The 115,343-nt window shown below is 64.6% G+C and carries 94 protein-coding genes, 6 rRNA genes and 1 pseudogene (1 of these 101 running past the window's edge); 36 read left to right on the forward strand and 65 right to left on the reverse strand.

The window, feature by feature from the left end; all coding sequences use genetic code 11:
* Positions 1-122: 122 nt before the first annotated feature.
* Positions 123-692, forward strand: a complete 570-nt coding sequence (locus CGLY_RS15190; RefSeq protein WP_038550465.1) for a DUF6230 family protein — start codon at positions 123-125, stop codon at positions 690-692.
* Positions 692-2,155: a DUF6114 domain-containing protein gene (locus CGLY_RS15195; protein ID WP_227590306.1), complete on the forward strand. Its 1,464-nt coding sequence runs from the start codon at positions 692-694 to the stop codon at positions 2,153-2,155. The genes CGLY_RS15190 and CGLY_RS15195 overlap by 1 nt, the downstream gene beginning before the upstream one ends.
* Before the next feature lie 86 nt (positions 2,156-2,241).
* Here CGLY_RS15195 and CGLY_RS15200 read toward each other — a convergent pair whose 3' ends face one another.
* From CGLY_RS15200 to relB, 14 genes are all read right to left on the reverse strand, one after another.
* Entirely contained in the window at positions 2,242-3,858 is a 1,617-nt protein-coding gene (locus tag CGLY_RS15200) for an acyl-CoA carboxylase subunit beta (RefSeq protein WP_038550466.1), read from the reverse strand.
* Positions 3,859-3,877: 19 nt separating this feature from the next.
* On the reverse strand, positions 3,878-8,776 hold the full coding sequence (gene pks13, locus CGLY_RS15205; protein ID WP_038553489.1) for a polyketide synthase Pks13: 4,899 nt from the start codon (positions 8,774-8,776) through the stop codon (positions 3,878-3,880).
* A 220-nt stretch (positions 8,777-8,996) separates the two neighbouring features.
* A complete protein-coding gene (locus tag CGLY_RS15210; protein ID WP_038550467.1) occupies positions 8,997-10,889 on the reverse strand; it encodes a FadD32-like long-chain-fatty-acid--AMP ligase in 1,893 nt (630 codons plus the stop codon).
* A gap of 97 nt (positions 10,890-10,986) precedes the next feature.
* Complete coding sequence (locus tag CGLY_RS15215; RefSeq protein ID WP_038550469.1) at positions 10,987-11,916, reverse strand: cutinase family protein; 930 nt, start codon at positions 11,914-11,916, stop codon at positions 10,987-10,989.
* 49 nt (positions 11,917-11,965) lie between these two features.
* Complete coding sequence (locus CGLY_RS15220; RefSeq protein ID WP_038550470.1) at positions 11,966-12,169, reverse strand: hypothetical protein; 204 nt, start codon at positions 12,167-12,169, stop codon at positions 11,966-11,968.
* A 261-nt stretch (positions 12,170-12,430) separates the two neighbouring features.
* Positions 12,431-12,961, reverse strand: coding sequence for a DUF732 domain-containing protein (locus CGLY_RS15225; protein ID WP_038550472.1), 531 nt, complete (start codon positions 12,959-12,961; stop codon positions 12,431-12,433).
* Complete coding sequence (locus CGLY_RS15230; RefSeq protein ID WP_038550473.1) at positions 12,958-14,931, reverse strand: alpha/beta hydrolase-fold protein; 1,974 nt, start codon at positions 14,929-14,931, stop codon at positions 12,958-12,960. Before CGLY_RS15230 ends, CGLY_RS15225 begins: the two co-directional genes overlap by 4 nt.
* Before the next feature lie 271 nt (positions 14,932-15,202).
* Positions 15,203-15,907, reverse strand: coding sequence for a PAQR family membrane homeostasis protein TrhA (trhA, locus tag CGLY_RS15235; RefSeq protein ID WP_174411425.1), 705 nt, complete (start codon positions 15,905-15,907; stop codon positions 15,203-15,205).
* Between the two features lie 80 nt (positions 15,908-15,987).
* The gene (locus CGLY_RS15240) at positions 15,988-17,037 is read right to left on the reverse strand and encodes an alpha/beta hydrolase (RefSeq protein ID WP_052540376.1); all 1,050 of its coding nucleotides are present in this window, start codon (positions 17,035-17,037) and stop codon (positions 15,988-15,990) included.
* Between the two features lie 140 nt (positions 17,038-17,177).
* On the reverse strand, positions 17,178-18,278 hold the full coding sequence (locus CGLY_RS15245) for a decaprenyl-phosphate phosphoribosyltransferase (RefSeq protein ID WP_052540379.1): 1,101 nt from the start codon (positions 18,276-18,278) through the stop codon (positions 17,178-17,180).
* Positions 18,275-18,802 (reverse strand): phosphatase PAP2 family protein, encoded by a 528-nt coding sequence (locus CGLY_RS15250; protein WP_038550477.1) that lies wholly within the window; start codon positions 18,800-18,802, stop codon positions 18,275-18,277. The genes CGLY_RS15245 and CGLY_RS15250 overlap by 4 nt, the downstream gene beginning before the upstream one ends.
* Positions 18,802-20,877 (reverse strand): glycosyltransferase, encoded by a 2,076-nt coding sequence (locus tag CGLY_RS15255; protein ID WP_038550478.1) that lies wholly within the window; start codon positions 20,875-20,877, stop codon positions 18,802-18,804. Before CGLY_RS15255 ends, CGLY_RS15250 begins: the two co-directional genes overlap by 1 nt.
* A gap of 150 nt (positions 20,878-21,027) precedes the next feature.
* Entirely contained in the window at positions 21,028-21,189 is a 162-nt protein-coding gene (locus CGLY_RS17870) for a type II toxin-antitoxin system RelE family toxin (protein WP_227590307.1), read from the reverse strand.
* 161 nt (positions 21,190-21,350) lie between these two features.
* Positions 21,351-21,503, reverse strand: a complete 153-nt coding sequence (relB, locus tag CGLY_RS15260; RefSeq protein WP_038553496.1) for a type II toxin-antitoxin system RelB family antitoxin — start codon at positions 21,501-21,503, stop codon at positions 21,351-21,353.
* A 165-nt stretch (positions 21,504-21,668) separates the two neighbouring features.
* Between relB and CGLY_RS15265 the strand changes: the two genes are divergently transcribed.
* On the forward strand, positions 21,669-23,462 hold the full coding sequence (locus CGLY_RS15265; RefSeq protein ID WP_038550479.1) for an acyl-CoA dehydrogenase: 1,794 nt from the start codon (positions 21,669-21,671) through the stop codon (positions 23,460-23,462).
* 39 nt (positions 23,463-23,501) lie between these two features.
* Here CGLY_RS15265 and CGLY_RS15270 read toward each other — a convergent pair whose 3' ends face one another.
* From CGLY_RS15270 to CGLY_RS15285, 4 genes are all read right to left on the reverse strand, one after another.
* A complete protein-coding gene (locus CGLY_RS15270) occupies positions 23,502-24,434 on the reverse strand; it encodes an NAD-dependent epimerase/dehydratase family protein (protein ID WP_038550481.1) in 933 nt (310 codons plus the stop codon).
* Positions 24,435-24,529: 95 nt separating this feature from the next.
* A complete protein-coding gene (locus CGLY_RS15275) occupies positions 24,530-25,651 on the reverse strand; it encodes an iron-siderophore ABC transporter substrate-binding protein (RefSeq protein WP_081803967.1) in 1,122 nt (373 codons plus the stop codon).
* A gap of 99 nt (positions 25,652-25,750) precedes the next feature.
* Positions 25,751-26,545, reverse strand: coding sequence for a helix-turn-helix domain-containing protein (locus CGLY_RS16945; RefSeq protein WP_052540386.1), 795 nt, complete (start codon positions 26,543-26,545; stop codon positions 25,751-25,753).
* Positions 26,542-27,435, reverse strand: coding sequence for a siderophore-interacting protein (locus tag CGLY_RS15285; RefSeq protein WP_038550483.1), 894 nt, complete (start codon positions 27,433-27,435; stop codon positions 26,542-26,544). Before CGLY_RS15285 ends, CGLY_RS16945 begins: the two co-directional genes overlap by 4 nt.
* A gap of 163 nt (positions 27,436-27,598) precedes the next feature.
* Here CGLY_RS15285 and CGLY_RS15290 point away from each other — a divergent pair, with 163 nt between their 5' ends.
* Positions 27,599-28,582, forward strand: a complete 984-nt coding sequence (locus CGLY_RS15290) for an ABC transporter substrate-binding protein (protein ID WP_081804086.1) — start codon at positions 27,599-27,601, stop codon at positions 28,580-28,582.
* Between the two features lie 11 nt (positions 28,583-28,593).
* Here the strand turns inward: CGLY_RS15290 and CGLY_RS15295 are convergent, their stop codons facing one another.
* Positions 28,594-29,682 carry an ABC transporter substrate-binding protein gene (locus CGLY_RS15295; RefSeq protein ID WP_052540390.1) on the reverse strand — a complete coding sequence of 363 codons (1,089 nt, stop codon included), beginning with the start codon at positions 29,680-29,682 and terminating at the stop codon, positions 28,594-28,596.
* Between the two features lie 4 nt (positions 29,683-29,686).
* Positions 29,687-30,685: an ABC transporter substrate-binding protein gene (locus CGLY_RS15300; RefSeq protein WP_052540397.1), complete on the reverse strand. Its 999-nt coding sequence runs from the start codon at positions 30,683-30,685 to the stop codon at positions 29,687-29,689.
* A 230-nt stretch (positions 30,686-30,915) separates the two neighbouring features.
* Here CGLY_RS15300 and CGLY_RS15305 point away from each other — a divergent pair, with 230 nt between their 5' ends.
* Both CGLY_RS15305 and CGLY_RS15310 read left to right on the forward strand, forming a co-directional pair.
* A complete protein-coding gene (locus tag CGLY_RS15305; RefSeq protein ID WP_038553510.1) occupies positions 30,916-32,565 on the forward strand; it encodes an ABC transporter transmembrane domain-containing protein in 1,650 nt (549 codons plus the stop codon).
* Positions 32,562-34,295, forward strand: a complete 1,734-nt coding sequence (locus tag CGLY_RS15310) for an ABC transporter ATP-binding protein (RefSeq protein ID WP_038550486.1) — start codon at positions 32,562-32,564, stop codon at positions 34,293-34,295. Before CGLY_RS15305 ends, CGLY_RS15310 begins: the two co-directional genes overlap by 4 nt.
* Before the next feature lie 69 nt (positions 34,296-34,364).
* On the opposite strand, the gene CGLY_RS15315 is transcribed toward CGLY_RS15310, so the two are convergent.
* Positions 34,365-36,077 (reverse strand): long-chain-fatty-acid--CoA ligase, encoded by a 1,713-nt coding sequence (locus CGLY_RS15315; RefSeq protein ID WP_038550488.1) that lies wholly within the window; start codon positions 36,075-36,077, stop codon positions 34,365-34,367.
* An 89-nt stretch (positions 36,078-36,166) separates the two neighbouring features.
* On the opposite strand from CGLY_RS15315, the gene CGLY_RS15320 reads away from it, so the two are divergent.
* On the forward strand, positions 36,167-36,595 hold the full coding sequence (locus tag CGLY_RS15320; RefSeq protein WP_038550490.1) for a VOC family protein: 429 nt from the start codon (positions 36,167-36,169) through the stop codon (positions 36,593-36,595).
* Between the two features lie 25 nt (positions 36,596-36,620).
* On the opposite strand, the gene CGLY_RS15325 is transcribed toward CGLY_RS15320, so the two are convergent.
* Positions 36,621-37,235 (reverse strand): TetR/AcrR family transcriptional regulator, encoded by a 615-nt coding sequence (locus CGLY_RS15325; RefSeq protein WP_038550491.1) that lies wholly within the window; start codon positions 37,233-37,235, stop codon positions 36,621-36,623.
* Positions 37,236-37,501: 266 nt separating this feature from the next.
* Here CGLY_RS15325 and CGLY_RS15330 point away from each other — a divergent pair, with 266 nt between their 5' ends.
* From CGLY_RS15330 to CGLY_RS15360, 7 genes are all read left to right on the forward strand, one after another.
* Positions 37,502-38,329, forward strand: a complete 828-nt coding sequence (locus tag CGLY_RS15330) for an SDR family NAD(P)-dependent oxidoreductase (RefSeq protein WP_038550492.1) — start codon at positions 37,502-37,504, stop codon at positions 38,327-38,329.
* Positions 38,329-39,312 carry an NADPH:quinone oxidoreductase family protein gene (locus tag CGLY_RS15335; protein WP_038550493.1) on the forward strand — a complete coding sequence of 328 codons (984 nt, stop codon included), beginning with the start codon at positions 38,329-38,331 and terminating at the stop codon, positions 39,310-39,312. Before CGLY_RS15330 ends, CGLY_RS15335 begins: the two co-directional genes overlap by 1 nt.
* Positions 39,313-39,456: 144 nt before the next feature.
* Positions 39,457-40,935, forward strand: coding sequence for an MFS transporter (locus tag CGLY_RS15340; protein ID WP_081803968.1), 1,479 nt, complete (start codon positions 39,457-39,459; stop codon positions 40,933-40,935).
* 48 nt (positions 40,936-40,983) lie between these two features.
* A complete protein-coding gene (locus CGLY_RS15345; RefSeq protein ID WP_038550494.1) occupies positions 40,984-41,592 on the forward strand; it encodes a TetR/AcrR family transcriptional regulator in 609 nt (202 codons plus the stop codon).
* 83 nt (positions 41,593-41,675) lie between these two features.
* Positions 41,676-42,353, forward strand: a complete 678-nt coding sequence (locus tag CGLY_RS15350) for a response regulator transcription factor (RefSeq protein WP_038550496.1) — start codon at positions 41,676-41,678, stop codon at positions 42,351-42,353.
* Between the two features lie 3 nt (positions 42,354-42,356).
* The gene (locus CGLY_RS15355; protein WP_052540401.1) at positions 42,357-43,706 is read left to right on the forward strand and encodes a sensor histidine kinase; all 1,350 of its coding nucleotides are present in this window, start codon (positions 42,357-42,359) and stop codon (positions 43,704-43,706) included.
* A gap of 81 nt (positions 43,707-43,787) precedes the next feature.
* Positions 43,788-44,435: a hypothetical protein gene (locus tag CGLY_RS15360; RefSeq protein WP_038550498.1), complete on the forward strand. Its 648-nt coding sequence runs from the start codon at positions 43,788-43,790 to the stop codon at positions 44,433-44,435.
* Positions 44,436-44,545: 110 nt separating this feature from the next.
* Here the strand turns inward: CGLY_RS15360 and glf are convergent, their stop codons facing one another.
* Positions 44,546-45,721, reverse strand: coding sequence for a UDP-galactopyranose mutase (glf, locus tag CGLY_RS15365; RefSeq protein ID WP_038550500.1), 1,176 nt, complete (start codon positions 45,719-45,721; stop codon positions 44,546-44,548).
* Between the two features lie 70 nt (positions 45,722-45,791).
* Here glf and CGLY_RS15370 point away from each other — a divergent pair, with 70 nt between their 5' ends.
* Positions 45,792-46,829 carry a zinc-binding alcohol dehydrogenase family protein gene (locus CGLY_RS15370; RefSeq protein ID WP_162472413.1) on the forward strand — a complete coding sequence of 346 codons (1,038 nt, stop codon included), beginning with the start codon at positions 45,792-45,794 and terminating at the stop codon, positions 46,827-46,829.
* A gap of 35 nt (positions 46,830-46,864) precedes the next feature.
* Positions 46,865-47,437 (forward strand): O-methyltransferase, encoded by a 573-nt coding sequence (locus CGLY_RS15375; protein WP_038550501.1) that lies wholly within the window; start codon positions 46,865-46,867, stop codon positions 47,435-47,437.
* A gap of 35 nt (positions 47,438-47,472) precedes the next feature.
* On the opposite strand, the gene CGLY_RS15380 is transcribed toward CGLY_RS15375, so the two are convergent.
* The 5 genes from CGLY_RS15380 to serS form a co-directional block, all read right to left on the reverse strand.
* Positions 47,473-47,922 carry a MaoC family dehydratase gene (locus CGLY_RS15380; protein WP_038550503.1) on the reverse strand — a complete coding sequence of 150 codons (450 nt, stop codon included), beginning with the start codon at positions 47,920-47,922 and terminating at the stop codon, positions 47,473-47,475.
* A gap of 14 nt (positions 47,923-47,936) precedes the next feature.
* The gene (gene fabG, locus CGLY_RS15385; protein WP_038550505.1) at positions 47,937-48,689 is read right to left on the reverse strand and encodes a 3-oxoacyl-ACP reductase FabG; all 753 of its coding nucleotides are present in this window, start codon (positions 48,687-48,689) and stop codon (positions 47,937-47,939) included.
* 117 nt (positions 48,690-48,806) lie between these two features.
* Positions 48,807-49,709: an HAD family hydrolase gene (locus CGLY_RS15390; RefSeq protein ID WP_038550506.1), complete on the reverse strand. Its 903-nt coding sequence runs from the start codon at positions 49,707-49,709 to the stop codon at positions 48,807-48,809.
* Positions 49,710-50,621: a lysophospholipid acyltransferase family protein gene (locus tag CGLY_RS15395; protein WP_038550508.1), complete on the reverse strand. Its 912-nt coding sequence runs from the start codon at positions 50,619-50,621 to the stop codon at positions 49,710-49,712.
* A 56-nt stretch (positions 50,622-50,677) separates the two neighbouring features.
* The gene (gene serS / locus CGLY_RS15400) at positions 50,678-51,946 is read right to left on the reverse strand and encodes a serine--tRNA ligase (RefSeq protein ID WP_038550510.1); all 1,269 of its coding nucleotides are present in this window, start codon (positions 51,944-51,946) and stop codon (positions 50,678-50,680) included.
* A 111-nt stretch (positions 51,947-52,057) separates the two neighbouring features.
* Between serS and CGLY_RS15405 the strand changes: the two genes are divergently transcribed.
* Both CGLY_RS15405 and CGLY_RS15410 read left to right on the forward strand, forming a co-directional pair.
* Positions 52,058-53,125, forward strand: coding sequence for a septum formation family protein (locus CGLY_RS15405; RefSeq protein ID WP_052540404.1), 1,068 nt, complete (start codon positions 52,058-52,060; stop codon positions 53,123-53,125).
* Positions 53,122-53,469 (forward strand): metallopeptidase family protein, encoded by a 348-nt coding sequence (locus CGLY_RS15410; RefSeq protein ID WP_038550512.1) that lies wholly within the window; start codon positions 53,122-53,124, stop codon positions 53,467-53,469. The genes CGLY_RS15405 and CGLY_RS15410 overlap by 4 nt, the downstream gene beginning before the upstream one ends.
* A 12-nt stretch (positions 53,470-53,481) precedes the next feature.
* Here CGLY_RS15410 and CGLY_RS18135 read toward each other — a convergent pair whose 3' ends face one another.
* Positions 53,482-54,417, reverse strand: coding sequence for a histidine phosphatase family protein (locus tag CGLY_RS18135; protein WP_038550513.1), 936 nt, complete (start codon positions 54,415-54,417; stop codon positions 53,482-53,484).
* The gene (gene pheA, locus CGLY_RS15420; protein WP_038550515.1) at positions 54,414-55,367 is read right to left on the reverse strand and encodes a prephenate dehydratase; all 954 of its coding nucleotides are present in this window, start codon (positions 55,365-55,367) and stop codon (positions 54,414-54,416) included. The genes CGLY_RS18135 and pheA overlap by 4 nt, the downstream gene beginning before the upstream one ends.
* A 36-nt stretch (positions 55,368-55,403) precedes the next feature.
* On the opposite strand from pheA, the gene CGLY_RS15425 reads away from it, so the two are divergent.
* Together CGLY_RS15425 and CGLY_RS15430 are read left to right on the forward strand one after the other, a co-directional pair.
* Positions 55,404-56,840, forward strand: coding sequence for an amidase family protein (locus CGLY_RS15425; protein ID WP_081804089.1), 1,437 nt, complete (start codon positions 55,404-55,406; stop codon positions 56,838-56,840).
* On the forward strand, positions 56,837-57,589 hold the full coding sequence (locus CGLY_RS15430; RefSeq protein ID WP_038550517.1) for a CPBP family intramembrane glutamic endopeptidase: 753 nt from the start codon (positions 56,837-56,839) through the stop codon (positions 57,587-57,589). Before CGLY_RS15425 ends, CGLY_RS15430 begins: the two co-directional genes overlap by 4 nt.
* 134 nt (positions 57,590-57,723) lie before the next feature.
* Here the strand turns inward: CGLY_RS15430 and CGLY_RS15435 are convergent, their stop codons facing one another.
* Entirely contained in the window at positions 57,724-59,370 is a 1,647-nt protein-coding gene (locus tag CGLY_RS15435) for an AMP-binding protein (RefSeq protein WP_038550518.1), read from the reverse strand.
* A 391-nt stretch (positions 59,371-59,761) separates the two neighbouring features.
* Between CGLY_RS15435 and CGLY_RS15440 the strand changes: the two genes are divergently transcribed.
* Positions 59,762-60,628: a GDSL-type esterase/lipase family protein gene (locus tag CGLY_RS15440; RefSeq protein WP_052540407.1), complete on the forward strand. Its 867-nt coding sequence runs from the start codon at positions 59,762-59,764 to the stop codon at positions 60,626-60,628.
* A gap of 78 nt (positions 60,629-60,706) precedes the next feature.
* Complete coding sequence (locus CGLY_RS15445) at positions 60,707-61,915, forward strand: hypothetical protein (RefSeq protein WP_144313709.1); 1,209 nt, start codon at positions 60,707-60,709, stop codon at positions 61,913-61,915.
* Positions 61,916-61,921: 6 nt separating this feature from the next.
* Here the strand turns inward: CGLY_RS15445 and CGLY_RS15450 are convergent, their stop codons facing one another.
* Positions 61,922-63,013 (reverse strand): ABC transporter substrate-binding protein, encoded by a 1,092-nt coding sequence (locus CGLY_RS15450; protein ID WP_038550521.1) that lies wholly within the window; start codon positions 63,011-63,013, stop codon positions 61,922-61,924.
* A gap of 118 nt (positions 63,014-63,131) precedes the next feature.
* Positions 63,132-63,557 (reverse strand): SdpI family protein, encoded by a 426-nt coding sequence (locus CGLY_RS16950; RefSeq protein WP_158407406.1) that lies wholly within the window; start codon positions 63,555-63,557, stop codon positions 63,132-63,134.
* 55 nt (positions 63,558-63,612) lie between these two features.
* On the opposite strand from CGLY_RS16950, the gene CGLY_RS15460 reads away from it, so the two are divergent.
* Positions 63,613-64,893: an LCP family protein gene (locus CGLY_RS15460; protein ID WP_081803971.1), complete on the forward strand. Its 1,281-nt coding sequence runs from the start codon at positions 63,613-63,615 to the stop codon at positions 64,891-64,893.
* 7 nt (positions 64,894-64,900) lie between these two features.
* On the opposite strand, the gene tpx is transcribed toward CGLY_RS15460, so the two are convergent.
* From tpx to CGLY_RS15475, 3 genes are all read right to left on the reverse strand, one after another.
* Positions 64,901-65,398 (reverse strand): thiol peroxidase, encoded by a 498-nt coding sequence (gene tpx / locus CGLY_RS15465; RefSeq protein WP_038553534.1) that lies wholly within the window; start codon positions 65,396-65,398, stop codon positions 64,901-64,903.
* A gap of 27 nt (positions 65,399-65,425) precedes the next feature.
* Entirely contained in the window at positions 65,426-66,316 is an 891-nt protein-coding gene (locus CGLY_RS15470) for a DUF5926 family protein (RefSeq protein ID WP_052541041.1), read from the reverse strand.
* A 68-nt stretch (positions 66,317-66,384) separates the two neighbouring features.
* Complete coding sequence (locus CGLY_RS15475; protein WP_052540414.1) at positions 66,385-67,158, reverse strand: glycerophosphodiester phosphodiesterase; 774 nt, start codon at positions 67,156-67,158, stop codon at positions 66,385-66,387.
* 53 nt (positions 67,159-67,211) lie between these two features.
* Between CGLY_RS15475 and CGLY_RS15480 the strand changes: the two genes are divergently transcribed.
* Positions 67,212-68,156 (forward strand): patatin-like phospholipase family protein, encoded by a 945-nt coding sequence (locus CGLY_RS15480; RefSeq protein WP_038550525.1) that lies wholly within the window; start codon positions 67,212-67,214, stop codon positions 68,154-68,156.
* Positions 68,157-68,178: 22 nt separating this feature from the next.
* Here the strand turns inward: CGLY_RS15480 and CGLY_RS15485 are convergent, their stop codons facing one another.
* Positions 68,179-69,144, reverse strand: coding sequence for an L-lactate dehydrogenase (locus CGLY_RS15485; RefSeq protein ID WP_038550527.1), 966 nt, complete (start codon positions 69,142-69,144; stop codon positions 68,179-68,181).
* Positions 69,145-69,369: 225 nt separating this feature from the next.
* On the opposite strand from CGLY_RS15485, the gene CGLY_RS15490 reads away from it, so the two are divergent.
* Both CGLY_RS15490 and ybaK read left to right on the forward strand, forming a co-directional pair.
* Entirely contained in the window at positions 69,370-69,972 is a 603-nt protein-coding gene (locus CGLY_RS15490) for a superoxide dismutase (protein ID WP_038553539.1), read from the forward strand.
* A gap of 101 nt (positions 69,973-70,073) precedes the next feature.
* Complete coding sequence (ybaK, locus tag CGLY_RS15495; RefSeq protein WP_038550528.1) at positions 70,074-70,595, forward strand: Cys-tRNA(Pro) deacylase; 522 nt, start codon at positions 70,074-70,076, stop codon at positions 70,593-70,595.
* An 11-nt stretch (positions 70,596-70,606) separates the two neighbouring features.
* On the opposite strand, the gene msrA is transcribed toward ybaK, so the two are convergent.
* The gene (msrA, locus tag CGLY_RS15500) at positions 70,607-71,296 is read right to left on the reverse strand and encodes a peptide-methionine (S)-S-oxide reductase MsrA (RefSeq protein ID WP_038550529.1); all 690 of its coding nucleotides are present in this window, start codon (positions 71,294-71,296) and stop codon (positions 70,607-70,609) included.
* Entirely contained in the window at positions 71,293-72,987 is a 1,695-nt protein-coding gene (locus CGLY_RS15505) for a ribonuclease H-like domain-containing protein (protein ID WP_052540418.1), read from the reverse strand. Before CGLY_RS15505 ends, msrA begins: the two co-directional genes overlap by 4 nt.
* An 84-nt stretch (positions 72,988-73,071) precedes the next feature.
* Here CGLY_RS15505 and CGLY_RS15510 point away from each other — a divergent pair, with 84 nt between their 5' ends.
* Both CGLY_RS15510 and CGLY_RS15515 read left to right on the forward strand, forming a co-directional pair.
* Positions 73,072-73,680 (forward strand): DUF6474 family protein, encoded by a 609-nt coding sequence (locus tag CGLY_RS15510; protein WP_038550530.1) that lies wholly within the window; start codon positions 73,072-73,074, stop codon positions 73,678-73,680.
* A 157-nt stretch (positions 73,681-73,837) separates the two neighbouring features.
* Positions 73,838-74,194 carry a histone-like nucleoid-structuring protein Lsr2 gene (locus CGLY_RS15515; protein WP_038550531.1) on the forward strand — a complete coding sequence of 119 codons (357 nt, stop codon included), beginning with the start codon at positions 73,838-73,840 and terminating at the stop codon, positions 74,192-74,194.
* A 20-nt stretch (positions 74,195-74,214) separates the two neighbouring features.
* On the opposite strand, the gene CGLY_RS15520 is transcribed toward CGLY_RS15515, so the two are convergent.
* Positions 74,215-74,850: a response regulator transcription factor gene (locus tag CGLY_RS15520; protein WP_038553545.1), complete on the reverse strand. Its 636-nt coding sequence runs from the start codon at positions 74,848-74,850 to the stop codon at positions 74,215-74,217.
* A gap of 66 nt (positions 74,851-74,916) precedes the next feature.
* Entirely contained in the window at positions 74,917-76,158 is a 1,242-nt protein-coding gene (locus CGLY_RS15525; RefSeq protein WP_052540421.1) for a sensor histidine kinase, read from the reverse strand.
* A 22-nt stretch (positions 76,159-76,180) separates the two neighbouring features.
* Here CGLY_RS15525 and yidC point away from each other — a divergent pair, with 22 nt between their 5' ends.
* On the forward strand, positions 76,181-77,566 hold the full coding sequence (gene yidC / locus CGLY_RS15530) for a membrane protein insertase YidC (protein WP_052540423.1): 1,386 nt from the start codon (positions 76,181-76,183) through the stop codon (positions 77,564-77,566).
* Between the two features lie 318 nt (positions 77,567-77,884).
* Here yidC and CGLY_RS15535 read toward each other — a convergent pair whose 3' ends face one another.
* The 4 genes from CGLY_RS15535 to CGLY_RS15550 form a co-directional block, all read right to left on the reverse strand.
* Positions 77,885-79,648 (reverse strand): ABC transporter ATP-binding protein, encoded by a 1,764-nt coding sequence (locus tag CGLY_RS15535; RefSeq protein ID WP_052540425.1) that lies wholly within the window; start codon positions 79,646-79,648, stop codon positions 77,885-77,887.
* The gene (locus tag CGLY_RS15540; RefSeq protein WP_052540427.1) at positions 79,641-81,395 is read right to left on the reverse strand and encodes an ABC transporter ATP-binding protein; all 1,755 of its coding nucleotides are present in this window, start codon (positions 81,393-81,395) and stop codon (positions 79,641-79,643) included. The genes CGLY_RS15535 and CGLY_RS15540 overlap by 8 nt, the downstream gene beginning before the upstream one ends.
* A 129-nt stretch (positions 81,396-81,524) precedes the next feature.
* On the reverse strand, positions 81,525-83,405 hold the full coding sequence (locus CGLY_RS15545; RefSeq protein WP_038550533.1) for a siderophore-interacting protein: 1,881 nt from the start codon (positions 83,403-83,405) through the stop codon (positions 81,525-81,527).
* Between the two features lie 97 nt (positions 83,406-83,502).
* A complete protein-coding gene (locus CGLY_RS15550) occupies positions 83,503-85,044 on the reverse strand; it encodes a helix-turn-helix domain-containing protein (RefSeq protein ID WP_158407407.1) in 1,542 nt (513 codons plus the stop codon).
* 89 nt (positions 85,045-85,133) lie between these two features.
* Here CGLY_RS15550 and CGLY_RS15555 point away from each other — a divergent pair, with 89 nt between their 5' ends.
* On the forward strand, positions 85,134-86,117 hold the full coding sequence (locus CGLY_RS15555) for an ABC transporter substrate-binding protein (RefSeq protein WP_052540429.1): 984 nt from the start codon (positions 85,134-85,136) through the stop codon (positions 86,115-86,117).
* A gap of 25 nt (positions 86,118-86,142) precedes the next feature.
* Here the strand turns inward: CGLY_RS15555 and CGLY_RS15560 are convergent, their stop codons facing one another.
* The 3 genes from CGLY_RS15560 to CGLY_RS17990 all read right to left on the reverse strand — a co-directional run bounded on the left by CGLY_RS15560 (position 86,143) and on the right by CGLY_RS17990 (position 88,143).
* A complete protein-coding gene (locus CGLY_RS15560) occupies positions 86,143-86,829 on the reverse strand; it encodes a TetR/AcrR family transcriptional regulator (RefSeq protein ID WP_038550536.1) in 687 nt (228 codons plus the stop codon).
* Between the two features lie 129 nt (positions 86,830-86,958).
* Positions 86,959-87,864, reverse strand: a complete 906-nt coding sequence (locus CGLY_RS15565; protein WP_038550537.1) for a universal stress protein — start codon at positions 87,862-87,864, stop codon at positions 86,959-86,961.
* A gap of 156 nt (positions 87,865-88,020) precedes the next feature.
* On the reverse strand, positions 88,021-88,143 hold the full coding sequence (locus tag CGLY_RS17990) for a hypothetical protein (RefSeq protein ID WP_255372532.1): 123 nt from the start codon (positions 88,141-88,143) through the stop codon (positions 88,021-88,023).
* 99 nt (positions 88,144-88,242) lie between these two features.
* On the opposite strand from CGLY_RS17990, the gene CGLY_RS15570 reads away from it, so the two are divergent.
* Positions 88,243-89,277, forward strand: a complete 1,035-nt coding sequence (locus tag CGLY_RS15570; protein ID WP_227590308.1) for a pseudouridine synthase — start codon at positions 88,243-88,245, stop codon at positions 89,275-89,277.
* A 138-nt stretch (positions 89,278-89,415) separates the two neighbouring features.
* Here the strand turns inward: CGLY_RS15570 and rrf (CGLY_RS15575) are convergent.
* The 6 genes and pseudogenes from rrf (CGLY_RS15575) to CGLY_RS18140 all read right to left on the reverse strand — a co-directional run.
* Positions 89,416-89,532 (reverse strand): 5S ribosomal RNA (gene rrf, locus CGLY_RS15575).
* Positions 89,533-89,703: 171 nt separating this feature from the next.
* Positions 89,704-92,782: ribosomal RNA gene (locus tag CGLY_RS15580) — 23S ribosomal RNA — on the reverse strand.
* A gap of 342 nt (positions 92,783-93,124) precedes the next feature.
* A 16S ribosomal RNA gene (locus tag CGLY_RS15585) occupies positions 93,125-94,652 on the reverse strand.
* The 16S, 23S and 5S rRNA genes sit together here, the layout of an rRNA operon.
* 1,003 nt (positions 94,653-95,655) lie before the next feature.
* Positions 95,656-96,435, reverse strand: a complete 780-nt coding sequence (locus tag CGLY_RS15590; protein ID WP_038550540.1) for a TSUP family transporter — start codon at positions 96,433-96,435, stop codon at positions 95,656-95,658.
* A gap of 206 nt (positions 96,436-96,641) precedes the next feature.
* Positions 96,642-96,812 carry a hypothetical protein gene (locus tag CGLY_RS17885; protein WP_227590466.1) on the reverse strand — a complete coding sequence of 57 codons (171 nt, stop codon included), beginning with the start codon at positions 96,810-96,812 and terminating at the stop codon, positions 96,642-96,644.
* A 203-nt stretch (positions 96,813-97,015) separates the two neighbouring features.
* A pseudogene (locus tag CGLY_RS18140) lies at positions 97,016-97,252 on the reverse strand (hypothetical protein); the annotation flags it as partial.
* A 326-nt stretch (positions 97,253-97,578) separates the two neighbouring features.
* On the opposite strand from CGLY_RS18140, the gene CGLY_RS15595 reads away from it, so the two are divergent.
* Complete coding sequence (locus CGLY_RS15595; protein ID WP_227590309.1) at positions 97,579-97,800, forward strand: antitoxin VbhA family protein; 222 nt, start codon at positions 97,579-97,581, stop codon at positions 97,798-97,800.
* Between the two features lie 3 nt (positions 97,801-97,803).
* Positions 97,804-98,496, forward strand: a complete 693-nt coding sequence (locus CGLY_RS15600) for a Fic/DOC family protein (RefSeq protein ID WP_038550543.1) — start codon at positions 97,804-97,806, stop codon at positions 98,494-98,496.
* A gap of 272 nt (positions 98,497-98,768) precedes the next feature.
* Here CGLY_RS15600 and rrf (CGLY_RS15605) read toward each other — a convergent pair.
* From rrf (CGLY_RS15605) to CGLY_RS15650, 11 genes are all read right to left on the reverse strand, one after another.
* Positions 98,769-98,885: ribosomal RNA gene (gene rrf, locus CGLY_RS15605) — 5S ribosomal RNA — on the reverse strand.
* A gap of 171 nt (positions 98,886-99,056) precedes the next feature.
* A 23S ribosomal RNA gene (locus tag CGLY_RS15610) occupies positions 99,057-102,135 on the reverse strand.
* 342 nt (positions 102,136-102,477) lie between these two features.
* Positions 102,478-104,005, reverse strand: a 16S ribosomal RNA gene (locus CGLY_RS15615).
* Between the two features lie 513 nt (positions 104,006-104,518).
* On the reverse strand, positions 104,519-104,872 hold the full coding sequence (locus CGLY_RS15620; RefSeq protein ID WP_158407409.1) for a hypothetical protein: 354 nt from the start codon (positions 104,870-104,872) through the stop codon (positions 104,519-104,521).
* Between the two features lie 72 nt (positions 104,873-104,944).
* Positions 104,945-105,754 (reverse strand): hypothetical protein, encoded by an 810-nt coding sequence (locus tag CGLY_RS15625; protein WP_038550547.1) that lies wholly within the window; start codon positions 105,752-105,754, stop codon positions 104,945-104,947.
* Positions 105,747-106,631, reverse strand: coding sequence for an ATP-binding cassette domain-containing protein (locus tag CGLY_RS15630; RefSeq protein WP_052540434.1), 885 nt, complete (start codon positions 106,629-106,631; stop codon positions 105,747-105,749). The genes CGLY_RS15625 and CGLY_RS15630 overlap by 8 nt, the downstream gene beginning before the upstream one ends.
* Positions 106,631-107,749 (reverse strand): hypothetical protein, encoded by a 1,119-nt coding sequence (locus CGLY_RS16955; RefSeq protein ID WP_144313711.1) that lies wholly within the window; start codon positions 107,747-107,749, stop codon positions 106,631-106,633. Before CGLY_RS16955 ends, CGLY_RS15630 begins: the two co-directional genes overlap by 1 nt.
* Complete coding sequence (locus tag CGLY_RS15635; RefSeq protein ID WP_038550550.1) at positions 107,746-108,165, reverse strand: hypothetical protein; 420 nt, start codon at positions 108,163-108,165, stop codon at positions 107,746-107,748. The genes CGLY_RS16955 and CGLY_RS15635 overlap by 4 nt, the downstream gene beginning before the upstream one ends.
* Positions 108,166-108,193: 28 nt before the next feature.
* On the reverse strand, positions 108,194-109,375 hold the full coding sequence (locus CGLY_RS15640) for a hypothetical protein (protein WP_038550552.1): 1,182 nt from the start codon (positions 109,373-109,375) through the stop codon (positions 108,194-108,196).
* Positions 109,372-110,286, reverse strand: coding sequence for an ATP-binding cassette domain-containing protein (locus CGLY_RS15645; protein WP_052540440.1), 915 nt, complete (start codon positions 110,284-110,286; stop codon positions 109,372-109,374). Before CGLY_RS15645 ends, CGLY_RS15640 begins: the two co-directional genes overlap by 4 nt.
* On the reverse strand, positions 110,283-110,657 hold the full coding sequence (locus CGLY_RS15650) for a GntR family transcriptional regulator (RefSeq protein WP_038550554.1): 375 nt from the start codon (positions 110,655-110,657) through the stop codon (positions 110,283-110,285). The genes CGLY_RS15645 and CGLY_RS15650 overlap by 4 nt, the downstream gene beginning before the upstream one ends.
* Positions 110,658-110,854: 197 nt before the next feature.
* Here CGLY_RS15650 and CGLY_RS15655 point away from each other — a divergent pair, with 197 nt between their 5' ends.
* The 3 genes from CGLY_RS15655 to CGLY_RS15665 form a co-directional block, all read left to right on the forward strand.
* Positions 110,855-112,141, forward strand: a complete 1,287-nt coding sequence (locus CGLY_RS15655) for an NYN domain-containing protein (protein ID WP_038550560.1) — start codon at positions 110,855-110,857, stop codon at positions 112,139-112,141.
* A 90-nt stretch (positions 112,142-112,231) separates the two neighbouring features.
* On the forward strand, positions 112,232-114,220 hold the full coding sequence (locus tag CGLY_RS15660) for a galactan 5-O-arabinofuranosyltransferase (protein WP_081803975.1): 1,989 nt from the start codon (positions 112,232-112,234) through the stop codon (positions 114,218-114,220).
* A 107-nt stretch (positions 114,221-114,327) separates the two neighbouring features.
* A protein-coding gene (locus CGLY_RS15665) for an arabinosyltransferase domain-containing protein (protein ID WP_038550561.1) crosses the window boundary here: on the forward strand, positions 114,328-115,343 show its start. It continues 2,428 nt past the right edge of the window; only the first 1,016 of its 3,444 coding nucleotides appear in the window; its start codon is at positions 114,328-114,330; its stop codon lies off the right edge, out of view.

Genomic DNA, 115,343 nt, shown 5'->3' on the forward strand with positions numbered 1-115,343 from the left:
ACTACAATTTACGAATTCTTCACAGAAACAAGTACGACAGCGATACGATGATCCGAAGTCGGCTTCATATTTACTAACCGAGGGTTCCGCAGACAGCGTCCCTCACCTACGGAGGAACGAACATGGGACATATCAAGGGAAAGCGGTTCGCCGGGGTCATGGCAGTCGGACTCCTGGCCACGGCCGGTGTCGGCGTGGCCATGGCCCAGGGCGGTTTGTCCGCCAACCTGGCCCTGTCCAACACGATCTTCAACCAGGAGGTCAGCAACCTCGATGCCACCGATGTCTCGATTTTCGGTGGTACCGACAGCCAGCATGACGGCGACACCGGCGTCGCCCGGCTGATCTTCGCTGACGCGACGATCTCCGACATGTGCATGACCGCACCGTTGAACCTCCCCGGCCTGGGCGAGAAGCGCTTCCAGATGCTCGTGCCCGGTGAGAACACCACCGCCGAGCACCTGGTGCTCGGTGCCCCCGGCCTCGTCGGTGGCCTGACCCTGAACAATGCCCAGATCGGTGTCGACGCGAGCCAGCTCGACGATGAGGCTCCCGCCGGCTCGTGGGGCCTGCACGCCGATAGTCTCAACGGTTGGGACCAGGTCATCAAGGCCAGCTCTATCGCGGCGGACAAGTTGACTGCTGCCGGAGCCAAGGTGGGAGTTGTCTCCGTCGACGAGGCTGAGTGCTGATGCCTGACGACTCCACCACGCCCTCGGGCGTGAACGGGGCCGACGGCGCCGAGGACGTCACCGAGACCACCCGGTCCATCGATGCCGTCGAGGAGAGCGACGCCACCGGCGCCGAGACCGACGCTGCGGCGGATTCCCGTTCAGAGAAGCTCGAGAAACAGAACCGGCGGTTCAGCCGCTGGCGCAAAGGGCGTCCCTTCGGTGCCGGACTGCTGATGATGCTGGCCGGCATCGTGATCATGGCGCCGGCCTACCTGTCATTCTCCGTGTCCAATATCCAGATTCAGATCTCCACCATGGGTGGGGTCTCCACAGCGGTCATCGGCATCCTGTTGATCACCTGTGGGCTGATGTGCTGGTTCCGCGGCGAAGGACGGATCCTCGCCGGTGTCGCGGCGATCATCCTGTCCATTCTGGCTCTCTGGCAGTCCAACTTCGGCGGTTTCGGCATCGGTCTGATCCTCGGCCTGATCGGCGGCGCCCTTGCCCTCGCATGGGACCCCCAGTCCCGCCAGGACGCGAAGGCGGAGAAAGCCGAGAAGAAGGAGGCCAAGAAGGCGCGGAAAGCAGAAAAAGCTCACAAGAAGTCCGCGCACGGAGCCGGAACCGCCAAGTCTGTCGTCGCCGTCCTTGCAGCAGTGACCGTGGGCATCGGCATTCAGACACCCGATGCCCGCGCACAGATCCCCGGACTGCCCGATATCCAGCTCCCGGACCTCCAGATCCCGGGACAGGGCAACGGGAACAATGGCGATGACGGCACCGGAGACACCGACGGCGGGCAGAACGGTGCGGACAACAGCCCCCGTCTCCCCAACCTGCCCGAGCTGCCTAACCTGCCCGAAGCTCCCGATCTGAACCTCCCGCCGTTCCGTCTCCCCGACGGCAATCAGCTGCAGGACGGCCTGGACAACTCCCTGGAATCACTGGGGGTGGAGATCCCAGGGTTGAACGTGGCCCCGCCGGAACCGGTGGCGAATATGCGGCCCCCCTTCGGTGGCACCTTCACCATCAAGACCGACACGGCGAAGATGACCCCTGGGATGAAGTTGTCCTACGTCACCATCGACACGATGCAGGGCCCGAAGAAGGCGATCCGCATCGACGCAGACCAGGCCATCATGGAAAACCTGCGGGTGCAGTTCCCGAACTCGCTGGGCCCCGACCTGCTGGATGACACCAAGGGTGCTACAAGCACCCTCACCGGTAACTTCCACATCTTCGTCCAGGAGCTGACGATGACCTTGGAGCTGCTCGGCGTCGACACCATGATCCCGATCACGATCAACGCCGACTGGGCCCCCGACGACATCGCCGCGGAACTGTCGAAGATCGGGCTGGGCCTGCCCGACCTCCTGTCCGCGGAAACCCGTGTCCTGGACGTGAACCTGGAGACCTACCATGTGATGGCCGACCACATGGACTTCCCGCACAAGGACATCGGCCCCTGGCACGAGAACTGACCCTCACGCCTGAAGCCGAGAACGGCCCCGGACAGATTCCTGTCCGGGGCCGTTCTCATGTCCCGGGCACGAGCCGGGTACCGCGGTCACATCGGCATGATGGTGTGCTTCTTCTCCGGCTCCAGAACCTGCTTGTCCCGCAGCAACCGCAGCGACTGACGCAGCCGCAGCCTCGTCTGCGACGGATCGATGATCTCGTCGACGTAACCGCGCTCCGCGGCAACATACGGGCTGGTCATGTTGGCGTTGTAGAAGTCCATGAACATCTTCTTCGCCGCCGGACGCTGCTCCTCCGGCAACGCCGCGAGCTGACGCCCCTGGATCATCACTGCGGCGCCCTCAGCACCCATCACGGCGATCTGGGCGGTCGGCCAGGCCAGGTTCACGTCGGCGCCGAGGTTCTTCGACCCCATCACCGCATATCCACCACCGAACGCCTTCCGCACCACCACAGTCATCTTGGGCACCGTCGCCTCCACCATGGCGAAACCCAACCGGGCGCCGCGGTGGATCAGACCGAGCTTCTCCTGCTCCGCGCCCGGCAGATAGCCGGGAGTATCCACGACGAACACCAGCGGGATGTTGTAGGCGTCGCAGATCCGGATGAACCGGGAGGCCTTGTCGGCGGCCTCGGCGTCGAGGCATCCCGCCAGCGACATCGGCTGGTTGGCGACCACGCCGACGGACCGCCCGTCGATGCGGGCGAAGGCGGTGATCACGTTCTGGCCGTAATCCGGCTGAACCTCCAGCACGTCCTCATCATCGAAGATCCTGGTCAGGACGTCCATCATGTCGTAACCGGAATTCGGGTCATCCGGAATGATGTCGACGAGTTCAGTGTCCCGGTCGTTGAGGGTGTCCGGCGGCGCGGGGGTGTACGGGGTCGCCTCGAAGGCGCTGCTCGGCAGGTGTGCAAGAAGCTCGCGGACGTAGCTGAACGCATCGTCCTCGTCGCTGCCGACGTAGCTGATGTTTCCGTTGGCGGCCTGGACGCGGGCGCCGCCGAGATCCTGCATGCTGATCTTCTCGCCGGTGACCGACTCGATGATCTGCGGTCCGGTGACGAACATCGTCGTCTGGTCCTCCACAGCCACCAGGAAGTCGGTGGTCGCCGGGGCGTACACGGCCCCGCCGGCGCAGTTACCCAGCAGGATCGAGATCTGGGGCGACTGCCCCGACAGCGGAAGCTGACGCCGGGAGAGCTCCGAGTACATCGCCAGGGACATCACCGCATCCTGGATACGCGCGCCACCGGAGTCGTTGATGCCGATGACGGGGCAGCCGATCCGGGTGGCCATGTCCATGACCTCACAGACCTTCTTGCCGAACGTCTCGCCCACCGACCCGCCGTACACGGTCTTGTCGTGGGCGTAGACGGCGACAGGACGTCCGTCGACCCGACCGTAGCCTGTCACGACACCGTCACCGTAGGGGGCCTCCGGGACTCCCGGGGTGCGTCCGAGAGCTCCGATCTCGGTGAACGACCCCTCGTCCAGCAGCGCGTCGATACGCTGGCGCGGTGTCGTCCCCCCCGCCTCGTCGCGCTTCTGCCGTGCGCGTTCGCTGCCCGGATCCTGGGCCTCCTCCAGCCGGGAGTGCAGGTCCTCCAGCTTCTCGGCGGTGGACCTTCCTGTTCCCGGTGCGGTGCGTTCCGCGGCGACGGTCTCGTCGCCGAACCACGGGTGTTCCGGTGTTCCTGTCATAGGTTCCACGCTATCGCACTCAGTTCCGCTCGGAGATGTCGCGCAGGTGCTCGGTGATCCGTGCCCCGACAATGCCGATCGAGGGTTCGTCGGGCACGGCGAGGTGGTCACCGGCGAGCTGGACGAGCTCGAGGTCGTCGACGACACCGTCCCAGCCACCGTCGGCCGGGATATCGGCGAAGGACGGCTCCAGTTCGATCGCGCCCTCGTGCATGCCCTCAGACTTGTACAGGGTCACCGGGGCGGTCACCTCGGCCCACCGCTCGAAGTCCAGCGTGTTGAGGATGCGGGTGTCGACGAAGCTGGCCCGCTGATGCTCCAGCACCCCGGCCGCGAGGCCGTGCGAGGAGGCGTCGGTGTTCTGCAGGAACATGCTCATCATCCCGATGAGAGCTTCCTCACCCTGGTTCTCGAGCAGGTCATGCGGCACCGGCATGTCGATACCGTAGGTCTTCTTGGCGAAAGCGGAGTACCGGTCCCAACGGGCGTGCATCTCCTCGGTCGTGTCCGGTGCCGGGTTCGCCGGCCGGACCAGGTCGAGCAGTTCGAGATGCCCGACCTTCACGTCACCGGCCTTCTCCAGACGGTGTGCGACCTCGAACGCCAGGGCACCTCCGAAACTCCAGCCGCCGAGTACGACAGGCCGGCCCTCCGCCAGCGCGGTGATGTCGGCGACGTAGGCGTCGGCCCGCTCGTCGAGTGAACCTTCCAGACGCTCGACACCGTAGACGGGGACGTCCACGGGCAGCCTGCGGGTCAGGGGCTCGTAGACCACGCTGGACCCTCCGGCGGGGTGGAACACGAAGACGGCCGGGCTCTCCGAGCCCTCGGGACGGGCGCGCAGGACGCGGATGTTGCCCTCCACGGATGTCTCGAAGACATCGCGGACCAGGTTGGCCAACGGTTCCAGGCTCTGCGCCGCGCTGACCTGCTCGGCGGTGATGTCTGCGCCGGAGCGCTCGCTCAACCGCGCGGCGATCGCTGCGGCGGTCTCACCGTCGATCGCCGCCAGGGTGCTGGTCACTCCGGCTGGGGCTGCGCCCGTGAGCGACGCCCAGGTACCGAAGACCATGCGCTCGGAGGCGTCACGGGGGGCCACCCCGACGCCCTCACCGTTCCCGGTGCGCTCTGCGGAGCGGGCTGCGGGCGCCTCTGTCGCGTTCTCGTGGACCATCTGCTCGACGAGAGCGATGACTTCGTCGACGGACCCGTCCCGCAGTGCCTGCACGTTCAGTGGAGGCAGGGCGAAATCGTACTCGACCCGGTTCTTGATACGCATGCCCATCAGGGAGTCCAGGCCGAGGTCGATCAGAGGTAGTTCCCCGGGCAGATCGTCGATGTCGTACCCCATTGATTCGGAGACGATGCTGCGCAGACGATCGGCGACGCTCTCACCGGATTCCGGGCTCCAGCGCTCAGCATCGGTATCCACGGCCGGCAGGGAGTTCCTGCCCGACGACGGCCCGGGCGCCCCAGTCGGGCGCACTGGGTTACCCGCGGCCTGCCCGTCCTGTGCCTCCTGCACGGCGCGAGAGGCCGCGGCGGCGACACCGGTGGTGGGCGAGGCGGCGAAGGCTTCGCCCGCCAGACGGGACTCGCCGGCTCCGCCTGTACCGTCAGCGCCGTCCATCGCGTAAACGTGCACACTCAATCCGCCGAGTGTGCGGGTGACCAGGGTGGTCACCTCGCCGTCGGTCGGCAGGGTTCCGTAGGTCTCCACGGCGGCGGTCACGGCGTCCGGGACCACCGCACGCGCGGCGGCCTCGGCGACGGCATCGACGCTGGGCACTTCTGCTGCGGCGACCGCGAACGCGGTCCGTCCGTCCGGCAGCGCGACACGGCGGCCCGGGATGCCGCGGACCGACCCACCGCCGGGACGTGCCGCGGTCCAGTAACGCTGCAGGTTCCAGTGCACACCCGGAATGTCGACGACGGCACGGCCGCGCTGTGCGGGGTCACCGTCCACGGAGTTGAGACGCCGGAAGTCGACGTCTGCACCGCGCACGTAGAGTTCACCCACCGTAGCCAGAAGTGTGTCGATGCTCGGTTCCTTGCGCTTGAGCAGGAACATCAGGCTCGATTCGCCGGCGTTGTGGGCGAAGGCGGTGTTCATCATCGGCATAAGTGCTACGGGATTCGGCGAGAACTCCACGAATGTGCGGAATCCCTCGTCGAAGAGCAGGCCCGTGGCGTCCGACAGCCACACCGAGTAGCGGGTGCAGCGCAGGAAGTAGTCGGCGTCGTGCAGGACGGCACCCGGGTGGTACACCACGCCACGGTCGACGCTGCTGTACACCGGGGTGTGAATCGGGCGGGGCGTGATGCCGCTGATCTCGGCGTGAAGTTCACCGAGGATGGGGTCAAGCATGCTGGTGTGCCCGGCGCCCTTCACCTTGAGCATGCGGGCGAACTTGCCCTGACCGTCCAGGTGGTCGACGAGGTCGGCGACGGGCTGGGCCGGCCCACCGACGGTGGTCATGCCCGGCGCGGCGTAAACGGCGGGCTCCACAGCGGCGAACTGCGGGTGCTCTTTCTGGAACTCCACCAGATCCTCGACACCGAGTTCCACGACCGCCATGGCCCCCTGCTTGTCCTCCGGCAGCAGCGTCTCGCCTTCACCCATGAGCCGAGCGCGGTGGCATGCGACCGTGGCAGCGTCCTCCATGGACAATCCACCGGCGGCGTAGGCACCGGCGATCTCCCCCATGGACTGGCCGACGATTGCCGCAGGGCGCAGCCCGAGACCGGTCATCAGGTCTGTCAGGGCGATCTGGATGGCGGTGATACCGACCTGCGCGGTCTCGGTACCGAAGTTCTGGGCGTCGTCGAGGATCATCTCGACCACGGAGAAGCCGGACTCGCGCTGCACGACCTGGTCGATCTCGTCGAGTCGGGCGGCGAACTGGGGGGACAGGGCATAGAGCTCTTTGCCCATCTTGCGGTGCTGTGAGCCGAAGCCGGAGTAGACCCAGACCGCACCCTCACGTTCCGGGCTGTCGGCGACGGAGATGCCGGCGCCCTTCTTGCCCTCGGCCAGTCGGCCCAACCCGGCGACAGCCTCAGCGGTATCGTGTGCCAGCACCACCCCGCGGGAGCGACCGTGGTTGCGGTCCCCCTGAACCACGGCGGTACCGGCGAGCACGGCATTGCCTGACCTGCCCTCCAGCCAGGAGGCCAGGTCTGCCGCAGCCGTCCGACGACGGGAGGGCAGCAGCCCGGACACCGGAATCAGTCGCGGCAGCGGACGGCCTGCACCGGCCTCGTCGGTGCTCTCCTGGACCCCTGCCCAGTCGATCACGTCCGGGAGGGGCGCCGCAGCGTCCTCCGCCGGTGCCGCGCCCTCGGGTGCGACGAGGACGACATGGGCGTTGGTGCCGCCGAAGCCGAATCCGGAGACACCCGCGACCGGCGCACCGGAGTATTCGGGCCACTCACGCGGGTCCTCGACGACTTCGAGCCGTTCACGGTCGAAGTCGATGTAGGGGTTCGGGCCGGTGAAGTTGACGGTCGGGGGCAGCACACCGCGACGCATCGCCGACACCACCTTGATGACACCGGCGACACCGGCGGCAGCCTCAGTGTGTCCGAAGTTCGTCTTCGCCGAGCCGAGGAGCAGTGGCGACGCCACGTCACGGTCGGCGCCGAGCACCTGCCCCAGTGCCCCCGCCTCGATCGGATCACCGAGGATGGTGCCGGTGCCGTGCGCCTCGACGTAGTCCACCCGGGACGGGTCGATGTCGGCATCAGCGTAGGCGGCGTCCAGGACGGCGGCCTGTGCTTCCGGGTTCGGAGCGGTCAGCCCGTTGGACCGCCCGTCCTGGTTGACTGCCGAGCCCGCGATGACGGCGAGCACGTCGTCGCCGTCGCGGCGGGCGTCCGAGAGGCGCTTGAGGATGACAACTCCGGCGCCGTCGGAGCGGACGATGCCGTCGGCGTCATCCGAGAAAGCCCGGATTCCCCCGGTCGGGCTCAGGACACCGAGTTCCGAGAAGGCGATTGTGGCGAACGGGCTCGCCAGCAGGTTCACCCCGCCGGTGACCGCAACCGAGGCATCGCCGTCCCGCAGTGCCCGCACCGCCTGATGAATCGCCACCAGCGACGATGAGCAGGCCGTGTCCATCGCGACCGACGGGCCGCGGAAGTCGAAGGCGTAGGAGATGCGGTTGGCGACGATCGCGCTTGAGTTCCCGGTCAACGCGTACGGGTGCGCTTCAGTCGGATCCGCGCTGATGAGCATGCCATAGTCGTTGTTCGTGGTACCCATGAAAACGCCCACATCGCTGCCGCGCAGACTGTTCGCCGGGATGCCCGCGTCCTCCAACGCCTCCCAGGTCAGCGACAACAGGATGCGCTGCTGCGGATCCATGTTCGCGGCCTCGACCGGCGACAATCCGAAGAATTCAGCGTCGAAGGAGGCAATGTCGTCGATGTAGCCGCCGGTGAGGATGGCCTCAGCCATCCGCCGGGACATCTCCGGGTCGTCGCCGTACTCGCTCCAGCGCCCCTCCGGCAGTTCCCCGACGCCGCTACGGCCCTGCTCGAACATGCGCCACATGGCGTCGACATTGTCCGCACCCGGATAACGGCCCGCCATGCCGACCACGGCGATCTGGCGATCCTCCGGGTTCAATCCGCCACCTCGGGCACCGTCCTGCCGCTGTGTGCGGCGGCCACCGGCAACACCCCGGGCAGCGCGCGTTCCGCCGGCGAGGACGAAGCCGGCGAGTGCGGCGATGGTGTTGTACTCGTAGGCCACGGTGGCGTCGAGGGAGACGCCGGTGAGCCGTTCCAGTTCCCCGGAAAGCACCACCACATCGCGACTGGACAGTCCGAACTCCTCCATGGGCCTGTCGTCGGTGATGTCGGCAGCGTCCAGCCCGGTCGTGGACTGCACCCAGTCGCGCAACCAGCCACGCATACCGGCGGCCGTGGTGGGCGCCGGTTCAGCGGCACGGGTGTTCTCGTTCCCGGGAGTTTCAGACGTTCCAGACGTTTCAGACATTTCGGAGAAGATCATCCTTATTTCATGACGGGCAGAAGAGGAGAGGTGACCAGAACGGGCGCGACGGCCACCGTCAACGTGATATCGACGGTGGCCGCCGCCACGCTACAAAAAGGACGTCGCCCACTCTAGTCCACTACCGGGCGAACCGACCGTCGAGATAGGCCTTGGCGCAGACGCGACGGGCGATCTTGTTGGCCGATGACCGGGGAATCGTACCCTCGTCGACGATGCGGATGTCGGCTGGCTGGACGCCGTGGGTGGTGGTGACGGCCGACCGGATGGCCGAGACGGCCTCAGCGTCGCCGTCGGCGGATGCCTCCGGGTCACGCTCGGCGACGATCACCAACTGCTCAGAACCCGAGTCACCGCCGGCGGCATTCTCGATGAGATCGCCGTTGACCGCGAACGCGGCGAGCACGCCCGGCAGGACGTGGCCCCCGGTGGCGTCCGCGGCGGTGGCCTCGATGTCCTGGGGGTAGTGGTTGCGGCCCGCGACGACCACGAGGTCCTTGATCCGGCCGGTGATGTAGAGCTGACCGTCGACCACGACGGCCAGGTCGCCGGTGCGCAGCCAGTTGTCCTCCGGGGCTCCCTCAGCGGCGGACCCCTGGGACAGCCGCTTGTCGGCGGGCAGGGAGTTGCGGAAGGCTTCGGTGGTGTCGTCCTCGCGGTCGAGGTAACCGGCGGCGATGTTGCCGCCGTTGAGCCACACCTCGCCGACGGTTCCCTCGGCGAGTTCCTCACCGGTGGAGGGGTCGACGATCGGCATGAACAGTGAGGGGCCGGGCTCACCGACACTCATGATCGGCACGGCGTTCTCGGCATCCGCAGACACCTCCACGGCCTGCCCCTCGGCGAGCTTCTCGCGGTCGAAGACCCGCAGCTTCGGACGCTCCTCGGTCTGCGGGGTGGTAACGAAAACGGTTGCCTCGGCCAGGCCGTAGGACGGGCGCATCGTGGAACGACGGAAGCCGTACGGCTCGAAGACGTCACAGAACCGGTCCACGGACTGCAGGCTGACGGCTTCTGCACCGTTGATGATGCCCTCGACGTGGCTGAGGTCGACGTCGGCGAGATCGGACCGCTTCGCCGGGTCGGCGTACCGGGAGGCGAGCTCCAGGGCGAAGTTCGGCACGGCGGTGTACACGTTGAGATCGTCGCCGTGGTCACCGAGCTGGCCGATCCAGCGTCCCGGGTCCTGGATGAAGTCACGTGGGGCCATGAGGTCCTGCGGAATCCCCAGGATCAACACGAAAGCAGACAGGATAATGCCCATGTCATGGTGCAGAGGAAGCCAGTTCACCAGTCGCATCGGCATCTGGAGCTGCCCTGCCTGGAAGACCTGCAGCACGTTGGTCACGATGCTGCGGTGCGTCAGCACCACACCGGCGGGTGTACGGGTCGAACCGGAGGTGTACTGCAGGAACGCCGGGTCGCTCGATTTCGGCGCCAGCTCCGGGTTCTCCATCATCGCCATCATCGGGTTCTGCCATTCCTCGGCAAGCGAGTCCGGCAGTGCGTCGATCGTGAGCACGCGGGGGCGTTCGGCGGAGGGGAGGGAGGCGAAGTGGCTACGGACATGCCCTGCGGACGTCTTGTTCGTCAGCACCACCGTAGGGGTGGAGGACCCCAGGACGGCGGACAGGTGGTCGGCATGGCCCGGTTCCGTGGGGTCGTACAGCGGCACCGGGACGGTGCCGGCGTACAGGGCGCCCATGAATCCGAAGAGGTACTCGGGGCTGTTGTTGGCGAGGATGGCGACCCGGTCACCGCGCTCGGTGACCTGCTGGAGCCGAACACACACCGCCTTGATGCGGGTGTTGACCTCGGCGCGGGTCCAGGTGACCGTCTCGCCTTCGGCGCTGCCGCTGAAATCGTGGAAGGTGATCAGCGGGGTGTCCACCGCCCCCTCCATCTGTGCCATCGAGTACAGCATCTCGCACATGGCGGAGAGCGAGAGCTGATCCGGGATCGCGATCTCGCCCTTGTCGTCGTAGAACTGTGCCATCGCGGCGCTGATGTCCATCAGGTATCCCTCATTACTGTGTGCGTAGCGTTCATCGTATTGCTTTCTGCAAAGAACTCTAACGAACTCTATCGTCTCGGCCACCGGTGTGCGGGGATTACCGGCCTTCGGCGATGATGTCGCGGACCCAGTTGTTGATCCACTCCGGGACGGTGCCACCGTCGACGACGGTGCCGTTGCTGGAATACTCGGCATGCACCTTGTTGGCGTCGATGAGGTCATTGGCCCGCTGCACGGCGTTGCCGATGTCCCGGGGCGCGCTGCACACCAGGTCCGCAGGAGCACAGAACTGCAGGGTGTTGTCCTGCAACGCACCGAAGTCCTGGGGACGGGGACCGCGCATCGACGCGCCCGGGACGATGGGGCTGACCAGTGCACCGACCGAGCTCAAGGCGATCTCGGCGCCGATTCCGGTGACGTCGGGGCTGCCGATGAGCTCGCCCTTACCGTCCTCGCGCCGTCCGTCGGCGATCAGGGCGACGCCGGCGACTGCGTCAGCGGGGACGGTGGACTGCCCGTTGCCGATAGCGGTGGCGAGGTCTCCGGTGAGCACGGCGCCCTGGCTGAAGCCCACCATGATCATGCGGGTCGCAGGGCAACTCTCATGGACCGCGGTCATCTCGCCCTCGAGCTTCGTGTAACCCTGATTACGGGAGTCGTCGTAGGACATCTCGCGCAATGCCTGGATGTTGCGGAACTGCGCAGCGTAGGGAAGCGTCCAGCTCTTGAGCTGCCCGCCGTCGACACCGTCGCCGAACTCCTCCTGCAGCGGCTGGGTGACATTGAGCAGCAGCGAGTGCGGGCGCGACGACGGGTGGATCGGATCATCGTCCACCGTCGACTCCCACGTGCCGGGTGCGGCGAAAAGCTGGTAGTCAGGGCAGGTCGCCGGCTGCGCAGGATCCGTGGTCCGGGTCGGTCCGGGACCTGCGGAGTCATCAGGGCCCCTGTTGATCCAGGTACCGACACCGATGACCAGGACGACGGCGAGAATGAGGGCCGCCGCGATGGTGAGGAACTTTCTCATGGGCAGTCAGAGTACCTGGTTTTCCTGGCAGTGATCTGGCAGCCTCCGGTCAGGACCGACGGACGGTCCCGTCCGCAGCCTGTACGAGTGTTCCGGCCTCGTAGCCCTGGGCACGGTAGGCGTCGAAGATCGGCCTATGGTGGATGACGAACGTCCCCTTATCGGAGGTGTAGACCACACCGCGTTCGAAGTCGCGGTACCGACCGCGTGTTCCTTCGGGTGACGTTGCGGTGTCACCTGGCGTGCGGTGCATGTCCGGCAGCCCGAGAGCGCCTCGGGGACCATCGAGTTCATCGTATTTGTCGGCGATCCGGCGGTTCGGGACGGTATATACACTCCCGTCGGCCGTGGTGAAGATAGTTCCGTCGGTGAAGAAAGAGGCGCAGGTTACGTCAGAAGTCTTACCACCGGGAACTGGTAAGACTTTTCACGAACTGCGGGTTTCCACCCTGATACAGCAGCAACCCGCCCCGGAGGTGGTAACACTTCAGGGGCGGGCGGAGCGGCAGCCGGCTCAGCCGCAGTAGTTGCTCTCCGCTGCCTCGACGATGATGCGCTCGGCGTCCTCCGCAGAGACCTTCGTGAGCTCCTGGACCTCAAGCTGGCCGGCGATCATCGGGACGGCGAACCCGTCACGACCTTCCTCATTCGCCAGGCACTGCTCACGTGCAGCAGCGATGACCTGGTCCTGGATCGCGGAATCCTCGAGGTCGATGTCCTTGTCCTTGAGCTCGGCAAGGAAGGCGTCGTCTTCACTGGTACGGGGCGCGGCCTCTCCCCCGGGCTCCTCGACCTCGTTGACCTCACCGTCGCGCGGAGAGTCACCGTCCGACCCTGCGTCCGGCGCGGGGGTCGATGTCGGCGAGGATGTCTCCGAGGACGCTGACCCTGTCGGTGCCGAGCTCACGCTGGGGACACTGCTGCCCTGTGTCTCGTCGTCACTGTCCACCGTGGAGTCGCCGCCGCAGGCTGCGATGGTTCCTGCCAGCAGCAGAGCAGCGGATGCCGAGCCGATCTTCGTCACCATGGAGGTACGGATACTCATCGCGGGTCCTTCTGGATGTTGCCGTTGATCTCACGGATCTCACCGTGCTCGAACTTCACGACCTCACCACCGGCCGGGATGCCCTGCTGGTCCTCGATCGGCCAGCCGAAACGACCCTGTTCCCACTTGTCTTCGCCCCAGGCGTCGAAGATCTTGCCGTACTTGATGATGTGGGCGCCGGAAGAGGCCGACCAGTAGATGTTCCCGTGCTCGAACTGGGTGAATGCACCACCCTTGACTTTGATTTCTTCAGAACGGGGGAAGCCCAGTGAGGAGTCCGCGGGGCCGCCGGCCTCGATGTACTTCTCGCCGATCTTGCCCTCGATCATGCGTACCTTGCCGTCCTTGTCTCGCACGGCGACACCGTTCTGGAACTGCTGGACGGCACCACCACCGGCGACCTGCTGTGCCGGAGCCGTCGGGTAGCCGAAGGCACCGGTTTCCCAGCCGTGCTTGCCCCAGGCATCGATGATGTCGGACTTCACCTCGACGGCACCCGTCTGCGGGGTCCAGTAGATCGCACCGTTCTCGAACTGCTGGAAGAAGCCTCCCTTGATCTGGTGTTCTTCCCCGGTTGGGTATCCCAGCCAGCTGGACGGCCCGTTCATCGCAGAGTAGCGGGCCCCGATACGGCCCCAGGTCGCCCATGCCTTGTCGGCGTCCTTCTTCCAGTACACACGACCGTTACGGAAGTCCTGGACCTTGCCGCCGTTGGCTGCGTCGTACTCGTTGGTGGTGCAGGTACCGAGATTCTGGCTGCGCTGACGCTTCTCGGCTTCCGCGATTTTGCCCACGGCAGCACACTTCACGCCGCGGTCCTCCTCGGACAGTCCGAAAGTCTGGGCGATGTAGGGCCACGCCTGCGTCATCTCGTACTGCCAGTACGGCCAGTCGTGCGTGCCGGAGTCCCGGTACTTGGCGATGACGTTGACGTCGTCGGCCTGCGCCGCGCGAACGAACGTCTGGGTCGTCATCCGTGACATCGCCTCCAGGCCGAAGGCCGCGGGGTTGGCCGGGTAGCCCGGGATCGGCCCCTCCTCGTCGTAGGGACCTGCGTTACCGTTGCCGGCGGACACATAGACCGTCATGTCCTTGAGATTGCCGGTGTGCTGCTTGGGGTCATTCTCGTTCCAGCGCTCGGACCCGTACGGCCCCCACATGCGCTGCGCGTCATAGCCGGCACCATCGTTGGTGGCGTAGTTGATGGCCTGCGGAACGCCTGTCGAGGTGGTGTCCAGGTAGCCGGAGAAGGAGCCGACGAACTGGAACAGTTCCGGGTGCCGCTGCGCGAGGTTCATCGCGGCGGTACCACCCATGGAGATACCGGTGACCGCGCGCTGCTCGGAGGTCCGCCATCCCTCCCGCAGCACAGCCGGAAGCTCCTGGGTCAGGAAGGTCTCCCACTTGTAGGTCTTGCCGTCTTCCGGCTGCTGGTCCCAGTCCGTGTAGAAGGAGGAGTTACCGCCGACCGGCATGATGACGTTGACGTTCTTGTCAGCGTAGAACTGCTGGATGTTCGTGGCCAGCGTCCAGCCCGACTCGTCGTCGCGGGCCCGCAGACCGTCCAGGGCCCAGACCGACGGGAAGTCCCGGTCCGGCTGGCTGTACCAGTCACGTGCCAGGAGGATCTGCACCAGCACCGGGCTCTCCGGCATCGAGGGGGTGTTGATGTAGACGTTCGCCCATCGGTCGGACATCCACTCGATGCGGTCGACGTCGACACCCTCGGGCAGTCCCGGAAGGTCCTGTCCTTCCTCGACAGACTGCGGCTGGCGCTCCGGGATCTCGTCAGGCTCGAGATAGCTGGTGCCCGATCCCGGGCCCTGAGCCGCGGCCGGGGCTGCGAGGGGAAGGGCGAGCGCCACCGACAGCGGCAGCGCCAGGACGGCGGCACCGACGCGCCGTGTTGCCCGTCGGGACGGACGGCTGGCGGGGGACTTCCCGGTGCGGGTGTTCGCAGCGATTCTCATGGTGGTGGCGTTCTTCCTTCGTAGGTACGTCTCGACGGCATCGGCAGTGTCAGCGACGGTGGCGCGACATGCCCCACCGTCCCCACCGGGCCCCGGCAACGGGTTCCCCTCCCACTGCCGAGATCCGGTCGGAACCGGTGTCCGTCACGGTCGGCCGTGACGGCAACACCGGCAATTATGGCAATCACGTTGCCGGTTTCCCGGGACAACACGCCAAAACCTTGAAGTTTTACTTGAGACTTAGTTTCTGCTGGGAGTGTAGCACCCTGCCCTACGCCAGAACGAGTATCCAGATCGCCACGTGGTGCAGCCCACCGGCCACGATCGTCGCGGCGTGGAAGACCTCGTGGAAGCCGAACCACCGCACCGAGGGATTCGGACGTTGTCGCCCGTAGACCACGGCACCGAGCGAGTAGATGATCCCGCCGACCACGATCAGTACCCCGGCGACGACCGGAATTGCCGCGACGAAGCCCCCGATCTTGAGCACTGCCAACCACCCCAGCGCGAGGTAGACAATGACGTCCAGCCACCGCGGGTGGCCGATCCAGAAGATGTTCATCGCCACCGCAGCAATCGCCAGGACCCAACAGACCGGCAGAATCCACAGCCCGTCCGACCAGGAGTCAAAGGCGAATACCGCGATCGGACCGTAGGTGCCCGCAATGAAGATCGCAATCATCGAGTGGTCCGCCCGACGCCACGCCTGCACCGTCGCGTCGCTGCGCCACGGTGCGCGGTGGTAGAGCGCCGATACCGCGAACAGTCCGATCAGGCAGAGAGTGTACAGCGCGGTCACCCACGACAGGGTCGTGTTGCCGTGCAGCATGAAAGCCGTGACAGTCAGGGCCGTGCCCGTGCCGCCGAAGTACCACGCGGCATTCTCGTGGAGCCGTCCACGTAGATAGGGGCGCGCTCCCCGGTCCACCGGACGGAGTCCTCGATGCGGTCGCGAACCACTCGCTTCTGTTTCCATACCTGTGCAGTGTATGCGCACGGCCCGGGAGATGTCAGTCATCTCCCGGGCCGTCGTAGTCTCCCTCAGCTAGGTGGCTGTCAGCAGACAGGCCTACCCGCGCGGTAGCAGACATTCAGTGCGTCGAGGATCTTCGGACGTGCCTTCTGCAGTTCCGGGGTCCACAGCGTCCAGTTGTGCACACCGACCGCCGGGTAGCTGGCGGTCACGTTCGCACCGGAGGCGCGGGCGGCCAGCTCGAAGGTCGCGGTGGAACCACGCGACGCCCACTCCAGGCCGATGCCGGCGATGCCGCCGACGGGGTTGGCCATGAAGTCGTCCCGGGGACCGGGGATACCGGCGGCTGCGGACAGGTACACCGGCATTCCCGCCAACTTCGGGGCGTTCAGCAGCGGATCATTGGCGAACCGGGTCGGGTGGACCGGGTGACCCCACATGTCCCAGATGTTCGCACCCGGGGAGCCCTCGTTCATGGCGAACTGCAGGGCCATGTACATGCCCGGGGCCGTGGTGTTCAGGTACCCGGACAGCGACGTGACCTGCTTGAACTGGTTGCGGTGGCGGGACGCCAGGTTGATCGCGGCCGTGCCGCCCATCGACAGACCGACCAGAGCGTTCCTGTTCTGGCTGATGCCGAAGTTCTGCGCCAGCTGTGCCGGCAGCTCACTGGTCAGGAAGGTCTCCCACCGCGGCTTCTTCGGGGTGGTGGAGCCGTTGAACGGTCCGATCCAGTCCGCGTAGAACTGGGAGGCTCCGCCGACGGGCATGACAACGTTGACGTCGTCGTTGACGAACTGGTCGACACCATGTCCCAGGTAGGTCCAGGCGTTCCAGTCGTCCCGGGCACGCAGCCCGTCGAGCAGGTACACCGCTGCATCGCTGTTGGAGCGCTTGATCTGGACCTGGATGTCCTGACCCATGGCGCCCGAGTAGAACCAGCAGTTCTGGACGTAGAAGTTGTAGTTAGCCCAGCTACAACGGGGGCCGAGAATCCCACGGTCGTCGGCAGAGGCGCTCGGAGCCACGACACTGGCCAACCCGAAGGCCGTGCCGATCGCGACGATCAGGGCCATGATCTTGCGGCCCAGCGAGCCGGTCGCGGACCGGTGCTTTCCGGTGGCAGTCGTCATGTTTTCCTTTACTTGCGTTTTTCAGACGGCGTCGTCGCTGCCGTCGGTGTCTACAGTGTTCGGAACGTTACCAAACAGTGATCTTTTCCGCCAAGAATATCGTCAAGCCGGCACCAAGCGTTACGCCAGTGTTCATCCAGCTAGGTGACAGCCGGAATTACGTAGACAGCGACCGCGATAGTCGCCACCCAGATCAGGGCCAGTGCCTGCAGCGTCCGGTCGCTCAGTGCGATCTCGTCCGGCGCACCGCCTTCGCCACGGTCGACGTCGGCAGCGTAGCGCAGGATCGCGACGGTGAACGGGACCATCGAGACCTGGTACCAGACCGATGCGTGACCAGGATGCTGCTGGCTCATGTCAAAGCCCCACAGCGCGTATGCCAGTACGACGGCCGTGGCGGACAGCGTCCACACGAACCGCAGGTACGTCGGCGTGTAGCTCTCCAGGGACTTACGGATCTTCGCACCTGAGCGCAGCGACAGCTTCAGTTCCGCATACCGCTTACCTGCAGCCATGAACAGCGAACCGAAGGCCGCGACCAGCAGGAACCACTGCGAGAGGTCGATACTCGCCGCCACACCACCGGCCATGGCACGCAGCATGAACCCGGAGGACACCAGCGCGATGTCGATCACCGGCTGGTGCTTCCAGCCGAAGCAGTAGCCCAGCTGCAGAATGATGTACACCCCGATGACGATCGCCAAGGAGCCGCCGTTGGAGGCCAGGAAACTCAGACCCACCGCGGCGACAATGAGGATGACCGCCATGGCGTAGGCCAGGCCCACCGGAAGCACACCCGCCGCAATCGGACGGAACCGCTTCGTGGGGTGCTGACGGTCGGACTCGACATCCTTGGCGTCATTGACCAGGTAGATCGACGAGGCCCCGAGGCAGAACACGACGAAGGCGATGATGATGTCGGTGATCACCCGCCCCTGGAAGAGCAGGTCACCACCGGCGGCCGCCGGAGCGGCGACGACGAGGACGTTCTTCACCCACTGTTTGGGGCGGAGCGCCTTGATCATCGCCTCGGGAAGATTCCGGGGCGCGCGGTGGCCCGAACCCACAGCAGCGTCCTCAGACTCCTGCCGGGCATAGGTCTGGTCCTCCCACGCCGCCGGTTCTTCGAGCCCGGAGGTGTGCGGCTCCGACCCGATGAACGCCTGGCGTTCACCCGGACGCTCGTTGGTGTCGTGGGTCTCCGAGGGGTCGAATTCCGGATCCGTCCCGGGACGAGTCATCGCTTGATCTCCTTCACAGTTCGGTGGACGGTCTTCTCCGTCGCCACACCGAGGGCAACTCCGGCGAGGACGTCAGTGGGGTAATGCACGCCGAGGACGAGGCGGGATGCCATCATCACCGGCACGCCGGCGAGCGGCAGGCGGGAGCCGGTGATCCGGCTCAGCGCCGTCAGCGCGGCAGCGGTCGACGTCGCATGCGACGAGGGGAAACTCAACCGCGACGGAGTGCCGACCCCGACACGGATCCGCGGATCCGACGGGCGTTGGCGACGCACGATCCTCTTCAGGACGACGGAGGCGGCGTGGGCAGTGAATGCGGAGACCCCGAGTTCCACCCAGGGTGCAGCCGACCGTCCGCGGGCGGCGGAGACCGCAGCGCCGGCACCTGCCAGCGCGAACCAGCCCAGCGCGTGCTCACCGAAGTGACTCAATCCACGGGCCGCACCAAGCACGGCCCGGTCGGAGGAGTCCGTGAGGAGGGCGTCCTGCACGGCGACGAGGACATCCGCCTCCGTCCCGCTCATCAGCTCTCCTCCGGCTCGAAGATCTGTGCCCAGGCATCGACACTGGTCAGTTCGGGGTGCGCGACACGGTAGCGCTGCCGCATCTCGTCGAAGCGGGTCGCCACCTCCTTCTGCAGGCGGGCGGACTCCCGGGCCAGTTCCCGGGCCTTGTCCCGGTCACGTTTGCGGTAGACCACTCCGGTGCCGTCAGCCGTGGTGACGGTGACACCGTCGAGTCGGCCCAGCGAGAACCAGCGGGCCTCGATCGGAGGCAGGTTGACCTGCGGCACCTCGTGGTGATGGGGATCAGCCTGGCGAAGGTTGTTCGCTACGACCTTGGCCAGGCGGGTCACCTTGGCCACCGGGGACAACGGGATATCGGTCAGCTTCGCCGGGCCACCGTCCGCATGCGGCAGAACGGAGGACGACGGGATGACCACGGCGTCCGGGTACTGCTTGCGCAAGGCGTTGATGCGCGGCAGAGCGGTCTCCAGGATCTCGAAGAGCTGGTCGGGTCCGGCGAGGAAGTCCTTCATCGCTTCGTTCTGGATCGCCACGGTGGAGTATTCCAGACACATCAGGTGCTTGGCGGTGGCCTTCGTCATCGAGGCGATGATGCCCGTGGGGCTGCCCTCGTGCTGCAGGGCAGCGACGATGAGTCGGTTGCGCAGGTGGAAGTACGCCTGCCAGTCGATCGCGTCGTCCTTGTCGGACCAGGCCATGTGCCAGATGGCGACGCCGGGCCAGGACGCGGTGGGGAAACCGTGGTCGCGGGCGCGCAGGCCGAACTCGCCGTCGTCCCACTTGATGAACAGTGGCAACGGCTGACCGATGGTATCCGCGACGACGCGCGGGATCATGCACATCCACCAGCCGTTGTAGTCGGCGTCGATGCGGCGGTGCAGGTCCTTCGAGTCGCGGTACTCCCCCGACGGTGTCTGGCCGTACTCTCCGCGGTCGCGCAGCGGGTGGTTGTAGAAGTCGTGGTCGTAGTGGGTGTGCGGCGCGGCCGTCCACATGAAACTACCGCGGTCGATGATCTCACCCATGGTGTGCAGGTGGCTTCGCTCCTGCAGATTCAGCATCTGCCCACCGACGAGCATCGGGGAGGATGCGTACCTCGACGCCGCCAGTGCCCGCAGCACACTGTCCGGCTCAATGGCGATGTCATCGTCCATGTAGAGGATGAACGGGCTGTCGGTACCCCGCTCGGGGTGTCGGGCCTCGTACATGATGCGCGAGTAGCCGCCCGAGCCACCGAGATTGCCCTGGACCGGCATGCGCAGCCGGTCCCCGTAGTGCTGTTCGACAGCCGGAAAGCCCGGCTCGTCCTTCGGGTGCTTCGTCCCCTGGTCCGGCATGATCAGCGCGTCCACGACGGAGTCGACCACCGGGTCGGAGGACAATGCCTCCAGCGCGGCGACAGCATCGGCCGGACGGTTGAAGGTGGGGATGCCGATGGTCACCCGCGGCTCGGGCGCCGGCAGGAGATCCCCCTCCTTGAGGGTCTTCTTCTCCCCGGTAGAGGGGTCGGTCACCACGGTGTCCGAGACGACGCGCTGTTCGGCGGCGTCCGCGGTGGCGAACCAGCCGGCGCTGTGGATCGTGGTCTCCGACTCACAGGTGATGTCGAACCAGATCCAGCCGCCGTCCTCGAAAGGCGCGAGGGACATCGTGAACTCGGCGACTCCGTGGCCGGTCTCGTCAACCTCGACGAGGCCACCGGTCACGGCGATGCGCGAGCCGTCGATCTTGGAGCGGTAGATGTCGATGCGGGCGTCGCCGGTGAGGTCGACGCGCAACTGCACCTCGTCGAGTTGGCTCCAGCGGCGCCAGTAGGACGCCGGGAAGCCGTTGAAGTACGTCTCGAAACTGACCTCGGCCCCGGCCGGGATACGTGCGGCAGTGCGGCTCAGGGCCGTGACTCGGCCCTGGGACCCCTCGTCCTCGACGATGTAGAGGGAGCGGACGTCCCTCGGCTCGCCACGCTTCGGCAGGATGATCCGGGCGAGACGCCGGGGATCGTACTGGTGGTCCTGCTGTTCAGGAGACGTGCCAGGATCCCTGGACTCGCTGATCTCGGTGGTTGCGCTCATTTATTTTCTACGCCGGCCTCACACTAGACAGTTGTACGCCGACGATTATTCCCCATCGGAGGGGTGCAAACGTAGTCGGGCACGCTGAATCTTGCTGTGAATCGCCTGCGAGGTGCGGCGAGTCCGCCAGTCCAGCACGGCGGGACACAGTCAATAGACACTAGACCGATGCCCGAGAACGACCGCGATGATGACCACGTCTCGATCGCGGATCTCAGCTATAACGCGGTAGTCCCCGATCCGACAGCGCCAGTAGCCAGCCCATCCCCCGTCAGTCCTTTGCCACGCGCCCGCGGATCGTCCAGGAAACACAGCTCGTCACGATATGTCTTGACTCTCCGAAGTACCTGACGGTCCAGTTTCCGCGCTGCCTTCTCGAACTGCGGGGAGGTCTCCAACCTCCACTGACTCACAGCCCTAGCTCATCCCAGAGCTTCTCGGCCGGCCTGCTCGGCTTCCCCATTCGTTCCCAATCACGCACCGCTGCGGCCAGCCCCGTACGCGTCCTCCAGTTCAGCCAGGTGCGCCTGGACAGCTTCACGAACGTAGAAGCTCTTCGACCTGCCGGTGCGAGTAGCCAACGCTTCCAACCTCGACTCTTCGTCGGCCGTGAACCTGATAGACATCGGCACACCGATCGCCTCCTTCGATACATGTATCGCACACGTTTACTCCACACGCCCCGCGTATTGGAAGGAAGACTGGCGGACAGCCCCCTCGGGCCCGCAACACCCGTCCACTCTACTGAATCTGCGTTCAAAAATGACGAAAGTCGTTTACCATCGGAAAGCATGACCGCCGACATCCTTTCCCGGAACGACCTCTCCTTCCTCCTCTACGACTGGCTGCACGTCGAATCGTTGACCGAGCACGACAGGTTCTCCGACCACTCCAGGGACACCTTCGACGCCATGCTGGATGCCTCGCGCGACCTCGCGGAGACCTGGTTCCGACCCCACATGCGGGCCTCGGACCAGGATGAACCAACCTTCGACGCCGCCGGAATCCACACCCACGAGGCGATCGCACCAGCATTGCGGGCCTTCGCGGACTCCGGCCTCACCGCAGCATCGTTCGGTGAGGAACACGGGGGTGTCGGCCTTCCGCTCACCGTGTCCCGCGCATGTTTCGCCTGGGCACAGGCCGCCAACATCGCGACCGCAGCCTATCCCATGCTGACCATGGCGAACGCGGCGCTGCTGCTCGCTCACGGAACGCCGGAGCAGATCGCGACCTACGCCGAACCTCAGCTCGCCGGGACGTTCAGTGGAACGATGTGCCTGTCCGAACCTCACGCAGGGTCCTCGTTAGCCGATGTGAAGACCCGTGCCCGGCGCGACGACAGCGACGAGACCGCCGACACCACCGGGGGCGCATGGCGGATCACCGGGACGAAAATGTGGATCTCCGGCGGCGATCACGAGATGACAGACAACATCATCCACCTCGTCCTCGCCCGCACCGGTCCGGCCGGGGACGGCGTGAAGGGGCTCAGTCTCTTCATCGTCCCGAAGTTCCTGCCGTCCGGTGAACGCAACGATGTCGTCCTCGCCGGCCTGAACCACAAGATGGGCTACCGGGGCACCACGAACACCCTGCTGAACTTCGGCGAGGGTGCTCACACCCCGGGCGGTGCCGCAGGTGCGGTGGGCTATCTCGTCGGTGCGGAGAACCGTGGCCTGCAGTACATGTTCCACATGATGAACGAGGCCAGGATCGGCGTCGGGACAGGTGCCGCCGCTCTCGCGATGACCGGCTACCTCGAATCGTTGGACTACGCACGCAGCCGTCCCCAGGGGCGCCCCGTCGGGGCGAAGGACCCCGCCCAACCCCAGGTACCGATCATCGAGCACGCCGATGTCCGGCGCATGTTGTTGGCGCAGAAAGCCTACGCCGAGGGATCCATGGCACTGTGTCTCTACGCCGCTCAGCTGGTGGACCTGGCCACCGTCGCCTCCGGCGATGAACGTGACCGCCTTGAACTACTGCTCGATGTGCTGACCCCGGTGGTCAAGAGTTTCCCGTCGCAGTACGGCCCCGCCGCCAATGACCTGGCGATCCAGGTCCTCGGCGGTGCCGGCTACACCCGCGACTACAACGTGGAGCAGTTCTACCGGGACAACCGCCTCAACCCCATCCATGAGGGGACCCACGGCATCCAGGGCCAGGATCTGCTGGGACGCAAGGTCGTGATGAAGAACGGAGCGGGATTGCGGCTACTCGTCGAGACCATCACCGAAACGGTCACGACCACCGCCGCCCTGTTCCCGGAGCATTCCACGGACCTCGCAGCTCGTCTCCGGCGCCTCGTCGACGTTACCGAGACACTGTGGGAGGACGGCGATGCTGCCGCTGCCCTGGCACACGCCACGGACTACCTCGAGGCCACCGGGCACATCGTCGTCGCCTGGATCTGGCTGGACATGGCGCACGCCGCGGAAGCAGCGGGCTCACCGTTGGCGGCCGGGAAACTGGCTGCGGCGGAGTACTTCTTCACCCGGGAGCTCCCCAAGGTCGACCCGGTCCTCGACCGACTGGCCCACCCTGACTCACTGCTCAACGACCTGGACGAGAGCATCTTCTGACAGTTCCCCGCCTCTCCCGCCTGTCCCGCCGAAGCGAGGTCAGGATCTCGCCCGCTCGCGGTGGATCGCAGCGACGCCTTCGGCGTAGGTCGTGACACGGAAATCCGGGAATGCGTCGGTGAACTTGTCGGTGACGAAGATATTGTCCACCGCGTACCGCGGGAGGAGTTCCCAGAGTTCGCGGACATTCTTGCTGAACAGGCGACCGACAGCGAAGACGATCTTCGACACCACGGCGTAGCTGACCTCGCGTTCCCACCGCTGTGCTGCGAGCCGGACGAGGTCCTTGTACGTGATGCGTTCCTTGTCGACCGGGAGGTGCCACGTCTGTCCGTATGCCGAGGCCGTATTACCGATCAGTGCCATGGCCCGGCTGGCGTCCGGCGTCCAGATCAGGCTGCGTCGGGTGTCGGCGCTCAGCGGCACCCGCGCCTTCTTCCCCTCCGCGACGGCGTCGAACACCAGGGAGTTGGTGAAGCTCTGGGTCTTCCCGGGACCGTAGAACTCCGGAGCACGGCAGATGACCGCCTCGACCCGGCCCCGCTCCATGGCCTCCAGAAGCATGGTGGTCATGGCCGCCCGGGTGCGGCCCTTACTGCCGTTCGGCGAGAACGGCGTGCCCTCGGTCTGCGGCGCGCTGGTCATCGGATACATGTAGGTGTTGTCGAAGAAGACCAGCTTGGCACCGTGCTTCTCACAGGCGTCGATGGTGTTCTTCATCATCGTGGGAAGTTGTTCGGCCCAGAGCGCACTGTCCGGGGGCAGACCGACGGTGAGATAGACGATGTCGCTGCCCGCCACAGCCGTATCGGTCTCCACGGCGTTCATGAGGTCCGCGGACAGCAGTTCATCGGTGTCATGCAGCTTCCTGGGATGACGGCTGACGAGCCTGATGTCAGTGGTGTAGCTGTCGTGCAGCTCGCGGGCAAGCTCGGTCCCGATCTGCCCGTTCGCCCCCAGAATGGTCTGCATGGTTCTCGCCTTTCGTCGACTGACTTTATCACTATGATGACACTGTAAACATCAATGTGATCGCTGTCAACACTAGCGGCGCCGACCGGTGCTCCCTATCTGGCGGAACGCACCACCGCACCGCCGTCCACCGCCTCGGAGAGATCCTCCAGGAACCCCTCGTCCAGCGCCCACCGGATACTGAGCGGACTGGGGCCGTTCGTCGCCGACGCCAGTGTCTCGTCCTCGAGAATGTAGTAGTTACCCTCCTCGACCGGCTCCCACCGGGAGATCGCCGGGGTTTCCAGCGTGTCGCTCGTCTGTTCCCGGCTACTCGACCAGCCGACGAAGAGGTCGGTCTCCACCCTGCCGATGTTCTCCAGGCTGACGGTACCGAAGAAGGAGTCCTCGTCCTCGAGGTCCATCGAGCCCGCGAGCCCCGGCGCGTCGACCAGGCCGAACTCCCGCAGGAATGCGACGCGGGGATCCCCGGCAACATACAGCCCGAGTTCCTGGGAACCCCCTTCGAAAGTCAGCCCGTAAACAAAGGACGCACCGTCGAGGTTCGGATGTTTCGCTGCCTCCCTCTCCATCGCGGTCTCGGTCTCCTCGATGAGCTCCCGGCCCCGCTCCTGCTCACCGAGCGCAGTGGCCACGGTCTCCGTGAGCTCCTGCCAGCTGCCCGACTGCCACGGACTCTCACGGTAGGCGACGGTCGGGGCAATGTCGCTGAGCCGTCCGTAGTCCACGTCCGTCACACCCGAATGCGGCGCGAGAATAAGGTCGGGTTCTGTGGCTGCGATTTTCTCGATGTTGATACTTCCGTCGTCACTGTCGGTGAGCTCCGGCATATCACCACCGATGACATTCTCCACCTGGTCACGGAACCAGGGACTGAATCCCTCGTCGTCTCCACCCCAGGTCTCGTCCACACCGACCGGGGCCGTTCCAAGAGCCGCGACGATGTCGTGGGTGATCCACCCGATCGTGACGATCCGTTCCGGCTTCTCCCGGATCTCGGTCTCCCCGTAGACATGCTCCATGGTCACCGGGAAGCTACCTGACCCCTGTCCCGCGCCGCCCGCAGCCTCGTCATCATCACCACCGGTGGAACACGCGGTCAGCGTGGCCGCAAACGCCACCGCGAGTACCCCGAGTACAGCCATTGACCTCCGTCGCATCCGCGATGTGCCACCGGATGCGCCCCCGTCCCGACCTGCCCCGACAGTCGTCCTCATACCAGTCTCCTCACGTCTCAGTTCATAGGCAAGCATTACCTGTGTCAGACAGTACGGGGGTACAACCCCGCACGACGGACATCCCTCATCGCCCAACGGTCACCGGACGGCCCTGAACTGCAACGGCCCCCGCCCTGTGACCCTCTTCAGGGCCGTGCTGAACGCACTCGCCGAGGTGTAGCCCACCTTCCGCGACACGGTGCCTACCGCCACCCCGTCCGCCAGGAGCCGCACCGCCACGGACATCCTCGCCACCGTTCGCCATTCGCTGAAGGTCATCCCCGTGTCCGCACGGAATGCCCGCGCAATGGTGCGTCCACTGGTGTTCAGGACCCAGGCCCAGTCCTCGAGCGACCGACTGTCCTCAGGATGCTCGAGGATCCGACGTGCCACAGGCTGGATCAGGCCGTCACCGGGCAGAGGCAGCTCAAGGGACGGCAGCGACGGCTCCGCCAGCAGGTCGAGACACAGGCGTTGCGCACGGAACCGCCGGTCACTGGGCATCCCGTGGTACGCCATGAACACCAGTAGCTCACGTGCCGCCGCATTGACCGTCACGCCCCACACCCGGTCGCAGTCGCCGCCCCACGCGTCGGTGCGGATATACACGGCCGTCAGGGACGTCGCCGGGTCCGGATCCACGACGTGGACGGTACCCGCCGGCACAAAGACCCCCTGCCCGAGAGTGAGGTGGTGTCGCTGACCGGCCACGTCCACGAAGGAGCTTCCGCGCATCGGCCAGAACACCACGTGCAGCGCATGCGCGTGCGGCTGCCCGGTACAGACGTCCGGCTCCAACGGGGCGGGATAGCGCAGTTCACGCATGGTAAGCAGAAAGTCACCGGGGATCAGGTCGGCAGCCACCCCTGTGCCGACACCGGTCGTGGTGGTCACAGCCCGTTCTTCTCGTAGAGGGCGTCGACCAGGTCGACGACCTCGTCGTCGTCCCGACCACTGTCGTACAACGACCGGACCTTGTCACGGAACTCCTCGCCCAGCGCATCGTAAGCGGCGATCCACTCCTCCTTGTCATGCACCCAGTAACCCATGGTGGTGGCGCCTGCCCTGGCGAACCCCTTCTCCTCCCGGAGCTGTCGCCGCAGCGTGCGGGACGTTCTGGTCTCGGTCGCCACCCACACCGCCGCGTCTTGCGGAACCTCCATTCCGGACAACACCTCCGGCAGCCCACTGGGGGCGACGCCGTTACCGGTGCCCGACAACCAGACGCAGTCAACGTCCCCGCACGTCGGGGAGATCTCGTAGCCCTCGTCCCTGACCTCACAGACCAGGGTGGATGCCATTCCCGCCGGGGCAGTCTCGCAGATGCGCAGCGCGGCGGGCAGCCCCGGCTCATCACAGAAGAGGAACTGACGGGTGGCACCGTCTGGGCGCCGGTAGACCTCCACCGGCTCGGTCAGCCCGACCTCACCACCCACGTCGACGGAGGTCGCCCAGGTGGTCGCGACGCCGTTGCCGTGAACGACGAAATCAATGTCCACCTCGCCGGGGCGCCAGTCACGGATGGTGTAGGTCCGCATCTCCGAAGGCTCCACTCCATCCCCGTAGACCCAGCCCCGCCCCTCCAACACGGGAAGGCGGACGGCATCGCGGGGAGCGTCAGGAAAGAAGACCCTGACCCATTCGTCGCCGACACCCGTGGTGGGATAGTCGGCCATGTCCGGTCCGCCAAGACTAATCCGCACCATGGCCTTGCCCACCCGGGTTACCGCGGTGACCTCCGCCCGATGGATACGGGGCTCGACGGACTTCCCACCTGCATTCACTGCCAACTCCTACCTGTACCCCGCGGGTCACCCCGGGGAGATCTCCTCTGTCAGTACTAAGGTGACCCTACCCGAAGTGATCTTCGCGCAGCGGACAGAGCTTGTCGTCCAGACGCCACAGGTTGGCCGCCACACGCATCACGGCGACATTAGCCTCAGCACCATGACACTCAGAAGACGTTTCACCGGCCCACTGCTCGCCAGTCTCTGCGCCGTATCGCTGGCCAGTCTCTCCGCGTGCTCGACAGATGACGGCGACACCGGCACCGGGGCCGGCTCCGGGGCCGACACCATCACCTTCGACTACGCGGGCCAGCAGGTGGAGATCCCCGCCGACCCCCAGCGGGTCGTGTGCATCGAAACACGCCTCTGCCCGGAGTTCGCCGAGATCACGGGTCTCAACCTGGTCGCCACCCCGGAGATACCCGTAGAATCGGCGGAGGACAACGTGGTGAACGATGACCTTCCCGACTCGGTGACCAGGTACAGCTTCGACACGACCGCCCCGGATGCCGAGGCCGTGGCGGACCTGGACCCCGACCTGATCATCACGACCGCCGCCTGGTTCGACACCTACGACCGCGAGCAGCAGGAACGCCTGGAAGGCATCGCACCGGTGCTGGGACTCGACGGTGACCTGACGTCAACCTCCGCCACCGCCGGTGATGACGCCTGGTTGGCACCGCTGCTGGACCAGGCGGAGCAACTGGGGAAGAGAGAGGATGCTGAGCAGAGTATCCAGGAGTACCACCGGACCGTCGACGAAGGCGCCGAACGCCTCGCGGACTACGAGGGGAAAACCGTTGCCGTCGTCGCACTGCAGGACGACCAGTTCGTACTCGAGGACGAGAACCTCGTCCCGGAGGTCCTCACCGACCTCGGCTTCTCACTCCTCACCGACAGCGGGTCCCGTGAGGCCGACGGGTCCCTGAAGCTGTACAGCAAGGAAAACCTCAACATCCTCGCCGATGCCGACGTCATCCTGGTGCAGAATCCGGACTCCACCATCGCCGACGACGCGATCTGGAAGCGGTTGCCGGCGGTGGTGGACGGCAAGACCCCGCAACTCCTGTACAACCACCGCGCGGGGTACTCCAAGGTCGGGGCGAACTTCGCCGAGTACATCGTCGACCAGCTCACCGCGTAGCGGTCACACACTCAGTCGAGCGAGTCGGACACCGCACCGGCGATGTCGTCGACCGCCCAAGCGAGACTCAGCGGGGTGGACGTCGCCAGTGCCAGTCCCACGTCCGAGTCGGAGATCACGGTCGCATTCCCGCTGCCGACCGGCCCCCATGCCGCGAAGGAACGGTCCGTGGCGAGCGCGGCATCCCATTCCTCCTGACTGGTGGTGGTCACGTACGTGTCGGCGTCGGTACTGATCAGGCGTTCCACGGCGACATTGAAGCTGGACACCCCGTCCGCCTCCCTCGCCAACGGATCGAGATCCGGTGACGGCACCATACCGAGCTTCTCCAGGGTCTTCACCCGAGGGTCCGCCTCCGAGAAGATCACCACCTGGCCGTCGTCGGGGAGAAAACCGTAGAAGAACGACACGCCGGAGAGTTCCGGATGCGCCTCCACGGTCTCCGCGAAGTGGTCGTCCAGGTCCCTGGTGACCGCCTCCGCCTCGGACGGACGGCCCAACGCCTGCCCCACCATCGTCAGGTGGTCTTCAGCAGACGTGCCCCAGGGCTCGTCAGGGAAGGCGACGGTCGGGGCGATGTCCGAGAGCCGCTGGTACTCCTCGGCCGTGATTCCGGAACTGATGGCGAGGATGAGGTCAGGTTCCTGGGTCGCCACGAACTCCGTGTCGACCTCGCCGCGTTCCAGGGACGGTTCAGTGGCGGGCAGCGGCGCGCCGAGCTCTTCGACGGCCTCGCGGAACCAGGGGTGGAACTCCGCGCTGTCCCCTTCTCCTCCAGCGGGACCCTGTGCGACGGGCACCGTGCCGAGCTGCACGGCGAGGTCCGCACCCGCCCAACCGACGACAACGAGCCGCTCAGCCGGCTTCTCGATGGTGGTCTCGCCGTAGGCGTGCCCGATGGTGACCGGGAACGCCCCGTCCTCCGCCTCGGCGAAGACCCTCTCGCCGGAGCTGCCGGTGACGTCAGCGCCGTCACCGCCGTCGGACGACGAGCACCCCACGAGAACCGCACTCAGGACGAGGGCGGTGAGTAGGGCGGCCACGCCGACGAGGAACTCGGCCAGGCGCCGGCGGGGCGGAATGAATGATGTGGTCGACATGATCTCAGGCCTCCAGCGGGGACAGGATCGTGTCCTCGATGACGTCCAGGTACGCCGTGGCGGACTCATAGTCGGTGACGAGCCCGTCGACCTCGACCACGTGGCCCTCCTGCGCGGCCTTGAGCTGCCGGAACAAGGTGTTGTCGATGATCTCCTGCATGACCGGGTCCACGGTTCCGTCGGCGAGCACCGGTACCAGGACAACGTCCGCGTCACCGAGCAGGGAGCCGATGTTCTCCGTGGAATACTCCTCCCACCCCTTGGAGAACTCCCCGGTCGGGACAGACGACGCCGTACGCATCCCGACCTCCTCGTACACTGCTCCCAGAATCCCGGAGGGGTAGTTGATGTAGAAGTTCGCGGAGTCCGCCATCGGACCGATCGAGGCGAAGGTGTACTCGTCGAGCACGTCCCGGTAGGTGTCCTGTATCTCGGCGAGCCGCTGCTCGTAGGTCGCCTTCGTCTCCGCCAGCGCGTCCTCGGCGTCGACCGCGGTGGCGATGTCACCGACGATGGCCTTCCAGTCACCCCGGGTCTCTCCCTCGACGATGACGGTGGGGGCGATCTCAGAGAGTTTTGCGTAGATGTCCTCGTCAACCTCAAGGACGTCCCCGACGATCACATCCGGATCAGCGGCGGCGACGGCCTCGATGTCCAGGTCGAAGAACGTTCCGACGGGCTCCGCCGACTCCACGAAATCCATCTGCTCGTCGGTGAACCCCTGCGCGTAGTCGCTGTAGTCCTGGGTCCCCACCGGGGTCACGCCCAGCGACTTCAATTGCCAGGGGGTGTCGTAGGAGACCGCGACAACCCGCTGCGGATCCTCGGGAACCTCCACCTCACCGTAGGCGCTGTCGACAGTGTGAAGGCTGTCCCCGCTCTGTCCGTCGTCGGAGGTGCCGCAGGCCGTGGCGGCAATCAACATCCCCCCGGTCAGGGCCGTGGCCAGGATGCTCCTGCCCGGTACGCGCACCCGGCGCGTCACAGCGGCGGTTCTCTTCATGGTTGCTCCTCGTGTCTCCTGAAACGTGCAATGACCGTGATGGCATTCAGGTCCAGACGGTATCGAGTGGCAGCGTCCCGCAATGGACATGTTCCCCCTCGCATCGGACAATGCGCCTCGCCGGAAGCTCAGGCATTTCAGGCATTGTTGTCCGCTCTTGTCCGCTCTTGTCCGCTCTGCGACGACACTCGTCCTCCCCGGTCCCGCCACCCGCCTTAGCGTGGACTCTCATGCGGACCACCCAGATCGGCCAGCTCCCGGGGGATCTCTCAACCCTCACCACCGGAGGTATCCTGCGCATCGCGCTGACCCGCGACAGGCGCGCCGTACGCCTGGCGCTCTGCACCGGCGGACTGGTCATCCACAACATCTGCGAGGCGGCCGTCCCTATCCTCATCGGGACCACCATCGACCGGGCCATCATACCCGGCGACGGTACCGGGCTGGTCACCTGGCTCGGTGTCCTGGCGGCGACGTTTCTGCTGATGTCACTGAGCTACCAACGTTCAATGCTCGGGATGGTGCGGGTCTACGGTCACGGCGAGCACGACCTGCGCCAACTCACCGTCAGCAGGGTCCTCCATCCCCGTCGGCACGCACCCCGTCCCACCGGGGAGGTTCTCTCCATCGCCACCAACGACACCTTCCAGGTCGCCGGTGTCTCCTGGAGCATCGTGCAGCAACTGGCCACCGTCGCCGGGCTCCTCACCGCGGCCGGGGCGCTGCTGGTCATCTCCGTCCCCCTCGGCATAGGTGTCCTCGTCGGTGCCGTCGCCGTGCTGGCACTCATGCAGCGTCTCTCCCGGCCGATGTTCGCCCGCGGCCGCACCGAACAACACGCCGTCGCCGCCGCCAGCGATGTCGCGACGGACGCCATGGCAGGCCTGCGGATTATCCGGGGACTCGGGGCGCAGGACGAGGTCAGCAGACGCTACCGAACAGCCAGCGCCCACTCCCGTGACACCGCTGTCGCCTCCGCGGTTTCCCTGCGCAGTTATGACGCGGTGAGTGAGATCGTCTCCCTGGTCTATCTGGCGGCGCTCACCTTCACCGCCGGGTGGATGACCATCGGTGGCACAATCACCCCCGGTGATCTCGTGACCGTCATCGGCCTGGCGCAGTTCCTCAAGGGGACGCTGGCCCATATCGGCACTTTCGGCGCGAACTGGGCGTACAAGCGCGCCTCCGCCGCCCGGTTGCACACGTTCCTGGCCGAGAAGTTCCAGTTGCCCGCCGGCCTCGAGCACCAGGCGACAGACAGAGAACATACCGCCCCGCTCACCCTCACCTGGTCCTCACCTGAGGGGACCGTGGTGAAGGCGACCCCCGGACGGCTGGTCGGCCTCCGTGTCCCGGACGCCGCCGCGGCCCAGCATGCCGTCGACCGCCTCGGGTTCCGCTCCGCACCGTGCCGCGGGGAGCTCACGCTCGGTGGAGAGGATGCCCTCGACATCGGCCCCGACCGGTGGCGGCGTATCGTCACCGTCCCCCCACGCGACTCCACCCTGTTCACCGGATCTCTGCGGGAGAATGTCACCTTCGACGACACGTCACCGGCCCCGGCGGTCACCGCCGCCACCGCGCTCGACGACGTGATCGACCACCTCGGCGGCGTCGAGGCCCCGGTCGGCGAGGGTGGACACCGGCTTTCCGGCGGACAACGCCAGCGCGTGGCGTTGGCCCGGGCGCTCCACACCACCGGCCCTGTCCTCGTCCTCGACGAACCCACGACCTCGCTGGATCCGGTGACCGCCCGTGATGTTGCGGTAGGCCTCGCCCGCCTCGCGTCCGCAGCCGGCCCCGGCGGGGCCCGGTCCATCGTGGTCATCACCTCCGACCACGCTCTCCTCGACCTCTGCGATGAGGTGGTGGAACTGTGAACACCACCGCTGTCCGGCTCCCCGAGGCGTCCGTCCGCGACACCGGACGCGCCGTCCTCGCCCTGGTGCGTCCACGGTTGCGGACGCTCGGCGCCGTCGTCGTCCTGCTCACCCTCGGCTCCGGCACGGCGCTCGCCGTCCCCGCTCTCCAGGGACGCGTCGTCGACGACGTCATCGCTGGAGCGGGTCTCGCCCGCGTCGGTCTGACCGTCGGAGGAATCATCCTGACCGGCGTCGTGGCCGCACTGCTGATCCTCTGGGGAGGACGCCAGCTGGTGACCGCGCTCCAAGGAACGCTGGCTGAACTCCGGGAGGACGTACTCGACGCCGCCGTGAACCTCGACCCGGGGGATGTGAAGTCCGCCGGCAGTTCCGACGTCGTCTCCCGCGTCACCGGGGACGTCGAGTCCGTCACCGGTGCCGTCACCGAGGTACTCCCCCGCGCCACCCAGGCTCTGTTCACCCTGATCGTCACCGCGCTCGGGTTCGCCGTACTGGACCCGTGGCTTGCACTCGCCGCACTGGTGGCGATACCTGTCCAAGTCCTCTCCGGGGTCGTGTTCCTGCGCAGGTCACGCCCGCTGTACATCCGCCAACAGCGGATGGATGCCGAACGCGGTCAGGCGCTGATCGAGACCGTGAACGGGACCGCCACAGTCCGCGCCCATGCGCAGGATGAGGCCCGTCTGGGCCTCATCGCCGAGCGCAGTCTCGCCTCGGTGGAGATCGGGCGGGAGGCGACGAAGGTCCGCAACGTCTTCAACGGCGGACTGAACACCGCCGAATTCCTCGGCCTCGCGGCGATCCTCGCCGTAGGGTTCTGGCGGGTCGACGCAGGGATGCTGACGGTGGGTGGCGCTACCGCCGGTGCCCTGTTCTTCCAGCGGATCTTCGCGCCGGTGAGCATCCTGCTCGCCAGCATCGACGACCTTCAACGTGCCGAGGTCGGCCTGTCCCGCCTCGTCGGTGTCCTCCAGGTTCCACGTGTTGACGGACCGTCGCGCCCGGTGCAGGACACGGACGTCCGCATCAACGGCCTGTCCTTCCGCTACCCCGGTGCCGACCGGGAGAATCTCGAGAACATCTCCCTCACCATCCCCGCCGGGCGCCACGTGGTGTTGGTCGGCGCATCCGGGTCAGGGAAGTCGACCCTGGCGCGGCTCATCGCCGGCACACTGCCCCCCGACACCGGCACTGCCCTCATCGGAGGAGTTGATGCGACGGTGGCGACGTCATCCTCAGGCGCGCCCGCGACGGTTCTGGTCACCCAGGAGATCCACCGGTTCTCCGGGACCGTCGCCGACAACCTCCGACTCGTTGCGCCGGAGGCCACCGACGCCGAGCTGACCACGGCGTTGACAGCGGTGCACGCACAGTGGCTCGAGCACCTCGGTCTCGATCACGACGGGCCCCTCCACGAGTCAGCGGTCCAGCAGATAGCGCTGGCCCGGGTCCTGCTCGCCGACCCACCGGTGGTCGTTCTCGATGAAGCCACCGCTTATGCCGGAACCGGTCGTGACCTGAACGCTCTCGACGCTGCTGTCGGCGCCGTCGTCGCGGGACGGACGTCCGTGATCGTCGCGCACCGGCTGACCCAGGCCCGGGACGCCGACCTGGTGGTCGTCCTCGACTCCGGCCGAATCGCCGAGTCGGGCACCCACGACGAGCTGGTGCGACGTAACGGACGTTATGCACGACTCTGGGACGCCTGGCGAACCTCGACACGCTGAGGCGACCACTCCCGGGTGCTCTGAAGCGCCCAGACCACCCGGGAGTGGTCGTCCCAGCACCCCGTGCACCTACCCCATCATCTGTTCCCGCACCTCCACGCGGCGCACCTTCCCCAGCTGGTCGGCGGGCAGTTCCTCGAACACCTGGAAGACGCGTGGCACCTTGTAGCGCGCCAGACCGTCCCTGCAGTGGTCCTTCACCACGTCCTCGTCCAGCCTCGCCCCGTCCGCCAGGACGATGCCGGCGGCGACGGTCTCTGAACCGTCGTCCCTCGGCAGCCCGACGACGCTGGCCTGGGCGACCGACGGGTGTTCGGTGAGCACTTCCTCCACTTCCGCGGGATAGACGTTGAACCCACCGGTAACGATCATCTCCTTGATGCGCGAGACGATCTTGACGAAACCGTCGGTCTCCTTCACCGCCATGTCTCCGGTGCGGAACCATCCGTCAGCGAACGCCTTCTCGTTGGCGTCCGGACGGTTGAGGTAGCCACCGAAGACCTGCGGCCCCTTGACCACCAGCTCACCGGCCTCCCCGTCGGGCAGTTCGCGGCTGGGGTCATCCTGGTCGACGACACGCACATCGGTGTCGGGGAAGGGGATGCCGACGTAACCGGGACGGCGGTCGGTGCTCATCGGATTCCCGATGACGATCGGCGAGGTCTCCGTGAGCCCGTACCCCTCGACCAGAAGCCCGCCGGTCATGTTCTCCCACCGCTTCACCAGCTCCACCGGCAGACCCGAGGCGCCGGAGAAACTGGCCTTGACCCCGGAGATGTCGATCTTCTGCTGCTCGGCGATGTCCATGATCGTCTGGTACAGCGCAGGAACACCAGGCACCCAGGTGGGCTTCTGCTTCTTCATCGCCGACGCCAGCAGCGGTTTCTCCGGTGCCGGGAGCAGAAGGACGGTGCCACCGATCAGCGGGCCGAGGGTGATGTTCATCGTCAGCCCGTAGGCGTGGAAAATCGGCAGTGCGGCAAGCATTCGCTCGGGCTGCTCGCCCTGCCCCAGCCCGGGAACCCAGGCGACTCCCTGAATGATGTTGGCGCACAGATTGGCGTGGGACAGCGCCGCGCCCTTCGGGGTTCCCGTCGTGCCCGAGGTGTACAGCACGATCGCCGGGTCGGCAGGCGCCACGTCTGCGGTCTCGATCAGCGCGCGGCCCTCGGATTCGGAGGCGTCCTTGACCAGGTCGGACCATTCGGTGAGGCCGTCGGTGTTGCCCTGCAGTTTGTCCCGCATGGCCTTGACCGGCTTGACCGGGAGTTTCAGTGCCGCACGCAGGTAGAACGGCATGGCACGGGTGACGGTGACCGGGATGATCTGCTCGAGCGGGGCGACGGTGCGCAGTTCACGGGCGACCTCCACTGCCTTGTCCCAGAAGATGCCGACCTTGGCACGGTGGTCCTTGAAGGCGACGGCAAGTTCCCGGGCGGTGTAGAGCGGATTGTGCAGCGTGGCCGTGGCACCGAGGGAGAGTACCGCGTAGAAGCTGACGAGTGCCTGCGGGCAGTTCGGCAGGGCGATCGCCACTCGGTCGCCTCTTCGGACACCACGGTTGTGCAGCATTGAAGCGGTCTTGCGGACCTGCCGTCCGTACTCGGCGTAGGTGAGAGTGGTACCGAAGAACGTCATGGCGGGACGATCGGGCCAGGTCCGCACCGCGTGGTCGAAGACGTCCGCGAGGGTGCGCTCGTCAGCACCGGCGTAATCCAGTTCGGCGCTGGTCCATTCGGGGTAGTACTGCTGCCAGGTCCTGTGGCTGGTGCTGTCGCTCATACTGTGTCAGGTTACGCCTGTAAGATAGGTCACCCTCCCTGCGCTCATGACGCTCATGGCGCAGTCACCACCACCGAGAGGTCACCATCATGTCCACCTGGCTTAATCCCTACCTGAAGTTCCGTGACACCGCTGCGGACGCCTTAGCTTTCTATGCCGAGGTCTTCGGCGGCAAGGCAGACACCCTCACCTTCGGCCAGGCAGGTGCCGCCGACACCACGGAGCGTGAGCCCCTGGTGATGCACGGTCACCTGGAAACCCCCGACGGGTGGACGTTCATGGCCTGCGACACCGCCGACACCGACCCCCGTGAGTTCGACGCACCGCCGGTCGACCTCTGCATCGGCGGCGACGTCGAGGAGTACGACAAGGTCGCCGGCTGGTTCGAGGGCCTGTCCGACGGAGGCATCGTCGTGCTCCCGCTGGAGAAGCAGATGTGGGGCGACTGGTTCGGCCAGGTCCGCGACAAGTTCGGGGTCTCCTGGATGGTGAACGTCTCCTCCGGCGAGCAGTCCTGACCCACTGTCCCACCCCGTGCAGACGTCACTCCAGGTCACGTCCCACGCAGCGCAGTGCTAACTGCGCATAGAAGTCCGCGATCTCATCCGGGCTGATGTAGACACCGTCACGGTACCAGCGCGCAATGTCGACTCCCATCGACAACAACGCTTCCGTGCAGGTGCGGGAATCCGGTGTGTGGAACTCCCCTTCCGCCACACCGGCATCCACGATGTCCCGCAGACGCGCCGTGACCTCGCGCCGCAAGGCGGACACCACCACGGCGTGGTCGGGTGACAATGACGCAAGTTCGTAGTTCACGACCCTTGCCCCGGTGTGTTCGAGTGCATGGTAGCGGGCGAAGGCCGACATCACCGACGCCAGCCGCTGCGGGGCAGGGCCCTCCGGGAGGTCAGCCTCCTCCATCATCTCCAGCGTGCGCAGGTGTCCGTCGTGCATGAGCTGGTACAGCAGCTCCTCCTTCGACGGGAAGTGGACGTACACGGCCGCAGGACTCATCCCCGCCGCACCCGCGATGTCCCGGGTGGTGGTGCCGTGGAAGCCGCGCTCGGCGAAAGCTTCTGTGGCGGCAGCCAGGAGTCGGTCTCTGGCTCCGGCGGCATGGGCTGTCGGATTGTCGTCAGTCTGGCCATCAGTCACTGTCGTCTTCTCCCTCGGGCGGCATGGTCATCGGTCCGGGCTGCAATGCGACCAATCAACCCCCGTACGGAGTGGGTCAGCTCACGGATGCAAGGTTGACGTGGTGGGCATCACAGTGCACAGTAGAGCCTACCTAAGCGACTGCTTAGTAGGTACCCCGCACCGCCGGGTTGACTGCACCGGTCACCACTCCACCGTCAGCCGGGACCCCGCCCGAGCCACGCCCCCGGCGCGAACGGACAGCACCCGAAAGGACACCACGCAGGATGACAGAAGCACACCACGCCGGACAGTCGGCGGCGTTCACCACAGAAGGCTCGACGGTCGTCGTGACCGGGGCCGGCAACGGCATCGGGGCGGCACTGGCCCGCAGCCTCGCACGGCACGGCGCCCGGGTGGTCGTCTCTGACCTCGACGAGGCTGGTGCGGCGCACACCGGCCAGGACATCATCGACACCGGAGGTGAAGCACTCGTCGTCGCCGGGGACGCCGCCTCCGAGGAGGGGGTGACCTCCCTCGTGGAACGTGCCCGCGGGACCTACGGCGAGATCGACGCATGGTTCGCCAATGCCGGGGTTGACCTGGGTCACGGTCTCGACGCCGCCGAGGCAGACTGGGACACGTCCGTCCAGGTCAACATGATGGCCCACGTCCGGGCGGCGAAGCTGCTGGTACCCGGCTGGGCCGAACGCGGCCACGGACGCTTCGTGGTGACCGCATCAGCGGCGGGGCTGCTGACGATGCTGGGTGCGCCCGCCTACTCGGCGACGAAGCACGGTGCCGTGGCATTCGCCGAATGGCTCTCAGCCACGTACCGGCACCGGGGTGTCGTCGTCCAGGCCATCTGCCCACAGGGTGTCCAGACCCGCATGCTCGCCGGCACCGGCCCCTACCAGGAACTCCTCGGCCGGGACACTGCCCTCACACCGGAGCAGGTGGCCGACACCGTCATGGAGGCCCTCCAGGGTGATGACTTCTATATTCTCCCGCACCCCGAGGTCGCCGACTACTACACAATGCGGGCCACGACACCGGACCGGTGGCTCAAAGGCATGAACAAGATCGCCCGGACCATCGAAAGCAAGGAGCAGTAATGAAAGCATGGCAGGTACCCGAGCTCGGTGAACCGTCCCAGGTTCTCACCGCTGTCGACATGGACATCCCGGAGCCCGGCTCCGGGCAGGTGGTGGTCAAGACACGCGCCACCGCCTCCAATTTCCCGGACGTCCTGATGTGCCGGGGTAAATACCAGGTCCGCCCCGACCTCCCGTTCACCCCCGGTGTCGAACTGTGCGGTGACGTCACCGCCGTCGGAGAAGGGGTCGACGGGCTCGCCGTCGGTGACCGGGTCTACGGCACATCAGAACTCCCCCACGGTGGATTCGCCGAGTATGCCGTACTCAGCGCCGCGACGTGTTTCCCTGCGCCTGAGTCGCTTGAGGACGGGCAGGCAGCGTCACTGTTCATCGGCTACCAGACGGCATGGTTCGCACTGCACCGCCGGACGCAGCTCAAGGCCGGCGAGACACTGCTCGTCCACGCCGCAGCCGGCGGCGTGGGTAGTGCAGCCGTCCAGATCGGCAAAGCCGCAGGCGCCCGCGTTATCGGCGTGGTCGGCGGGTCGGACAAAGCGGAGATCGCCCGGCAGCTGGGGGCGGACGTCGTGGTCGACCGCCACGCCGAGGACTTCGTGGCCGTGGTGAAGGAGGAGACAGGCGGGCGCGGCGCTGACGTCGTCTTCGATCCGGTCGGCGGGGACACCTACCGACGTTCCACCAAGTGCATCGCGTTCGAAGGGCGGATCGTGCTGATCGGTTTCGCCGGTGGTGAGATCCAGGAGGTGGCGCTGAATCATGCGCTGATCAAGAACTACTCGATCCTGGGCCTGCACTGGGGCCTCTACAACACGTTCGACCCCAACACGGTGCGCCACTGCCATGAGGAACTGACGGTACTGGCGAACGAGAGAAAGGTCGCCCCCCTGGTCAGCGAGCATCTCAGCTTCGACGAGGTGCCGGACGGTCTGCAACGACTGGCGGACGGCACGACGGTCGGACGCGTGGTCTACCAGGCCTGAGTACACCGGAAGACGCCCTGTCACTGGCAGGGCGTCTTTTCACGTCCGGCGAAAGATTTGTTTGCGAAATCTCTTGACATTGACGTCAGTGTAAAGTGAAATCGGTGTGACCCACCGCACACCACACCTGTAAAGGGTCACCCCATGACACGACAGTTCACAGCGGACCGCTCCGCGAAGGAGCCAGGACGTAAGGCACACTCCAAACTCCTCGCCGCCGGTCTGGCCGGCAGCTCCATTGAATGGTACGACTTCTTCATCTACGGAACAGCCGCCGCACTGGTGTTCCCCACGGTGTTCTTTCCCGAGGTCACCCCACTGATCGGCACCTTGTTGTCCTTCAGCACCTTCGCCGTCGGTTTCATCGCCCGCCCGATCGGAGGCATCCTCGCCGGCCACTACGGCGACAAGGTCGGCCGCAAGCCCATGGTCATCATCACCCTCACCGCCATGGCGGTGGCCACTTTCCTCATCGGCTGCCTGCCCTCCCAGGCCGCCATCGGAGCGGCAGCACCGATCCTGCTGGTGACAATGCGACTCATCCAGGGGCTGGCATGCGGTGGTCAGTGGGGCGGCATCGTCCTGCTGCTGACCGAGTCCGCGGGGCCCAAGAAGCGCGGCTTCTCGGGAACCTTCGGCCAGATGGGTGTTCCGCTCGGCCTGTTCCTGGGCAATCTCATGATGATCGGCTGCAGCCTGGCAATGTCCGACGACGCCTTCATCAGCTGGGGTTGGCGCATCCCGTTCCTGTGTTCGGCCCTGCTCATTCCGGTCGTCGCCTACATCCACCTCAAGGTCGAGGATTCCCCGGAGTTCAAGGAGCTCAAGGAAGAGGTCGCCGATGTCCGGGCGGATTCCGGCCAGGCCGCAGTCGCCCAGGCCCCACTGCGGGAGGCTCTCACGAAGCACTGGCGCACGATCCTGCTGGGTGCCGGTCTACTCGCCGGGACAAATTCAGCGTTCTACGTGTCCATCGCCGGCTTCCTGTCTTTCGGGACCGCCGCGCCCGACGACAACGGCCTGGGCATGGACCGCAACACGGTCTTAACGGCGATCATGATCGCCTCGATCCTTATGCCGCTCCTGATCATGTACACCGGAAAACTGTCCGATTCCATCGGACGCCGTCCCCTCATCATCGCAGGCGCCACGCTTCTGGTTGTCTGGGCTTTCCCGTTCTTCTGGCTCGCGGAAACCGCATCCGCACCGCTACTCGTCGTCGCCATGTTCATCAGTTCCGTCGGGCAGGCTCTGATCTTCGGACCGCTCGCAGCATTCATGGCCGAACTCTTCGAGCCCCGGATCCGCTACTCCGGGGCGTCCCTGGCCTACCAGATCGCCGCCGTCGCGGTCTCCGGTGTTGCTCCTCTGGTCATGACCTGGCTGATCGCCGCGACTGACGGAGGTACCTGGGGCGTGTCGATCTACATGATTGCCATGGCCGCCATCAACATTTTCTGTGCCTGGTACCTCCCGGAGACCAACCCAGAATTCGTTCGTAACGATCCCCATGCCGTCCCCGGCATCGAGCACACCTACGCCCCTCCCACCGGCGCTTTTACCGATGCCCCTGTCGAACCCGGCGACTTCGAGACGCCGACGGCTTCACCGGTCGCACGGTAACCGCCTGTAGACTTACCCCTATCGGGTGACTTTGCCGAAGGGGACACCATGACCAGTGAGAACCGACAGCGCGCCAACCGCCGGGCGTCCGGAAACCTCCGACGCCAGGAACTACTCGCCGCTGCCGCAGAATGTTTCGACGACGTCGGTTACGCCGCCGTGACGATCGAGATGATCACCCGCCGAGCGGGGACCTCCCGTCCGACGTTCTACGTTTACTTCAAGTCCAAGGACGAGGTTTTCCTGGCACTGGTCGAACAGGTCGGAACCGAGCTGATCGAGGCACAGTTCCTCGACGGGCTCGAAGAGGAAAGCGCGGCGGCCATCATCGCCGCCACCACCCGCGCCTACATCGACGCGATCTTCGCCAATGGCGGCCTGGTGGGGATGATCGAGCTGGCCGCCAAAGTCGACCCCGAGGTGAGCGCAGTCTGGTCGCGTGTACCGGAACTCACGGTGAGGCGATACAGCCGCTTCCTCGGCTCCCTCAGTGACGACGAAGCGGACCTGGCTGTGCCGGCAGGAAGACTAGCCCACATCCTCCGGGACGGCATTCACTCCGGAGCGATGCGGCTGTCCGGTGCCGATGACAGCACCAAGGAAGAGTTCACCCACGACCAGATCGCCACCGCGCTGCGTTTGACGGGGTTGGGGTAGGCGGGGCGACAGACTAGAGACCGCCCCGGGGCGGAGGCCCACCTTCAGCAACGATTCAGCCTGGTCATGCAAGACTGGACTCCATGCGGATTCTGCTGGTGGATGACGAGAAACGGCTCGCCGACGGTGTGCGCCGCGGCCTGGAGGCCGAAGGCATGGTCGTCGATGTCGCCCATGACGGCGCGACCGGGCTGGATATGGCGTCCGACGCCGACTACGACGTCATCGTTCTCGACGTGATGATGCCCGGCATGAACGGCTACCGCGTCTGCCACGCCCTGCGCGCCGACGGCGACCACACCCCCGTCCTGTTCCTCACCGCGAAAGACGGCGAATGGGACGAGGTCGAGGGCCTGGACACCGGCGGGGACGACTGGCTGACCAAACCGTTCTCGTTCCCTGTGCTGATCGCCCGCCTCCGCGCGCTGGCGCGGCGCGGGGCCCGGGAACGCCCCGCGGTCCTCGAGGCCGGGGACTTGAGACTTGATCCGTCCGCCCGGCAGGCGTTCCGCGGCGATCAGGAGATCACCCTCACGGCCCGCGAGATGGCGGTGCTGGACTTCCTGCTGCGCCGTCGCGGGGAGGTCGTGACCCGCCAGGAGATCATCGCCAATATCTGGGGCGACTCCTTCACTGGCGACGCCAACATCATCGAGGTCTACATCGGGCACCTGCGCGCCAAAGTCGACCGGCCTTTCCACCGACAGGCCATCGAGACGGTACGCGGCGTAGGCTACCGCCTGTCCGGAACAGGGGGCTGAGGCGTGTCCGGTACAGAACACAGTGCACGCTGCCGGGCACGCCACTCGATCCGCGCCCGGGTGACGGCGGGAGCGACCGCCATCGTCGCTCTCATCCTCGTCGTCAGTGCGGTGGTGGCCGTCCTGGTTCTTGGCCGTGTGCTCACCGCATCCGTCGAAGAGGCGGCGGAGCAGGATCTTGAGTCCCTGAGTTCACAGATCGAGAACGAACCGTCGCGGACAGCAAGCATCATCGCCGGAATCGACGACGACCAGCTCGTCCGGCTGGACAGTTCTGGCGGCACCGTGGTCAATGATGACGATGCCCACTTGCTCCCGGAAGCAGGCGAATCCTCCCGGCAGGTCACCGTCGATAACGAGCCGTACCTGGTGATAGCCGAGGAGACCGACACCGGGACGCTCACCGTCGCCCGCACCACCGAGCACGTCGACGAGACGGTCGGTGCGACGACGATCCTGCTGGCTATCGCCGTCCCACTGGTCATCGTGCTGGTGGGGGCGGTGGTGTGGATCGTGACCGGACGTGCACTGCGTCCGGTCGAGCGACTCCGCCGGCAGGTCGACAGCATCACCGCCGAGGAACTCTCCCGCCGGGTGGACGCCGGGGACGACGAGCTCGGGGCGCTGGCCGCCACCATGAACCGCATGCTTGCCCGGCTCGAGCACTCCCAGGCGGTGCAGCGCAGATTCGTCAGTGACGCCTCCCACGAACTCCGCTCGCCGCTGGCGACCATGCGCCAGCACGCAGAGCTGGGGGCGGCCTACCCGGACGCCACCTCCCTGCATGAACTCAGCGAAGTAGTCATCGATGAAGGGGAACGGATGCAGAACCTGGTCGAGGGTCTGCTGCTGCTCGCCCGGCTCGACGAGAACCACCGTCCGCCCACGGAACTGGTGGACCTCGATGACCTGCTGTTGGCGGAAGCAGACAGGCTGGGCAGGATCAGTAATCTCACCGTCGATGCGTCCGGCGTCGGCGCGGCCCAGGTGGTGGGTAACCCCCGACTTCTCGGGCGGGCTGTGCGCAACCTCGTCGACAATGCTGCGCGCCACGCAGAATCGCGGGTCGTTCTTGGTCTCCGAAACGCCGAACGCACCGCTTCGGACGTGGTGTTCACCGTCGCCGACGACGGTGCCGGCGTCCCGGAGCACGACCGGGAACGCATCTTCGACAGATTCGCCCGCCTGGATGAAGGACGTGCGCGCGACGCCGGCGGGAGCGGCCTGGGGCTCGCCATCGTTCAGGAGGTCGTCCAGGCACATCACGGGCGTGTGACGGTGGGCGAGAGCACAGGAGAGCCAACACGCGGAGGTGCTGTCTTCACGGTCACTCTGCCGGCTGACGGGTCCTGAACCCGGTGATGCGCCGCAGACCTGAAGGATCTTTCAGCAAGCTTCAGAAAGGGTTCAGTACCTGGTAGACATAGTGAGGGCATGTCAGAGAACACGCAGAACACAGCAACCACGGCACCCCGCTCCACGAAGCGTAAGGGCCTGATCATCGGCACCGGTGCCCTCGCCGCCCTGCTCCTCGCCGGAGGTGTCGCTTACGGCGTCGCGGAGAACTCCGAGGACGGCACCGGTGACAACGACGGCAGCCCCCGTACCGTCGCCGCCGAGAACCAGGCGGACAACGAGGGACCGCAGAACTCCCGGAGCATGCCAGACGCCGCCTCGTTCCGGGATGCCGCGGAACAGGCCGTCGCCGAAGCCGGTGGCACCGGCGCCAGCTCCGTCGACATCGAAGGAAACGGGCACGAGGTCGAGGTTGAACTCGACAACGGCGGATCCGCAGAGGTCCATGTCGCCGCCGATGGTGCCATGCGCATCGAGACCGAGGACGCCGACCGGTTCGACCAGCAGGATCCGGTCCTTGACCTGGACACTCTCGACGATGTCATCGACGCAGCCCTGGCAGCGTCCGGTGAGGCCGGTGTCAGCGACGGCGTCGTGGACTCCGTCTCCGCCTCCGATGACCGGGGTGTGACCTACGAGGTCAGCGTCCAGGGGCAGGACGGACGCGAAGTCGACGTTGACCTGGCCGATGACTTCTCCGTGGTGGCCACCGACCTCGACGACTGATCGACGACTGATACCTACTACCTCACGGCAGAAGTAGGCACCATCCTGTGCACGCGGATCACGGCTACCGCGTGCACAGGACGGTGCCTACTCTCGTGAGGGCACGTCTCCTACCCCTCCAGCAGCGGGGACACCTTGTTGTCGAACATGCTCAGCGCCGCACCGATGGCCATGTGCATGTCCAGGTACTGGTAGGTTCCCAGACGCCCACCGAAGAAGACCGTGTTGTCAGTCGTCTCGGCGTCGGCGAGTTCGCGGTAGCGCAGCAGCTTCTCGCGGTCCTCCGGGGTGTTGATCGGGTAGTACGGCTCGTCCTCGCCTTCGGCGAAGCGGCTGAACTCCTTCATGATCACGGTCTTGTCGTCCGGATAGCTCTTGCGCTCCGGGTGGAAGTGACGGAACTCGTGGATACGGGTGTAGGGGACGTCGGCGTCGTTGTAGTTCATCACCGGGGTGCCCTGGAAGTCGCCGGTCTCCAGCACCTCGGTCTCGAAGTCGAGGGTGCGCCAGCCGAGGTGCCCCTCGGCATAGTCGAAGTAGAGGTCGAGGGGGCCGGTGTAGACCACCGGCGCGTCCGGGCTGGCCGCGCGCAGCTCGTCACGGACGTCGAACCAGTCGGTGTCCAGACGAACCTCGATATTGGCGTTCTTCGCCATGTTCTCCAGCCACGCGGTGTAGCCCTCGACCGGCAGTCCTTCATAGGTGTCGTTGAAGTACCGGTTGTTGAAGGTGTAGCGCACCGGCAGCCGCGAGATGTTCGCCGCCGGCAGTTCCTTCGGGTCGGTCTGCCACTGTTTGGCGGTGTAGTCGCGGACGAAGGCCTCGTAGAGCGGGCGACCGATCAGCGAGATGCCCTTCTCCTCGAGATTCGCGGCGTCCTCCGGGTTGAGCCCGTCGGTCTGCTCCTTGATCAGCTCCCGAGCCTTGTCCGGGGTGTAGTACTTCCCGAAGAACTGGTTGATCAGCCCCAACCCCATGGGGAACTGGTAGGCGGTGCCGTCATGCATGGCGAACACACGGTGCTGGTAGTCGGTGAAGTCAGTGAACTGGTTGACGTAGTCCCAGACCTTCTTGTTCGAGGTGTGGAACAGGTGCGCCCCGTACTTGTGGATCTCGATGCCCGTCTCCGGCTCCGCCTCGGAGTAGGCGTTGCCACCGATGTGGCTGCGCCGCTCGAGTACGAGCACCTTCTTGTCCAGCTGGCTGGCGGCTCGCTCTGCGACCGTCAACCCGAAGAACCCACTCCCGACGACGATCAGATCATATTCACTGTTCCGGTCACTCATGAACAGTAACGATACAGCCCGTGGCCTGCCCGGGTGCAGCGCCATGCCGGTGGCCCTACTATGGGACGCCATGAGTTCCCGTGCAATCGAGCTGCCCACCACCATGTCGGCTGTCGCAGTCACCGGTGAGTTTCCCGTGGATGACCCCCGGTGCCTGACCGACGTGACCGTCCCCCTCCCGGAAATCGGCCCGCGAGACCTCCTGGTTGAGATCCAGGCTGTATCGGTGAACCCGATCGACACGAAGATGCGTCGTCGCTCCGGCGACGCCCTCGCGCGGGGTGAACAGCCGGTCCTCGGCTACGACGCGGCGGGCGTCGTCCGCAAAGTCGGCGAGGACGTCTCCCGCTTCGAGATCGGTGACCGCGTGTTCTACGCAGGGAGTCAGCTGCGCAATGGCACGAATGCCCGGTTCCACGCCGTCGACGAACGCATCGTCGGCCACCGTCCCACCACCTGTTCGGCGACCGAGGCCGCCTCCCTGCCCCTGACGGCATTGACCGCCTGGGAGGCACTGTTCGAGCGGCTCGGCGCATCGATCGACTCGAACGGCTCACTGCTGGTCCTCGGCGGCGCAGGCGGTGTGCCCAGCGTGATGATCCAGCTGGCGCGTGCTCTCACCGGACTCACGGTCATCGCCACCGCGTCGCGCGAGGAGTCACGCGACTGGGTTGTCGAGATGGGCGCCCACGAGGTCGTCGACCACCGCCGTAACCTCGCCCCGCAGGTACTTGACCTCGAGCCGGACGGCATCGACCTCGTGTTCACGTCGAACTCCTCGGGCCATGCCGAGGAACTCGCCGAGATCATGACTCCGCAGTCACACCTGTGCCTGATCGATGATCCGGAGGATTTCCAGATCGCGCCATTCAAGCGTAAGTCGATCTCGATCCACTGGGAGTCGATGTTCACCCGCACCGTCTTCGACACCGACGACGTCGATGAACAGGGAGTGATCCTGGACCGTATCGCCGGAATGGTCGATGACGGCCGCCTGATCCCCACCGTCGGCGAAACGATGATCGGCATGAACGCCGCCACCCTGGCCGAGGCACACAGCGAGATCGAGCGTGGGCACGTCACCGGCAAGATCGTGGTGCGGATCTGATTCGACCGTGGTCAGCGGGCGTATAGTCAACGTCCATGACACCCGAACTTCTCGGCTTCCTCGAGCGTCTTTACGCCGATGGGCGGGATGTCGACGCCCGTCGGCCCGACCGTCTGGATCGACGCCGGAACCTCGAGCCGGAGAGCGCCGCCCTGCTGCGATCCCTCGTTGCCGGAGCCAACCCCGCTACAGTCCTCGAACTGGGCACCTCCAACGGCTATTCGACGATCTGGTTGGCCGATGTCGTGGCATTGACGACGGTGGACAATGACCCGCGCAGATCTGCCGACGCTGCCGAGAACCTCCACGCAGCTGGTGTCTCCGACCGGGTTCGACGCATCGTCGCTGACGGCGCCGAGATCCTGGCAGGCTCCGGGGACGGGGAATGGGAGTTCATCTTCCTCGATGCCGAGCGGTCTCTCTACGTCGACTGGTGGACCGAACTCCAGCGGACCCTCGCCGTCAACGGTCTGCTCGTCGTCGACAACGTGTTGTCACACGCTGACCAGGTCGCCGAATTCCGCGCCCTGGTCGATACCGCCGAGGGTTTCCGCTCCCTGGTCCTCCCGGTGGGCGCAGGTCTGCTGGTGATCGCGCGGCAGGACTGACCAGGGCCAGCGGTCCGGGAGCAGTGCGTGCGGCGTCAGAACCGCAGGACGGAGACCACTTCAGCGACACATACCGGGCGGTCGCCCCCTTCGCGTTCAATGGTCACCTGCGTAACTACCTGGTGTCCGCCGCCGGGCTCGACAGAGAGAATGTCGACACCTGCCCGGATCCTCGAATCCACCGGCAGCGGGGCGGGAAAACGCACCTTGTTGGTGCCGTAATTGACGCCCATCGTCGTTCCCTCCACCGTGTAGACCTGCCACACCAGCATCGAGACCAACGACAGCGTCAGGAAACCGTGGGCGATGGTCGATCCGAACGGGCCGTCTGCGGCGCGCTCGGGATCGACATGGATCCACTGGTGGTCACCGGTGGCGTCGGCGAACAGGTTGATCCTTTCCTGGTCGATCTCGAGCCAGTCACTGTAGCCGAGGTGTTCACCGACAGATGCCTTCAGCTCGTCAAGTCCGTTGAGCACACGCATCGTCTCGCCTCCCCCTAGGCCTTCGGTCCGCCGGCGACGTACAGCACCTGGCCCGAGACGTATCCGGCACCGTCGCTGGCGAAGAAGCTGACGGCGTGGGCGATATCGGCCGGAACACCGGCGCGCTGGACGGGGACCTCCTTGGCCACGGCGGCCTTGAAGTCGTCGAAGCTCACCCCCACCCGCTCTGCGGTTGCCTCGGTCATCTCGGTGGCGATGAAACCAGGGGCGACGGCGTTCGCCGTGACGCCGAACTTCCCGAGCTCGATGGCGAGGGTCTTGGTGAGCCCCTGCATACCCGCCTTCGCCGCCGAGTAGTTGACCTGGCCACGGTTGCCCAGCGCCGAGGTCGACGACAGGTTGATGATGCGCCCCCACCCTTCCTTGGTCTGGTAGGCCTGCACCGCGCGAGACATGAGGAAAGCACCCCGCAGGTGGACGTCCATCACCGCGTCCCAGTCATCCGTCGTCATCTTGAACAGCAGATTGTCGCGGATGATGCCGGCGTTGTTGACCAGGACGGTCGGAGCGCCGAGTTCGGCTGCGACACGCTCGACGGCGGCCTGTACCGCTGCTTCATCGGCTACGTCGGCACCGACGGCGATGGCCTTGCCGCCGGCGGCGGTGATGCGCTCGACGACGGCCTGGCATGCCCCCTCGTCGAGATCGAGCACAGCCACGGCCAGGCCGTCATCGGCCAGACGTGCGGCGACTTCAGCACCGATTCCGCGGGCGGCGCCGGTGACGATTGCAGTGCGGTGGGACATACATGCTCCTTGTCTGATTACGCGGACCCGGAAAGACCCTGTGACAGGCAATACTACTAGGAATCATGTTGCCTCGTAGATATTATGGGGAAATAATCCCCGACGACCTTCAGAGTGTCAGAACCACTGCTCCAGCACCTCAGCGACACCGTCGTCGTCATTCGAGGACGTGCAGTGGTCGGCGATGGCGGTCACTTCATCGACCGCGTTACCCATGGCCACGCCCATCCCCGCCCACTGGAGCATCGCCACATCATTGGGCATGTCCCCGAACGCCACGACGCGTGAAGGGTCGAGCGCGGGAACGGCCCGCCGCCCCGCCCCCGCCGCGCCGTCATCCACGTCCCCCAACGCGTGCGCCACACCGGACAGCTTCGAGACACCGGGCACATTGATCTCCAGCAGTCCCCCGCTGAAGGACCAGGTCACGTGCGCGACTGTCGGATCAACGACCGGGTTGACCAGGTCGAAAAGCTCGGAACTCTCCATCGCCTCGTGGCGCACCAGCAACTTCACCGCCGGTACGGCGCACAGGGCGTCCAGCGGCTCCACCGAGTGTTCCTCAGTGTCCCAGGCGTGCGGATACTCCGGCTGCACGGCGAAAAGTTCGTCGGCACGGTCAAAGGCGCTGCGTCCCGCACGCTCCGCCGCGAAAGTCACCGGCGGCAACCCCTGGTCAGCCAGCCAGGGCCCCGTCGCCTCCGAAATAGTGGCGGTGACCTGGGACAGAACGCCCGCCGGCAGCTCTGCGGCGTAGGTGATCCGGTCAGCGGCCGAATCATAGACCACGGCCCCATTGGCGCACACACACATCGGCCGCAGCCCCAGCTGCTCAATCACCGGAAGCATCCACCGGGCGGGCCGACCTGAGGCAGGAATGAACGTCGCCCCGGCGGATACCAGGCGGTTGATCACGGCGCAGGCGCGTGGCGACACACGCTCAGCGGAGGTGACAAGCGTGCCGTCGAGGTCGCTGACGACCAACGTCGGCGCAGCCGGTACAGCCGGTGAGGCGGTCACCTAACGTCCCAGCTTCCCGCGGAGCCGCCCCAGCAGGGACTTCTTCTTCTCCGGAGTCACGCCTGCCGCTTTCTCCGCGTCCCGGCGGATCCGCTCTTCCCTACGCTTCGCCGCGTCTTCCCGGTCTTTCATCGTCGCTTCGTCCAGCGACGGTGCCGACCCGCCCAACGACGCAGGCATCCAGTACTCGCCGTCCTCGAACGGTCCGAACACCTCGGCGTAACGCGCACGGGACGTGTCGAGGATCTCGACCATCGACTCGTGGAGACGGTCGGTGGCTTCCCGCGACGAGCCACTGAGGTCCACCGGCTCACCGACGGAAAGGATCAGCGAGGCGTCCTTCGGACGCCAGATCGGCTTCCGCCCCTTCGTCCAGATACGCTGCGATCCCCACAACACCACCGGGATCAACGGAACCCCGGCGTCCTGCGCGATGCGGGCGGCACCATCCTTGAACTCCTTGATCTCGAACGAGCGGGAGATGGTGGCCTCCGGGAATATTCCGATGAGCTCCCCACCTGCAGCACGACGGGTCGCCTCACGCACCGAACCGCCGCCGTCAGCACGGTCCACCGGGATGTGGTGGCAGCCCGACATGGCGGGACCGGCGACCGGGTTGTCCCAGATCTCCTTCTTCGCCATGAACCGCACCAGTCGTCCCCCGTTCATCGCCGAGGGGATACCGCCGAAGACGAAGTCCCAGTAACCGGTGTGGTTCACCGCCAGCACCGCCCCACCGTCGGTGGGAATGCGCTCCGGGTGGTAGATCTCGACCTTCAGCCGCTGGACATAACGCATCCAGAACTTCGCGAGGGGGATGATCACCCGCCCGTAGAACAGCTCCTTCGATTCCGGGTGGGCGGGTGTGTCAGGCACACCCGTAGGGATCTCGAAGCCTTTGGGAATCCACATGCCGTGTTATGTCTCCTTGTTGTGTTGCGCGGTCGTTGCCGGGGTCACGTCACGGCTCACCTCGGGGTCAGGACGTCCTTCCCCACGAAGGGTCGCAGGGCCTCGGGCACGACGACTGAACCGTCCGCCTGCTGGTTGTTCTCCAGGATCGCGACAAGCCAGCGGGTGGTGGCGAGGGTGCCGTTGAGGGTGGCGGCCGTCTGCGCCTTGCCGTCCTCATCACGGTAGCGGGTCTTGAGGCGCCGCGCCTGGAAAGTGGTGCAGTTGGACGTGGAAGTCAGCTCACGGTAGGCGCTCTGGGTCGGGACCCATGCCTCCGTGTCGAACTTACGGGACGCCGAAGAACCGAGGTCGCCACCGGCCACGTCGATCACGCGGTAGGGGACCTGCACGGCGGCGAGCATGTCCTTCTCCATCGCCAGCAGCTCCTGGTGCTGCTGTTCGGCATCCTCCGGACGGCAGTAGACGAACATCTCGACCTTGTCGAACTGGTGCACGCGCAGGATACCGCGGGTGTCCTTGCCGTAAGAGCCGGCCTCGCGACGGAAGCAGGACGACCAGCCGGCGTACCGCACCGGCCCGTCCGACAGGTCGATGATCTCGTCCTTGTGGTACCCGGCCAGCGCCACCTCGCTGGTGCCGACGAGATACATGTCGTCCGCCTCGAGCCGGTAGATCTCGTCGGCGTGCGCACCGAGGAAACCGGTGCCGGCCATAATCTCCGGACGCACCAACACCGGCGGGATCATCAGCTGGAAGCCGTGGTCACGCGCCTTCTGCGCCGCCAGCTGCAGCATGCCGAGCTGGAGCAGCGCCCCGTCACCGGTGAGGAAGTAGAAACGGGCGCCCGATACCTTCGCGCCCCGTTCCATGTCGATCAGCCCGAGGGACTCCCCGAGCTCGAGGTGGTCCTTCGGCTCGAAGTCGAACTCGCGGGGTTCACCGATGTGCTCCAGCACCACGAAGTCGTCCTCCCCACCGGCCGGAGCGCCGGAGACGACATTCGACAGTCGCATCTGCAGGTCCTGCACATCCGACTCCGCAGCCGACTGTGCGTCCTCAAGTTCCTTCACCGCGGCAGAACGGGTCTTGCCCTCCGCACGCAGGGACGCGCGTTCCTCGTCCGACGCATCCTTCATGGCCTTGCCCATGGACTTCGAGAATGCCTTCTGCTCAGCCCGAGCCGTGTCAGCTGCAGCGATGGCCTCGCGGCGACGCTGGTCAGCGTCCAGGAGCCGATCGACGAGCGCCGGGTCCTCGCCGCGGGTGCGCTGGGATTCACGGACGACGTCAGGGTTCTCCCGCAGGAACTTGAGATCAATCATGCCTCGTAGTTTAGCTACAGTGGATTCAACCGTGTGCAGCGCTGTCCGGCACTGCCTGAGATTTTCCGGTGATGTCTACTGATGTCCAGTCCCCGTGAGAGAATGCGTGTTATGCCGTCCAGCACCCCGCCCTCCGCATCCGACCGTCCTGCCGACGCACGCGCCCGCAAAGGCCGCCGCAGGACGGTCACCGTGCTACTCACGGCCGCCCTCGCCGGCGCAGTGGGCGCCGGGGCGTACGAGTACTTCGCGCCGCAGGGGGCAACCGTGGTCGCACAGCGCGGGGCGGACCGGACCGAGGAGGCCCCGGAACTGGTGGCGTTCACCGACGCCGACACCGCCGACTGCGTGAACTGGTCCCAGGACGGCGACATCGCCACCGACTTCGCGGTCGTGGACTGCGCCTCACCGCACCGCTTCGAGGTCTCCACCCGTGAAGACCTCTCGCAGTACCCGACCAGCGAGTTCGGGCCGGACGCCCCGCAGCCCGACCTGGAGCGGCAGGGACAGCTGACCTCCGAACTGTGCGAAGGCCCGACCCGCACCTACCTCGACGGCCGTCTCGACCCGCAGGGACGGTACTCCATCGTCCCCATTCTGCCGCCGGAGGCCGCGTGGGACGGCGGCGACCGCACAATGCTGTGCGGGGTGGCCGTGCCCCAGGCCGACGGCAACTATGCCGAAGCCACGGGCCGCGCCGCGGAGACCGACCAGTCACCCGCTGAACCGGCGGAGACCTGCATGCGCGCCCAGGGTGATGCGGTGGACGTCGCTGACTGTGACCGCCCGTACTCCTGGCAGGTGACCTCGGTGGTGAATCTCGGGGATACCTTCAATGGGGCGTGGCCGACGATTGAGCAGCAGAACGACCATCTCGACGACGTGTGTACCGCAGCTGCCATCGAGTTCCTCGGCGGCGGAGACGACGAGAACCTCTACCAGTCCACGCTGACTCCGTTCTGGACGACCCTTCCGCAGGAGTCCTGGAACGCCGGGTCACGCACCGTCAACTGTGCGCTGACCAAGGCCCGCGAGGGTGGCGGCTTCGCCGACCTGCAGGGAGATGTCCGCGGCGACTTCACCATCGACGGCAATCCGCCGGCGGACCAGCCTGAACGTAATCCGCGCCGCGACAACAACAGCAACTCCGATTCCGCCTCCGGCAGCGAGGCACCGTGATCGACGTCAGTGACGACGACTTCGAGGAACTCGTCGACCGCGGTCTCCGCCTCATACCGCGACAGCTCCTTGACGCGCTCGACAATGTCGCCATCGTCGTGGAGGACCACAATGACGAGGACCCGTCGATCCTCGGGCTCTACCATGGCGTGGCGCTGACGGAACGCTCCGTGGAGTGGCCCACATTCCTCCCGGACAAGATCAGCATCTACAAAGATGCCCTCTGTCGCTACTGTTCCACCCACGACCAGCTCGTCGAGGAAGTGGCGGTCACCGTGGTCCACGAGATCGGCCACCATTTCGGCATCGACGACGCGCGCCTGCACGAACTCGGCTGGGGTTAGCCCCGTCCCGCGTCAGCCCCTCCCTGCCCGGGGCGGCTCACCGTGACCGGCCCAGTCCGTGACCTTCCACCCGTCGGCGACCACCTCGCTGAGATCCTCCGGACGGAGGGACCCACCGAGGTCGGGGACCTCGAGATCCACCCGCAGCGTGTTGGGCAGCAGCGTGCGCACCGCAAACTCGGGATCGACCCTCCCCAGGTAGGCGGCGATCAGGCGGATCACCGCACCGTGGCTGACGACCGCCAGATCCGACCCGGCGCGCTGTGCGGTGGACAGCACCGGCAGCAGGGTTCCCAGGTACCGTCCGACGACCTCTCGTCCGGTGGAAGCTCCCGGGACGGGCAGGTCCATCGATCCACCCAACCATTCGGCGAAGGTGCGGTGGTAGCCGTAGTGCGCGTCCGGATCCATCCTCATCTCGTACTGCCCCGCCGGAATCTCGGAGATCCCGGGTACCGCGCCCGGCATCACCAGAGGAAGCGGCCGGTGCAGCGCTGCCGCAGCGCCGTCGGTCAGCGTGGGACGAGTCCCCGTGCCGCCTCCGAGAGCGGCCGGAGCTCCCGCGGTCGTGGACTCTTCCGGGCCTTCCTCCCCGTGGGCGAGCCCGTCGGTGACCTCCAGCTCGGCCAGTTGTGACAGGGCGTCGGCGAAGTCACTGCCCGGCGCGGTGCGTTCCAGATGCAGCCCTCGGCCACTGCCGCCGAGGGCGATTCCGGCGGCGGTCTGACGGGCCCGCAACGCCTGCGAGGACACCATCGCCAGCGGGGCGTCCTGCCTGTCCCGCTCTTCGGCCCGATCGCCGGCCCATTCTCTGGCGAGTCGTTCCCCCGCGGCACGCGCCTGCGACCATCCGAGTTCGGTCAGCGCAGCGCCCGGCAGGCTGGTGTCCAGGGCATGGTTGACATTCGACGTGGTCTGCCCGTGGCGGATCAGCAGCAGCCGGCTCACGGCTGACCACCGTCCCCCAGTCCCCTCAGCCCCTGAATCCACTCCCAGGAGGCGGCGTAGTCGGGTGGCACGGAGCCGTCGGGACCGTCGACACCGCCGACCCACCCTTCCTGTGGCCAGGACCCGAGGAACCGGATGCGGTCGCAGTAGCGGTGCAGTCCCGCCAGTGCTTCAGCGACGGCGTCATCCTGCAGATGACCGACGAGTTCCACGTGGAAGTTGTAGGTGCCCGCCTTCTCCCGGGTCGGGCGCGACTCGATGCGTGACATGTCGACACGGCGGGTGGCCAGCTCCATCAGCGCCATCACCAGCGACGCCGGCACATTGGGAACCTGCAGGACAATGGCCGTGCGGTCATGTCCGGTGCGGGCGGTCGGCTCCTGAGGCAGGCCCACAAGGACGAAACGTGTGTGTGCCCCGGCAACGTCTGCGACGCCCTCAGCGACGGTCTCCAGCCCGTGGAGGGCACCGGCACGTGCCGGTGCCGCCGCGGCGTCCGCCTCACCCGCGGCGACAGCGGCAGCGGCGGCGCCGTTGGAGCTTGCGGGGATGAACTCTGCGTGGGGCAGATGTTCGGCGGCCCACCGCCACACCTGTGCCTGTGCGACGGGGTGAGTGGTGAACGTCCGGACGTCCTCGAGCCGGGTGCCGGGCCGTACGAGGATCGAGAACACGACAGGGACATCGTGTTCCCGCAGGATCTGCACCGGTGCTCCGTCAGCCAGGGAGTCGAAGGTCTGCGTGACCGGGCCGTCGACGCTGCTTTCCAGCGCGACGACGGCCCGGTCCACCTCGCCACACCGGACCAGGTCGAGTGCCTCCGCCGGGGAGGCTACGGTGCGGTGGGCGACATCCTCCGGCAGGTGGCCGGCGGCCGTCAGGTTCAGGACGGCCTGTTCGGTGAAGGTTCCGCGTGGGCCGAGATAGGCCACCGTCTCGATGTCGCTCATGACACCAACCTACCGGGCGCCGGTAGTGTGACCGACATGAAACCCCCACCACCCAGGGAAGGCGCTGCCGGCACGGACGGCACCGGCAGTACCGCCAGTGCCGGCAGTACCGAGGCCGTGTCGCTGCGACTCGCGCGCCTGAGCGCACGCACCGGATTGTCCCCCGAAGAACTGGGGGTGGCCAGGATCTACGACAGGGCTCACGAAGATCGTCGGGAGCACGGCCCGCTGCGCGGACTGGACGTTCTGGTCAAGGACCTCAACCGGGTCGGCGGTGAGGTCACGACCTTCGGCTCTGTCGGACACGCCGTGGTGGCGGAGACCGACGACACCGCCGTGACCCGGCTGTTGGAGGAAGGTGCCAGACTGGTCGGTGCCAGCGTCACCGCCGAATTCGGGGCGACGGTCTACACCGAACCCGCGCACGGTCCTGGGCCGGTGAATCCGATCGACCGGCGAATGACGTCCGGCGGGTCCTCGTCCGGCGCTGCGGTGGCCGTGGCACGGGGCATCGTCGACGTCGCCCACGCCAGCGACGGCGGCGGGTCAATCCGCGTGCCCGCCGCAGCCGTGGGACTACCCGGGCTGAAACCCGCACACAACGTGGACAACGGCGGTCTGCCGAATCCGGCGGCGCAGGGATTCATCGCCCGCGATCTCGACCTCACCGCCCGCGCCTACGGGATCTCCGGGAGGTCTTCCCCGTCCTCCCCGCCGTCCCCGACGCGCCCGCTACGGCTGGGGCACACCAACCGTCCGTTCCACACCACCACCGCAGTAGAGCCGACGGTAGCCAACGCCACGGCGGCAGCCGCGTCTCTTCTGGTCACCCACCCCGCTGTCAGCGGTGTCCGACCGGTGACGGCCCCGTACCCGGTGGAGCACTTCGACGTGTACTCGCGCGTCATGGCGGCCCGGTGCCGCGACCTGCCTGATCCTGCGACGACGATGCCGACGTGGTTGAGGCAACAGGGCCTGGACCTCACCCCTGCTGAGATCGCCGCCGCCACCGACGCGGTGTCTGCACTGCCCGGGGATATCCTCACTGCATGGGACGGTGACGCCGACGGACCTGTGGACGTGGTCGTAACTCCGATGCTGGCATGTGCCCCACCCCGGATCGGCGCCTTCTCCCGCGCACCGGGACCGGAGACCCGTGATCCCGCTGCAGACTTCCAGGCGCAGACCGCGTGGACGCCCTGGGCCACACTCTGGAACCTCACGGGGTGGGCGGGGCTCTCCGTGCCCCTGGTGTCCCCCGACGCCGCGCCCGGTCGGTGGCCGGTCTCGGTACACCTGGGCGCTGTCGCCGACCGGGTCTCTGCGGCTGAACTCCTGGACCTGGCACACCACCTGCAGGAGACCATGGCGCGGATGGTGGACGCCGACGCATCCGTGCTCGACGCCGTCACCCTTGCCGGCCCCGGTGATCTCGATGCATTGATCGAGGCCCCCTCCAGGGACGGGCAATGAAGCGGTCCGATCAACGTGCGCTCCGGTGGGAGCTGGTCATCGTCCTCGCTGTCACCTTCGGTGCCTCCGGGGTTCGCTCGGCGTTACGGCTCCTCGAGGCAGCCACGATGCCGGAAGACCTCAACGAACAGAGCACCACTCTCAATGCTCGCCAGTCGACCCTGACCTGGCTCGATCCCGCATTCCAGTTGGTCTCCACCGGTGTTCTCGTCGCATGGGGCGGGTTGGCGCTGTTCCTGCTGCTACGGCATGTTCCTCCCGCATTGTCCGGGGTACCTGGGAGCTCCTTCCGCCCCCGGTGGCGCGACGCCCTCCCCGGGGCCGGCCTGGCCGCACTGATAGGTATCCCCGGGCTGGCCTTCTATGTCGGAGCGGTTCAGCTGGGGCTGTCCAAGGAGGTCATCCCGACCGGATTGGACCGCAGCATCCAGGACCTGCTGCTGCTGATCCTGAACTCCTGGGCGAACGGCTTCGCCGAGGAGATCCTCGTGGTGGCATGGCTGTGCTGCCGACTCCGCCAACTCCGGGTGCCGTGGGTGTGGATCTTCCTGGCATCGGCGGTACTGCGCGGAAGCTACCATCTCTACCAGGGGTATTCCGCCGGTCTGGGCAACATGGTGATGGGGCTGGTGTTTGTCTGGTTCTTCTATCGCACCGGCCGGGTGTGGCCGTTGATCATCGCACACGGGGTGATCGACACCGTGGCGTTCGTGGGCTACCAGATACTGGGCTCCACGCCGGGCCTGTGAAGTCCGCAGGTCGGTGTACCCGTGTGCCCCCTCATGCCACTGACACGATCTGAGTCACCGCACAGAACAGAAAACGCCTCCGAATCGTTCTGGGCGGTGACTCAGACGACAACACCGGAACCGGACGGCGTCGCTCAGCCGAAGGCCTCCAGCTCCCGCTTGACGACCTTACCGATCGGGTTGCGCGGCAGCGGCTGGTCCATCAGCACCACGTCGCGCGGGACAGCCGGAGCCATGAAGTTCTCCCGCACATGGGTGCGGATGTCGTCCTCACTCAGGTCGGCGGACCCGTCAGTGACGACATACGCCTTGACGCGCTGGAACTTCTCGTCGTCTTCCACCCCGACACAGTAGGACTCCGCGACACCGTCTACCCGGTCAATGATGTCGGACACAGAGGTCGGCCAGATGTTCTCTCCACCGACGATGATCATGTCGTTATTGCGCCCCAGCACGCGCAGGCGGCCGGTCTGCGGATCAATGACGCCCTTGTCACCGAGGTCCAGCATCCCGTCGCGGTAATCGGGCTTGTCCCGGTTACCGAGGTATCCCTTCATCGACATCGCATTGTGGGCGTGGATGATACCGACCTCGCCGGGAGCCACCGGTTTCCCGGTCTCCGGGTCGAGCAGTTCCAGGCGGCCGTTCCAGACCCGGTGTCCGGCGGTAAGCGGATCTTCCGTGAGATCCTCCGGGGTAGCGTAGGCCACGAGCAGGCCTTCGGTGGAACCGTAGCCGCTGGACAGGATGTTGCCGTAGCGCTCCTGCAGACCGCGCACGAGGTCTTCGCTCATGGCGTTCCCGGCGTTGAGGATCCACGTCATCGTCGACAGGTCATAGGATCCGTCGTCCACGGCCAGAACGTCCTTGAGGAAGACCGCAGAGCTGAGCATGCCGGTGCACTTGTAGTCCTGCACCTGCTTCAGGACAACGTCCGGCTTGAAGACACGCTGAGTGACCAGGGTGCAGCCCGCGGTGATCGCCAGGACCGCGGCGCCCCAGCCGAGCACGTGGAAAAGGCTGGCGGTGAGCTGGAGCCGGTCACCGGCCTTGACCCCCAGGCCCTTGAGCACGGGGCCGAGGACGCCGACGGGGAAACTGGGTTCCGTGTGCTGGACAGCCTTCGGCGTTCCGCTGGTACCGGAGGACATCAGGATGACCCCACCCTGATTCGGACGTCCCGGGAACGCGTTGTCGTGGTCACCCGGGTTTGCCCAGAAGTCCTCGATGGTCGGGTAGTCAATGTCCGTACGGTGCCCCTCGGCGGCGTCCGCGTGGACGAGGGTCGCGCCGAAGTCACTGAGATCTTCAGGAAAACGGTCGTCGAACTCGGAGTCGTAGAAGATGACGTCGAGCTTGTGCTCCCGGACGATCTCGGCGATCTGGTTCTTACTGGCCCCGACGTTCAGCAGGAACACGGTGTAGCCGAGGTAGCCCTTGGCCGCCAGGGGGAAGAGGAACCCACGGCCGTTGCGGGCCATGATGCCGACACGGCTGTCGGAGGTGATGCCGTGGCTGGCCAGCGTGTGAGCGGTGAGCCGGGAGTATTTGGCCAACTCCTGGTACGTCAGCTCACCGTCGTCGTCGACGAGAGCCAGACGCGAGGGGAAACGGGCGGCGGACCCCTCAAGGAGACCGGCGAGACTGGTGCCGTAACGTCCCAGTGCCTTGGCCACCCCCAGGCCACTGGCAAGATTGGATCCCTTGAGGAATCCGGTGTCTACGAAGGCCTTGGCTCCCTTTGCAGCACCTTTGAGGTCATAGGACAGCTGTTCAAACACTGTCGCTCCTTTTCTGAGTCTGTCGTTCGGTGGTCTCGGTGGTCTCGTACTCAGTCGTCTCGTGCTCCCCGTGAAACGTACGCGCGGCATGACGAAAGGCGGACGTCGGGTCGGCGCGCCAGGGCCGGGGTCGGCAAACTACTTTCGCCTACCATACCGGGCCGACGCCGTTCGGCGTTACCCGGCCGTCCCCGGCGCGGGCGACACACTCAGCCACATGCACAACAAATGCAACTTTAGCCACAGGGGTTACATTCTGGAGGATTAGTCGATAAAGTCACGCTAATGTAACGTCGTTGTCCCAGGAAACGGTTTAGAACACCGGATCCGTCTACGGCTTGTCGGGGACACGTCGGGACACATGACACGTTTCAGGAGAGGAACCTCAGAAATGAGCGCACGACACCGCACGGCCTCGCGGGCAGGCCGCCGCATCGCCGGACTTGCAGCCGCCGCAGTGGCCACCGTCGCCGCCCTGTCCGGCACGCTGCTCTCGGCACCGGAGAGCCAGGCCGCCCCCGGTAACACCGTTGTCCTCGGCGACTCCATCGTCGCCAACCCGGACATCTATAACTACCTCGCCGGCAAGGGTCTCCCCTTGCCTGACCCGATCCTCAGCGGTTCCGGTTGCGGCACAGACAACCGGTTCGCCAACTCCTACGGCCAGGCATCCGGCAAGCACGTCGACAACTACTCCTGTGCCGGCGGTTCCTACCGCACCGGTGGCATGCACGTCACCGAGCAGGCAGACCGCGCCAACCGCGGCGGCGCCCTGAACGCCGGCACCAACGAGGTCGTCATCTGGGCAGGCGCCAACGACACCTACCCCTACATCCTCGGCGACAAGCTGCCGGTCCCGCAGATCGAGCGCCAGCTGCGCGATTCGGTGAACCGCACCGTCTCCCACGTCAAGCGTCTCGCGCCCAACGCCAACGTGAAGGTGCTCGGCTTCCCGCACATCACCAACGGCGCCGGTCAGGTCTGCCCGATCAACGTCATCCCGAACGTGCAGGTTCCGAGCGCGCTGATCCAGATCTCCGATGTCGAGTGGGCCCTGGAACGGGGACTGCGCGACGGCGCCACCAGCGCCGGCGGCAACTTCGTCGATCTCAAGGGGCCGAGCCGCGGCCACGAGATGTGCTCGAATGACCGGTGGGTCGTCGGCCTGATCGACACCACCTCGGAGCGTCGTAACCTCCCGCTGCACATGACCGACACCGGTCTGCGCGCCATGGGACGCGCCGCCGCGAACGCCTGACACTTCCTAGTGTCCCCGCCACCGGGGCCCGACGGTCTTCTTCTGACCGTCGGGCCCCGGTTGCTTACGCTGGGACACATGAAGCTGGACGGAATGACGTTGCTGGAGGGCCCTCGAAGCCGACGGATGGTGCTGGAGTACATTCTCGCCTGCGAGGAACGCCACGTCCGCGACAACGGGGAAACAGCACAGGCGCTGTGGGGCATGGTCCGACAGGCTGCCGACCACCTGGTTCCCGTCCCTGAGGCCCGGACATACGCGTTCTGGTCGTCTGCTACCCCCGACAGCCCGTCACGAATCTACGAGGCCCCTGCCTCCCCACCGGACCCGGATTCCAGAATCACCCCGGAACGGGTTGCCGAGCAGATCCGCCGTACAACCCTGCTGCCCCCGGACCCCGCTCTGCTACTGGCCGCACTCACCGCGTCGGTCGAATCCGCCGCGTACTGGCGGCACCCCGTGGGCCAGGATGTCCTCGCCAACGTTTCCTCCGTGCGCGAGGCGCTGAAGAAGGCGGCCCGCCTCATCGCGGAATCTTCAGATACCCGTTGGTGGTCTACCCCAGCCGACCTTGCCGACCAGTGGTTCGTCTACTGGGGCAACAGCAGTGAGCCGGCCCCGAGCACACGACGCCGTGGGCTCAGTGACTGCGACTTCCTCGAGAAGCTCACGTCCTGGCGAATCGACCAGAAACGGATGGAAGAGAAGTACCGTCGGTCGGCAACCGAATCACCCCTCTCCGGCTCCGGGGGAGCATGGTGGACAACGCCTCCCGCGCCGGCGATCCCCTCAACCAGGATATTTCCCGGAACAGACATGCCGGCGGGAGTTCCGCTCCAGGAGGACCGTTTCGGCGACATGGCCCATGCCTTCTCTTACACGCCGCCGCCGAATCCTCGCATCTACGAGATCAACGAGCCGGCGGACTGGGTCCGCCTGTGCGATGAGTTTCCCCTCGATCAGACGTATACGCTACGGAGGGAATGGTTCAGAGTCACCGGTCGTGACGGCCGATGGATAGTACCGGACTGGTCTGCAGTTGCGGAGAAGTGGGAGGCCGTCCATCTGACGGTCGCCGGATACCTGCGAACCGCCACCCGTGCAGTTCCGGTGGGCGCTCCTCCCGACGGCAACCTGTCTCCGGCACCTGCGGAGACAATGATGGCCGGTTGGTCACCGGACGAGACCTGGTGGTTCCGGGAGCGCGAGGCAGGGCCGTTTACCGGTGGCGCCCGTCGGTGGACTGACCACGGCGCCGGCGAACTTGCTCCAGACGTCGGAGAGTAGTCCCGGTCAGTTGACCGTGTCCGCCAGCAGCGGTGTCAACGTCTCCACCGCCCACTGCGTCGAGAGGGGCCCTGGATAGGCGACCGCCCACGCCAGATTGCCCTCGTAGTGCTTCCCGTTGGCCTCGAAAGAGGGGTCGTTGCCCTCCTTGAACGCATTGTTGCTGATGACCAGAACCCGGTCCTCCTGGACAGCCGGGATGCTGCTGAAGACCGCGCTGTCCTCGAGTTCACCGATCCGCCCGTCGGAATTGTCGAGGACGATGACGACATCGGCCGCCAGGTCGTCGACCCGTTCCCCGCTGAGCTGCACGCCCTGCAGATCCGCCGTGTCCGCGTCCTCATCGAACCCCATGTCGCTGAACAGCGTCGCAGCATCACCGCCGGCCGGGTTGAGCAGCCTCATTTCATCGAGTCCGAAGTACTGGATCAATGACACGGTCCTGCCGGCGAACTCCGGATGATCCTTGCGGACGGCGGCCACGGCATCCTCGGTCTTCTGGACGACCTCGTCGGCCCGCTCCTCCTCCCCGAGGGCCTCGCCCAGGTTGATGAGGGTCTGCTGCCAGTTGCCCGCGATGTCTTCCTGAGTTTCGGCAGCGATCACCGGCGCGATGCCCGACAACTGGTCGTAGACATCCTTCAGGTCCAGCTGACTGGCGATGATCAGATCCGGTTCTGCCGCCGCAAGCTCCTCCATCGGAGGCATCCCGGTCTCGGTGTACTCGAAGGTCGCCGCCGGATCACTCTTCAGCGCGTCGAGCGTCCACGTCTCCTGCTTGACGGTGTTCTCCGGCACGATCACCGGAACCTCACCCATCGAAGCGACAATGTCAGTGTCCTTGTACCCCACCGCGGCAATACGTTCCGGACGGGCATCGAGGGTGCTGTCACCCCAGGGCGAGGTGAACGTTACCGGCGTGAAATCCTCATCGGCGGTGGAAACGTCATTTCCCCCGTCACCGGAGGAACACGCTGCAGACACCAACGACAGGGTGGCGACGAGAGCGACAAGCGATGACCGTACCGAGGTCCGCACCCCGGTGCGACGGTCTCTGCTCCGCCCGACACCACGTCCGGGCACCGTCGTGACAGTCATGGGGAAACTCCTCCTCAGTCAGGCAACGTCGCCACGTCGCAGCGACACGGCGCAGGCACGCCGACCGACTTATCGTACACCCAGGAAAGGCTTCCCTGACCACCCGCGGAGTCCGTTTTCACCGCTTACGCTTCGCGGCGCCCTTCCCGTTCTTCCCGTTCTTCCCGTTCTTCTTCGCCGCTTCCGCCATCCGGGCGGCACGATTCGCCGCGCGGACCACGGGAATGAGACTGACGAGGACAATCACGAACGGAACAACTCCCAGGGCAGTCACCCACGCGCCGTCGAAGATGAACGACAGGATGATGATCACCACGGCCAGCACGGAGGTTCCCAACGTCACCGTCCTCGCCAGTGGAGCCGCTGCCTCGTGACCCGCCGTCCACGCGTCATCGCTGGCCTTCGTGGCGGCCGTCCGGATCCCCACCGCTCCGGATCGTGGCAGGTCGCCTCGGGCAGCGGCTTTCGTCACCTGCGAGATGACCATGGACAGAACCACCGCCATGACCGCCGGAAACGCCACTGCCATCAATGCATCACTCATGAGCAGCATCCTACGGGACTCCGTTTTCCACCCGTCCAGCCCGTAGTATGTCCCCATGTCACCAACCCCGCCCGACAACGACGGCCGCTCCGGAGACCCTGTCGCCCGTGACAGGCATGGTCGGCCGATCCTTGACCGTTACGGGCGCCCCGTGCCCCGTCGCTCCTCGGGCGCGGTCCCGCCACCGCAGGACGCCACCCGCGCCTACGGAGGGGAACACCGACCAGAATCCCGGCACCGGGCGGCAGGCCAGCATCAGGCTCAGCCGCCGCAGTACCGGCGGCAGCCGGAGCAGCCACCGCAGGCAGCCCCGTACCAACCGCCCAGGCAGGAGCGCGAGCCCCAACGTCCGTATGGGCAGCAGCCGCCTCCCGAGCAACCGTCCGGGCCACCACCGCGGTCCCGGCGACCACGCAAGCGTCGGCGGATCCGTCCCCTGCGGATCATCGGCGCGCTGCTCCTGGTGATCGTCCTGGTCGCCGGCGGTACCGCATGGTGGGTCGACTCTAATCTCAACCGGGTCGACGCGCTCACCAACTACGAGGGCCGCATCGGCAACACCTCAGGAACGAACTGGCTGCTCGTGGGCTCCGATTCCCGGGCCGGGATGAGCGAGGAGGACGGTGAACGCTACGCCGCCGGCGATCTCTCCGACGGCGGCGCACGAACCGACACCATCATCGTCGTCCATGTCCCCTCCTTCGGCGGCAAGCCGACCATGGTGTCCATCCCCCGCGACTCCTATGTGTCGATCCCCGGCTACGGAGAGGGGAAGATCAACTCCGCGTTCTCCTTCGGCGGCCCGCAGCTCCTGCAGCAGACCGTCGAGGGTGCCACCGGCATGCGCATGGACCACTACATGGAGATCGGGTTCGGCGGCTTCGGGAAGATCGTCGACGCTGTCGGCGGAGTGGAACTCTGCCCGGCCGACGCCATCGACGACCCGATGGCCGGACTGAACGTCGAGGCAGGCTGCCAGGAGATGGACGGGCCGACGGCGCTGGGCTACGTGCGTACCCGCTACACCTCAGCCAACGGTGACCTGGACCGGGTGGAACGCCAGCGTGAGTTCCTCAACGCCGTGGTCTCGAAGGTGGGCTCGTTCGGCACGCTCGCCAACCCTTTCCGCGCCCTTCCCCTGATCAACGCGTTCTCCGACGCCCTGACCGTGGATGAGAGCGACCATGTGTGGCACCTCGCACGCCTCGCGCTCGGCATGATCCGCGGCGCGGACCAGCAGACCGTCCCGGTGGGCGGATTCGCCGATACGGATGCCGGGAGCGTGGTCCTCTGGGACGACGGAGCTGCCGAGGAACTCTTCAGCGACCTGCGCTGAGCAGTCTCTAGTTCAGGACGGCGAGCGCGGCGTCGTAGTCGGGCTCGGTGGTGATCTCCGGGACCAACTGTGAGTGCAGGACGGTTCCGTCGGTGTCCAGGACAACCACCGAGCGGCCCAGCAGACCGGCGAGCGGGGAGTCCGTGAGAGTCACACCGAAGTCCTCGCCGAAGGAGGAGCGGAAGGCGGACGTGGGCTCCACGTTCTCGATGCCCTCCGCGGCGCAGAACCGTGCCAGCGCGAAAGGGAGGTCCTTCGAGACGGAGACGACGGCGGTGTTCTCCAGGTCGGTGGCCCGCTTGTTGAACTCCCGCTCGGACGCGGCGCAGACGCCGGTGTCGACCGAGGGGAAGATGTTCAGCACCACGCGCTTGCCGCGGAGCGAGTCGCCGTTGACGTCCTTGAGCTCCGCGGACACGGTGGTGAAGTTGGGGGCCTGCTCGCCGACTGCGGGCAGGTCACCGACGGTGTGGGCAGGGGTTCCTTGGAATGCGGTATCAGCCATGCCACCCATGGTGGCATACATTGCCGATCAGCGGATCGTGACCTCGCGGGCGATGATCGTCTGACGCGACTTCTGCTCGTCTGCAGTGAGGCTCCCACCGTCCGCGATCTCGGACAGCGCCGTCGAGATGCGGGCGTCCAGTTCCTGCAGCGGTGCGGCGAATTCGCTGGCATCCATGGTGTTGTCCAGGTCGAATACCGGGACGAGAACGCCGTGGGTGCGGAATACGCCGGCGAAACGCGTGTCCTCGCCGAGGTTCAGCTGGCCTGCGGCATGGACACGGGCGAGTGCCGGGAGCAGCTGCGCCTCCGTCTCCGGGCGAACCCAGCGGATGTGCGCCTTCTCGCCCGGGTCGATCCACCAGGCGGATCCGGTGATCTCGGCGTCCACCCGCGTGCTCGGCAGAACCGAGGCATTGGCCTGGTCAAGGGAAGCGACAACCTGCGGGTTGTCTCGCTGGTCCTCGGTGAGCCACCAATTGAAGTCGTCGCGCACCTCGATCGTCGGCTTCTGGTCAGCGACCAGGAGGGAGGACAGCTCCGGCTCGGACCCGTCGGCGACGGCGACCTCCAGGCTGCTGCCCGGTGCCGCATCCTTGGCCCAGTTCAGGGCGAAAGCCAGATCACGGTTGGGGTTGTCACCGCGGTGCTGGGTCTGCAGGGCGACCAGTGCCTCGCCACCCTCCTCCTCAGCACGGACCAGTGCTGCCGCGGCCCCGGGCAGGACGGTGCAGATCGTCACCGTGCGGGTGAAACCGGCGTCCTTCTCCGTCTCCGCGGTGAAGTGCGCGGAGGGGACGAATTCCTGCAGCGCGATCAGATCAGCCTCGGCAGCGAAACCGTCGTAGGGCCGAGGGTCGCGCTCCAACGCGGCACGCTCGGCGGCACGCTTGGCTAGCTTCGCCTGGCGACGGCTCATGCCCTCAGGCAGATCGTCCTGGTTCTTGTTCTTCCTGTTCTTCTTAGCCACGGCCCACAGTCTAGCGGTCAGTGAAAACCCACGGCACCGTCGAGCGTCCGACGGGCGCGGTCGGGGTAATCAGTGGCGGCCCACCTGACACCGTGACGGTGCAGCCAGAGAAGATCGTCCTGCCGGTTGGCGGTGAAAACGTACGTGCGCTCACCTGCGCCGACCACGTGCTGAGGCGCTTGTCGTGCGCGGTACACCGAGAACCCCTGCGACGGGGCGACACCCATCGGCTCGAGGTGCTTCAGCATGCGCCACAGGAGGTACTCCTTCCGCAGGTAGATCCGGTGGATCTGCGGATTCAGGGAGGAGAAGCGTGCCAGAGAGCCATGGTCGAAGGAGATCAGGTGGACCAGAGTGTCCGGTCCGCCGTCCGCCAGACCGACAGCATGCAGTTCGCGGTTCATCGCCGCCTCGAGGCGTCCGTCCCGCTCTCCGAGGCTGCCTAACCGTTTGGTCTCGACGAAGAGCTCAGGCCGGTAGTCACTGGTCTGTACGTCACGGATGAACTCGAGCATTTCCCGCAGTGTCGGGATACGTTGGGGACGGTGTGCCGTTCCCACGTTGAGCTCCCGGAGTTGTGCCAAGGGCATCGCGGCGACGGCGCCGACCCCGTCGGACGTGCGGTCGACCGTGGCGTCGTGGATAACCACGGGTACCCCGTCGGCAGTGAGTCGAATATCACACTCGATACCGTCCGCCCGCTGGTCAACGGCGAGTTCATAGGCGTCAAGGGTCAGTTCGGGCCGGTAGCCGCTCGCCCCGCGGTGCGCGATGATCTTCACGTCCCCCATTGTTACCCGATCCGGCCCATGGTGCGGACCGCCGCACTGTAGTATGGCTCCCCGTGGCAGATTTTCCGGCAGGTGTCCGACCCCCTCTGCACGGGGGCCCGGCACGGGACGTCCCGAGCAGGTCGGTCAGCGACACCGCGCTGGTATTCGAGGGTGGGGCGATGCGTGCCGCATTCTCCTCGGCGATGGTGCAGGCCCTGCTGGAGGAAGGCATCCAGTTCGACTGGGCCTACGGCAATTCAGCATCGGCCGTGCACGTGGCCACCTACCTCTCGAACGACACCCGATTGGCACGCGACTACTTCACGGTGTTCCCCGGAGACCCGCTCTTCGGCGGGATCCGCCCGTTCCTCCGTGGCGACGGATTCTTCAACGCGCGGTACATCTTCGGCCCCGACGCCCAGGTCGAGGACCGGAGCATGGTGCCGGACTGGGATGCGATCATGTCGAGCCCCGGAAACTTCCGTATCTCCGGCTTCAACGGCCGCAGCGGCGAAACGGTGCACTGGTCGCGGGAGGACATGCACGGCCTGGATGATTTCCTGCGCCATGCCCGCGCCTCGGCGTCGCTGCCGATCGTCATGCCGCCGACGAAGATCGGCACAGAGGTCTACTTCGACGGTGCGTTCGGCTCCACCGGAGGCATCCCGGTGGACTCCGCGATCGAGATGGAAGGCTTCGACCGGTTCCTCGTGGTGATGACGCGCACCCGGTCCTACCGCAAGAGCGCCTCGAAGTTCACCTGGTTCGTGAAGCGGGCGTTTCCCCAGTACCCGGCGCTGGCGCAGTCGATGCTGGACCGGCACGCGCGGTACAACCGGACACGGGACTGGATTTTCGAGCAGGAGAGACGCGGCAAGGCGTACATCTTCGCTCCGCACCGGATGCCCCTGGGTAACGGGACACGCAAGCTCAACGAACTGGCCGAGACCTACGAGGCAGGACTGGCACAGGCCCGGGAAGAGATGCCGCTGATCCGGCGCTTCCTGCGGGTCTGAGGGGCGCGGCGAACGCGGCGCCCTAGAGGCCGAACACCCCCGCATCATCCATGACCTGCTGCAACGTATCCGCCGAGGTGTCGAGCTGACCCTGCTCGGTATCGTCCAGGCCGAGTTCAATAACCTCCCGGATACCCCGACGGTTGATCACAGCCGGCGTTCCGATGTAGATCGCGGGTGCGTCGTCGCGACCGTACTGGCCGTCGACCAGCGCAGACACCGGCAGGACGACGTCCTCATTGCGCAGGACGGCCCGACTGATCCTTGCCATCCCGACGCCGATGCCGAAACTGGTGGACCCCTTCGCGTTGATGATCTCGTAGGCGGCGTCACGGGTGCGCCGGAAGATCTCGCTGACGCTTTCCCCACCGTCCGGCGACTGCGCCAGCCGGACGGGCAACGGCACACCGGCGACAGAGCCCGCGGACAGGACCGGAAGTTCAGTGTCCCCGTGCTCGCCGATGACATAGGCGTGAACCGACGTCGGGGAGACCTGGAAGTACTCTCCCAGGGCAGACCGGAACCGGGCTGTGTCGAGAATGGTGCCGGAACCGATGACCTGGTTCGACGGCACCCCGGCGATCCTCCACGTCGCATACGAGAGGATGTCGACCGGGTTGGACGCCACCAGGTAGATACCGTCGAAGCCGGAGTCACGGACCTGGCTGACGATGTCCTGGAATATGGACACGTTCTTACCGACGAGGTCCAGGCGGGTCTCCCCGGGTTTCTGCGCGGCACCGGCGCAGATACAGACGATGGAAGCGTCGGCGCAGTCGGAGTAGTCGCCCTGGGTGACCCGGGTTCCATGGCCGGACCAGGGCACCGCGTGGTTGAGATCCTGGACGTGGCCCCAGGTCTTGCGTTCGTCCACGTCGATGATGACGAGATGGTCGCAAAGCCCCTGGTTCACCAGTGCGTAGGCGTAGGCCACGCCCACGTCCCCTGCCCCGATCAGAACGATCCTCGTACCTGCGCTGGTTCTCATGGCTGCTCCTGTGAGTGTCGGTCGGCGTGCGTGGGCCACGGTGAATCAATCCCCAGCCTACGCGGCGGTAAGGAACACTGCAGGTGGGATAGCCTTTAGTGAGTACATTCATATGTTCATGACATTGAACTCCTTAATTCAATAGGTAAATCATTGCGAGGCGCACGGAAACTGACCACACTGGTGGACGGACAAACGATTACCGACAATGAAAGGATCGAGAACATGGCTGTGTACGAGCTTCCCGACCTCCCCTACGACTACGACGCCCTCGAGCCGCACATCTCCGCCGAGATCATGCAGTTGCACCACGACAAGCACCACGCCACCTACGTCGCCGGCGCCAACACCGCCCTCGACGCCCTGGAAAAGGCCCGCGAAGAAGGCACCAACCCCGACCAGATCCGCGCCCTGTCCAAAAACCTCGCGTTCAACCTGGGCGGCCACACCAACCACTCCATCTTCTGGAAGAACCTCTCGCCCAACGGCGGCGGCGAGCCCACCGGCGAACTCGCCGAGGCCATCGCCCGCGACTTCGGCTCCTTCGACAAGTTCAAAGACCAGTTCTCCTCGGCAGCACTGGGCCTCTACGGCTCCGGCTGGGCCGTACTGGGCTACGACCACATCGCCGGACGCCTGGTCGTCGAGCAGCTCACCGACCAGCAGGGCAACATCTCGGTCAACCTCACCCCGCTGCTGATGCTCGACATGTGGGAGCACGCCTTCTACCTGCAGTACAAGAACGTCAAGGCTGACTACGTCAAGGCCGTGTGGAACGTCTTCAACTGGGACGACGTCGCCGAGCGCTACGCCGCCGCCAAGGCCTAGACCGACATCTCGATCAGAGCCTGAACCGTCGCCGGCATCCGTCCGGCCGACCCCGCCCCTCTTCTGTGGCGGGGTTTCCTTATGCAGGTAGGGTGTCGCATGTGAGCAGGAAGAAGAACCCGAAGAGCAGGAACGCCAGCACCCCTGCCACTCTCGCCCTTGAGGCCGCAGGGACGCCGTTCACCGTCCACACCTTCACCCATACCCCCGGGGTCACGGACTTCGGTGGGGAGGCCGCCGCCGCACTCGGAGACGTCGAACCCGGGCATATCTGCAAGACTCTCCTGGTCAGCCTCGATGGTGGCCCCCGGTCGGGAGCTCTCGCCGTGACCGTCGTCCCGGTGACAATGACCCTCGATCTGAAAGCAGTCGCCGCCTCTTTCGGCGCGAAGAAAGCGTCGATGGCCGATCCGTCCGCCGCTGAGCGTTCCACCGGCTACATCGTCGGCGGTATCAGTCCGTTCGGCCAGAAGAAGTCACTGCCCACCGTGATCGACGCCAGCATCCTCGACTGCCCCACGATCCTCGTCTCCGGGGGACGCCGCGGGCTCGACATCGAAATCGCTCCCGAAGATCTCGTGGAGGTACTCGGGGCGGAGTCCGCTGCCGTCGGTCGCAGCTGACGCCGGATTACCTAGCCGCAGGTCACCCCGGTGGCATGGACCGGGCAGTAGCCGCCCGGATTCTTGTCCAGATACTGCTGATGCTCATCTTCGGCACGGTAGTACTCCCCGGCCGGGGTCTCCGACAGCAGCGACACCTCCGTGGTGACGGCGCCGTAGCCTGCCTCGGCGAGCTTCTCCCCGTAGGCCTCCACCTCAGCGGCGGCGATGTCGCGCTGCTCCGGGGTGGTTGCGTAGATGACGGAGCGGTACTGGGACCCGACGTCGTTGCCCTGACGGTCGCCCTGCGTCGGATCATGGTTCTCCAGCCCCGTCCGGATCACCGTGCGCAGATCAACGCGCTCCGGGTCGAATACCACGTCGACGACCTCGGAATGCCCCGTGCGTCCGGTGCAGACCTCACGGTAGGTGGGGTTGGGGGTGTAACCCCCGGCGTACCCCACCGAGGTGGACTCCACCCCGTCCAACTGCCAGAACAACTTCTCGGCTCCCCAGAAGCACCCCAGGCCGATCACCACGTGCTCCTGCCCGTCTTTCCACGGCCCGGTGACGGGTGTGCCGAGAACCGTGTGGGGGCGGGGGTTCTCCAGCACGGGATGACGTCCACCGGACAATGCGGTGTCGGCGGTCGGCCGGTCCACACGGAACGGTCCGCCCGACTGTGCTGCGTTCATGGCGAGAATACGGTCAAGGAAGCTCATACCCAGTCCAACGGTTGAGACAGCGCAGGGATTCCCGGCGCACCCCGACGCAACCAGTTCCGGACGGCGGCGGTGGCGAAACAGTCATCCGCGTTGTACCTCTCCAACGTCCGCTGGGCCGCGGATGCCGCCGCCCCGTCCCCGCCGACGGCCACCTCAAACAGGCCCACGGCCACCCGCCCGTCGACGTCCTCCTGGCTGAAGGTAAAACCGGCCAACGGGGCCATGGCCTTGAGCCCCAGCGACGAGTTCGCCGCGACAGCCGTCCGTACCAGACCGAACACGTCTACCCAGTGGTCTGACGCCAGGAACTCGTTGACCTCGTCCAGGGAGGGCATGATCGCCTCCCTGCCGTCGTCGAGAGGGTACGTGGTGCCGCCGTAGCGTCCCGCGTAGTGACGCAGCCAGTGGTTTTCGCCCTGCTGGGAGTAGCAGTACACGCGGCAGGCCCGCCCCTCCCTGGCGGCGGCGGCCCGTCGTGCCGACAGCCAGGTCCAGAAGGACGCCACGTGGCGTCCGCCGTCACCGGCCGACCCGAAATCAGTGAAGGAGCGGTAGACCGACCCGTCGAACGTGCCCCACAGGAACGTCCCGCGACTAGGGTGCGCCTCCATGTCCACGTCGATCTCGACGGCATCGGCGAGCTCGTCGGCCATCGGCACCTCGCCGTCCACCAGTCGCTCCGGCATGCGGAAGGGGTGCCCGCACCACAGGTCGGTCCGCACGATCCACCGACGCAACGGCCGTCGCAGGTAGCCCACCCCGGCCAGCCAGGCAGTCGCCAACGCCGATGTTTCCCCACCGTCCGCCGTCGCCAGTTCGGCAAGGGTGTCGATGCCCCGCTCGCGCCACCGCGCGGCTCTGTCACCCGGCAACATCAGGCTGAGGTCCCCGGTCTGGAGGAGCCGGGCCCGGCAGTGGTTGTGGAACTCGCAGGTACCGCACTCCCGCACCCGCGTCGGCTCATCCGGCACCGGTGCCTCCAGGGCACGGACCAGTCCCGGAACCACCCGCTCCGCAGGAATGACAAGACACTGCGTCAGGTCGGCACCGATGAACCCCACGTCACCGGAACCGAGACCGAGGACCTCCAGCAGCACGTGCGCCACCGCGACCTTCTGCGAGTCCACCGGCGTGCTGCGGTGCTTCAGCCCCACCGGCACGGGACGGGCCAGGCCCAATACCGCCACGTCCACCACACGCACCCCGGCGCTCCGGGTCGTCGTTTTCGCGGACACCGTATGCCCTGTCACCGCGACAGGCATATAGGTCATGTCCGTCGCCGGACCGGAGCCGCTGTCCGTCCGGACCAGCAGGTCGATATCGCAGGCCAGAGCACCATCCGCCAGACGACCACCGACGATGAGTCTGGTCCCGGCGGCGAGTGCCTCCAGCGTCTGTTCCTCGGCGGTATCGTCGTCGGTCACGTCGACACGGGTGGGGACGAGACGCTCACCGAAACGGGGACTCCGGGGCAGCGCCGCGGCGACTGCCTCGCGTCGCCACCGGGAGCGACACCGACCGACAGCGCGATCGATCACCGCACCAGACGTCAGTTCCGCCGAGACCCGTCCCGAGGACACGGCACGGTTGAGCACCCGGCGGTGCCGACATCCGGTCAAATCCGCCGGGGTGACTGGCGCCGCGACCTCCGTCGTGCCAACGGCCTCACAGCCCTCATGCTCCCACATACGCCCACATACTATTGAGTAGACTGGCACAGAGAAAACGGCCGACAGAAGCGGCACGACAACAGCTACGGGAGCATATCGATCATGGGAATTCTCAGCTCGGCACGACGGCGACGCCACGAGAAACGGGCGAGCTACAAAGCAGCGAAGGTCCAGGCCCGGACCGAGGCACGCGAGACGGCCAAGCTGGACAGGAAGAAGGAGGCCTACCTGCAGAAGATGGCCCGCAAGGTCCGTAAGCAGGAGAGCCGTGACCTCAAGAGCCAGCGTAAGCACGACGCGAAACTCGCCGAAGCCACTGTCGAGCAGATCAAGGCGGGGCGGTTCAACGCCAAGACGGTGCTGCGTTATACCGGGGCTCTCCGGGTGTTGCTGCCTGTCGCCATTCCGTTGGTCTACCGGGCATTCACTCAGTTGTCCCAGGGGAGCACGGGTCGTGGGACCACTGCCGAGTTCTCCAATTTCGTCGGTGTCGGTGCGCCTCAGCGTGCACGAATCGCCGACCTGCGCACCCGACTCGAGCGCGGAAACGTGCCCTCCGGTTTCGCCAAGGACGCGAACGCCAGGCTCGACGAGTTGGAGAATTCCCTCGATAATGCCTCCGGAATGTCGGACTCACAGACCAGTAACCTCACGTCCAGCGTTTCCACAGAGTTGGACCTGATCGACCGACAGTTCGCCGAAAAGGCCTGAGCCTTCCCATAAGCGAATAGTCGGTATATACCCCTCCCTGAATACAGAGGGTGACAATTAGTCAGCACCTCCGCTACACTTCCGGATAACGGCATGTACCAGTGCCACAATTTCACTGTCAAAAAGTGTAATCGTCCAGAAGGAAGCAAAGGAAACCATGGCACGCAGAGAAGTCACCCAGTTCTTCGACGACCTCGACAACACGCCGCTCACCGCGGATGAGGTGAACGTGGTGGAATTCAGCTACAAGGGGTCGACGTACGTTTTGGACCTGTCCGAGGAGAACGCCCAGAAGTTCGCGGACACCATCGAGCCCTACATCGCCGCCGGAACGAAGGTCACCCGTACCCGCGGTCGCGGCCGTCCTTCCAGCAACGCCGGAAAGTCCGATTCAGGCCGTAACCGTCGCATCCGTGAGTGGGCACGTGACAACGGTCTCTCGGTCTCCAGCCGTGGCCAGATCGCCCGCGAGGTCATCGAGGCCTACGAGTCGGCCAACCCGTCTGACCGCTGAATCGGCTGCTGAATCAGCCGTCACAGCATCCCCGCCTCGCGCGCGGCGGCAACCGCGGACGTACGCGATCGCACGCCCAGTTTGTCGTAGACATGGGCGAGGTGGGATTTCACCGTCGCCTCGGAAAGAAAAAGCTCTGCGCCGATGTCACGGTTCGATTTTCCCTGCGACACCGCCTGGAGAACCTCGAGTTCCCGCGCGGACAACGATGTCGCAGGGTCTTTCTCCCTGTGCCGCAGGCGGTGGGCAACAGCACCTGACAAAGCAGTCGCCCCCTGCGCCGCAGAACGCACCGCGCTGATCAATTCCGCCGGCGGTGAATCTTTCAGCAGATAACCCACTGCCCCGGCTTCGACGGCGCCGAGAATCTCAACGTCAGTGTCGTAATTCGTGACGACCAACACATTGGGCGGATCGGGGAGGTGCCGGATCCTCGCCGTCGCCTGGGCCCCGGTTTCCGCGTCACGCCCCGCCGTTCCTGCGCCGAACCGCAGGTCCATGAGAACGACATCCACCGACATATCGGCCGCCGCCTTCACTGCACCGTCCGCAGTATCCACTTCACCGACGATGTCGATGTCCGCCGCACTCTCCAGTACGGCGCGTAACCCCATTCTCACGATCTCGTGATCGTCCGCCAACAGGACACGAATCATTCCGCCCATTCCGCGGCCTCCTCCGTCTCCGGTCGTGGCACTTTCCCGTCCCACTTTTCGCCCATCCTACAATCCCGGTGCGACGGGGCGAGGTGTCTTATGGGGAAGCGGAACCTCCACCGCAATGGCCGTGCCCGATCCGACGGCACTCTCCACCTCCAGGGTGCCGCCGAGTTCCTCCACCCGGCGCCGCATCGTGACCAGCCCGATATGCCCCTCCTCCGCACGCTCCGCCAGCGTCACACCTACCGCCGCCACATCAAAGCCCGAACCGTCGTCGACGACGTCAAGCCGCACAGCGTCCGGATTCACCGACAGCGTAATCAGCGCCCGCGAGGCACCGGCGTGCTGGCAGACATTCGCCACCGCCGACTGGGCGACCCGTAGCAGCACGGCTTCCACGGCCACCGGCAGGTCCGCCGCATGGTCCTCCGCCTCTTCGCTTTCCATGCTCACCGTAAGATCCCCCTCCGACTCCCCGGACGCGGCCTCCGCCAGACGCCCCAGCGCGTCCACCAACGATCCACCGTCCAGGTCGGACGGTTGTAGTGCCGCAATCATCGCCCGTGTCTCCCGGAGGCTGTCGGCCGCGACGTCCCGCGCCTGGATCACCCGCTCCACCGGAGGCTCGCCCCCGGTGACACTCTGCCGGACGTCCCGTTCAGCGGCGTGCAGCAACATCTGGATACTCGACAGCCCCTGCGCCACCGTGTCGTGGATCTCGTGCGCCAGACGCTCACGCTCCTCCACTACCCCCGCCTGCCGTTCAGACTCGGCGAGAAGCCCCCGGGTCCGCACAAGCTCATCGATGAGCCGACGACGGTCCTCGCTGACGACGTACAACCCTTCCACCGTCACACCGATCGCCATGGCCACCAGACCCGAGAGCACCGGCCCCAGCACCGCCCCCGTAGACGGGCCCGCTACTGCCACGGACAGCCCGGCCGCGACGACCGTCACCACCCCCGTGGCCATCACGCCCCACCACATCGGCAGGAGGTACAGATAGAGGGCGAACAGGGCGATGGCCAGATAGGCCGCCGTAGCCTCCTGTACCGCCAGCACGATCCACAGCACGCTCAGGACCGTCAACCACGTCACCCGGCGCGGAAGCGCGACCGACACTGGTCGTGACAACCCTGCCGCCGCAACCAGAGCGAAAGGCACCGCCGTGACGGCGACCACCGTCGGCGGACCGGCCTCCCGTCCTGCGGCCGACCAGACCGTGACCGCCAGCAGCAGACCGACGAGTACGGCGATACCACCCCGCATCAGTACCGAATCACGTACCGCCACTTCCTTGCCCATGGGAACACAGTATCCTCGACACGTGGAGTTCATCGAGTACCCGGTATCCGCAGTGATGAAACTGTGGCATATGGCGTTGACCGCCATGGGGGTTGCGGACGCGACGGCATGGACGGCGTCTATCGCCCTGCTGGTGCTTACCGTCAGGCTCATCCTGGTACCGTTCGCCTACCGTGCCTACCGCTCGACCCGCATTCTGGTGAATCTGCGCCCGGCGCTCGCCGCACTGGACGAGGAGTACAGGGACCGCCTCAGCCAGCCTGAACGCAAGGAGCTGATGAAAAAGCGGCGGGAGTTGCAGCTCGCCAACGGCTACCGGCTGCGGGACGGCTGCGTTCCGGCGCTGATCCAGATCCCCTTCTTCATCGGCCTCTACCGGATCCTGCTCCAGGTGGCCCGCCCCTCCGACCTGGAGGCAGCGTCCCACCCTGGTATCGGAGCGCTCAGCGGTGCGGATGTCTCACACTTCCTCGACGCCGATATCCTCGACATTCCCCTCGCCGCGTACTCGACGATGTCCGATGAACAGTTCGCGTTCCTCGGCACCACCGGTAGCGACGTCTTCACGTTCGCCGTACCGCTGTGTATCACCGCCGCGGTGTTCACCACGCTGAACATGGCGTACTCCATCTACCGCAACTGGCTGACCCTCGACGAGAACAACGGCACATCGCGGGCCATGTTCAAGCTCCTGTTCTTCATGGCACCGGTCGCGGTCCTGGTTCCGATCGTCTTCGGTCTGGCGGGACCTGCCCCGGCCGCCATCATGTGCTACTGGGTGATGAACAACCTGTGGACGATGACGCAGAACATCGGGCTGCACCTGGTGCTCGACCGACAGGTCCCCTACACCGAAGAGTTCCGCCAGCACCGTGCCGACGTCGGCGCTGCCCGTAAACAGCGCAGGAAAGAGATCCGGGAGGCGGAGAAGGCCTTCAGCGAACGCTCCCACGCACGGTCCACTCGTATCAAGGAGCTGGATGCGACGTTGCGGCAATCCTCACTGGAATCGGTCCGCACGCAGGCGTCAGAGGAGCGCGACCGGCTGACCGCGGAGGAGGCCGCTGACCGGGAGTCGACCGACCAGCTCGTCAAACGGGAGAAGCTGGAGCGCGCCGAACGACGGGCACGTCAGCGGGCACTGCAACGGCAGGCCATCGCCGCGAAGAAGGCGGCGAAGGCTGCCGAGACCACGGAGTCCACGGAGTCCACGGAGTCCACGGAGTCCACGGAGTCCACCGGCGTCGGTGAGCCCGCGCCTGATAACACTGCCGGCGAGCCGGATATGACAGATTCCCCCGACGCCACCGCGCACTCCGCGACCCGCGGGGGCAGACACCGCCTACCCGAGCCGGATGAGGATACTGGCCTCAGCCCCTACCGGGGACGGCACAGGCTCGACCGGTAATAGAACCCCGTGCCGGGAATACACGGTCGGGTCCTCGTCTTGCCAGTCGTTCAGACCTCGCACGCCAGTATTCTTACCGTCTTTCTCGGTAGCCTGCTCACCCTGCTCCAGATCTCTTACGGTGTGTGCGGCACGGAGATCGACAACGACCGCACAGAGTGGTTAGAACGGTTAGAGCGGCTGAGACACCAGGGCTATGTCGGTGGCGGAGGGCACAGACCGACATAGCCCTGGTGTGCTGCACGTTCCGAATACGCGCTCGCCGCGGACCGGCAACGTACACGACAGGAATCTGTTTCACCTCGGCGCGAGTGACTCTCAGTTGCCCTGGGTCTGTGCGGCCCACAGCCGGGAGTACTGTCCACCCGCTGCGAGCAGTTCCTCGTGGGTGCCGTCTTCAATGACCTGACCACGTTCCATGACCAGGATCCGGTCGCAGGACGCCGCCTGCGACAGCCGGTGGGCGATGACCATGCCGGTGCGCCCGGCGAGCGCGGCGTCGGCGGCGTGGTCGAGCAGGTGGGCGTGAGCGGAACCGGCTTCAGCTGTTGCCTCGTCGAGGATCGCCAATGCAGGATCGGCAAGCAGCAGACGAATCAGGGCGATGTGCTGGGACTGGGCTGCGGTCAACGGTGCTCCGCGGGGACCGAGGTCGGTGTCCAGCCCCTGCGGCATCTGGTCAAGCAGGTCCTGCGCACCCGTGGCGGCGACGGCCTGGTTGATCAGCTCGTCACTGGTCCCGGGCGCAGCGAGGATGAGGTTTTCGCGCAGCGTTGCGGCGAAGATGTGGGTCTCTTGGCTGATCAGCGTGGTGTCGTCCGGAGCGGTGACCGTCCCCGCATCAGCTGTGTGGATACCGGCGAGGAGTGCGGCGACGGTGGTCTTCCCGGCACCTGAGGTTCCGACCACGGCCAAGTGTTCTCCCGGCGCGATGGTCACGGTGACGTCGTGCAGGACGTCCGGCCCCTCGGCATAGGCGAAAGTGACATGGTCGAGACCAGCACTGTCCCCCGCGGTGCCTGCCACCCGAGCGCTCTCACGACCGACGTCGCTGTCATGGATGTCGACATCCGTCACCCCGACGATCCTCGCCAGTGACGCGGTGGCCAGCTGGAGGGTGTCGATCACGCTCATCAGGGAACGGATGGGCCCCTGTAGACGCAGGAAGAACAGCACGGCGGTGGTCGCCGCGCCGACGGTCACGGCTCCTTCACCGACCAGGTGGAAACCGAGGACCAGGACAACACTGACGGCGACGGCAAAGGCCACGTCGATACGCCAGTTGAACATGGTGACCACGGTGCGGGCGCGTAGAGCCCATCCGGCGACGGCCCAGGACGCCCGACCGATGCGCCGGTTATGTGTGTCCGACAGGCGGAACGCCGTGACGGTGTCCACCCCGCGCAGCGCGGAGAGGAGGTGGTGGGCGCGGGTGCCGAATGCGAGTCGTTGCGCGGCATACATCGGCGGGGCGATCCGCATGTACCAGCGCAGCGTCATCCAGTACACCGGGAGCATCACCACGAGTATGATTCCGAACCTCCAGTCCAGCGCGCTCATTCCCGCGATGGTCAGCAGCAAGGTGAAGATCGTGGACGACAGCACCGGGACGACCTGCTGGAGCGCCTGGGACACCTGGGCGACGTCGTCGCTGGCGCGGCTGATCAGGTCGCCGGTGCCGGAACGTTCCACCCTCTGCTGGGGAAGGCGGAGTGCCGTGGCCACCAACCGTTCGCGTAGGCCCGCGAGAATCCGTTCGAAACTGCGCGCGGCCAGCAGAACCCCGAGGATTTGCAGCGCACCTCCCCCAACGATGGAGACAATGATAAGCAGGGCATAGTTCCACAACGGGGAGGGGGCGTCATTGGTGATGTCGTCGACCACTCGGCCGAGAGTCGCCGGGGCGATGAGTTCAAGGGCGGCGGCAATGCCCGCGAAGACTGCGGCGAGGACCAGGATGATCCGGCGCCCACGGAGGGCCTCCCACAGGACAGCGGCGGTACGCCGTCCCGTGGCGGTGGGCAGACGGTCCCCGATGTCAACAGAATCGGTGGCGCCCGCGGTGTCGGTTGTGTCAGCCATGGGCCCCCTCCATGTCGATGACCCTGTCGCAGGCGGCGAGCAGAGTGGCAGACCCGCTGACCACCACGGTGGTCCGGCCTTCCCGGACGGCAGCGAGTCGGCTGGCGATGGTGTGTTCAGTGATCGCGTCGACGGCGGTCGTCGGGTCGTGCAGGACGAGGATCGGTGCATCGACCGCAAGAGCTCGGGCCAGGGCGATGCGCTGACGTTGACCACCGGACAGGCGGGTACCGGATTCACCGACGCGGGTGTCCACTCCAGCGGGCAGACCGTCCACGATATCGGTACAAGATGCCGCGTACAGGGCACGGTCGCTCATGCCACCGGGTGCCGCCGTCGGGACGATGTTGTCGGCGATGGTGCCGTCGAAGATGTCGGCGTTGTGTGGCGAGGCAAGGACATACCTGCGGTAGGTGTCGACGGGGAGCGTCTCCGCCGGGACGGTGCGCGCACCGGAGATCAGGGTCACTCCGCGCGCCCCACTGGCCAGGGTGTCCACCAGATCGCGTGCATCGGCACCACCCGCACGGATACCGAGTAGCTCACCCGGAGCGGCACGGAAACCTTGGCTCTGAAGGCCCAGTGGTTTTTCGCTCAACCGTTTCACTTTCTCGTCGAGAGCACTCCCCGTATCGCGCCGGTCGTCAGCGTAGGGAGTCTTGAGCAGGTCAAGCACGCGCCCGGCGGAGGCGACGCCGGATGCCCAGATTGACCCGACGGAACGTGGCAGATTGGTCAGCGGGTTCATCATGAACTGTGTGACACCAATGACGGCGATGAGGTCGCCGATGCTCAGCGCGCCCTGGATGGCCATGGCGGTCGCTGCAACGGTGAGACCAGCGATGAATACGCCGGAAACCACGTTCATGGAGCCGAAGTAGAGGCCGCGCGAATTCTGTACGGTCAGCGCCCCCTCCAGTGCATCCTGACTGACGCGGGTGTAGCGGTCGGTGGAGATCTCTTCGGCCCGGAGCCCTTTGATGGTGCGGTAGCCGGTGATCAGGTCGGATGCCTGTCCGGTGGCCGCTGCAACGCGGGCCTGTTGTTCCTTGCTGCGGCGCTGCATCGGACGGCCTGCCAGTGTCATCACCCACAGCATCAGGGGAGCGCCCACTAAGACGGCCGAGCCCAGGGGCCAGGCGATGGTGAGCAGGATGACGCCACCGGCGACGATGGCGACGAGCTCGCCGACAGGGTACACACCGAGCTGCATCGTGAACGCCACGCGGAAGACGTCCCCGGTGGCGATGGAGAGGTCCGCGCCACCGAGCTGCCGGCCCTTCATTCCTGCGGGATGCAGCAGGCGGTCGGTGACGGTCATCCGCAGCCGGTGCTGGACCGCCTGCATACCGTACTGGCCGCAGCGTGAACCGAACCGGGTAGCCAGGGAACTCACCAGCACAGCACTGATGACGATGAAACACCACAGGATCAGTTCGCGCGTGTCCTGGGTGGCTATGGCCCGGTCCACGGTGGTCCCTGCGGCGACGGGAAGCAGCGCACCGGCAACCTGACTGATTCCCAGGAGAACAGCCGCCGGAAGGGTGAATTTCTTCGCCCCGAGGATGATTCGCCAGGTGAAGCGGGTCGGCGTGGTGGTCTGATCGTAGGGGACAACAGCATGCGCCGGTGGAGTGTTCGAGGCCTGGAAGAGCAGTGGCCACCGGATACCGAAGAGATGGCTGCGGAGAGCTTCACCGTCAGTGGCGGGCGCAGTCCCCGGAGCGGCACGTTTAGGCGGTGGCATGCATGGTCCTTTCAGGTCAACATGTCCAGTATGCCCGAAGCGACGGACGCCTCAACGAGGCGTCGCCACCATCACCCCACCGGCACCACTACGCCGTTGCAGGTGGTACTCCTCTAAAGCTCCATGTTGCTACCGCCCTGTGGCAGTCAACGTGTAGATGGTCCGGTCCCAGCCGAACTTCTCTTTCCCCGAGGCCGTGACCCCCGCATCCTCGAAGACCGCCGCCAACTCCTCATCGGTACGGTAACCCGAGCCCCAGACAGCGAGAGACAACACATCGTTCTCCGCGGCATGTTCATCGATGCGTCCGGTCACGTCGAACGTGTCCTCCACCGCAAGAACCTTTCCCGTCCGGTCCGCCAGGTGCGCAAGCAGGTGGGAGGCATCGACATCCGGCAATGTTCCCAGTAGATGTATCAGCAGAACAGCATCTGGCCGACTCCCCGGTGTCTCTCCCGCCAATTCACCGAACAATGATCCGGCCACCACCGAGATCCGCTCACGCTGTTCTGCGGTCACACCACCCATGTCTGCCAGCGCCTTGGTAAGGAAATCTGCCTGCGAGGGTATCGCCACAATACTGATGCGCATACCCGCGTGCTCCTCAACCAGGGCCGCCGCCAGATTTGCTGCGCCGTTGCCGTGGAGCACCACGTGATCCAGATCTTTCACTGCCTCAGTTTCTGCCAGAGGACCCGCCTGGTAGCGGGCGAAATCCTCCATGCCTTCCTGCAGCTTGTCTTCATACCACTGTTCGGAACGGAGTCCACCGTAAGTCTGCCCGGTCACGGACCTGTACACGGCCTCACCGGTCACCACCGCCTCGGTGAGACCCCGCCAGCCGAGTTCCAGACGGGCGTGCGCACCGTCGTGGTGGAGAACGGCGAGGACGTCGTCGACGGTCAGGAACTCTCCCGTCTCTGACAACGCAAAGTGCCCGGGTGAGGTCTCCAGCAGAATGTCCAGGGCGGCAAGATAACGCAGCAGTTTTCCTAGTGCCCGAGGGTTCGCCCCGGTCGTCTCAGCCAGGGCACCGACACTGGTGGTCCCGTGGAAAATGAGGTTCCCCAGGTCCAGGTCGGCGGCGGTACGGAGTGCGTAGGCAGGGCCGATTTCCGCCAGCTCGTGAAACGTCTCCCACGCTTCGGGGTTCGCTTCCGGATCAGGAATCGCCGGGTCGTCGTCGAGCGTCACGACCTCGCCCTGGCGCCAGTACCCGGTGAAGTCGATGTCCTTCTTGTCCATACCCCGCTCTGCGATGAGATGACGACGGATGTGCTTGACCGGACCGGATTCTCCGCCGATCCAGGCGAAAGCATGCCCCTCCCACCAGTCCATGTTCTCCACGGCGTCAGTCAGCAACGTCGTCGTTCCTGCGGGTTGCCCGCCTCGAGGCAACCAGGTGACGTGTACACCCGGGAGCTGGCGCAGCGGAGCACGGTGGGAGGGTACAGCAATCTCAATGAACACCTGCGCCCGGGCGTCCTCCGGAAGACTTTCGAGCAGTCGGGCGATCGCGGGGATTGCGGTGTCTTCCCCGACCACGAGGAGCCAGTCGGCGTCGGGCAGCGCCGAGCTGGTCGGTGGGCCGGCAAAGTGCATGGTGTCACCGGGCGCGCAACGGTACGCCCAGTTGGTGGCGACGCCGACACCGTGCTTGACGAAATCCACGGTGAGTTCCGTTTGGCCCGTAGTCGAATTATCGAAAGCCCGTACGGTGTAGTCCTTGCCAATCGGACGCGGGTCCTTCGGTATCTCGATCGTCCCGTGCTTCTGAACCGGCAGCACAGGTTCATTCTCGCCAGGGTAGGGGAAGAAGAGTTTGATGCTGTCATCGAATCCGGTGCTGGTGAACGCCGGCAGTTCCATACCGTCACGGGTGAAGGCTCCGAGCTCGTCGCCGGTGAAAACAATGCGGCGCAATGCAGGTGTGATGTCCTCGATGCGCGAGACGTTCACCCTGCGCAGCGTGATGGGGTTGGTGGTGATGTCACGGTTGACGATCGGCACGGTGCTCCTCAGGGACCAGCATTGCGTAAAAGAAACAATTCACTGGCGGATGTTACGAGGCAACAGCGCTACCCGGTGAACCGGAAGCGCCAGGTACTTAACGTGGCGGACGCCTCACGAATTCACGGGGGCTCATCCCCACCTCCTCCCGAAAGTCCCTGCTAAAAGCGCTGAGGTGCGTGTACCCCACCCGGCGTGCCGTCGCCGACGGAGCCACCCCCTGGTCAAGCAGCTCCATGGCGCGACGGACCCGCGCGATTCTCCGCCACCGCCCGTACCCCCGTCCGGTCTCTTCCCGGAACCACCGGTTCACGGTTCTCGAGCTGACCCCGACGTCCTCGGCCCATTGTGGTGTCGTCGTCCTGCCGGCGAGATCGTCCAACGTCTTTTGTGCGATGAGCCGCGCAGCCGGCGTAACGGGCATCATGAGAGCGGCGTCCTCGATGTCACGCCGCCGCTGCACCAGCCCACCGAACACCTCGAGCACCTCCGTCGGGTCATACCCCTCAGGACGTAGCAGCGTGACGCTCGAGACAACATTGTGGAGCATGAACGCCTGCCACGTCGACGGCACTCGGGTCACGACGACGTCGTCCCCACGCACATCAAGCAGGTCTGCGGGAAACGCCATAGGAAGAGCAACCGCGCCGTCGTCCACCATCACCTCGTGGGAGTGGCCGGCCGGCATCCACACCGCGTCCCCGTCCGAGAGTTCGATATGCCGGTCGTCGACACTCACCCTCGCGGTCCCGCGGTACATCCATAACACCACATGGGTGTCCCGGTAGGTACGGCGTGCAGCCACAGAAGCAGGGATCGGTGGCGCCGTCCTTGCGGTCGAGGTACCGCCTGTGAGTGCATCTGCGAAGCGAGTCGTCCGTCGCTCCTCTGAAGCTCTCTCCCCATCTCCTACGGCGTTGTGCCCCTGAGCCCAACAGGCTGGCGTCTGCCCGAATCGGTCAGAAAAAGCACGGATGAACCCGTGGGAACTCGCGAATCCGACACGGTCAGCGGCCCAGGACACCGGATAGCCTGCGAGCAGATACTCGCGGGCGGCGTGCAGTCTCATCGCAGTGCGCCATGCACCAGGTGTCATTCCCGTTTCCTTGAGGAAGGCCCGTCGCAGACTCTGGACACTGATACCCACCGCCGACGCGAGATCACGCAGAAGCCTCGGGTCCGCCGGGAAACGCCACAGGTGCCGGGCAATGCCTCCAGCAAGGGAGCTCGTCGGACACACAGGTGCTTCAGGCTGGTCGTCTCGCCGGTCCAGCTCCGCAAGTAACTCATCGCCGGTGTATCCGGGCGATCGCATCGGTGATACCCAGGCGGCGAAATGGTGCAGAATCCAGGCATTCCAGGACGCGTCAACAGCAATGACAACCGGTGCCGAGAGATCCGTGACCGCCCACTCAGGAATAAGCACCGGAATAACGAGGCTGCCGACGTGCACGGTGATCTCGTAGGGGACGCCAGCCGGCACGACGAGACACTCGCCGGATCCGAACTCGACCACACCGCCCGGGCTGCGCACCGTCGCGGTCCCCGTGTACACCCAGAGCGCGCAGTGTTGGGTCGCATGGGTCCTCTCCGCTTCATGCGCGCCAGGGAACCCCGGGGCGGACTTTTCGTCAAGCATCTGTACGTTCTCGTCCACCAACATGCATAAGGGAAGCATATCCTTACCACGCCACTCTCCTGACACCCGCACATCCGAAGGACCACACCGTGACCGCACGAACCATCCGCAAGACATCACGCTTAGTCGCTGCCATCGTCGGGATTTCACTCACGATGACGCTCGTCGCCTGCGGCAGTGACGCTGACGATGATGACCGCGTCGCCGCGACGCACGCAAACAGCGACTACTACCCACACACGCAAACCACGGCCTTCGGGGACGCCACCATCGAGGCGCAACCCAAACGTGTGCTCGCACTCACCCCGACCGCCGCCGACGAACTCCTCGCACTTGGCATCACCCCCATCGCCGTCGGTACGGATCCCGACCAACTGGACGTCACCGCACCCTGGATCGCCGATGACATCCGCGACCTCTCCGACGCAGACCTGGTCGCTAACGCCAGAGACGTCAATGCGGAAAATGTGGCGAACACTGAGCCAGACCTGATCATCGGGGCTCCCTGGCAGTTCAGTGACGCATCCGTCTGGGAAAGGATCAACTCCATCGCGCCGACAATCATCCCGGCGACCGCTGATGCTGCCAACGTCGGCTGGGAAGCTTCGCTACGCACCACGGCCGAGGCGGTTGGTATGGAAGACAAGGCCGATGACATCATCACGGAGGTCAAGACCGAGTACAAAGGCGCCGCGGGAGACGTGCCCGCGGGGAAGACCTATAACTTCACCGGCTACAGCGAAAGCATGGATTTCTTCTCCGGGAATGGCTCGGTCTTCCAGCTCTTCGGGTTATCTCCGTCCGACAGCCAGGACGACTCCCAAACCCGGTCCGCCTTGTCGGTGGAGAACACCGACCAGCTCACCGGCGACCTGCTCGCGATATGGCCTCAGACCGACACTGACCGCAGAGCACTCGACGACAACCAGGCATTCCAACAGCTACCCGCAGTTGAAAACGACGCCGTGTACTACGCCGATACACAGGATGCGAACGCCATCAACGCTGCCGGACCACATTCGCTGCGGTGGTTCCTGGACCGGATCACCCCGACGGTGAAGAAACTCGGCTAGACGCCCCAGGCAATCACTGTCTTATTCAGATGCTGTACATCATCGGTGCGGTGTACAGCAGCTGCTTGGCGAGCTCCCGCGCCGTTTCCAGCGGAGTGACCGTCCGGTTCATCTTCGCCCCGGCGATACCGCCGTCGAGGAAGACCATCAACTGGTCGGCGAGCGTACGGGAGGCGTAACCGAACTTCTCGGTGAGCAGGTCCGCCATGGTGTCTCGACACCAGCGGCGGTGTTCGAGTGCAGCAGCACGGATACGATGCTCACTGTCGGTGTCCGGCCGCGGGTACTCGCTGGCCGCGTTCTGGAAGTGGGATCCGCGGTAGTTCTCCCCCGGCTGATCCGCGATACACATGTCGAAGAATGCGAGGATACGGTCCTCGGGCTTCGGACGGTCGTCACACATCTTCTCCCAGCGTTCACGCCAGTCCTTGTCCAGTTCCTCGAGGTAGGACACCACGAGATTGTCCTTCGAACCGAACAGCGAGTAGAGACTCGCCTTTGCCACGTCCGCGTCCCGAAGAATCCGGTCGATACCGATGACACGGATACCTTCGGTGGTGAAGAGGTGCGTAGCGCTCCCCAGCAGTCGCTGCCGCGGCCCCGGACGATTCCGCCGGCGTGACGTTGAAGGGACCTTCGCCGCCTTCGACTTTTTCTCTTTGGACGGGGACGCGTCGCTGCCGTCGGTCGTCGTGGAACCGGAGCCGGCCATGTCGTCCCTCCATATGTGCGGGGTAGTTCTGTCGACGGGACATACCCGCCGTTCCTGCCGTATTTTACACACGCCGGTGCCGCCACCGACACACTGTCAGCAGCGGCACCGGGTCGTGCCGACGCACGCCTACTTAGACGTCGGACGCACGACCATCATCGGGCACGGCGCATACTGCAGGAGAGCCCGTGACGTGGATCCGAGAAGCATGCCCCGGAACCCGCCCCGACCGTGGGAGCCGAGGACCAGCAACTGGGCGTCGTCAGCATTGTCCTTGAGGACCTGGATCGGGCGGTCGCGATCAACCACCTCCTCAACCTTGACATCCGGGTACTTCTCCCGCATCGGAGCGATTTCATCCTGGAGGATCTTCCGTTCCTGCGCGGACATCGAGTCGAGCTGGCTCTGTACCGCTGCCAGGCCGACGAGACTCGTCTGAACCTGGGCGTCCGCCCAGCTGTGGACCGCCCGCAGGGTCGCGCCGCGGGCGTCTGCTTCGCGGAACGCATACTCCAGAGCCTTGCGCGAGACATCCGAACCATCGACGCCGACGACGACCGGGCCGTACTTGTTGTTTACCGTGACATCGTTGTCCTTACGCACAACGACCACGGGGCTCGACGCATGAGAGACGACGGCCGACGAGACTGAGCCCAAGACGAGCCCGGAGAGCCCGCCGAGGCCGCGGGAGCCCATGACGACGATGTCAGCTTCCTCGGACAGCTGCAGCAGAAGATCGATGGGAGTGGACTCAGCAATGTAGTAGCTGACCTCGATGTTCTCGTCGAAACTGCGAACCAGCTCGCGCGCTTCGTTGATCTTTGCCATCGCCTCCTCTTCGAGCTGGTCGTAAAGCTCCTGGGGAGGGATCATGCCATCCGCGTACATGAACTGGGGCATGGTGTAGGCCGTGACGAGCTTCAACGGCGCGCTTCGCTTGGCTGCTGCGTTGGCTGCCCACGCGACAGCTGCGGCCCCTGCGTCAGAGCCGTCAACAGCGACGACGATTTCATTGGTGGCCTTGGCGTCCGACATCTCGGAACCCCTTTCAGGTCGGTGACTTCCATCCACTGCCCATTATCCCCCGGGGGGAGGTTCACCGCAGAAAACCTCCCATTCAGGGGTAGACCACACCACCCCGGGTGGTCCGGGCGGGGGTGGGTATACTTAGTCGGCGCCGTAAGATCCCGATCAGGGTTTCGGCGCCCCCGGAGCGTTGCTCGGGAAGAGTAGTTCGTAGACGAACTCCACAGCCCCGAGGACGGCCTGGCCGATGGTTGTCTGAAGAAAATCGACGATCTGTGAAATATCCATGGACAGGAGCTTAGCCTGCGAAATCCACCCCTCCCAATAGTCGACGGGCTCAACCCGTCACGCGTCCGGGTCGATGCAGAAGCGCCTGCACTGGAGGTGGTGCAGCACCTGATCGCCAGCCAGCAACACCACGACCCGACGGACGACATCAACGCCGTACTAAGACGCTTCAGCGATGGGTCCGTCCGTCTGGACGACGGACGAGCCCTCGCTCCCGACGATGTGGTGCCGGCGGGCGTATTCATCTGGTTCTACCGACGGCCTGCACCCGAACGTCATGTGCCGGGAGAGCTACGTGAGCTATACCGGGATGAACGCTTGCTGGTCGTCGACAAGCCGCCGTTTATGTCGACCCTGCCGCGCGGACAGCACATCACCGAGACCGCTGTCGTGCGCGCACGACGGCAGTTCGGGATCAACTCCCTCTCACCGGCCCACCGGCTCGACCGGCTCACACGAGGCGTACTTCTGTTCACGATGACCCAGGACGTCCGTGGCGCATACCAGCGCCTCTTTGAGAGCCGGAGTGTGCGTAAAACGTACGAAGCCGTGACACCTGTGCCGGCCGGGTGGGGCGAACTGCTCGCCCCCGGGGAATTTAACCGGGAGGACTCGGTCTTTCTTCCGGTCCCCGCAGGAGCCTTCGGGCATGGCAGCACCTCTGGGTTCTACCCCGAGCCCTCCCCTGAGCGCCCGTGGGTCCTCCGCCATCATATGGTGAAACTGCGCGGACGGATGGCCACCTATCTGACAGACGATGAGCCGAATGCAGAGACAAGAGTAACCGGTGTCCGTCTGGTGGGTGCCGACAATGACATCGGGAAAACTGCTGAGAGTAAGGCGAGTTCTGTTCCCCGGATTGTGTGGACGCTGGAGCCGCATAGCGGGAGAACACACCAACTGCGGGTAAACATGAGGCTGTTCGGTACCCCGATAGTCTCTGACCCTTTGTACGGAGAATTGAGCGATGCAGCTCTGTGGGACGTCGACGGGAAAATGCCGTTCGTACCGTCAGTCGCCGACGAAGACTTCAACCACCCCATGGGATTGACCGCGGTTGCTCTGTCGTTGTCTGACCCGTTCAGTGGTGACCACCGCAGCTTCCACAGCTCCTACACCCCACACAACCTCTGAAAACCACCACCCCACCCCCCCGCCGGGGCCGGGCGGCCAGCCGCACCCCCCGGACCACACACACCCACACACACAAAAAAAGAGAGGCCCCAGCAGCCAGCCACAAAGCTGACCACCGGGACCTCCCCAGACACTTAATGCCGGCGGCGTCCTACTCTCCCACACCCTCCCGGGTGCAGTACCATCGGCGCAGGCAGGCTTAGCTTCCGGGTTCGGAAAGGGACCGGGCGTGACCCCACCGCTAAAACCACCGACAAACACACACGAAACAAACACACACCCAACCCCGCCAACAAACCCTCCCCAGGGACAAAACCCCACAAAAGAGAAGCCAACAGACTGGTGCACTGTGCCGTTCCAGACACTGCACAATGAACGCGAAAATACCTTCACACTACTACACAACAGAACCACTCGTTACAACGTTAATGTCATCCTCGGTCAATTAGTACCGGTCACCTCCAACACTCACATGCTGTCCAGATCCGGCCTATCAACCCCGTCGTCTACAGGGAACCTCAAACGAAACCTCATCTCGAAACAGGCTTCCCGCTTAGATGCTTTCAGCGGTTATCCCTCCCATACGTAGCCAACCAGCCATGCCACGGGCGTGACAACTGGCCCACCAGAGGTATGTCCAACCCGGTCCTCTCGTACTAGGGTCAGCCTTTCTCAAGTTTCAACGCGCACGGCGGATAGAGACCGAACTGTCTCACGACGTTCTAAACCCAGCTCGCGTGCCGCTTTAATGGGCGAACAGCCCAACCCTTGGGACCAACTCCAGCCCCAGGATGCGACGAGCCGACATCGAGGTGCCAAACCATCCCGTCGATATGGACTCTTGGGGAAGATCAGCCTGTTATCCCCGGGGTACCTTTTATCCGTTGAGCGACACCGCTTCCACAAGCCGGTGCCGGATCACTAGTCCCTACTTTCGTACCTGCTCGACCTGTCAGTCTCACAGTCAAGCTCCCTTGTGCACTTACACTCAACACCTGATTACCAACCAGGCTGAGGGAACCTTTGGGCGCCTCCGTTACTCTTTGGGAGGCAACCGCCCCAGTTAAACTACCCACCAGGCACTGTCCCTAACCCAGATCATGGGCCGAGGTTCAGATATCCAGCACGATCAGAGTGGTATTTCAACAACGACTCCACAACCACTAGCGTGGCCGCTTCACAGTCTCCCACCTATCCTACACAAACCGAACCGAACACCAATACCAAGCTATAGTGAAGGTCCCGGGGTCTTTTCGTCCTGCCGCGCGTAACGAGCATCTTTACTCGTACTGCAATTTCGCCGGGCCTGTGGTTGAGACAGCAGGGAAGTCGTTACGCCATTCGTGCAGGTCGGAACTTACCCGACAAGGAATTTCGCTACCTTAGGATGGTTATAGTTACCACCGCCGTTTACTGGGGCTTAAATTCTCCGCTTCGGTGTTACCACCTAACAGGTCCTCTTAACCTTCCAGCACCGGGCAGGCGTCAGTCCGTATACATCGACTTACCGTCTTCGCACGGACCTGTGTTTTTAGTAAACAGTCGCTTCCCTCTATCCTCTGCGACCCACACCAGCTCCAGCCGAAAAAGCCTTCACCAGCACGGGCCCCCCTTCTCCCGAAGTTACGGGGGCATTTTGCCGAGTTCCTTAACCACAGTTCACCCGATCGCCTTAGTATTCTCTACCTGACCACCTGTGTCGGTTTGGGGTACGGGCCGAATGTGCACATCGCTAGAGGCTTTTCTCGACAGCATAGGATCACCGACATCCCCGCAAACGGGTACGCATCACGCCTCACCCATCATGAACCCCGGATTTACCTAGGGCTCGGGCCACACGCTTACACCACAATCCAATAAGTGGCTCGGCTACCTTCCTGCGTCACCCCATCACTTGGCTACTACCAATTCAGGTCCCGCGCATCCACACACACCAAGCCCACAAAGTAGACCCAGCACACGCTTCAGGGCGGTTAGTATCACTGATTCACCATGGTCGCACACACACGGGTACGGGAATATCAACCCGTTATCCATCGACTACGCCTGTCGGCCTCGCCTTAGGCCCCGACTCACCCTGGGAAGATTAACTTGACCCAGGAACCCTTGGTCATCCGGCGGATGAGGTTCTCACTCATCATTCGCTACTCATGCCTGCATTCTCACTCGCATAGCGTCCAGCACTGGGTCACCCCGCACCTTCACTCGCTACACGACGCTCCCCTACCAACCCACACCCAAAGGTGCAAGTTCCGCGGCTTCGGCGGTGTACTTGAGCCCCACTACATTGTCGGCGCAGAACCACTCGACCAGTGAGCTATTACGCACTCTTTCAAGGATGGCTGCTTCTAAGCCAACCTCCTGGCTGTCTTCGCGATCCCACATCCTTTTCCACTTAGTACACCCTTAGGGGCCTTAGCCGGCGATCTGGGCTGTTTCCCTCTCGACTACGAAGCTTATCCCCCGCAGTCTCACTGCCGCGCTCTCACTTACCGGCATTCGGAGTTTGGCTGATGTCGCTAAGATGGTAGTCCCGCTAAACCAACCAGTAGCTCTACCTCCGGCAAGAAACACACGACGCTGCACCTAAATGCATTTCGGGGAGAACCAGCTATCACGGAGTTTGATTGGCCTTTCACCCCTACCCACAACTCATCCCCTCAGTTTTCAACCTAAGTGGGTTCGCGCCTCCACGACGTCTTACCGTCGCTTCACACTGGCCATGGGTAGATCACCCCGCTTCGGGTCCAGGACACGCCACTAACAACACACTAGTTAGTATTCGCTTTCGCTACGGCTACCCCACACGGGTTAACCTCGCGACGTGCCGCTGACTCGCAGGCTCATTCTTCAAAAGGCACGCCATCACCCCACAAGGAGGCTCTGACGGATTGTAGGCACACGGTTTCAGGTACTATTTCACTCCCCTCCCGGGGTACTTTTCACCATTCCCTCACGGTACTATCCGCTATCGGTCACAACAAGTATTCAGGCTTACCGGGTGGTCCCGGCAGATTCACAGCAGATTCCACGAGCCCGCTGCTACTCGGGGACACTTGCAACCCACATGCATGATGCTTTCACGTACCGGACTCTCACCGTCTACGGCAGGCCATTCCAAACCACTTCCGCTAACACCACACACACAGGCGGCAGGCTGACAGACCCACCACACAAGACCCCACAACACCCCACATGCAACCCCTGCCAGGTATCACACACATAAGGTTTAGCCAAACATCCGATTTCGCTCGCCGCTACTCACGGAATCACTATTGTTTTCTTCTCCTACGGGTACTGAGATGTTTCACTTCCCCGCGTTCCCTCCACACCAGCTATACATTCACCAGTGGGTGACCGCGCATAACCACGGCCGGGTTTCCCCATTCGGACATCCTCGGATCAACGCTCAGTTGGCAACTCCCCGAGGCATTTCGCAGCCTCTCACGTCCTTCATCGGCTCATTGTGCCAAGGCATCCACCGTGCGCCCTTCACAGACAACACTAAAACAAACAAAGATGACTCTACAAAAATTGCATAAAATAAAGAAGATACTCGCGTCCACTATACAGTTCTCAAACAACACGACACCCACAACCACACGCACACCACTGCACGCACAATCAAGAAGATGCCCAACAAAAAGGAGCATGCTGCCCCAGACACCCAACACCGCAACACACCAAGCAACACTTTTTCGCCGACACCACATAAAGCCATGCGACAAACAAACGATGATCCAGACAACGATCTCCACCCGGATTCAACAAAACAGACTACGCAAACCCCCCACCCACACTCAACGCGGGCAAGGCAAGTAAGGCCTGTAACCAAAAAGCTCCTTAGAAAGGAGGTGATCCAGCCGCACCTTCCGGTACGGCTACCTTGTTACGACTTCGTCCCAATCGCCGATCCCACCTTCGACAGCTCCCTAACGAGTTTGGGCCACTGGCTTCGGGTGTTACCAACTTTCATGACGTGACGGGCGGTGTGTACAAGGCCCGGGAACGTATTCACCGCAGCGTTGCTGATCTGCGATTACTAGCGACTCCGACTTCATGGAGTCGAGTTGCAGACTCCAATCCGAACTGAGACCGGCTTTAAGGGATTAGCTCCACCTCACGGTATCGCAACCCACTGTACCGACCATTGTAGCATGTGTGAAGCCCTGGACATAAGGGGCATGATGATTTGACGTCATCCCCACCTTCCTCCGAGTTAACCCCGGCAGTCTCTCGCGAGTCCCCACCATAACGTGCTGGCAACACAAGACAAGGGTTGCGCTCGTTGCGGGACTTAACCCAACATCTCACGACACGAGCTGACGACAACCATGCACCACCTGTATACAGACCACAAGGGAAAACACATCTCTGTGCCGATCCTGCATATGTCAAGCCCAGGTAAGGTTCTTCGCGTTGCATCGAATTAATCCACATGCTCCGCCGCTTGTGCGGGCCCCCGTCAATTCCTTTGAGTTTTAGCCTTGCGGCCGTACTCCCCAGGCGGGGCGCTTAATGCGTTAGCTACGGCACGGAAGTCGTGGAAGACCCCCACACCTAGCGCCCACCGTTTACGGCATGGACTACCAGGGTATCTAATCCTGTTCGCTACCCATGCTTTCGCTCCTCAGCGTCAGTAACTGCCCAGAGACCTGCCTTCGCCATCGGTGTTCCTCCTGATATCTGCGCATTTCACCGCTACACCAGGAATTCCAGTCTCCCCTACAGTACTCAAGTTATGCCCGTATCGCCTGCACGCCCGGAGTTAAGCCCCGGAATTTCACAGACGACGTGACAAACCACCTACGAGCTCTTTACGCCCAGTAATTCCGGACAACGCTCGCACCCTACGTATTACCGCGGCTGCTGGCACGTAGTTAGCCGGTGCTTCTTCTACCACTACCGTCACTGACCCAACAAGGCCAGCTTCGTCATGGCTGAAAGGAGTTTACAACCCGAAGGCCTTCATCCCCCACGCGGCGTCGCTGCATCAGGCTTGCGCCCATTGTGCAATATTCCCCACTGCTGCCTCCCGTAGGAGTCTGGGCCGTGTCTCAGTCCCAATGTGGCCGTCCACCCTCTCAGGCCGGCTACCCGTCGACGCCTTGGTAGGCCATTACCCCACCAACAAGCTGATAGGCCGCGGGCTCATCCTGCACCGAAAAACTTTCCACCACCGACACTAAACGATGGTCCTATCCGGTATTAGACCCAGTTTCCCAGGCTTATCCCGAAGTGCAGGGCAGATCACCCACGTGTTACTCACCCGTTCGCCACTCGAGTACCCTGCAAGCAGGGCCTTTCCGTTCGACTTGCATGTGTTAAGCACGCCGCCAGCGTTCGTCCTGAGCCAGGATCAAACTCTCCATAAAAGCATATCAGCCCTACAAAAAGCCTGAACATACTGGCAAACAAAAAAATACTGAACTACTGACAAAAAATGTCAATCACATCAACCCACACCACCGGGGAGGTGGCACGAGCCGAAAAACATCAACACCAATCAGCAGCACAATAAGAAAAGAACAATATTTAACAAGCAATCACGCTTGCCGGTATCATCCCAAACCACCGCGCCACACAACCGGTGCGACAAAAAAATACTTGGTTTGTTACGCTATTGAGTTCTCAAACAACACACGCACACACAACCAACACACCGACCATTCCGGTCAGCACATCTCTTGCATGGCAGGCCCTGAATCCTACGACGATCCAACCAGATTCGCAAATCCGATCCCGCGTCCCTCGCGCCCTCAGGAAGCAACGAAGCTTACGTAGTCCGTCAGCGCCGTTCTCCTGCCGCACTCTGTGCGGTGTCGGTCGCTCTGACTCGCATTAATCTACACACCCCACACACACGACACAAAACACCAGGTCACGGCGTCGCAAGCGGACCGATCTGCTCGTCGGAACGTCATACGACGCATCCACACCCGTCCTTGGAGCTCAGTGCGTGGCGATCCGAACCATCTGGCTCACGCCCTGGACGCGGATCCAGCCTGCTCAGAGCTCAAAGGCTGTTGTGACCTAAGCCAGCAACATACAGATCGCACTGGTCACGTCCACCAAATGCCACGACCTGGTCAGCGCGATGTGCTGAACCGTCAGCTCCCCACTCGGTCACCATCTGGAAAAGACCAGAGGGTCGAAGCGTTCCACAAAGTCACGGTCGCAGGCTCGCAGATCCATGGACGGTACCGCTCCAGAGCATCGACGACACCGCACCACGGTAGACGCGCGCACCACTTCTCGCGGGAAGCGGGAATACGTTCGGCTGAGCCGACCCGACACCGTCGATCTCGATGCCGGTGTAGGCCAAAGGAGAACCTCATCCCCGGGGCCGCAGTCCCGCGACACTTCGTGATAACCAGTTCATACTCCTGAGCCGGCGAACTGATCATAGGCGAGTTTGGCCGACATCAGCACGACCACGACGAGTATGACCCCGCGTAAGAAGCCGGCCCCTCGGCCGAGGACCATCCGCGCGCCGATCTGTGCCCCGATGACGTTCGTGACAGCCAGCCCGAGACCAAGCAGCCACAGCACCTCGCCCTGCACCGCAAAAGTGACGAGAGCCCCGAGGTTAGTGAATACGTTAATGACCTTCGCCCAGGCAGCACTCGTGATGAAGTCGGCACTGAGGAGGCTGGTGAAGCCCATTATCAGGAACAGCCCCGTGCCCGGCCCGAAGGTGCCGTCATAGATGCTGACGGCAGCGACAAGTGCCAGGAGCGCAAGGACAGCACGGGGGGCGGATCGGGTGCTGCTCGGAGCGTCAACCTGGCCAAAGGACGGCCGGAACAGGATGAAAAGGCCGACAGCGACAAGAAGCACGATAATGACCGGTCGCATCAGCTCCTTGTCGACCGATGAGGCGATCATGGCTCCACCGGCCGAACCGACAAGCGCCAGCGGCGCATACCGGAGTGCTCTGACCGCCGCAGGAACTCTGCGTACCAGCACGGCGGCCGAACTCGCGGTACCGAAGATCGCAGCCACCTTATTCACCCCGAGTGCCTGGGCGTTGGACATTCCAGGATTCACAATCATGACCAGTGGGATAAGAATCAGTCCCCCGCCACCGACGATCGCGTCGACCCAGCCCGCAACCAGGGAACCGATGAGCAGGATCGTGATGACTGTAGAAGACAAGCCTGTCCATCCTTACTGCATGACTGCCACTGACCGCTGGCGCTGCCGGGCAGTGCCACCACCCGTCAGGTTAGCTGGCAGACCGCATTCCTGCGCGTCGTAGGATCCTTTCTCCCACGGATCCGCACCACGCATCTCCCAGGTTACTGCGCTTGCGCGGGACAGAGCCCCCACCCGCGCTGGGGCCTCGCGGTGTGCAAAGTCGCCTACCTGCCCCAGGAGAGGCCGGAACGACCCACGGAGACGCGCTCGTCATCGTCGCTTCCCGCCCAACCGCGTGTGCCACACCCCTGCGGGAGGTGGACCGCAACGCCAGAGCCCTGTCGGTACTCACGTTGATATCCGACCTGGCCGATGGCAGCGTCCGGAACTTCCATGCCCCGCACACCTGCCGACAACAATGCATCGACTGACGTCCGGCAGAGCCAGGTGTACAAACACAACACGTGGCGCTCCTGACACATCTGTGGATCCCGGCCCGCACCGGTAGTTCCGGTTGGTAGTCACCCAGATGAACCAGCGCCATCAACAGCTCCGGCGACCTGAACCCGAACGCCCCCCTCGCGAGTAATCGGATCTTCGTGATCGCCGACTCGATCCGCCCGTTGGACAACCCGTGCCCAATTGATGCCAGGACCGCCCCTGCATGCGGCCTCACCGTCTCGGCGCAGATCCAGGAACACCGTAATCCGACACCGTTGCGGCCACCCCATCCACCTGGCGAACGCCATCTCGGCCCGGCCCAACGGAAGCTTGAACAACCCCGTGCCCCCTCCTCGGGAGCATCGGTGGCCCACGTGAATACATGTGTCGGCACAGCGCACCGCGTTAGGGCAACGCTGGAGCGACGACATCAGCCATCCATCCCGCGCTTCGCGGTGACATGGGCGATTGCCGTCAATCGGGTCGTGCCCGACTGTCGCAGAGGCCGCGAGGGCGTTGCAGAAAACCTCCCAACACGTTCTTTGCGATGTGTTCGTCTGCGGTCCAAGACCTCGACTCACCCGGAGTGCGCACATAAACACATACCGCCGAACTATGGAGCGAATATGCAGGTAACCGACTCGTTCTAGGCTTCGACCGACATGCGTTCCGTGGTAGAATACTGAGGTCGTCGAGAACGACGGAAGGGTGGAAAAGATCGTGAGAGACTACCGCACTGAAGACCAGAAGGTCGCCGCTGTCGCCGCGTCGATGACGATGGCCGGCCAGCCCGTGACCCCCGAAGATGAGGCTCGTGGCCGCCGTATCCTGCGTGGGGAGATCTCCGGTGATCAGGCTGTCCTGGAGGTTTTGGAGCAAGAGGGCCTGGCAGACAGTGCTCACGCTGCTGAACTGCGCCGTCGGATCGCCGCCGCCGCATAGGCCATGGCTTCGGACGGCACCCCAGCACCAGAGAACTTCTACGGGATCTCCGACCCCGCAAAGCTGGAGCATGTCGCCGGGAGATCCGCCGCCCAGCGTCTCTACGAACTGGAGAGTGGCGATCCTCTGACCAGCTTTACCCGTAAGGATCTGGTCAGGATTCACGCGCACCTGATGCAGGACATCTACCCGTGGGCCGGGCAGATCCGTACTACCGAGGTCGGGGCAATGGGCATGGCGATGTGTCGTGCCCAGTTCGTCGACAACGAACTCGACCGGGTTATCCGTGATATCGGTCGGAAGTCGCCGTCGACCATCGACATCGACGCCGCGGTGAACACCGTGGCCGATCACTGGTCCGAAATGACCATGGTCCATCCGTTTCAGGACGGTAACAGTCGTACTCAAAGGTTCTTCTTCGATCAACTGCTCCGGAATGCCGGGTGGGCGGTGGACTGGACGCAGGTCAACGCTGAAGAGGCCCATGCCGCCCGCTACGTTGGCGCGGCGACGGTCGACCCATCGTATCTCGCGCAGACGCTGCGCCCTGCGGTCCACCCGGCTGACCAGATCGCAGCCGGCACACTGACGGCGACTGAGAACACCCGCGACAATCGTGCGTCAGCCGAGATCTTCCACGACATGATGGAGTTCAAGCGCTCACACCCCCGAGGTACGCCATACGAACTGCCGTAGCGGTTCAACTCATCGGCTACAGGCACGGACCTGACCGTCCAGTAGACGATCGAATCGTTGCTCTGTCGTTGTCTGACCCGTTCAGTGGTGACCACCGCAGCTTCCACAGCTCCTACACCCCACACAACCTCTGAAAACCACCACCCCACCCCCCCGCCGGGGCCGGGCGGCCAGCCGCACCCCCCGGACCACACACACCCACACACACAAAAAAAGAGAGGCCCCAGCAGCCAGCCACAAAGCTGACCACCGGGACCTCCCCAGACACTTAATGCCGGCGGCGTCCTACTCTCCCACACCCTCCCGGGTGCAGTACCATCGGCGCAGGCAGGCTTAGCTTCCGGGTTCGGAAAGGGACCGGGCGTGACCCCACCGCTAAAACCACCGACAAACACACACGAAACAAACACACACCCAACCCCGCCAACAAACCCTCCCCAGGGACAAAACCCCACAAAAGAGAAGCCAACAGACTGGTGCACTGTGCCGTTCCAGACACTGCACAATGAACGCGAAAATACCTTCACACTACTACACAACAGAACCACTCGTTACAACGTTAATGTCATCCTCGGTCAATTAGTACCGGTCACCTCCAACACTCACATGCTGTCCAGATCCGGCCTATCAACCCCGTCGTCTACAGGGAACCTCAAACGAAACCTCATCTCGAAACAGGCTTCCCGCTTAGATGCTTTCAGCGGTTATCCCTCCCATACGTAGCCAACCAGCCATGCCACGGGCGTGACAACTGGCCCACCAGAGGTATGTCCAACCCGGTCCTCTCGTACTAGGGTCAGCCTTTCTCAAGTTTCAACGCGCACGGCGGATAGAGACCGAACTGTCTCACGACGTTCTAAACCCAGCTCGCGTGCCGCTTTAATGGGCGAACAGCCCAACCCTTGGGACCAACTCCAGCCCCAGGATGCGACGAGCCGACATCGAGGTGCCAAACCATCCCGTCGATATGGACTCTTGGGGAAGATCAGCCTGTTATCCCCGGGGTACCTTTTATCCGTTGAGCGACACCGCTTCCACAAGCCGGTGCCGGATCACTAGTCCCTACTTTCGTACCTGCTCGACCTGTCAGTCTCACAGTCAAGCTCCCTTGTGCACTTACACTCAACACCTGATTACCAACCAGGCTGAGGGAACCTTTGGGCGCCTCCGTTACTCTTTGGGAGGCAACCGCCCCAGTTAAACTACCCACCAGGCACTGTCCCTAACCCAGATCATGGGCCGAGGTTCAGATATCCAGCACGATCAGAGTGGTATTTCAACAACGACTCCACAACCACTAGCGTGGCCGCTTCACAGTCTCCCACCTATCCTACACAAACCGAACCGAACACCAATACCAAGCTATAGTGAAGGTCCCGGGGTCTTTTCGTCCTGCCGCGCGTAACGAGCATCTTTACTCGTACTGCAATTTCGCCGGGCCTGTGGTTGAGACAGCAGGGAAGTCGTTACGCCATTCGTGCAGGTCGGAACTTACCCGACAAGGAATTTCGCTACCTTAGGATGGTTATAGTTACCACCGCCGTTTACTGGGGCTTAAATTCTCCGCTTCGGTGTTACCACCTAACAGGTCCTCTTAACCTTCCAGCACCGGGCAGGCGTCAGTCCGTATACATCGACTTACCGTCTTCGCACGGACCTGTGTTTTTAGTAAACAGTCGCTTCCCTCTATCCTCTGCGACCCACACCAGCTCCAGCCGAAAAAGCCTTCACCAGCACGGGCCCCCCTTCTCCCGAAGTTACGGGGGCATTTTGCCGAGTTCCTTAACCACAGTTCACCCGATCGCCTTAGTATTCTCTACCTGACCACCTGTGTCGGTTTGGGGTACGGGCCGAATGTGCACATCGCTAGAGGCTTTTCTCGACAGCATAGGATCACCGACATCCCCGCAAACGGGTACGCATCACGCCTCACCCATCATGAACCCCGGATTTACCTAGGGCTCGGGCCACACGCTTACACCACAATCCAATAAGTGGCTCGGCTACCTTCCTGCGTCACCCCATCACTTGGCTACTACCAATTCAGGTCCCGCGCATCCACACACACCAAGCCCACAAAGTAGACCCAGCACACGCTTCAGGGCGGTTAGTATCACTGATTCACCATGGTCGCACACACACGGGTACGGGAATATCAACCCGTTATCCATCGACTACGCCTGTCGGCCTCGCCTTAGGCCCCGACTCACCCTGGGAAGATTAACTTGACCCAGGAACCCTTGGTCATCCGGCGGATGAGGTTCTCACTCATCATTCGCTACTCATGCCTGCATTCTCACTCGCATAGCGTCCAGCACTGGGTCACCCCGCACCTTCACTCGCTACACGACGCTCCCCTACCAACCCACACCCAAAGGTGCAAGTTCCGCGGCTTCGGCGGTGTACTTGAGCCCCACTACATTGTCGGCGCAGAACCACTCGACCAGTGAGCTATTACGCACTCTTTCAAGGATGGCTGCTTCTAAGCCAACCTCCTGGCTGTCTTCGCGATCCCACATCCTTTTCCACTTAGTACACCCTTAGGGGCCTTAGCCGGCGATCTGGGCTGTTTCCCTCTCGACTACGAAGCTTATCCCCCGCAGTCTCACTGCCGCGCTCTCACTTACCGGCATTCGGAGTTTGGCTGATGTCGCTAAGATGGTAGTCCCGCTAAACCAACCAGTAGCTCTACCTCCGGCAAGAAACACACGACGCTGCACCTAAATGCATTTCGGGGAGAACCAGCTATCACGGAGTTTGATTGGCCTTTCACCCCTACCCACAACTCATCCCCTCAGTTTTCAACCTAAGTGGGTTCGCGCCTCCACGACGTCTTACCGTCGCTTCACACTGGCCATGGGTAGATCACCCCGCTTCGGGTCCAGGACACGCCACTAACAACACACTAGTTAGTATTCGCTTTCGCTACGGCTACCCCACACGGGTTAACCTCGCGACGTGCCGCTGACTCGCAGGCTCATTCTTCAAAAGGCACGCCATCACCCCACAAGGAGGCTCTGACGGATTGTAGGCACACGGTTTCAGGTACTATTTCACTCCCCTCCCGGGGTACTTTTCACCATTCCCTCACGGTACTATCCGCTATCGGTCACAACAAGTATTCAGGCTTACCGGGTGGTCCCGGCAGATTCACAGCAGATTCCACGAGCCCGCTGCTACTCGGGGACACTTGCAACCCACATGCATGATGCTTTCACGTACCGGACTCTCACCGTCTACGGCAGGCCATTCCAAACCACTTCCGCTAACACCACACACACAGGCGGCAGGCTGACAGACCCACCACACAAGACCCCACAACACCCCACATGCAACCCCTGCCAGGTATCACACACATAAGGTTTAGCCAAACATCCGATTTCGCTCGCCGCTACTCACGGAATCACTATTGTTTTCTTCTCCTACGGGTACTGAGATGTTTCACTTCCCCGCGTTCCCTCCACACCAGCTATACATTCACCAGTGGGTGACCGCGCATAACCACGGCCGGGTTTCCCCATTCGGACATCCTCGGATCAACGCTCAGTTGGCAACTCCCCGAGGCATTTCGCAGCCTCTCACGTCCTTCATCGGCTCATTGTGCCAAGGCATCCACCGTGCGCCCTTCACAGACAACACTAAAACAAACAAAGATGACTCTACAAAAATTGCATAAAATAAAGAAGATACTCGCGTCCACTATACAGTTCTCAAACAACACGACACCCACAACCACACGCACACCACTGCACGCACAATCAAGAAGATGCCCAACAAAAAGGAGCATGCTGCCCCAGACACCCAACACCGCAACACACCAAGCAACACTTTTTCGCCGACACCACATAAAGCCATGCGACAAACAAACGATGATCCAGACAACGATCTCCACCCGGATTCAACAAAACAGACTACGCAAACCCCCCACCCACACTCAACGCGGGCAAGGCAAGTAAGGCCTGTAACCAAAAAGCTCCTTAGAAAGGAGGTGATCCAGCCGCACCTTCCGGTACGGCTACCTTGTTACGACTTCGTCCCAATCGCCGATCCCACCTTCGACAGCTCCCTAACGAGTTTGGGCCACTGGCTTCGGGTGTTACCAACTTTCATGACGTGACGGGCGGTGTGTACAAGGCCCGGGAACGTATTCACCGCAGCGTTGCTGATCTGCGATTACTAGCGACTCCGACTTCATGGAGTCGAGTTGCAGACTCCAATCCGAACTGAGACCGGCTTTAAGGGATTAGCTCCACCTCACGGTATCGCAACCCACTGTACCGACCATTGTAGCATGTGTGAAGCCCTGGACATAAGGGGCATGATGATTTGACGTCATCCCCACCTTCCTCCGAGTTAACCCCGGCAGTCTCTCGCGAGTCCCCACCATAACGTGCTGGCAACACAAGACAAGGGTTGCGCTCGTTGCGGGACTTAACCCAACATCTCACGACACGAGCTGACGACAACCATGCACCACCTGTATACAGACCACAAGGGAAAACACATCTCTGTGCCGATCCTGCATATGTCAAGCCCAGGTAAGGTTCTTCGCGTTGCATCGAATTAATCCACATGCTCCGCCGCTTGTGCGGGCCCCCGTCAATTCCTTTGAGTTTTAGCCTTGCGGCCGTACTCCCCAGGCGGGGCGCTTAATGCGTTAGCTACGGCACGGAAGTCGTGGAAGACCCCCACACCTAGCGCCCACCGTTTACGGCATGGACTACCAGGGTATCTAATCCTGTTCGCTACCCATGCTTTCGCTCCTCAGCGTCAGTAACTGCCCAGAGACCTGCCTTCGCCATCGGTGTTCCTCCTGATATCTGCGCATTTCACCGCTACACCAGGAATTCCAGTCTCCCCTACAGTACTCAAGTTATGCCCGTATCGCCTGCACGCCCGGAGTTAAGCCCCGGAATTTCACAGACGACGTGACAAACCACCTACGAGCTCTTTACGCCCAGTAATTCCGGACAACGCTCGCACCCTACGTATTACCGCGGCTGCTGGCACGTAGTTAGCCGGTGCTTCTTCTACCACTACCGTCACTGACCCAACAAGGCCAGCTTCGTCATGGCTGAAAGGAGTTTACAACCCGAAGGCCTTCATCCCCCACGCGGCGTCGCTGCATCAGGCTTGCGCCCATTGTGCAATATTCCCCACTGCTGCCTCCCGTAGGAGTCTGGGCCGTGTCTCAGTCCCAATGTGGCCGTCCACCCTCTCAGGCCGGCTACCCGTCGACGCCTTGGTAGGCCATTACCCCACCAACAAGCTGATAGGCCGCGGGCTCATCCTGCACCGAAAAACTTTCCACCACCGACACTAAACGATGGTCCTATCCGGTATTAGACCCAGTTTCCCAGGCTTATCCCGAAGTGCAGGGCAGATCACCCACGTGTTACTCACCCGTTCGCCACTCGAGTACCCTGCAAGCAGGGCCTTTCCGTTCGACTTGCATGTGTTAAGCACGCCGCCAGCGTTCGTCCTGAGCCAGGATCAAACTCTCCATAAAAGCATATCAGCCCTACAAAAAGCCTGAACATACTGGCAAACAAAAAAATACTGAACTACTGACAAAAAATGTCAATCACATCAACCCACACCACCGGGGAGGTGGCACGAGCCGAAAAACATCAACACCAATCAGCAGCACAATAAGAAAAGAACAATATTTAACAAGCAATCACGCTTGCCGGTATCATCCCAAACCACCGCGCCACACAACCGGTGCGACAAAAAAATACTTGGTTTGTTACGCTATTGAGTTCTCAAACAACACACGCACACACACCAACACACCGACCATTCCGGTCAGCACATCTCTTGCATGGCAGGCCCTGAATCCTACGACGATCCAACCAGATTCGCAAATCCGATCCCGCGTCCCTCGCGCCCTCAGGAAGCAACGAAGCTTACGTAGTCCGTCAGCGCCGTTCTCCTGCCGCACTCTGTGCGGTGTCGGTCGCTCTGACTCGCATTAATCTACACACCCCACACACACGACACAAAACACCAGGTCACGGCGTCACTGTCGCACACTGAGTCCGAAGTAGCTCTCTACTCCGGTCCGCTGACCAACTTCCATCGCACTCCGGGACTGATAGAACACCGCCACAGCACCGGCCGTCCACATGATCACCGCAAGAGAACAGAGCGTCACGATCGAGCCGTGTCGCACTGCGCCGAAGCTGAAGGTGAGCCACACCAGTAGTGCGGCATTGACAACCAGGACCGCCGACGCGACCATCCGTTTCCCTGCGAATTTGTTCGTCACTGTGACGGAAAGGACACTCGTTGTCATCGCTACCGTCATCAGTCCGTACGAAATGACGATCGCTACTACCGTCACCCAGTCACCACCTCCGGTGGGCTGCAGCATCGGCATCTCGCCTCCCCACCCGATCGTGTCGAGTCCACGTTCAATAAGCCAGGCCACCAGGTATACCGCCAGCTAGGCGACCGGAAGGACCCACATATTCTGCATCACCTCCCGCTGCCAGGTCTTCGGTGCGCCGCCGTACACCGTCCACACCTCGGCCGCTCTCTCAGCGTGCACCACCCGGGAGAAGACCGTCGTCAAGACGAGAATGATCGTCAGGACGATACCGATTGTTCCCGGGTCGATGTCGAAGAGCGCTCGTGCGATCAGCTGCCCCGGCACCATCACCAGGAAGAAGGCCACGATGGTACTGAGAGTTCCGCGCCGCGCCATATGCTGCATCACCAGCAGATGGCCACGGGGCCGCTGCGCCAGTCGGTCCCATTCGTCGTTACCGACCAGAGGGCTCGGACCTTCCACACCTCCCCGTCGGATCCTCCCGAGGCCCACCAGGATGCTGACGAGCGACATGACCACGACAATCGCACCAGCCAACCAGTACCCAGGACCGTCGTCGACGCCACGAAGCAGCCACACACCCCACATCACGGCGATACACACCAGATAGAGAACCGTCCCCGCCATGATCGACACAATGACATGCACCTGCTGGGCTTTCCGCCCCAGTCCCAGAGCACGGAGTTGAGTACTGGGCATTGTGAATGCCGAGGTCGTCGGCCCACCGACGAGGCCGAACAGCACCGCCATCACGGTCTGTCGGGTTCCGCTCATGTCGTCGACGATCACCATGTGCACGATGAGCAACAGCCCCACTGGAATCCACCGGCTGGCCGCCTCGGTCCTGAACTGAGCTAGGCAGAGTGCGAGATGGGTACGTGCTGAGACCCCGCCGATGCGTGACGCTCCGGTTCCCTCACTCATGGCGGCGCCCCCGTACGAGCACCGTCTCGGGGAGATCGGCATTTCGGATCTGGACGTCCAGCCCGTCCGCCGCCCGAAGGACCTCGGATGTGTCTGATCCGAGATCCAGAACGATGCGACGGGAGCCTGCCACTGATTCGTCCCGCAGGACGGAACACGTCACGCCAGCAAGAAGCTCTTCGACGGCACTTGTCGTCCCGGTGGCCACCACGGTGGATGACACAAGTTCGTCGACATCGATGACCTCGGTTATTCGTCCGTCATCGATGAAGATCACCGAATCGAGAAGTAGCGTCGCATCCTCCACCTGGTGGGTGGAGATGATGAACGTTCGCGCCCCCTCGGCGTCCCGGTCGATCTCGTCGAGGAGTTCGCGGTAGAGGATATCCCGGTTCTGGACGTCCAGCCCCAGGTAGGGCTCGTCAAGCAACGTCACCTCGGACCGCGCCGCCAGTCCCATGACCACTCCCATCAGTGTCTTCTGGCCCCGCGAGAGGCCGTCGAACCGTGCCGCGAGGTCAAGTCGGAAGATGTGCTGCAGGCGGCGTGCATAGGCACTGTCCCAGGTGCCCCACCGTGCTGCGGCAAGGTCCAGCAGAGTCCCGACTTTCATCTGACCGGGATAGGGGACGTCCGCTCCGGCGAGGATGATCCGGTCGAGGACGGGTTGGTTGTCCCGGACCGGTTCACCTCCCAACCTGACTTCGCCTTCGACGGGAATCTGTCCGGCCAGGGCACGCAGCAGCGTTGTCTTCCCGGCACCGTTGGGACCGACCAGCCCGTGCACCCGCCCCTGTGGGATATAGCAGGTCACGCCGTCAAGCGCGAGGGACGTGCCATACCGTTTGTGTACGTCACGTAGTGAGAATGTTCCCATCACAATGCTCCTTGTCGCTGGTAGTAGATGCGGTCGGCCCCCTGGACGAAGCCCGTGGGTCGTGGCCGGTCCCCACCCAGTTGTTTGTGGCTCGTGTATACGACGGGGACTGCGGAAAGAACCACCACCATGATGGAACCGATGACCGGACCAGGCCCGTCGAGTGGTGCAGTTGTCGCGAGCGTCATAAGCAGCCCACCTTCCGGGACAACCCCGATCAGCGACATCAGGAGCGCACTGCTGGTCGCGATCAGCGGGATGACGGCGGCACACAGCAAAGCACATGCCAGGATCAGGGAGATCTGTCCGAAGGACATCTGAGACGGTGTACGCCCACCACTGACGAATCCTGTCGACATCGCGAGTCCGACCAGAGCGATGAGGATAACCAACACCACCGCGGACCCCGCGTACGCATGCCCGAGCCAGCGACGCACCGGGATCCCCAGGGCCGTCCAACCACGGAGGCCGCTGGCCAGAACTCCCGCCACGGCGGGGAAGATGACCACCATCAACGGCAACAACGTCGCCACGTCGACCGGACCACTGTCAACCGTGCCGGTAGCCACCCGGAGCACACTGAATCCTCCGAATACCAGGGCAGTCGACACCAGCGATATCGCGATGACCGGGAGATACACGAGCCGCCACGGCAGTGGCCCTGGAAGTGACGGCAGGCCACCCACCAGTGCCGCCCAGCTCCGGCCGGCCTGCCGGGACGGCGAAGGAAGACGGTACTCTCCCCGTAACGTCCTACGCATCGAAGCGTACTGCGTCGCCCCGACGGCGAGAACGGCGAGAAGGATCCCGACGTAGCTCCATCGTCCAGTAGAGGCGGCGACTCCCGCTGCGCCGAACAGGAATGCCACCAGGAGCACAGCACCGACAGCGTCCCCCGTCCAGTAGCGCAGTGGCACTCCGAAGGCACGGTAGCGGCTGACGTCAGGGATCATGATCCACATCGCGAAACCGCTGGCCAGCGCGATCCCCGCCATCTGCGCGGATCCACCGTCGCCGAGGGCCAGCATCATCCAGCCCGCCAGCAGGGCAGGAAGCGCCAGCAGCTGTTCCACCCGCGGGTACATCTGGAGTCTCACGCGGAAAGGTACACCAGTCATGATTCCGGCTCCCCGGTCAAAGCGATCACAGCATCTTCTGTGCCGAGACGTTCTCGGGTTACCCCGTCCCAGTGGGGTAGTGTCCCGCCGTTCAGGTCGATGTCCACAGACATGCTGCCGGCGACGTCCCGCATGGCGGTCAGCCGTATGCCGGGCATACCCCTCACCTTGTCCAGCACCTCGGTCATTCTCGATGTACTCCCGGTGAGGCGGACGACACGGTCGCCGAGATCGGCACCGTCGATGTCGTGGCTGAGGTGACCGTCAGCCCCGAGGATAAGAAGCCGATCGACGATGCCTTCCCGCGGCAGGTCGACCGTGAGTCCACGAAGGACGCGGCGGCTGCCGAAGGACCGGTCGAGGTTGTCCACCCGGACAAGCGGGTCCGGGAGGGTGGTTCCGTGTGGTGTCTTCATGGTGGTGTCTCCCTGTCAGGTTGCCGGATCAGCTTCCGAGTCGGTTGCGTCGCTTCCGTGGCCCGCCGATGATGCTGGTCATGGTCCAGTGCGGTTGTCCGAGGAGTGTTCGCCGGACCGCGTACTTGACCAAGTACCGCGCCAGTAGTGCACTCACCACAACGGCGGCGATACCCGGCCACGGTCCAGCCGACGACGTGAAGCCGAAGACGGCGACGAGGCCGACGAGGATGTTGAAGAAGATCAACCACATAATCGCGGTACCCCAGTCCTCATAGGAGACACTGACAGCGAAGGCTGAGCCAATGAACGCAGTGACCACAACAACGACTGCGTACAGCGACAACTGGAGGGGTTCCGCAGAATATATAGGGTTCACAGATCCGCCGATAAAGGAGCTGAGCGGCATCGTCCCACTCGCCTCTACCTGCACAAAGGCGGCGATAACGCCGACTACCCCCTGCGGTACGCTGATCGCGGTGAGTGTATGCCTGACCCAGGAACGACGGGTCATGCCAATGGCATTCGCTGTTTCTCTGCTGGCTGCCGCTACAGGCGCGGTCGCCAGAGCGGCGGCCAGGAATGCCCCGGTCACTATCTGGTTGTCTCCCTCGTCGTACAGCATCCAACCGGAGAGGAAGGCCACTGTCACCAGCGCGGTCAGCCCCACCGGCTGGTACACCGTCCGCCAGGCGACGGGCCCTCGCCGAGCGAGGAATACGCGGTAGTGCAGTGGCATACCTGAGAAGCGGGCCCCGGTGCCGACCACTCGTCCAGACAGGACGTGGCGGTGGTGGCAAAGCACCAGGACCACCACACCGAGGATGGCCACCGCGGGCAGGACCGGCATCCACACCGGGACCTGTTCCGCGTCGTCCACCGGTCGGGCCACGGCCCACACCGGCCAGGCGAGATGGATGACCGCCACAAGGGCGACGAGCATGCCGTGGTCGACCACCCACCGCCGCATGGACAACCCCACCACGCGGTACCGTGCCGGGTTGGGCAGCAGCATCAGAACCGACAACGCCGGGAAGAAGACCCCTCCGGTCACCGCCGGCCACGGTTGCCACCCACGATGGAACTGCACCAGCGTGGATGACGTGAGGAATGCCATCACCACGATGAGCAGGAGGAAGACCAGTGTGGTGCTCGGTGGGCGGTCGGCCCGCAGACGCTCCCAGGGGGAGCGCATGGTCGTGGCGTTCACGGCGTCTCCCCTCCGGTCAGCTGGACCACGGCCTCCTCCAGGTCAACCGGCTCGGCAGCGAGGTCGGAGAGTTGCGACAGGACGACGTCGCCGCCAGCGCGGTCGCTCCCCAGATCCACGACTGCTCGGCTCGCCCCGGCCATGTTCCGACGCTCAAGGACGGTGAGCCCCGGCGCGTTGGAGACCAGGGCGTCCACACGGGCTTCCGAGCCGGTGATCCGGTAGAAGCGTCCGGCCAGGTCGTCGGCGTCGATGTCATGGATCAGTTGTCCTCGCTCGAGCACCAGCACGCGGTCGACGATGCGTTCCAGGTCCGGCAGGTGGTGGGTCGAGATCACCACGAGGCGGGGATCAGCCTCCACCGAGTCCATCAACTCGCGGTAGAACAGCCGCCGTGTCTGCGCGTCCAGACCCACGTAGGGTTCGTCGAACAACGTGACCGCCGCGTGGGAGGCAAGACCGACGATGATGCCGACCGCTGTGCGCTGCCCGCGGGACAGCACCCCGTAGGTGGACGTCTCCACCAGCCCGAAGGCGTCCCGTAGGCGTGCCGCCTCGGCGGCGTTCCAGTGCGGGTATCTCCGGGCGAAGATGTCCAGGATCCCCTGGACCGTCCAGGACGGCGCGTAGTCGATGTCGACTCCGGTGAGGCTGGTGTTCTCCAGGACGACGGCATCGTCGAAGGCGTCGCGTCCACCACTGGTGACCGTCCCGACGGACGGTTTGAGCTGGCCGGCGAGCAGTCCGAGCAGGGTGGTCTTGCCGGCACCGTTACGTCCGACCAGGCCCACGACACCGTCGTCGAGTTCCAGCGTGACCGGTCCCACCACCGGTGGTGTTCGTCGGCGACCTGCTCCTCCGGCGGTGACCCACGGGTAGGACATTTCTGCGTCAGTGAGTGTGATGGTCATGAGTACAGTCCTCTGCTTTCTGCGACCTGGTCGATCAGCCGGTGGACGTCGTCCCGGGGCAGGTCGAGTTTGATCGCCTCGTCCACCAGGGGCGCGAGGTAGTCGGCGGCGAAGGCCTCCCGGCGCCGTGCCGTGATCCGGGCCCGGGCGCCGTCCTCGACGAACATGCCGAGACCACGTCTCTTGGCCAGCACCCCGCGCTCGGCGAGCAGTGTCAGCCCTTTTCGCGCGGTGGCGGGGTTGATGCCGTGGAAAGCGGCGAGTTCATTGGTGGAGGGAGCGCGGTCGCCCTCCCGAAGGGATCCGTCGACGACGGAGTCCTCGACGAGTTCGGCGATCTGCCGGAACAACGGTGACGTCGTCTCGTCCACGACCCGCCTTCTTCCCGTGCTTAGGTTTATTGGTTGGTTACTCCTGTAACTAACCATCGCACAGTCCGGTTTTTCTGACAAGGGCACCCCGACCCGCTGCCACCAGCCCACCGAATGACCAGCACACCTCCCCACAAGCCGCACACCTGATGCACACTAGGGGGAACAACCGACAAACTTTTAGTGAGGATCCTCCAATGCTCGAACGAACCCTGATCTACGTCGACACCTCTTACCTGCTCGCCAGCTTCTACAACGCCTGGGAGACCGGCGCCCGTGCACAACTCGAGATTGATCTGCCCGAGGTTGTCAATGTGCTGGAGAGCCGCGTCGTTGACCAACTGAGACAACCCGTCTACCGCCAGAACTGGTATGACGGTCTCCCTGATTCCGGCCCGCACCGCTATCAACGTGCCTTGAGGTCCTGCAACGGCGTCCAGCTACGGTCCGGCCAACTCATCGAATGGGGCGACCGTCGTACCCAGAAAGCGGTCGACACGCGCCTTGTCGCCGACATGGTCATCAGCGCCATGTCCCGTGAGGTCACCGACATCGTCCTGGTGTCCGGAGACGCCGACATGCTTCCCGGTGTAGAGGAGGCAGTCTCCCGGGGGGTCCGGGTACATCTCTACGGCTTCGGATGGGACTCGATGTCCGCCAACCTGCGCTACTCCTGCGACTCGACAACCATTCTCGATCCACGGGAAGACTTCGCTGACTGCATGCGACTGCAGATCCTCGAAGGGCCCCTGAAGACCGGGGCAGCCGGAGCGCAGCACAAACCCATCGGGGACGCCGAGCCCGTCGAAGACCTCTCCGGGACATGCGCGGTTCCGGACGTCCGCCGCCGGCCCACCGCTCCCGCACCGGAGGACACCGGCAGCCAGAGCGACCCCGCCACCGATACCGGCGGCACGACCGGAAACGAGGGCGCCGACAGGGCGGCCGACGCCACCCCGACCCCTGCATCCATGCCGACCCGCGACCCGTCGCTCTCCCCGACCACCGAGCACAGCCCGACTGCGGTCTCCCACGAGAATCCCGTCTCGCCGGCCGAGGACGGGGAGGACGACGGAGAGTCCGGCGTCCCCGAAACGTCCGCTTCCCCGGCGTCGCAACCATCGCAGGCGTCGCCGGCCGACCTCGCCGCTTCCCGTCCCACCCCGGCGATGATGGCGCCGCGGCGGCGTCTCCGCAGCCGCTACGTCCCGCTGCCCACCGAAGTGTGGCAGTCCGGCGGCCAGCAGAATCCCTTCGACATCGGCGAGCAGTACGCCGTCTGGTGGTTCCAGCACGCCGCTACCGCAGACCAGCAGGACGGGGCCCACGTACTCTGCGGCGGCGGCCTACCTCCCGAGGTGGACCGTCCGTTGCTCCAGTTCGCCTGCGAGACACTCCACGAATACACGCTGACGGAGTACCAGCGCGTGAACCTCCGCGACGGCTTCCACTCCGGGATCAGGGGCATCCTGCTCAACCGCTAACTCCCGCCGACCGGCGGGACGGTCCCCCGGCCAGCCACCTCCCAGTCACCCTTCACCCGGTATTCACGCCGACTGTGAGAAAATGCCGACATGACCGCCCCCTCCACCGGCCTCACCGGTACCGACGTCGCATCCCACCCCGACCGCTCCGGTCGCGGGTTCCTCTCCTTCTGTGGGCAGGTCGTGGGTTCTGGTGTCCTCGCCGCCGTCGTCACGCTGGCAGCATGGTTCGTCCTGTCACGTACGAATCTGCCCGCCTATGCATCGTCGAATGTGACCAAGGCCCTGGCCAGCGCCGGTGGAGTCATCGTCCTCGTCGTCCTGGCCCTCGTGCTCTACGCCGTCCTGCACTCACGCACCCCTTTCATCGACTGGCCGCGGTGGCGTCGGACCGGAACCACCGTGCTGTGCTGGCTCGCCCCGGCCGGCCTGGTCATCGCCGCGCTCGGCATTCCCCTGGCCGCGACCCGTCTCTACCTCGACGGCATCAGTGTCGACCAGGCATTCCGCACCCAGTTCTTCACCCGGATGACCGAACAGCCGGGCTTCGAGGACATGGCCTACCTCGGGGAGCCGAGCTTCTACCCGCGTCTGTGGTTCCTCGCCGGAGGTCTCTTCGCCAATATCCTCGGCCTGGCCGGGTGGGCAGCATTCCAACCCTGGTCGTTGGTCACCCTCGCCGCGGCCGGGTCGATGCTGGTCCCGGTCTGGCGACGTCTCACCGGGTCGCTACCACTGGGAACGGTCATCGCCATGGTGACCACTGCCGTCGTCCTGTACACCGCCCCGGAAGAGCCCTATGCCGCCGTTGTGGCGTTCGGTATGCCGGCCGCCGTCGTGCTGGCGGGGCGCGCCGTCCGTGGTTCACGTCCGGGAATAGCCGGTCTGGCGATCTTCCTCGGGCTCTCCGCGAACCTGTACACGCTCTACACCGGTATCTCTGCGCTGACCGTGGTGGTCGTCGCCGTCGTCGTCGCCTGGCGCACCCGGGCGATCCAGCCACTGATCCGACTGACCGTGATCGGCGTGGGGTCGATCATCATCGCGCTGGTCGGATGGGGACCGTACGGCCTGGCGCTCCTCACCTCGGACAGCGGGGCCAGTGGGCGGGCCCAGCATTACCTGCCGCAGTCCGGCACGGAAGTCCCCGTCCCCTTCTTCCACGTCAGCCTTGTCGGCGTCCTCGGCTTGCTGTGCATCGTGTGGATGGTGCTGCGGTGGAAGCGTAGTCAGGTCAGGGCGCTCGTTGCCGGACTGGTGGTCTGCTACCTCTGGGTGCTGGCGTCCATGCTGACGACCCTGACAGGGACGACGTTGCTGGGCTTCCGTATGGAACTGCCGATCTCCCTGCTCCTGGTCACCGGCGGCATGATGGCGCTCGACGACCTGCGCATCAACGGTATTCGCCGCGCCTACCCGCAGTTCGTCGGGCCGGACGCCGCGCCGAAGGTGACCGCGGTCCTGGCGATCCTGCTCACTTTCGCTACCGCAACCTACGTCATCAACATCCCGCTGCACCTGCGCCAGCACATCGACCTCGCGTACACCGACACCGACGGCGAAGCCCAACGCGGCGATCTCTTCCCCGCCGACTCCACCGTCTACTACGCCGACGTCGACTCCTACATCGACGAGACCCTGGGCCTCGGAGGCGACCGTGCCGGCACCGTCGTCCTCACCGATGAGCAGAGCTTCATGGCCTACTACCCCTACCACTCCTACCAGGCGATGACCGCGCACTACGCCAACCCACTCGGACGGTTCGAGGACCGCAACGCCGAGATCGAGAAGTGGACCGAGATCACCGACCCCGCGGAACTCACGGACGCGATGGACACCGTTTCCGATGAACAGGGCTGGGCCGGTCCGGATGCCCTGGTCCTGCGCGGACAAGCCGCCGACGCCACCGGCGGAGAGGGGGATCCGGACGGCCGGTTCACCTACCGCCTGTCCGAGGACATCTACCCGAATGACCCGAACGTGCGCTTCACCACCATGTCCTTCCACGCCTCGGCGTTCTCGGAAGGATGGGACCTGGAGCAGATCGGTCCCTTCGTCGTCGCAGTGCGGCAGCGGTAAAGGTCGACGGCGTGTGCGGGTGCCGGTGACAGACTGTGACCGGCTGTGACCGACACGGCCTGCCACCGCTTAGTCCTCACCAGACTCCTGCCGTAACATGTGCTGCTATGTCACGAGTCGAACACGATGCCCCCGACGAGGTGTCCGAACAGGCCCCTGAGACGAACCCCGATCGCACGAAGGCGGCCGGTGTCGACCGGCTCAAGGCGATCGCCGTCCTGTCGGGCATCGCGGCGCTCATCCTGTTCTGCCTGACCCCGCTGCTCCCGGTCAAGCAGGAACAGTCCAGCTTCTCCTGGCCGCAGGGTGGCGACCTCCGAAGCGTCGACGCGCCACTGATGTCCTACCATCCGGAGAACCTGGACATCACCCTGCCGTTGTCCGAGGTCCGTGACCTCAACGGCAACCAGACCACCGTCCTGTCCACCGTGCCCGAGGGCGCGGAGGAGGCGACGCTGCGCGGCATGTTCGTCCGGTCGACCCCGGACGGCCTGGACGTTGTGGTGCGTAACTCCGTGGCGCTGTCGGTCGACACCGACACCCTCGAGAGCCTCCCGGACGGCGCCCAGCTGCGGATCACCTCCGACTACGAGGGGACGCGTGCCTGGATCCCGGACGCCACCGACGAGGACGGTAACCCGCTGGAGGGCGGGTTCGGGGACGACATCCGCCCCATGCTCACCGGCATCTTCACCGAGATGACCGACACCCCCGAGAACACCCAGGCCGCCATCGACGCCGGCCTGCGGGTGGACGTCACCGTCGACTCGCGGTACACCTCCACCGCCAGCGGCATCAAGATCGCCGCGATGGTTCTCGGTGTGCTGTTCATGGTCGTCTCGCTGTGGGCCCTGCACCGCATGGACATCCTCGACGGTCGGACCCGCACGCGGCGGCGGTTCCTGCCCGCCAACTGGTGGCGACCACGCTGGCTCGACGGTGTCGTCGGCGGCGTCCTCGTGGTCTGGTACTTCATCGGCGCGAACACGGCCGACGACGGATACCTGCTGACCATGGCCCGTGCCAGCCAGGAATCCGGTTACATGGCGAACTACTACCGGTGGTTCGGTGTTCCGGAGTCCCCGTTCGGCGCCCCCTACTACGACCTGCTGGCGTTGATGAC

Source organism: Corynebacterium glyciniphilum AJ 3170 (assembly GCF_000626675.1).
Taxonomy (GTDB): Bacteria; Actinomycetota; Actinomycetes; order Mycobacteriales; family Mycobacteriaceae; genus Corynebacterium; species Corynebacterium glyciniphilum.

Coding starts and splice junctions, on each gene's coding strand:
- glf (WP_038550500.1), bottom strand. CDS start 45,721: ATGAGTGACCGGAACAGTGAATATGATCTGATCGTCGTCGGGAGTGGG.
- CGLY_RS15240 (WP_052540376.1), bottom strand. CDS start 17,037: ATGACGACTGCCACCGGAAAGCACCGGTCCGCGACCGGCTCGCTGGGC.
- CGLY_RS15320 (WP_038550490.1), top strand. CDS start 36,167: ATGTCCACCTGGCTTAATCCCTACCTGAAGTTCCGTGACACCGCTGCG.
- CGLY_RS15245 (WP_052540379.1), bottom strand. CDS start 18,278: ATGACTCGTCCCGGGACGGATCCGGAATTCGACCCCTCGGAGACCCAC.
- fabG (WP_038550505.1), bottom strand. CDS start 48,689: ATGTCCCACCGCACTGCAATCGTCACCGGCGCCGCCCGCGGAATCGGT.
- CGLY_RS15645 (WP_052540440.1), bottom strand. CDS start 110,286: ATGACCATCACACTCACTGACGCAGAAATGTCCTACCCGTGGGTCACC.
- CGLY_RS15305 (WP_038553510.1), top strand. CDS start 30,916: ATGCGGACCACCCAGATCGGCCAGCTCCCGGGGGATCTCTCAACCCTC.
- CGLY_RS15470 (WP_052541041.1), bottom strand. CDS start 66,316: ATGAGCCGTCGCCAGGCGAAGCTAGCCAAGCGTGCCGCCGAGCGTGCC.
- CGLY_RS15255 (WP_038550478.1), bottom strand. CDS start 20,877: ATGAGCGCAACCACCGAGATCAGCGAGTCCAGGGATCCTGGCACGTCT.
- CGLY_RS15200 (WP_038550466.1), bottom strand. CDS start 3,858: ATGACAGGAACACCGGAACACCCGTGGTTCGGCGACGAGACCGTCGCC.
- CGLY_RS15625 (WP_038550547.1), bottom strand. CDS start 105,754: ATGAGTGAGGGAACCGGAGCGTCACGCATCGGCGGGGTCTCAGCACGT.
- tpx (WP_038553534.1), bottom strand. CDS start 65,398: ATGGCTGATACCGCATTCCAAGGAACCCCTGCCCACACCGTCGGTGAC.
- serS (WP_038550510.1), bottom strand. CDS start 51,946: ATGATTGATCTCAAGTTCCTGCGGGAGAACCCTGACGTCGTCCGTGAA.
- CGLY_RS15440 (WP_052540407.1), top strand. CDS start 59,762: ATGAGCGCACGACACCGCACGGCCTCGCGGGCAGGCCGCCGCATCGCC.
- CGLY_RS15540 (WP_052540427.1), bottom strand. CDS start 81,395: ATGCCACCGCCTAAACGTGCCGCTCCGGGGACTGCGCCCGCCACTGAC.
- CGLY_RS15345 (WP_038550494.1), top strand. CDS start 40,984: ATGACCAGTGAGAACCGACAGCGCGCCAACCGCCGGGCGTCCGGAAAC.
- CGLY_RS15250 (WP_038550477.1), bottom strand. CDS start 18,802: ATGAGCGGGACGGAGGCGGATGTCCTCGTCGCCGTGCAGGACGCCCTC.
- CGLY_RS15510 (WP_038550530.1), top strand. CDS start 73,072: ATGGGAATTCTCAGCTCGGCACGACGGCGACGCCACGAGAAACGGGCG.
- CGLY_RS15430 (WP_038550517.1), top strand. CDS start 56,837: ATGAAGCGGTCCGATCAACGTGCGCTCCGGTGGGAGCTGGTCATCGTC.
- CGLY_RS15405 (WP_052540404.1), top strand. CDS start 52,058: ATGCCGTCCAGCACCCCGCCCTCCGCATCCGACCGTCCTGCCGACGCA.
- CGLY_RS15225 (WP_038550472.1), bottom strand. CDS start 12,961: ATGAGTATCCGTACCTCCATGGTGACGAAGATCGGCTCGGCATCCGCT.
- CGLY_RS16955 (WP_144313711.1), bottom strand. CDS start 107,749: ATGACTGGTGTACCTTTCCGCGTGAGACTCCAGATGTACCCGCGGGTG.
- CGLY_RS15520 (WP_038553545.1), bottom strand. CDS start 74,850: ATGATTCGTGTCCTGTTGGCGGACGATCACGAGATCGTGAGAATGGGG.
- CGLY_RS15485 (WP_038550527.1), bottom strand. CDS start 69,144: ATGAGAACCAGCGCAGGTACGAGGATCGTTCTGATCGGGGCAGGGGAC.
- CGLY_RS15490 (WP_038553539.1), top strand. CDS start 69,370: ATGGCTGTGTACGAGCTTCCCGACCTCCCCTACGACTACGACGCCCTC.
- CGLY_RS15655 (WP_038550560.1), top strand. CDS start 110,855: ATGCTCGAACGAACCCTGATCTACGTCGACACCTCTTACCTGCTCGCC.
- CGLY_RS15560 (WP_038550536.1), bottom strand. CDS start 86,829: ATGGCCGGCTCCGGTTCCACGACGACCGACGGCAGCGACGCGTCCCCG.
- CGLY_RS15460 (WP_081803971.1), top strand. CDS start 63,613: ATGTCACCAACCCCGCCCGACAACGACGGCCGCTCCGGAGACCCTGTC.
- CGLY_RS15295 (WP_052540390.1), bottom strand. CDS start 29,682: ATGTCGACCACATCATTCATTCCGCCCCGCCGGCGCCTGGCCGAGTTC.
- CGLY_RS15475 (WP_052540414.1), bottom strand. CDS start 67,158: ATGGGGGACGTGAAGATCATCGCGCACCGCGGGGCGAGCGGCTACCGG.
- CGLY_RS15395 (WP_038550508.1), bottom strand. CDS start 50,621: ATGTGGATTCCCAAAGGCTTCGAGATCCCTACGGGTGTGCCTGACACA.
- CGLY_RS15620 (WP_158407409.1), bottom strand. CDS start 104,872: ATGCTGCAGCCCACCGGAGGTGGTGACTGGGTGACGGTAGTAGCGATC.
- CGLY_RS15210 (WP_038550467.1), bottom strand. CDS start 10,889: ATGGACATCAGCGCCGCGATGGCACAGTTCTACGACGACAAGGGCGAG.
- CGLY_RS15300 (WP_052540397.1), bottom strand. CDS start 30,685: ATGAAGAGAACCGCCGCTGTGACGCGCCGGGTGCGCGTACCGGGCAGG.
- CGLY_RS15375 (WP_038550501.1), top strand. CDS start 46,865: ATGACACCCGAACTTCTCGGCTTCCTCGAGCGTCTTTACGCCGATGGG.
- CGLY_RS15630 (WP_052540434.1), bottom strand. CDS start 106,631: ATGGGAACATTCTCACTACGTGACGTACACAAACGGTATGGCACGTCC.
- CGLY_RS15190 (WP_038550465.1), top strand. CDS start 123: ATGGGACATATCAAGGGAAAGCGGTTCGCCGGGGTCATGGCAGTCGGA.
- CGLY_RS15315 (WP_038550488.1), bottom strand. CDS start 36,077: ATGAGCGACAGCACCAGCCACAGGACCTGGCAGCAGTACTACCCCGAA.
- CGLY_RS15370 (WP_162472413.1), top strand. CDS start 45,792: ATGAGTTCCCGTGCAATCGAGCTGCCCACCACCATGTCGGCTGTCGCA.
- relB (WP_038553496.1), bottom strand. CDS start 21,503: ATGTCTATCAGGTTCACGGCCGACGAAGAGTCGAGGTTGGAAGCGTTG.
- CGLY_RS15265 (WP_038550479.1), top strand. CDS start 21,669: ATGACCGCCGACATCCTTTCCCGGAACGACCTCTCCTTCCTCCTCTAC.
- CGLY_RS15525 (WP_052540421.1), bottom strand. CDS start 76,158: ATGGGCAAGGAAGTGGCGGTACGTGATTCGGTACTGATGCGGGGTGGT.
- CGLY_RS15270 (WP_038550481.1), bottom strand. CDS start 24,434: ATGCAGACCATTCTGGGGGCGAACGGGCAGATCGGGACCGAGCTTGCC.
- CGLY_RS15340 (WP_081803968.1), top strand. CDS start 39,457: ATGACACGACAGTTCACAGCGGACCGCTCCGCGAAGGAGCCAGGACGT.
- CGLY_RS15220 (WP_038550470.1), bottom strand. CDS start 12,169: ATGCACCGCACGCCAGGTGACACCGCAACGTCACCCGAAGGAACACGC.
- pheA (WP_038550515.1), bottom strand. CDS start 55,367: ATGAGCGACATCGAGACGGTGGCCTATCTCGGCCCACGCGGAACCTTC.
- CGLY_RS15290 (WP_081804086.1), top strand. CDS start 27,599: ATGACACTCAGAAGACGTTTCACCGGCCCACTGCTCGCCAGTCTCTGC.
- CGLY_RS15330 (WP_038550492.1), top strand. CDS start 37,502: ATGACAGAAGCACACCACGCCGGACAGTCGGCGGCGTTCACCACAGAA.
- CGLY_RS17885 (WP_227590466.1), bottom strand. CDS start 96,812: ATGGAAGTTCCGGACGCTGCCATCGGCCAGGTCGGATATCAACGTGAG.
- CGLY_RS15535 (WP_052540425.1), bottom strand. CDS start 79,648: ATGGCTGACACAACCGACACCGCGGGCGCCACCGATTCTGTTGACATC.
- CGLY_RS15550 (WP_158407407.1), bottom strand. CDS start 85,044: ATGCTTGACGAAAAGTCCGCCCCGGGGTTCCCTGGCGCGCATGAAGCG.
- CGLY_RS15445 (WP_144313709.1), top strand. CDS start 60,707: ATGAAGCTGGACGGAATGACGTTGCTGGAGGGCCCTCGAAGCCGACGG.
- CGLY_RS15425 (WP_081804089.1), top strand. CDS start 55,404: ATGAAACCCCCACCACCCAGGGAAGGCGCTGCCGGCACGGACGGCACC.
- pks13 (WP_038553489.1), bottom strand. CDS start 8,776: ATGCGTGGCTGGTTGCGCGACTGGGTGCAGTCCACGACCGGGCTGGAC.
- CGLY_RS15660 (WP_081803975.1), top strand. CDS start 112,232: ATGACCGCCCCCTCCACCGGCCTCACCGGTACCGACGTCGCATCCCAC.
- CGLY_RS15350 (WP_038550496.1), top strand. CDS start 41,676: ATGCGGATTCTGCTGGTGGATGACGAGAAACGGCTCGCCGACGGTGTG.
- CGLY_RS15635 (WP_038550550.1), bottom strand. CDS start 108,165: ATGAAGACACCACACGGAACCACCCTCCCGGACCCGCTTGTCCGGGTG.
- CGLY_RS15380 (WP_038550503.1), bottom strand. CDS start 47,922: ATGCGTGTGCTCAACGGACTTGACGAGCTGAAGGCATCTGTCGGTGAA.
- CGLY_RS15230 (WP_038550473.1), bottom strand. CDS start 14,931: ATGAGAATCGCTGCGAACACCCGCACCGGGAAGTCCCCCGCCAGCCGT.
- msrA (WP_038550529.1), bottom strand. CDS start 71,296: ATGAGCTTCCTTGACCGTATTCTCGCCATGAACGCAGCACAGTCGGGC.
- CGLY_RS15360 (WP_038550498.1), top strand. CDS start 43,788: ATGTCAGAGAACACGCAGAACACAGCAACCACGGCACCCCGCTCCACG.
- CGLY_RS15600 (WP_038550543.1), top strand. CDS start 97,804: ATGGCTTCGGACGGCACCCCAGCACCAGAGAACTTCTACGGGATCTCC.
- trhA (WP_174411425.1), bottom strand. CDS start 15,907: ATGGAAACAGAAGCGAGTGGTTCGCGACCGCATCGAGGACTCCGTCCG.
- CGLY_RS15505 (WP_052540418.1), bottom strand. CDS start 72,987: ATGTGGGAGCATGAGGGCTGTGAGGCCGTTGGCACGACGGAGGTCGCG.
- CGLY_RS15215 (WP_038550469.1), bottom strand. CDS start 11,916: ATGAGAAAGTTCCTCACCATCGCGGCGGCCCTCATTCTCGCCGTCGTC.
- CGLY_RS17990 (WP_255372532.1), bottom strand. CDS start 88,143: ATGGATATTTCACAGATCGTCGATTTTCTTCAGACAACCATCGGCCAG.
- CGLY_RS15515 (WP_038550531.1), top strand. CDS start 73,838: ATGGCACGCAGAGAAGTCACCCAGTTCTTCGACGACCTCGACAACACG.
- CGLY_RS15275 (WP_081803967.1), bottom strand. CDS start 25,651: ATGAGGACGACTGTCGGGGCAGGTCGGGACGGGGGCGCATCCGGTGGC.
- CGLY_RS15335 (WP_038550493.1), top strand. CDS start 38,329: ATGAAAGCATGGCAGGTACCCGAGCTCGGTGAACCGTCCCAGGTTCTC.
- CGLY_RS16950 (WP_158407406.1), bottom strand. CDS start 63,557: ATGAGTGATGCATTGATGGCAGTGGCGTTTCCGGCGGTCATGGCGGTG.
- CGLY_RS15450 (WP_038550521.1), bottom strand. CDS start 63,013: ATGACTGTCACGACGGTGCCCGGACGTGGTGTCGGGCGGAGCAGAGAC.
- CGLY_RS15195 (WP_227590306.1), top strand. CDS start 692: ATGCCTGACGACTCCACCACGCCCTCGGGCGTGAACGGGGCCGACGGC.
- CGLY_RS15565 (WP_038550537.1), bottom strand. CDS start 87,864: ATGTCGGACGCCAAGGCCACCAATGAAATCGTCGTCGCTGTTGACGGC.